The organism is Clostridioides sp. GD02404, assembly GCF_045898275.1.
GTDB classification, from domain to species: Bacteria; Bacillota; Clostridia; order Peptostreptococcales; family Peptostreptococcaceae; genus Clostridioides; species Clostridioides difficile_A.
Genome location: NZ_JBJOCA010000007.1, coordinates 57672 through 157702 on the forward strand (window position 1 = coordinate 57672; position 100031 = coordinate 157702).

73 protein-coding genes and 3 riboswitches (1 of these 76 only partly in view) are annotated in these 100031 nt (G+C 29.6%); of the genes, 11 read left to right on the forward strand and 62 right to left on the reverse strand.

Annotation, left to right across the window (positions count from 1 at the left end):
• The 8 genes from Q3287_RS06200 to Q3287_RS06235 all read right to left on the reverse strand — a co-directional run.
• Positions 1 to 86: the start of a phospho-sugar mutase gene (locus Q3287_RS06200; protein ID WP_407963687.1), read on the reverse strand. 1621 nt of this gene lie to the left of the window's left edge; the window shows 86 of its 1707 coding nt (coding positions 1-86); its start codon is at positions 84 to 86; the stop codon falls past the left edge of the window.
• Between the two features lie 45 nt (positions 87 to 131).
• The gene (gene murJ, locus Q3287_RS06205) at positions 132 to 1688 is read right to left on the reverse strand and encodes a murein biosynthesis integral membrane protein MurJ (protein WP_243193952.1); all 1557 of its coding nucleotides are present in this window, start codon (positions 1686 to 1688) and stop codon (positions 132 to 134) included.
• Between the two features lie 113 nt (positions 1689 to 1801).
• Positions 1802 to 2857, reverse strand: a complete 1056-nt coding sequence (locus Q3287_RS06210; RefSeq protein WP_407963688.1) for a cell wall-binding repeat-containing protein — start codon at positions 2855 to 2857, stop codon at positions 1802 to 1804.
• A gap of 96 nt (positions 2858 to 2953) precedes the next feature.
• Positions 2954 to 3640 (reverse strand): sugar transferase, encoded by a 687-nt coding sequence (locus Q3287_RS06215; protein WP_021385677.1) that lies wholly within the window; start codon positions 3638 to 3640, stop codon positions 2954 to 2956.
• Positions 3641 to 3859: 219 nt separating this feature from the next.
• Positions 3860 to 5884 (reverse strand): N-acetylmuramoyl-L-alanine amidase, encoded by a 2025-nt coding sequence (locus tag Q3287_RS06220; RefSeq protein WP_407963689.1) that lies wholly within the window; start codon positions 5882 to 5884, stop codon positions 3860 to 3862.
• Between the two features lie 249 nt (positions 5885 to 6133).
• A complete protein-coding gene (locus tag Q3287_RS06225; RefSeq protein WP_231301208.1) occupies positions 6134 to 7285 on the reverse strand; it encodes a DUF5009 domain-containing protein in 1152 nt (383 codons plus the stop codon).
• A 109-nt stretch (positions 7286 to 7394) separates the two neighbouring features.
• Positions 7395 to 8972, reverse strand: a complete 1578-nt coding sequence (locus Q3287_RS06230; RefSeq protein ID WP_407963690.1) for a cell wall-binding repeat-containing protein — start codon at positions 8970 to 8972, stop codon at positions 7395 to 7397.
• Positions 8973 to 9278: 306 nt separating this feature from the next.
• Entirely contained in the window at positions 9279 to 11690 is a 2412-nt protein-coding gene (locus Q3287_RS06235) for a cell wall-binding cysteine protease Cwp84 (RefSeq protein ID WP_407963691.1), read from the reverse strand.
• Positions 11691 to 11921: 231 nt separating this feature from the next.
• Here Q3287_RS06235 and Q3287_RS06240 point away from each other — a divergent pair, with 231 nt between their 5' ends.
• Positions 11922 to 12317, forward strand: a complete 396-nt coding sequence (locus tag Q3287_RS06240; RefSeq protein WP_407963692.1) for a GtrA family protein — start codon at positions 11922 to 11924, stop codon at positions 12315 to 12317.
• 50 nt (positions 12318 to 12367) lie between these two features.
• On the opposite strand, the gene Q3287_RS06245 is transcribed toward Q3287_RS06240, so the two are convergent.
• The 21 genes from Q3287_RS06245 to Q3287_RS06345 form a co-directional block, all read right to left on the reverse strand.
• A complete protein-coding gene (locus Q3287_RS06245; RefSeq protein WP_407963693.1) occupies positions 12368 to 14200 on the reverse strand; it encodes a cell wall-binding repeat-containing protein in 1833 nt (610 codons plus the stop codon).
• 32 nt (positions 14201 to 14232) lie between these two features.
• A complete protein-coding gene (locus Q3287_RS06250) occupies positions 14233 to 14940 on the reverse strand; it encodes a PIG-L family deacetylase (protein WP_167640335.1) in 708 nt (235 codons plus the stop codon).
• A gap of 105 nt (positions 14941 to 15045) precedes the next feature.
• The gene (locus tag Q3287_RS06255) at positions 15046 to 16917 is read right to left on the reverse strand and encodes a cell wall-binding repeat-containing protein (protein ID WP_407963694.1); all 1872 of its coding nucleotides are present in this window, start codon (positions 16915 to 16917) and stop codon (positions 15046 to 15048) included.
• 425 nt (positions 16918 to 17342) lie between these two features.
• Entirely contained in the window at positions 17343 to 19688 is a 2346-nt protein-coding gene (gene secA, locus Q3287_RS06260; RefSeq protein WP_407963695.1) for a preprotein translocase subunit SecA, read from the reverse strand.
• A gap of 246 nt (positions 19689 to 19934) precedes the next feature.
• Positions 19935 to 22142 (reverse strand): S-layer protein SlpA, encoded by a 2208-nt coding sequence (gene slpA, locus Q3287_RS06265; protein ID WP_407963696.1) that lies wholly within the window; start codon positions 22140 to 22142, stop codon positions 19935 to 19937.
• A gap of 210 nt (positions 22143 to 22352) precedes the next feature.
• Positions 22353 to 23939, reverse strand: coding sequence for a cell wall-binding repeat-containing protein (locus Q3287_RS06270; protein ID WP_407963697.1), 1587 nt, complete (start codon positions 23937 to 23939; stop codon positions 22353 to 22355).
• A 229-nt stretch (positions 23940 to 24168) separates the two neighbouring features.
• On the reverse strand, positions 24169 to 25758 hold the full coding sequence (locus Q3287_RS06275; protein WP_407963698.1) for a cell wall-binding repeat-containing protein: 1590 nt from the start codon (positions 25756 to 25758) through the stop codon (positions 24169 to 24171).
• A gap of 369 nt (positions 25759 to 26127) precedes the next feature.
• Positions 26128 to 28002 carry a cell wall-binding repeat-containing protein gene (locus Q3287_RS06280; RefSeq protein ID WP_407963699.1) on the reverse strand — a complete coding sequence of 625 codons (1875 nt, stop codon included), beginning with the start codon at positions 28000 to 28002 and terminating at the stop codon, positions 26128 to 26130.
• A 211-nt stretch (positions 28003 to 28213) separates the two neighbouring features.
• Positions 28214 to 34141, reverse strand: coding sequence for a M60 family metallopeptidase (locus Q3287_RS06285; protein WP_407963700.1), 5928 nt, complete (start codon positions 34139 to 34141; stop codon positions 28214 to 28216).
• Between the two features lie 121 nt (positions 34142 to 34262).
• Positions 34263 to 34348: riboswitch (cyclic di-GMP riboswitch) on the reverse strand.
• A 219-nt stretch (positions 34349 to 34567) separates the two neighbouring features.
• Entirely contained in the window at positions 34568 to 35971 is a 1404-nt protein-coding gene (locus Q3287_RS06290) for a cell wall-binding repeat-containing protein (protein WP_074180158.1), read from the reverse strand.
• A 477-nt stretch (positions 35972 to 36448) separates the two neighbouring features.
• Entirely contained in the window at positions 36449 to 38344 is a 1896-nt protein-coding gene (locus Q3287_RS06295) for a cell wall-binding repeat-containing protein (protein ID WP_054277383.1), read from the reverse strand.
• A 353-nt stretch (positions 38345 to 38697) separates the two neighbouring features.
• Positions 38698 to 38841, reverse strand: a complete 144-nt coding sequence (gene scfA / locus Q3287_RS06300) for a six-cysteine ranthipeptide SCIFF (RefSeq protein ID WP_009891067.1) — start codon at positions 38839 to 38841, stop codon at positions 38698 to 38700.
• A 65-nt stretch (positions 38842 to 38906) separates the two neighbouring features.
• On the reverse strand, positions 38907 to 39269 hold the full coding sequence (locus Q3287_RS06305; RefSeq protein WP_054271374.1) for a TIGR04086 family membrane protein: 363 nt from the start codon (positions 39267 to 39269) through the stop codon (positions 38907 to 38909).
• 58 nt (positions 39270 to 39327) lie between these two features.
• Complete coding sequence (gene yajC, locus Q3287_RS06310; protein ID WP_054277384.1) at positions 39328 to 39621, reverse strand: preprotein translocase subunit YajC; 294 nt, start codon at positions 39619 to 39621, stop codon at positions 39328 to 39330.
• Positions 39622 to 39753: 132 nt separating this feature from the next.
• A complete protein-coding gene (tgt, locus tag Q3287_RS06315) occupies positions 39754 to 40875 on the reverse strand; it encodes a tRNA guanosine(34) transglycosylase Tgt (protein ID WP_167639978.1) in 1122 nt (373 codons plus the stop codon).
• A 78-nt stretch (positions 40876 to 40953) separates the two neighbouring features.
• A complete protein-coding gene (locus Q3287_RS06320; protein ID WP_054277386.1) occupies positions 40954 to 41439 on the reverse strand; it encodes a phosphate-starvation-inducible PsiE family protein in 486 nt (161 codons plus the stop codon).
• An 11-nt stretch (positions 41440 to 41450) separates the two neighbouring features.
• On the reverse strand, positions 41451 to 42476 hold the full coding sequence (gene queA / locus Q3287_RS06325) for a tRNA preQ1(34) S-adenosylmethionine ribosyltransferase-isomerase QueA (RefSeq protein WP_407963701.1): 1026 nt from the start codon (positions 42474 to 42476) through the stop codon (positions 41451 to 41453).
• A 317-nt stretch (positions 42477 to 42793) separates the two neighbouring features.
• Positions 42794 to 43813 (reverse strand): Holliday junction branch migration DNA helicase RuvB, encoded by a 1020-nt coding sequence (gene ruvB / locus Q3287_RS06330; protein WP_021385734.1) that lies wholly within the window; start codon positions 43811 to 43813, stop codon positions 42794 to 42796.
• 89 nt (positions 43814 to 43902) lie between these two features.
• Positions 43903 to 44505, reverse strand: coding sequence for a Holliday junction branch migration protein RuvA (gene ruvA, locus Q3287_RS06335; RefSeq protein ID WP_054271379.1), 603 nt, complete (start codon positions 44503 to 44505; stop codon positions 43903 to 43905).
• The gene (gene ruvC, locus Q3287_RS06340) at positions 44498 to 45007 is read right to left on the reverse strand and encodes a crossover junction endodeoxyribonuclease RuvC (RefSeq protein ID WP_407963702.1); all 510 of its coding nucleotides are present in this window, start codon (positions 45005 to 45007) and stop codon (positions 44498 to 44500) included. Before ruvC ends, ruvA begins: the two co-directional genes overlap by 8 nt.
• 252 nt (positions 45008 to 45259) lie before the next feature.
• Positions 45260 to 45889: a hypothetical protein gene (locus Q3287_RS06345; RefSeq protein WP_054271380.1), complete on the reverse strand. Its 630-nt coding sequence runs from the start codon at positions 45887 to 45889 to the stop codon at positions 45260 to 45262.
• 202 nt (positions 45890 to 46091) lie between these two features.
• Between Q3287_RS06345 and Q3287_RS06350 the strand changes: the two genes are divergently transcribed.
• Both Q3287_RS06350 and Q3287_RS06355 read left to right on the forward strand, forming a co-directional pair.
• A complete protein-coding gene (locus tag Q3287_RS06350; RefSeq protein ID WP_054271381.1) occupies positions 46092 to 46415 on the forward strand; it encodes a DUF1540 domain-containing protein in 324 nt (107 codons plus the stop codon).
• 271 nt (positions 46416 to 46686) lie between these two features.
• Positions 46687 to 47541, forward strand: a complete 855-nt coding sequence (locus Q3287_RS06355; RefSeq protein WP_407963703.1) for a putative ABC transporter permease — start codon at positions 46687 to 46689, stop codon at positions 47539 to 47541.
• A 96-nt stretch (positions 47542 to 47637) separates the two neighbouring features.
• Here the strand turns inward: Q3287_RS06355 and Q3287_RS06360 are convergent, their stop codons facing one another.
• The 3 genes from Q3287_RS06360 to garR form a co-directional block, all read right to left on the reverse strand.
• Complete coding sequence (locus tag Q3287_RS06360; protein WP_407963704.1) at positions 47638 to 49074, reverse strand: four-carbon acid sugar kinase family protein; 1437 nt, start codon at positions 49072 to 49074, stop codon at positions 47638 to 47640.
• 71 nt (positions 49075 to 49145) lie between these two features.
• Positions 49146 to 50528 carry a GntP family permease gene (locus Q3287_RS06365; protein WP_407963705.1) on the reverse strand — a complete coding sequence of 461 codons (1383 nt, stop codon included), beginning with the start codon at positions 50526 to 50528 and terminating at the stop codon, positions 49146 to 49148.
• Between the two features lie 137 nt (positions 50529 to 50665).
• Positions 50666 to 51556 carry a 2-hydroxy-3-oxopropionate reductase gene (gene garR / locus Q3287_RS06370; RefSeq protein ID WP_407963706.1) on the reverse strand — a complete coding sequence of 297 codons (891 nt, stop codon included), beginning with the start codon at positions 51554 to 51556 and terminating at the stop codon, positions 50666 to 50668.
• A gap of 391 nt (positions 51557 to 51947) precedes the next feature.
• Here garR and Q3287_RS06375 point away from each other — a divergent pair, with 391 nt between their 5' ends.
• From Q3287_RS06375 to Q3287_RS06385, 3 genes are all read left to right on the forward strand, one after another.
• Positions 51948 to 52619, forward strand: a complete 672-nt coding sequence (locus tag Q3287_RS06375; protein ID WP_167639986.1) for a GntR family transcriptional regulator — start codon at positions 51948 to 51950, stop codon at positions 52617 to 52619.
• A 94-nt stretch (positions 52620 to 52713) separates the two neighbouring features.
• Positions 52714 to 53262 (forward strand): hypothetical protein, encoded by a 549-nt coding sequence (locus Q3287_RS06380; RefSeq protein ID WP_219672882.1) that lies wholly within the window; start codon positions 52714 to 52716, stop codon positions 53260 to 53262.
• A gap of 261 nt (positions 53263 to 53523) precedes the next feature.
• Entirely contained in the window at positions 53524 to 53832 is a 309-nt protein-coding gene (locus Q3287_RS06385; RefSeq protein WP_021385744.1) for a hypothetical protein, read from the forward strand.
• 149 nt (positions 53833 to 53981) lie between these two features.
• On the opposite strand, the gene Q3287_RS06390 is transcribed toward Q3287_RS06385, so the two are convergent.
• The 3 genes from Q3287_RS06390 to Q3287_RS06400 form a co-directional block, all read right to left on the reverse strand.
• Complete coding sequence (locus Q3287_RS06390) at positions 53982 to 55769, reverse strand: ABC transporter ATP-binding protein (RefSeq protein WP_407963707.1); 1788 nt, start codon at positions 55767 to 55769, stop codon at positions 53982 to 53984.
• Entirely contained in the window at positions 55769 to 57496 is a 1728-nt protein-coding gene (locus Q3287_RS06395; RefSeq protein WP_223152613.1) for an ABC transporter ATP-binding protein, read from the reverse strand. The genes Q3287_RS06390 and Q3287_RS06395 overlap by 1 nt, the downstream gene beginning before the upstream one ends.
• Before the next feature lie 250 nt (positions 57497 to 57746).
• Positions 57747 to 58280, reverse strand: coding sequence for a dihydrofolate reductase family protein (locus Q3287_RS06400; protein WP_054277395.1), 534 nt, complete (start codon positions 58278 to 58280; stop codon positions 57747 to 57749).
• A 315-nt stretch (positions 58281 to 58595) separates the two neighbouring features.
• Between Q3287_RS06400 and Q3287_RS06405 the strand changes: the two genes are divergently transcribed.
• Positions 58596 to 59708: an alanine racemase gene (locus tag Q3287_RS06405; protein ID WP_054271391.1), complete on the forward strand. Its 1113-nt coding sequence runs from the start codon at positions 58596 to 58598 to the stop codon at positions 59706 to 59708.
• 221 nt (positions 59709 to 59929) lie between these two features.
• On the opposite strand, the gene Q3287_RS06410 is transcribed toward Q3287_RS06405, so the two are convergent.
• Genes Q3287_RS06410 through Q3287_RS06420 form a run of 3 tightly spaced genes read right to left on the reverse strand, consistent with a single transcriptional unit; the run spans position 59930 to position 62274 of the window.
• Positions 59930 to 60439 (reverse strand): nucleoside recognition domain-containing protein, encoded by a 510-nt coding sequence (locus Q3287_RS06410; protein ID WP_054271392.1) that lies wholly within the window; start codon positions 60437 to 60439, stop codon positions 59930 to 59932.
• Between the two features lies 1 nt (position 60440).
• Positions 60441 to 61088: a nucleoside recognition domain-containing protein gene (locus Q3287_RS06415; protein WP_054271393.1), complete on the reverse strand. Its 648-nt coding sequence runs from the start codon at positions 61086 to 61088 to the stop codon at positions 60441 to 60443.
• 13 nt (positions 61089 to 61101) lie between these two features.
• Positions 61102 to 62274 carry a M20 family metallopeptidase gene (locus tag Q3287_RS06420; RefSeq protein WP_074180148.1) on the reverse strand — a complete coding sequence of 391 codons (1173 nt, stop codon included), beginning with the start codon at positions 62272 to 62274 and terminating at the stop codon, positions 61102 to 61104.
• Positions 62275 to 62536: 262 nt separating this feature from the next.
• On the opposite strand from Q3287_RS06420, the gene Q3287_RS06425 reads away from it, so the two are divergent.
• Positions 62537 to 63898, forward strand: a complete 1362-nt coding sequence (locus Q3287_RS06425; RefSeq protein WP_407963708.1) for a hypothetical protein — start codon at positions 62537 to 62539, stop codon at positions 63896 to 63898.
• Between the two features lie 105 nt (positions 63899 to 64003).
• On the opposite strand, the gene Q3287_RS06430 is transcribed toward Q3287_RS06425, so the two are convergent.
• From Q3287_RS06430 to bilQ, 4 genes are all read right to left on the reverse strand, one after another.
• Positions 64004 to 64837 carry a MerR family transcriptional regulator gene (locus Q3287_RS06430; protein WP_407963709.1) on the reverse strand — a complete coding sequence of 278 codons (834 nt, stop codon included), beginning with the start codon at positions 64835 to 64837 and terminating at the stop codon, positions 64004 to 64006.
• 302 nt (positions 64838 to 65139) lie between these two features.
• Complete coding sequence (bilS, locus tag Q3287_RS06435; protein ID WP_407963710.1) at positions 65140 to 65673, reverse strand: flavodoxin family protein BilS; 534 nt, start codon at positions 65671 to 65673, stop codon at positions 65140 to 65142.
• A gap of 90 nt (positions 65674 to 65763) precedes the next feature.
• Complete coding sequence (gene bilR, locus Q3287_RS06440) at positions 65764 to 66858, reverse strand: bilirubin reductase (RefSeq protein ID WP_407963711.1); 1095 nt, start codon at positions 66856 to 66858, stop codon at positions 65764 to 65766.
• Between the two features lies 1 nt (position 66859).
• A complete protein-coding gene (bilQ, locus tag Q3287_RS06445; protein WP_054271398.1) occupies positions 66860 to 67306 on the reverse strand; it encodes a bilirubin utilization transcriptional regulator BilQ in 447 nt (148 codons plus the stop codon).
• Positions 67307 to 67610: 304 nt separating this feature from the next.
• Between bilQ and Q3287_RS06450 the strand changes: the two genes are divergently transcribed.
• Together Q3287_RS06450 and Q3287_RS06455 are read left to right on the forward strand one after the other, a co-directional pair.
• A complete protein-coding gene (locus Q3287_RS06450) occupies positions 67611 to 68801 on the forward strand; it encodes a pyridoxal phosphate-dependent aminotransferase (RefSeq protein ID WP_054271399.1) in 1191 nt (396 codons plus the stop codon).
• A 166-nt stretch (positions 68802 to 68967) separates the two neighbouring features.
• Positions 68968 to 69930: a DMT family transporter gene (locus Q3287_RS06455; RefSeq protein ID WP_407963712.1), complete on the forward strand. Its 963-nt coding sequence runs from the start codon at positions 68968 to 68970 to the stop codon at positions 69928 to 69930.
• A 121-nt stretch (positions 69931 to 70051) separates the two neighbouring features.
• Here Q3287_RS06455 and Q3287_RS06460 read toward each other — a convergent pair whose 3' ends face one another.
• From Q3287_RS06460 to Q3287_RS06480, 5 genes are all read right to left on the reverse strand, one after another.
• Positions 70052 to 70714: an anthrax toxin lethal factor-related metalloendopeptidase gene (locus tag Q3287_RS06460; protein ID WP_054271401.1), complete on the reverse strand. Its 663-nt coding sequence runs from the start codon at positions 70712 to 70714 to the stop codon at positions 70052 to 70054.
• A gap of 99 nt (positions 70715 to 70813) precedes the next feature.
• A riboswitch (cyclic di-GMP riboswitch) is annotated at positions 70814 to 70899 on the reverse strand.
• A gap of 184 nt (positions 70900 to 71083) precedes the next feature.
• Positions 71084 to 73999, reverse strand: coding sequence for an SrtB-anchored collagen-binding adhesin (locus Q3287_RS06465; RefSeq protein WP_284182301.1), 2916 nt, complete (start codon positions 73997 to 73999; stop codon positions 71084 to 71086).
• Positions 74000 to 74111: 112 nt separating this feature from the next.
• A riboswitch (cyclic di-GMP riboswitch) is annotated at positions 74112 to 74197 on the reverse strand.
• Between the two features lie 125 nt (positions 74198 to 74322).
• On the reverse strand, positions 74323 to 75501 hold the full coding sequence (locus Q3287_RS06470) for a cation diffusion facilitator family transporter (protein ID WP_054271403.1): 1179 nt from the start codon (positions 75499 to 75501) through the stop codon (positions 74323 to 74325).
• Between the two features lie 225 nt (positions 75502 to 75726).
• Entirely contained in the window at positions 75727 to 77346 is a 1620-nt protein-coding gene (locus Q3287_RS06475) for a hypothetical protein (protein WP_219672877.1), read from the reverse strand.
• A 77-nt stretch (positions 77347 to 77423) separates the two neighbouring features.
• Complete coding sequence (locus Q3287_RS06480) at positions 77424 to 78518, reverse strand: polysaccharide deacetylase family protein (RefSeq protein ID WP_407963713.1); 1095 nt, start codon at positions 78516 to 78518, stop codon at positions 77424 to 77426.
• A 544-nt stretch (positions 78519 to 79062) separates the two neighbouring features.
• On the opposite strand from Q3287_RS06480, the gene Q3287_RS06485 reads away from it, so the two are divergent.
• Positions 79063 to 79602 (forward strand): prolyl-tRNA synthetase associated domain-containing protein, encoded by a 540-nt coding sequence (locus Q3287_RS06485; RefSeq protein WP_074180137.1) that lies wholly within the window; start codon positions 79063 to 79065, stop codon positions 79600 to 79602.
• 84 nt (positions 79603 to 79686) lie between these two features.
• On the opposite strand, the gene Q3287_RS06490 is transcribed toward Q3287_RS06485, so the two are convergent.
• The 15 genes from Q3287_RS06490 to Q3287_RS06560 all read right to left on the reverse strand — a co-directional run.
• Entirely contained in the window at positions 79687 to 82461 is a 2775-nt protein-coding gene (locus Q3287_RS06490; protein WP_407963714.1) for a calcium-translocating P-type ATPase, PMCA-type, read from the reverse strand.
• Positions 82462 to 82641: 180 nt separating this feature from the next.
• Entirely contained in the window at positions 82642 to 83601 is a 960-nt protein-coding gene (locus Q3287_RS06495) for an ABC transporter ATP-binding protein (RefSeq protein ID WP_054271408.1), read from the reverse strand.
• A complete protein-coding gene (locus Q3287_RS06500; protein ID WP_074180134.1) occupies positions 83585 to 84589 on the reverse strand; it encodes an ABC transporter ATP-binding protein in 1005 nt (334 codons plus the stop codon). The genes Q3287_RS06495 and Q3287_RS06500 overlap by 17 nt, the downstream gene beginning before the upstream one ends.
• Positions 84567 to 85562: an ABC transporter permease gene (locus Q3287_RS06505; RefSeq protein ID WP_407963715.1), complete on the reverse strand. Its 996-nt coding sequence runs from the start codon at positions 85560 to 85562 to the stop codon at positions 84567 to 84569. The genes Q3287_RS06500 and Q3287_RS06505 overlap by 23 nt, the downstream gene beginning before the upstream one ends.
• The gene (locus Q3287_RS06510; protein WP_054271411.1) at positions 85546 to 86502 is read right to left on the reverse strand and encodes an ABC transporter permease; all 957 of its coding nucleotides are present in this window, start codon (positions 86500 to 86502) and stop codon (positions 85546 to 85548) included. The genes Q3287_RS06505 and Q3287_RS06510 overlap by 17 nt, the downstream gene beginning before the upstream one ends.
• A gap of 26 nt (positions 86503 to 86528) precedes the next feature.
• Positions 86529 to 88175 carry a peptide ABC transporter substrate-binding protein gene (locus tag Q3287_RS06515; RefSeq protein ID WP_407811452.1) on the reverse strand — a complete coding sequence of 549 codons (1647 nt, stop codon included), beginning with the start codon at positions 88173 to 88175 and terminating at the stop codon, positions 86529 to 86531.
• A 49-nt stretch (positions 88176 to 88224) separates the two neighbouring features.
• Complete coding sequence (locus Q3287_RS06520) at positions 88225 to 89493, reverse strand: EAL domain-containing protein (RefSeq protein ID WP_407963716.1); 1269 nt, start codon at positions 89491 to 89493, stop codon at positions 88225 to 88227.
• A gap of 14 nt (positions 89494 to 89507) precedes the next feature.
• Complete coding sequence (locus Q3287_RS06525) at positions 89508 to 91082, reverse strand: tetratricopeptide repeat-containing diguanylate cyclase (protein ID WP_407963717.1); 1575 nt, start codon at positions 91080 to 91082, stop codon at positions 89508 to 89510.
• Entirely contained in the window at positions 91075 to 92676 is a 1602-nt protein-coding gene (locus Q3287_RS06530; protein WP_407963718.1) for a GGDEF domain-containing protein, read from the reverse strand. Before Q3287_RS06530 ends, Q3287_RS06525 begins: the two co-directional genes overlap by 8 nt.
• Before the next feature lie 462 nt (positions 92677 to 93138).
• Positions 93139 to 94395, reverse strand: coding sequence for a serine hydroxymethyltransferase (gene glyA, locus Q3287_RS06535; protein WP_231301506.1), 1257 nt, complete (start codon positions 94393 to 94395; stop codon positions 93139 to 93141).
• 72 nt (positions 94396 to 94467) lie between these two features.
• Positions 94468 to 95970 carry an AbgT family transporter gene (locus Q3287_RS06540; RefSeq protein ID WP_054277422.1) on the reverse strand — a complete coding sequence of 501 codons (1503 nt, stop codon included), beginning with the start codon at positions 95968 to 95970 and terminating at the stop codon, positions 94468 to 94470.
• A 97-nt stretch (positions 95971 to 96067) separates the two neighbouring features.
• The gene (locus tag Q3287_RS06545; RefSeq protein WP_219672868.1) at positions 96068 to 97252 is read right to left on the reverse strand and encodes a M20 family metallopeptidase; all 1185 of its coding nucleotides are present in this window, start codon (positions 97250 to 97252) and stop codon (positions 96068 to 96070) included.
• A 243-nt stretch (positions 97253 to 97495) separates the two neighbouring features.
• Entirely contained in the window at positions 97496 to 98584 is a 1089-nt protein-coding gene (locus tag Q3287_RS06550; protein WP_407963719.1) for a hypothetical protein, read from the reverse strand.
• A 279-nt stretch (positions 98585 to 98863) separates the two neighbouring features.
• The gene (locus Q3287_RS06555) at positions 98864 to 99562 is read right to left on the reverse strand and encodes a response regulator (protein WP_407963720.1); all 699 of its coding nucleotides are present in this window, start codon (positions 99560 to 99562) and stop codon (positions 98864 to 98866) included.
• Between the two features lie 320 nt (positions 99563 to 99882).
• A partial coding sequence (locus tag Q3287_RS06560) for a zinc ribbon domain-containing protein (RefSeq protein ID WP_167649869.1) occupies positions 99883 to 100031 on the reverse strand: 149 nt, incomplete at its 5' end.

Below are 100031 nucleotides of genomic sequence, written 5' to 3' on the forward strand. Positions count from 1 at the left end.
TCTTTTATGCTTAATAGCTCATTTTTCGTTTGTTCATCAAAATAAGGAGAATTCAACCACATTTCATAATTATTCTTATAATCCATATTTTCATCCTTTCTGACTTTATTTTAATTTTCTAATGTAAGTGTCTATCTTTTAAGTAGTTTTTGTTTTCCTTTTCTTAAAAATTCAAAAGCTAAGTCCATCTCTTCTACTTTAAATAAAACTATCAATATCGTATATACAGAAGCTCCACCTAATACCCCTACTCCAACTGATATGATTTCTTTAATTGTTCCTGCACCCATAAATGCATATAGGTTATTATATATTAATAAAGTGACTACTGCCATTACTCCTGATGCTACCAAACTTTTTAGACCAGTCTTTATAATTTTATCTCCTCCAAAATATCCATTTTTCTTTTTAAGAGATATAAACAATAATATAACTGTAATTATATTTGAAGTACTAGTGGATATAGCAATACCTGCATGACCAAGTGGTCTTATCAATATTAAATTAAGAACTATATTTATTATTAAAGCTATACTTCCATTTATCATTGGTGTCTTTGTATCTGCAAGAGAGTAAAATGCCCTATATAAAACATCTCTTACTCCACACGCTAATAAGCCTAGTGAATATAATCTAAGTGCTATAGATGTAAGGTCTGTTGATAATGCGTCGAATTTACCCCTTTGGAATAAGATTCTAACTAAAGGTTCTGCCAATATGATAGCTCCAATAGATATAGGAAGCACCACCAATATGATACAGTTAGATGATTTTACAATAGTACTTATAAATCCTTCTTTATTATCTTTACCTGACATCTTTGCTAGTTTAGGATATATAACTGTTATTATTGATGTTACGAATAATGCCATAACAAACTCATTTAGTCTATTTGCATAGTTAAGAGCTGATAACTTTCCATCCCCTAAAGTCGTTGCCAATAACCTATCGACAAATATATTTAACTGTCCAACAGCTACCCCTATCAACATAGGTAATACTAGGTTAACTAATTCTTTTATAGACTCATCCTTAAAATTTATATATGGCTTATACTTGTAGGACTTCTTAAACGCAAATGGCAACTGAAATAATAGTTGACTTGCCATAGCAAGCAGTGCCCCAGCTGGTAGTATCCATATATTTTTACCTGCACTTAGTGCTATTGCTGCTATTATTATAATGTTATATGGAATTCCTATAAGACCAGGAATTACAAAACTGTCATTCACCTGTAAAAATGAACTAAATATTTTACTTCCACTCAGGAATAGAACTCCTGAAATCATTATTTTAGTAAATAGTATTGCTGCTTGAAACTTAGCAGGGTCATTTCTAAATCCTGCTGCAAATACTGTAACAAATTGCTCTGTAAATAAAAGCCCAAGAATAGCTATTATTATAGCCATTATATAGCATATATTTAAAACATTATTAGTAAATTTTAAAGCACCTTCATCTCCAAGTCTTTTCTTTGCCTCAAAGTACATAGGTATATAAGTTGTAGCAATTGCAGAGCCTATGACTGCTATGATTAAACCAGGTATATTTAATGTTAATACAAATACATCTGCATACATACCTGTCCCATAGAAATTTGCAAGTACAAGTTCTCTAAGGAAACCTAATACTTTTGAAAACATAGTGGCTGCCATAATCCACAATGCTGCTTTAGCTGTTTTTGACATTTTCTTTCTCCTTATCTATTTAAACTCTAAAAGTAGAACTTTTAAAACTGCTTATACACATTATTCTGATTAAATAAATCTAACCTATGAAAAGCTTCCTTATAAATTAAAGACTATATTGAATCATATCTAAGTGCCCTAAATGTAATCAATAGCAATAATAATATTAATATTATACAAGATAAGGATGTTAGATTAAATATACTCTTTAATAGACTATAATCCCCTACTGCATATCCAACTTCAACTACCTCATTTATATTGTTACTTTTTAAGAATTTATCTTGTGTACTACTTAAGTTATCACTACAAATCAGTATTGGCATATTTTCTTTAGCTGATACTACTCCCAAAGAAATATATTCATTTACATCAGACCTACTACCAAAGTCTAAACTAGCAGTATATATTTTCTTTATATCTTTTTCATTATAAAACTTCTTTATTAAATCGATATTTGTACTTGATTTATTTATTTGCTTTATACCTTCTATATTCTTTAAGCTAGAATCAACTTCTGCAATAAACTCTTTTGAATCACCTAGTGCATATATTGTTTCAAGGTCTTTACCTTTTAGGAAATCAATTTGTTCTTCAAAACCTTCATCTTTAGCCCATATTATTGGCATTCCATTTTTAGCGGCATAAGAATATACAGATATGGCATTCTCTAATCCTACAGTTGAGCTAAGTAAAAATACTTTATCGAACCCTACAGTTCTATACATTTCTCTAGCTATCTTTAAGGATGTATCATATCTGTCTTTTCCTCTTATTCTTTCAACTTTCATTCCCATTCTTTCTATAGTACGCTCAGCATCTTTAGATACTGCTTTTAAACCACCTATTATTGTAACTTTCTCTGTACCTAGTTCTTTTAGATAATTTCTTGTTACTCTCCCAAGATTTTTACTCTTAGTTACAACTATTGGGGCATTTTTTAAATAGGCTAAAGGTGTTGCACTTATACTATCTACAATTGAATCTTCATTTACAAGAATTACTTCCTTAGAACTCTTAAATACTCTTTTATTTAACTCTGTAGAAATCTCTGGTATACTTCCTTCTATTAACTCTTCCTTAGGATCTGCATCTGCAAATACTCCTATCGTACTAGAAATAGAGATTAATAAAACTAACGATAATATAGTAGAAATTTTTTTAATCATAAGTTCTCATTCCTTTTCTTTTTTTGTATTTTTTGACAATAAAAAAGCTCTTTTTTAAAGAGCTTTTTCATTGATTAGTAATCTAATATTTTAAAATTATCTAGCTCCATCTCCTGTCAATACTACTTTAACAGTTTTAAAGAGTATCTTAAAGTCAAGTAATATACTCCTATTTTTTATATAGTAAATATCTTCTTTAAGTTTTTCTTCAGGAGTGATTTCGTATCCACCATTTACTTGTGCCCAACCTGTAAGTCCAGGTTTTATAGCAAGCCTGTTGATAAATCCAGGTATTTCCTCATTAAATTGAACAGTAAAGTTTGGTCTTTCTGGTCTAGGGCCTATTAAGCCCATGTCCCCCTTTAATATATTAAACAGCTGTGGAATCTCATCAATTCTAGTTTTCCTAATAAACTTTCCAACCTTAGTTATTCTAGGATCATCTTTTTCAGCCCATTGTGCGCCAAATTTTTCTGCGTCTGTTCTCATAGATCTTAATTTATATATATAGAATCTTCTTCCGCATTTTCCTAGTCTTTCTTGCTTATAAGTTATTGGTCCTTTGTCCTCTATTTTAATAAGAATTCCAAATATTGCTATTAAAGGTAAACCTATCACAAGTCCTATTATAGATAAAACTAAATCCATAATTCTCTGGTACAAGTCAAATAAAACTGTTCCTTTTACTATGCTATAGTCAATCTCGCTTGCAATTTCCTTATCTGCCCCTGGATAGCTTTTAACTTTAGGTATTTCACATTCATCATTAGTATATCCAGACATAGTTACCTCCATATTGGAATAAAAATTTTTTTAATTCTTAATTTCAACTTATTTCTATCTTATTTTTGACTTATTTCTATATTATACTCAATAATGAGCAGATTATCAATACAATAAACGTCATTGTAAACAATTTGATTCTTTACAAAAATATATCATCCCTTGTTATATTTTACATTATAACAGGAGATGATATATTTTGCTTTAATATTTTTTGTTTTATTTTACAGATTCTTCTATTCCTATTCCAATTTGAGTTCCCATTGTTTTTACTTTTTCAGAAGTATTTAACTTATCCATATCGCTCTTATTGTCTATAAATGCACATTCGACAAGTATTGCTGGGTAATTATTGTTTCTTAAAACATATAGGTAATCATTTCCATTTGCAAGTGTTCTTGTTTTAATTCCTCTATTTTGCATGTTAAATTTTTCTAATATTCTTTTTAATATATTTGATGCAGCAGTCTTAGTTTTTCCACCATTTTTATCTTTTACTTTATAAAAAATTTCTACACCATTACCTGCACCATTAGATGCATTGTAATGTATACTTGTAAATAAATCTGGTTTTATAGTATTTGATAAAGTTGTTCTTTCTCCTAGAGCCATTGTTTTATCTGTATCTCTAGTCATAACAACATTTACACCTTTTGAACGTAAATATTCAGTAGTTGCTAACGCTGTATCAAGAGTATATTTCTTTTCTTGTGCTCCACCATTTAATCCACTTGTTGCTCCTGAATCAGAACCCCCATGACCTGGGTCAATCACTACAGTTTTTCCTGCAGCATCTCCTGGATTTTCTGGTTCTGTAGGTGAATTATGTTTTGATAGACTAGATGCTATAGAACTTATAACACTATCTTTCATTCCATCACCTATTTGATATACTGTTCCTGCTGTTTTTTCTGATAAATTTGTAGTATGGTATGCAGAAACATAAGTTTTTGGAGTTATAAGTATAGGAGCTTTTAATTTAGCCGCTAAAGGTCCAGCCGTTATTGAGTCAACTATTATGTCAGATTTTGCAACTAACATTGCACTCAACTCTTGGTCTGGATAGAAAGTCTTAATTACATTTGCATTTGTTTCATGTCTATCTGCACCAGAAACTCTATTTTTTGAAGCTCCATTTTTTGCTATTTTAGATATTTGGTCTATAAGTTTTGATGATAAGCTTTGGCTACCACCTATATAATAAGCTTCCTCTAGACCTTGTGAAGATAACCAATCATATGTACTTTGTGGTACAGAATCTTTATTAGATAATATTATAGGTTGTTGGTCTTCACCTGCTTTTGGTGAAATGTTAAGAGCATCATATTCACCAGCATAACCATTTGCTATGTATATTTTATTAACATCATGGTACTTATCAATTTCTTTTGCTATAAGTAAAGATGTTTCGTGTCTATCAACACCACCAATACGAGTTACATTCACATCTACAGCAGATTTGATTTGAGATACTGCCTTTTGTGAAACTGAACCATCATCACCAATGATTATTACATCACTTGGATTTAGACGTTTTAATTCTGCCTTTGTACTTTCTGGTATATCATCTTTATTTGCAAGTAATATTGGTGCATCATAAGTAGAAGCAAGTGGAGTAGCTGTTATTCCGTCTGCTGCCAGTTCTCCATTAACTATTACAACCTTATTAGCTCCATCTTTCCAACCTTGTTTACTTATCTCAACAGCAGTTTCAAATCTAGTAGCTCCTGCAAGTTTTTTTACTGGTGCAGAAGTTTTTCTCATATATTCATTTACTGCTTTTGTTGAATTTGCATCACTTATTATAAATTCTTGTGTAACATCATAATCTTTAAGATTTAATCCCATAGACTCTAGGTCTTCTTTGTTTAAAACTTTTTGTTCATCTTTACCATTTACTTTTATGCTTTGAAGTTCCCATACATTTAAGTATTCTGGGTCTTTATTATAATTTATTACACCTTCATATGTATCTGTCTTTTCATTGTAATTTAAAGTAGCTTCAAGTGGCATATCATAACACATAAAATTTAATGTTATCGAATCAGCATTTAATTTTTCTTTAAACTTTACACTTGCATTCGATTTACTTCCTAACACTACACTTTTTCTTTGTAAATTTATATTAATATCTGAATTAGATTCTGTATTTGCAGTAGTATTTTCCGCTGCTAAAGCCACGTTTGGTGCCACCATTGCTATAGACAACATTCCTGTTGCTAATAATTTTGTACTCTTTTTCATTATATCCCCCCTAGATTTTTAAACCTTTAAACCTTGTTTAAGTTCGTTTTGAACTTGTTTTATATTACATAAATGCAATATTATGTAAATCTTTTTTCATTATAGCACAAAAAATTACAAATTGTAATCTTTTTGTAATCTTTTATGGCATGATTTTTAAATTTTATCTAGAGGAAACTTGTATTATATCCAATACTTTCTGTATATTTAAACAAAAACAAAGAAATTCCTGTCTAAAAAAACATCACACTAAATTTTGATAAATATTTTTTTCTTATACATAATGGACATTACTATAACCCAGAATAAGACATACAATAAAGAAAATACTAGAGAATCCCAAGTTGTACCTGCCCAAGGTGTTATAAGTTCATATGTAACCCACTCTACCAAAGTAGTTGGATAATCGACTTTATCTGTAAGTTTTGGAAGATTCCAAAAAACATGGCTTAATATCTCAAGACACATATATGTAAAAATAGGGCTACTACCAAGTGCTATTATTGGTGTGAATATTTTACTCTTATTTTTGATGTCGCATATGAAATAAAATATTGCCAGTAATATACCATAACTTCCGGCCATTAACAGTACAAATGAGCTAGACCATAATCTCTTATTAAATGGAAAATATTGATTAAATATAAAAGCACATATTAGTAAAATAATACTCATAACTAATATTTTAAAGAATTTTTTGTATTCTCCTATGTTTTCTTTTAAAAGTACACATCCCATAGTACAACCCAGCATACCTGAAGAAATTGCTACTATGCTAGTTAGGAATCCATCTGGTTCAAAATCTGGTTTGTATAAATGACCTTTAAAAAAATGGAAATCCACCAATTGTGCAAGAGAACCTTCTAACTCGAATCCATATGGTTTTGCAACTACATAATAACCTATTATTATAAATGCAGATATACATAAGAATATAATTATTGTCATAGTACTTCCTACATTTAATTTTTTTAGTAGTAAGTATACTAAACTAGTTACAAAATAAACTAGTCCCATACGTTGAAGTACTCCAAGTATTCTCACAGTACTTAAGTCGTGATTTCCTAGGTAATTTAAGAAAAATCCAAATAATATAAGTAAAATACTTCTCTTAAATATACTGAGTACTATGCTTAATGTAGACTTATTGTTTTTTAGTTTACTATTTATTGATATTGGAATTGTAACCCCTAAAGATATAACAAAAAAAGGAAATGCAAAATCTGCAAGTGTTACACCATGCCATATAGCATGTCTTAGCTGAGGATACATTCTCATCCAAGTTCCAGGATTATTGCAAACTATCATGAGGGCTATTGATAGCCCTCTTATTATATCTATTGATTTAACTCTATTTTTCATAATTTTTGTATCTAATTTACCTTCAAATCCACTCTCCATATTACCTCCCCCAAGATTTAACTGTATATTTAGCTTTAGCTATGAATCTATCTAACTATATATCTTCAGATATAGTTCTAAAATATAGCTTTCTTAAATATACATCTTTTTAATTAAGAAACTTCTTTAGAAATCCAAGTTTATCTAATATATCTTGTATCTTATTAATTTTCTGGCTTATAGAATCTATAGTTTTTTCTATTGAATCAACCTTAGCTTCTAAATCCTCAACCTGATTTACTTTTTTATCTATAGTCCCATGATTAGTTATGTCACTATTAGATGAGTTGTCTATAAGCTTTCCTATATAACCATCATTAATTAATTTTGTATCATTAGCAGATGCCAATATCATCATTGTTTCTATATCTGAATTTCTAGTATTTTCTATAACTCTACCATTTTTGTCACGAACTGACAATATAGTTATTGTATCATGATTATTAAATCCACCTTCTCCAATATTTCTAACTATAACATTTACTAAAGTAGCATAGTTATTTACTTCACCATTAGGCATATCTACTGTAACCGTTTTTGAGCAATCGCCTTTTATATTAATAGTTATTGGCTTATTTGTTACCATTCTAAAAGCCTCATTTACAGTATCCTCTTTTGGATTAAAGTTTATAATATCGTTAGGGCTTGCAATATTTATCATATCAGTTAATTCTTCAACAGTTTTTGCCTCAAAAACAGTCTTATCTTGTAGACTCTTAATCTCGTCAAAAGCTTCTTCATTTCCATTTCCACCAACTTGTGTTACTGTACTTAATTTTTTCGTACTAAGTACATCTCTCTGTTTTGTGTTTAGTTTATCACCAACTAAAACGACTGGTGACTCATTTCTAGCGGCTAATACTCCAACTGCTAATGAATCTATAAGCTGATTTTCATTTTTACTTCCATCCTTGGTAACATATAGATTACTTAAACTTGTATCAGTATAAAACTTTTCTATTACTTTCGCATTAGTTTCATTTCTATCTTTTCCACTCAATCTTTCTGCATTAGGAAGACTCTTTTCTACTGCTCTTGAGACAGAATTTGTACCTCCTATTACATATGCCCTTATAACTTTCTCCTCTTTTATAAATTTTTCAAATGGTTCTACTCCATCTTTGGGACTAGATAATATTATAGGCATGTTGTTTTGAGCAGCTGGTGCTCCAACACTAACAGCATCACTTAGACCTTTTTCTCCATTTACTACAGCCACTTCCTTAACATCTTTTATGTCTTTCAATTTATTAGCCAAAATCAATGAAGTTTCATATCTATCATTACCACTAATTCTTTCTACATTGAATCCTTCACTTTTCAATTGATTTTCTATATCTTTACTTAAAACAACAGTACCACCTATCAAATAAATGTCTTTAGCTCCTAGACGTTTTATCTCTGCTTTAGTTCTATCATCCAACTTATTATTTTCTGTTAAAAGTATTGGTGCTCCTTTAACTTTTGCAAATGGTGTGGCTGAAAGAGCATCTGCTAACGACTTATCATTAACCAGTACTACATTAGTACTAGAACCATACGCCTTTTGACTTATCTTTACAGCAGTTTCATATCTTCCATTACCTATTATTTTTTCCTCTGTAAGTGCATATGATGAAGTTATAGAAATGCTACTTAAAGTAAGCGCTATTGTCAATGTTGTTAAAATAGTTTTTGGTGCTTTCATTATTATTACCCCCTTATTTTGTTTAAAATCTTACTATATTTATATTATAAAATATCTTTACACTATTTTACAGTTTAAATTTATTACATTTTTCCTCACCCAATAAAAAAAGAGCTATCTCAAAATAGAGATAAACCTCTTTTTCATTGTTGAAATGCTAAAAATATATTTTATTTCATACAAAAAGAGTGCCTCATGAACTAAAAAGTTCATTTTGAGACACTCCATTTTGTTACTTTATATCTATAAACTTATATTAAATATTTTCTAATAATAAAATGTATAGCTTTACTATCTTTATATTTATTATTTTCCTAAAAGACTATTTAATTCATTAAAAGCACTTTCATTTCCATTTCCACCAACTCTAATGGGAGTTTCTATTTTTTTAGATTTAAGAACATTCTTTTGACTTTCATCTAATTTATTTCCAACTAGAACTACTGGTGAATCAGTTTTAGCACCTAATGCTCCTACTGCTAGTCCATCTATTAAGTCACCTTGACTTTTTGAACCATCTTTAACAACAAAAGCATATTTTAAATCTGAATTAGTATAGAATTTGTCTATTATCTTAGCGTTAGTTTCATTTCTATTACTTCCTGCAAGTCTTGTTGGATTTGAAAGCTTGCTTTCTAAGTTTGATGATAAAGTAGCTGTACCACCAATTATATAAGACTTAGTTATTTTTGATGAATTTAAAAACTCATCAGCACCTTGTAACTCACTCTTTTCATTAGTAAGTATTATTGGCATATTGTTATCAGCTGCTGCTGCACCAACACTTATTGCATCTGCAAGTCCATTAACACCATTTGCCACTGCAACTTGTGAAACAGATTTTATACTGTTTAGTTTTTGAGCTAAAGATATACTAGTCTTGTATCTATCGCTACCAGAAATTCTTTCTACTGATATACCCATATTGCTAAGTTGAGTTTGTACATTCTTACTTAAAGAATTCTCTCCACCTATTAGATAAACCTTTTTAGTTCCTAATCTTTGTAATTCTGCTTTAGTTTTTGAATCTAAGTTATCTTTTCCTGTTAAAAGGATTGGAGAATCAATTGCTGCTGTAAATGGTGTAGCTGTTAAAGCATCCACTATTGCATTTCCATTTACTAATACTGCATTTTGTGAAGAAGTCCACCCTTTTTGACTAACTTTAACTGCTGTTTCATATCTGTCTGCTCCAGTTAAAGATTCTCCTGAAGTAGCCTGTCCAGAAGATGTTTTTGTTATAGCTTTTATAACAAAGTTGCAAGGAGAAAATTCACTGTATGTATTTATATCTTCAAATTTATTGTTTTGAAGTATGTAACTTTCACCTAAGTTTGCTTTAGCTTCATATAGATAGTATCCATCTATGTTAGTTTCATATGCTAAAGTTGATTTTTCTCTATTAGGATTTGCAGTGTTATCTATAACTACTACTATTGCACCTTTCCCTTTTGGGAGGTTATAAGAGTTAGTAGGTACATTTATGTATCCAGAGTATGATACTGTTCCATTTGCAAGTTTTGTCATTGAATTGTTTTGAGGAACTCCATTTACTACTGGTGCATAATATACTTCGTATTTTGCTCCTACAGAGTCTGTTTCAAACATAACTGAGTCAAGTTTTTCAGAATCTCTGCTGAAATCAAATACATTTGCTGCAGTTATTTTATTTGACATTATCTTACTAAGACCAGCATATTCAAGTTGGTACATTTTTTTGTCACTGTCTGGTTTTGATACTGATTTCATTGCATAGTTATCTGTATCTGTTAAAATAGTTTTGTCTTCATAAGAAATCCAGAAGAATCCTTTCATAGAATTGAATTCTCCCCAGCTACTTTTTACTAACCAGGCTCCATTTGATTCTGGCTTAACATCAGAAGCAAAGTTGTCCTTTGAATAATTGTCATCCCATCCTACTATAGCTACAGCATGATTTAAAGGTGCTCTCTTATTTGTACAATTATATGCTGTTTCATCTTTATTAAAATATGTTGAATAATGTGCATATCCTGATGTAACAGAACCATATTGCATTATAGCATTTTTTACAGTTTCTTTATCTTTACCAAGACGAATAACATCTGTTACATTAAATTGAGTTGGTGCAGTATCCATATTTGAAGGTCTAGTTGCACCTTGTTCTTCAGATTTAAGATTATATGGTATATCTTTTTCTAATTTAGGTCCTGCCCATGCAGTCAAATATCCTATAGCTGTTACATTTGAGCTACCTGACATATCATCTAAATTCCATCCATATGTTCCACCAGTTGACCACCATCTAAAGTGTTCTTCTGAAAGGTCATAAGTTCCATAACCTTTTAACTTTAAGTATGATTCTAAAGTTGACATACTAGAAAATGCCCAGCATGTATTAAGATTTCCTTGATTTTTTGCTGGTGTAGTCAATCCTAAATTTATTGGATTGTACGATGCACTCGCTTTGTATGATGATGGAAGAGTGCTTCTTCCCTTATTTTGAAGTATTGTACCTTCCATTTCATGCGGAACTGGTATTACTCCATTATATTTTGCTGTGTCTCCGTTTTTGACATCTTCTAGGTATTGAAGATAGCTTTCAGAGTATTCTGCAGTTTCTACTCCATCTAGTGTTTTATTGTTTTCTGCTGATACAGGTACTGTTGACACTATTAAAAAGCAAACTGTCAACAATGCCAGTAGCTTTGACAATTTTTTTGATTTGTACTTTCTCATATTTACCCCCTTGTATGTATTTAATTTTTATTATATCAGATTTCTAAATCGAGGTCATATTTTATTTTGATAAAATATGGATTATAAGTGCATATTAATTGTATAGTGCTATAATTTTGTTTTTTATGATATTTTATAATGTATTGATTTATTAATTAATGGATATGTTATACTAAAATGTGTTAGAATCTTCAAGAATAGTTATATTTAATTAGTTTGGGAGGGTTATATTTGATTTTTAAAAAACATAAAGAGACAATATTATATTTATTTTTTGGAGCATTTACCACCCTTGTAAATATAGTTTCTTATTTATTTTTTACTAGAGTTATTTTATTTAATTTTATGGTTGCAAATGCTTTGGCATGGATACTTGCTGTTTTATTTGCTTATGTTACTAATAAGTTTTTTGTGTTTGAAAGTAGAAGAGTTGAGTTAAAGTTCTTGTTTAAGGAGTTTTTGTCCTTTGTTAGTTTTAGATTGATTTCTGGTATTATAGAAATGGTTATTATGTATATAATGGTTGATTTACTTTTTGTAAATGATGTTATAGTGAAGGTTTTCACTAATATAGTTGTTATTGTTTTAAATTATTTATTTAGTAAGATGATAATTTTTAGAAAGTAAAAAGTAGACTACTATAAATAGTAATCTACTTTTTAAATTTCATTTACACTTTAAAATCCATCATCAGTTGAGTTTGATCTTCCCCATCGAGTAACTTTATTAGTTGAAGTATTTATTTCAACAACTTCTATATATGATCCATCTTTAGCTTTTTCTACAAATGAACCATCTGACTTTGATGCCAAATCCCAATTTCTCACACTAATTTTTTCTCCCACATACATAGCAGAAGGTTTATCTTCTACAACTCTATAATAAATCTTATATCTTGAACTTTTAGGCTCACTAGATATTGTCACTCTCACATGGTCTTTTTCAGGTATTGAACAAGGTTTTGTACTAACAGACAATCCACGTGCTCTTTCGTCATTATATTCAGTATCGTTAGTTGTTGGTTTCTTCCCACTAATTGCAGGTTGCTCATTACCATTTACTAAATCAATTTTTCCAGAATTTTTTACTATGACTCCTGGTGCATTATTTGATATTTTTGTTATATCTCCATCATTTTCTATATATACATCTTTAGCATCAGCATCTATAGTTATAATCCATATATCTCCATCACTTGTATTCTCTATCTTGCACCCATTTTTAGAATAAATATCTATACCTTGTATACTACCTTCATTAATCAAAGTACCCTTCTTTATATTATCTATTCTTATATCACTGGATATTTCTCCAAAATTCTTTACATCTCCATTAGGCATGTCTATAGTTATAGATTTTTTGAATACTCCATCAAATTCTATAGTTATAGCCTTATTTGTTTCTATCTTAAATGAATCACTTATACTAGTATCTTTCTCTGGATCAAATATTATTACATCATTTGCATCAGCCTTTTTAATAGCAACATTTAACTCATCAATAGTTTCTACAGTATATTTAGTCTTCTCTTGCATATCTATTATGCTTTTTACAGCATCTTCATTCCCTAAACCACCAATTTGAGTAACTTTATCTATAATCTTAGTATTTAAAATCTCTTTTTGTGTAGTATCAAGTTTATTTCCAGCTAAAATTATCGGAGAACTATTTTTTGCAGCTAATACTCCTACTGCCAAAGAATCTATTAAATCATTCTTATTCTTTGTACCATCTTTTGTAACATAAATATTTTTTATATCAGTATTTTTATAGAATTCTTCTATAATCTTTGCATTTGTCTCACTTCTACTCTCTCCTGCTATTCTTGTAGCATTTGGTAAACTTCTTTCTACATAATTAGAAATAGAATATGTCCCACCTATTACATATGATTTTTCTATACCTTTACTATCTATAAAATTATCAGCTACTTCAATTCCATCATTTGAATCAGAAAGTATTATTGGCATATTTTCTTGAGCTGCTATAGCTCCAACACTTACAGCATCAGCAAGTCCTTTTTCTCCATTTACCACAACTATTTTAGATATAGAATTTTCCTTATCTAATTTTTCTGCTAACTTTAAAGAAGTTTCATATCTACTACTCCCAGATATTCTTTCAAAGTTTATATTATCTGCATCTAATTGCTTTTCAACATTTGAACCTATTGCAATTGAGCCACCTATCAAATATACATTTTTTACACCAAGTCTTTTTAATTCTGCTTTTGTTCTACTATCCAGTTTATTACTTTGAGTTAATAATATAGGTGCATTTTTTGCTTTTGCAAATGGAGTAGCTGATAAAGCATCTGCTATTGAATTATCATTTACTAATATAGCATTATCAGACTTTGTCCATCCAGCTTGACTTATTTTTATAGCAGTTTCCCATCTACCAGAACCTGTTAGCGTATCCTTGGTCGACGCATTAGATGTATTTCCATACAATGTAACAGATAAAAATGTTATAGTTAATAATGACACTATCTTTTTTGATATTTTCATTAATTATTACCTCCTAATTCTTTAATAATATTTTATGGAGCATGAACATACTGTATTTTACTTGTAGCTAGTTCATCAAAGTGGGATTTTACTGAATGGTACCCTATAGCGTAATGACCACTTTCTGGATTCCATTTCTTATATGAATTCATTGCACTTAATAACTTCTCTTCTTGGCTAGGTAATACCTCCCATACTTCTACATTTGGATTAACTTTTTTAAAATCAATGTAGTCATATGGTTCTACATAAAATCTTAAGTCTTTTATTTTACCTTCTTTATACAATTCTAAAGCTGCTTCACCTAATGCTCTATGGTCTTCATGTATTCCACTAGCTTTAAATGGAGTAACTGTTTTTACTTTCGCATCTGGATATTCTTTTAGATACTTAAGAATTATTTCTCTTGCTTTTTCTTTATTTAACTCACCATCATGTGCTCTATTATCTTCTATATGTATATTGCTTTCTTTTACACCCATTGCTTCACAACTATCTTTGAATTCTTCATCTCTATTTTTTGAAAATTCACTTTCTGATAGAGAATACTTATGCACATCTTTAATATGATAGGAACATGTACCTCCATCATCTAAAACTTTCCTTATTATTGATTTACTACCATCTGTACACAAAATTACGTGTGTATCACTTTTTTCAACATGCTCAATTATGGCACTACCCATACTTAAAGTTTCATCATCTTGATGTGGTGTAAAAAATAAAGTTGCATCTACCACTACTATATCCTCCTATTTCATAAAATGTTATAATCTACAATAAATAGCTAAACTGTAGAAAAAGATTCCTATATATTAAGGAATCTTCTCCACAGTATAGATTTATTACCAACCTAGTATTTTAGCTATCTTTTGTATTACTGTCAATTCAATCCCATTACCTATTTGAGTTACTTCTGCACCAAGATTTAATTTTTTATCAAGAGCACTTTTTTGTGAATCTGTTATGTCATTTTTAGCTAGAAGTATTGGACCTTTTCCTGCTGCTAAAGGACCTGCTGCTAATGCATCCACTAGCATACCATTATTTCCATATCCATCTTTTGCTATATATAGTTTATCTAATTTATCATAATATGTTTCTATGACTTTGGCATTAGTATCGTGTCTTGTTTCTCCTTCAACTCTTTGAACCTTTCTATCTTTATCAATATCAATAAGTTGATTTTCAATTTGACTAGATACATTGTTAGAACCACCAACTATACCAATCTCTTTTCTATCCATCAATTTGATAGCTTCTGCTGAGAGATCATTCCAGCCATTTACTATTATAGGAGCCTTAAGTTCAGCAGCTTTAGCAGCTATACTCATAGCATCAGCTTCACCTTTCGCACCTACTACAAATGCATCTTTAAAAGAACCCATAGCTTTTGCTACTGCTACAGAAGTTGTATGTCTATCATCTCCAGCTAGTCTTTCAACATTTTTAGTTACTGATTCTAATTGCTTTTTAGCTGTATTTGATACTGCTGATTCTCCTCCAACTATATATATTTTAGCTGATGGACTTTTCTTAATTATATCTTTTATATAGTCTAAAGTTACTTTTGGTATTTCATTGTCAGATGCTAATAATATAGGTGACTTTTTAGATTGAGCTAGTGGTGTAGCTGCTAATCCATCAACTAGTTTATTTGAATTAACTATAACTACATTGTCAGTATATTTTGTTTGTTTTGCTATAGCTACAGCAGTTGCATATCTATCATCTCCAGCTATCAATTTAACTTTTGAATTTCCTTCTAATGCAGCTTTAGCAGCTTTTAAATCCTTCTCATTAGCACTTTCTACAGTAATCTCTATAGCTTTTCCAGATGTATCAGTATACTTAACAGTAAATTTATATTTTCCTGTTTCTGAATCTTTTGCTGAAATATCACTAATTGATTTTGATGTACCATTTACTACCATATTACCTTGAACAGTTAATCTATATCCATCATATAAATCTTGTGGTGAAACTGTATTTAGGTCACTATTTTTTATAGTTATTTCAGCTAATTTAACATCAGCTATGTCTTTAGTTCCTGCTAAACCTAACTTATTTATTTTATTTACTTTAAATCCTTCTACAGATGGGTCTAAGTTTGTTCCAATTGAATCAACTGGATTTGCTACTAAATCAATTTTTTCATCACCAATACTTATCTCTATAGTTTTAGAAGTTATTGTTTCTTTTTTATCCCTTAAAGTTATAACTAGTTTGTCTTTAGCACTATCATATGAAGCCTTTACATCTGCAACTCCATAAATTCCATTAGTTTCAGTTTTAGCTTTTTCTGTTATAGAATTAGCTTCAGCTGAAAGGTCTGCTGAGTTTTCATATTTTTCAATTGCTTCAGCAACTACTTCATTAGCACTGTTTGTTGTATGCCCTCTGTCTGTTATAGTTACTAGAAGTTCTTTATTTTCTCCCAAAGCATTTACTAATTTTTCTAATTCATCTATATTAGTTATTATTTTTAACTGTGATGAAGTTTCACCAACTTTTATTTCATATATTGGTTGTCCAACTTGAGAACCTCCAGTATACTTTTGAGACATTAAGTCTCTAACTTTTGAAACTAATTCTGTAGCTTCTTTTTTAGTTATTGTTTCTTTTTTTACCTGTGTAGTTTCTGCAGCAAAAATTGGAGCTACTGATGTACTTATCATTGCAGCTGCCATAACTATAGAAAGATTTTTTCTATTCATAGTATTTTCCCCCTAAAAAATTCAATTTTTCATCATTTTTTCCTTATTTACCAATTATAATATATATTTGATATTATTTCAATAAATAGGCTATATTGTAATAATTAAGCATTTGGTATGAAATTCTTTTTTATACCTTATTTTTTAAGCATTTATGTATACAAAAAAGTAACAAAATTGTAATTTTTTTTTATAATCCAGTTTATAACTGATAGACTTTTCATCTTCTTTATAGTATAATATTAAATGGAAGAAAGAAATTTCAAGCATCTCTTTTTTCCGTATTTCTCACACAGAAAAAGAAGCTGATTTTCAGCTTCTTTTTCATTTATATGAATTTATTAATTTAATTATAATCTTATCATATATAAATCAAAATACTTATTATTACCTATTTTTAATGAAGGTAATCTAAGTTATCATTTTTAATTAAATTTATATAGATATTGTACTGTTGTTTCCCTTATATTTTTATTTAGTTCTTCAAACATATCGTATCCTTCTAAAGCATATTCCTTAAATGGATCTTTTTGAGCATAAGTTTTTAGACCTACATACTGTCTCAATTGTTCCATAGCATCTATATGGTCTATCCAGTATTGATCAACTACTTTTAAAAGTACTGTCTTTTCCAACTCTGCAACCTTTTCAATACCAACCATCATCTTTTTCAAGTCATAAACTCTTTTTGAAATTTCATAAGTGCTATCAACTATTTCTTGAACACTTTTTTTATCTACTCCAGGAATTAATAATGTATCTGCTGGCATAAATGTACTGTATAAATGTTTAAAATATCCATAATAATCTCTTTTTCTTCCAATTAAATAAGTTTCTCCTGCTTCTTGTATAATATCCTTAACCATTTTTTGAATATCTTCTTGAATATCCTCATCATTTAGAACTTTATTTCTTTCATTGTATATAACTTTTCTTTGTTCATTTATAGTATCATCATATTTAAGGACATTTTTTCTTATTTCAAAGTTTTTACCTTCTACACCTTTTTGTGCTCTTTCTATAGCTCTTGTAAGTGCTTTGCTTTCAATAGCTGTATTTTCCTTTGAATTTGTTCTCTTCATAAGTTTCTCTATAGTTTTTCCACCATAAAGTTTTATTACATCATCTTCAAGACTTACAAAAAATCTTGATGTACCTGGGTCGCCTTGACGACCAGAACGACCTCTAAGCTGGTTATCAATTCTTCTTGACTCATGTCTTTCTGTTCCTATAACATAAAGACCACCTAAATTTTTAACTTCTTGTTCTTCATCTTTATCTCCTGCTCCTAAAGAAATATCAGTTCCTCTACCTGCCATATTTGTGGCAATTGTTATAGCATCCAATTTACCAGCTTTAGAGATTATCTCTGCCTCTTTATCATGTTGTTTTGCGTTTAAGACTTGGTGTTTTATGCCTTGCTTTTTAAGCATTTTGGACAACTTCTCAGACTTTTCAACAGAAACTGTACCAACAAGTATTGGCTGTCTAGTCTTATGTATCCTTATTATTTCTTCTACAACAGCATTGTATTTTTCTTCTTCTGTTTTAAATACTTTGTCATGTAAATCGGCTCTAATAACTGGTTTGTTAGTTGGGATTTGAACAACATTTAATTTATATATTGACTCAAATTCTCCTTCTTCTGTCTTTGCAGTACCAGTCATTCCTGAAAGCTTTTCATACAGTCTAAAGAAATTTTGATAAGTAACTGTAGCCATGGTTTTAGATTCATTTTTTATTTCAACACCTTCTTTAGCCTCTATAGCTTGATGAAGTCCATCTGTAAATCTTCTTCCATCCATTACTCTTCCTGTAAATTCATCAACTATCATTACTTCTCCATTTGAAATAACATAGTCAACATCCTTTTCCATAAGCTTATGACCTCTCAAAGCTTGATTTATATGATGATATAATTCTATATTCTTTATATCAGTAATGTTCTTTATACCAAAAAACGACTCAGCCTTACTTATACCCTTTGCTGTTAATGCTATGGTTTTTTCTTTCCTATCCATCTCAAAATCTTCTTCTTTAACATTTTTTATAAAGTTATTTGCTAGCTCATAAAGATTTAAATCTTCATCTCCATCTCCAGCAATTATAAGTGGAGTTCTAGCTTCGTCTATTAATATTGAGTCTACCTCATCTACTATGGCAAAATTTAGTTCTCTTTGTACCTTATAAGATAAATCTGGTACCATATTATCTCTTAAATAGTCAAACCCAAATTCGCTATTTGTACCATAAGTTATATCACATTTATACTGTTGTTTTCTTATATTTGGGTCTTGGTTAGCTATAATTACTCCTACTGTCATACCAAGAGATTCGTAAACTGGTCGCATAAGCTCCTTATCACGTTCTGCTAGATAATCATTTACTGTGATTACATGTACCCCTTTGCCTGTAAGAGCATTTAAATACACTGGTGCTACTTCAACTAAAGTTTTACCTTCACCAGTTCTCATCTCTGCTATCTTACCTTGATGTATTACTATACCACCAATTAACTGTACTCTATATTGACGCATCCCAAGTTTTCTTCTTGATACTTCTCTAACTACAGCAAATGCTTCTGGAAGTATATCATCTAAAGTTTCTCCATTTTTCAGTCTATTTCTAAATAACTCTGTCATATTTTTTAATTCTTCATCTGATGAGTTTTTCATACTGTCTTCTAGTGCATCTATTTTATCTACTATAACATTTAATTTCTTTATTTCTTGTTCATCTGCTTTGTCAAGTATCGCATCTATAACTGACATATAAGTACCTCCTTTTCTATTGTCCAATTACTATTATACATTAAAAATCCATAATAGTAGACAATTATTTTAATTTATAGTATAATGATTTTACTTAAATAAATTAAACATCTTTTTATTTAGGTATTTCTCACATAAAATAGAGGCTAACTATAGCCTCTATTTTATTTTGCATTTATTTTTATAGTAAAAAAGACTTCTCATATGAGAAGTCTTTTTATATTTAAAGTTTTATTAAAACTCAGATTACATATCTAATAAATCTTTCATTTTGTTTATTATTGAACTAGCTATACCTTGACCAACTTGAACTAAGTTCTTTCCACCATCATCTTTAACTGATTTGCTTACACCTACATTTTGGTCTGAAGATAAGCTATCAGTAGCTAATACTATTGGTGCTGGAGAAACTGTTCCATTTGCATTTTTACCATCATAAGTTGAACCAAAGTTAGCTGCAACTGGTGCTGCTGCTAAAGCATCTACTAATTGATCTTCTTTAGTAGAACCATCTTTTGCTACAAAATAGTTTTCTACACTAGCTTTTTCAAAGTAATCAGTTTCCTTCATTACTTCAGCATTAGTAGCTTGTCTATCTTCACCACTTGTTCTATTAGGCTCTTTTCCAGTAGCATCATCTATAGCTTCTTCTATATCTTTAGATACACTGTTTTCTCCACCTATTATATCAACTTGAGCATTGTCTAGGAAATCTTCTGTAGCAGCATTTATATCTTTAGCTTTTCCATCTACAACTACTATTGGAGTAGCATCTCCATCTGTAGCATTTAATTTCCCATTAGAATCTTTTAATTGAGAAGCAACTGGAGCTATACTCATAGCATCTGCTAATCCAGTTCCACCAACTACAAATGCTTTATCATTATCAAGACCTATTTCATCAGCTATTTGTAAAGAAGTTTCATATCTATCATCTCCAGCTAATCTTGTAACTTTAAGTCCCATATCTTTTAATTCATTTTCTACATCTTTAGATATAGAATTAACTCCACCAGCTAAATAAACTTTTTTAGTAGTATTTATACCAGTTGTAGATTTTAAATCCATAACTCTCTTTATTTCAGATTTTAAGTTTGAATCTAATTTATCTTTTGAAGTTAATAATAAAGGAGCATGCTTTTCAGAAGCTAAAGGTGATGCAACAAGTCCATCAACTATTGCTTGAGAACCAACTAAAACAATACTATCTGCTGCTTCACTAGATATAGCATGAGTATCATCAGAATTATAATACTTGTTACTTAATTCTATAGCTGTTTCTATTCTATCTTCTCCTGCTACTGTTACAACATTTGAATAACTATTATTATATGTTTTTAAATCATCTATATAGTCTTTTAAGTCTTTAACTTTATCTGATTTTATTATTAATTTAACAGGAGCAGTTTCTTCTCCACCTTTAGTTGTTAATCTTTTTCCTTCTGGATAAACAACTGTTTGGTATTTACCATTAACTAATTGTACAAGTTCGTCATCATAACCTTTTGTTGTTTTTAAAACATCTAAAATCTCACCTAGTTCTGAATCTTTAAATACATATTTTTTAGCTAAATCTTCAGCACTTGTGCTAGATTTAGAGTCAACATCTATTGTTGTTTCTGTTGCATTTATAACTTTTACATTTATAGTTCCTTTGTTAAACTTTGCATCAGCATTCAGTACTATATCAGCTACCTTAGCTGTCTTACCAGACGAATCTGGTGTAACTACAAAAGAAGCTGCTTGATCTACGACTTGCCCAGTTGTTATTTTCACATTTCCTGCTTTAGCTGCAGAAAGCACACCAGCACCATCCCATGTATCAGTATCAGTGTCTGTAAAAGCATATTTATACTTAGCAAGCATTTCTGCATTATCAGTTCTTGCTATTGCTTCAAGTTCATATCCTTCAGAAGCATCAGAAGCATTAATTAAACCTACTTTAAATGTATAGAAATCACCTGCTGTTAAATTTTTACCTGCAGCTTTTACCTTTGTATTATCTACTGTATCTTGTTCTACTAAACCAGGACTACTTGCAGTTGCTTTTCTTATAACTATTTGATTTGATAAAGTTTCTGCAATTGCATTTAATTCCTTTTCAGAATAAGTTTTAGTTTTTAAAGAATATGAAATAGCAAATTCAACTAAATCCCCATCATCCATATTTTTTAATTGTGGTTCTACAAGATTATAAAATTGATTAGAAGCTACTGATAAATCACCAGTAACAGTAAAATTTGATACTACATTTCCATCATATGATACTTTTATTGCTGTTATTGATTTGTTTAATATACCTTCTTGTATCTTTTTTAAAGTTGTTTTGTAATCTTTTTGCACAGTTGTATAACTTTCATCAACAGTTACTTCTGTTATTGCTGCAAATACAGGAGCAGCCGAAGCTAAAACTGTTAAACCTGACATAGCTATTGCTATATTTCTCTTATTCATTTCTTAAATTCCTCCCAACATTATATTAAAATTACATCTCTTTATTATGTACATAGAATAATCATCCATATATTCCTAATATTTCTCACATCTCTATAATAATCCATTTTTATTCTTTTTGCAAGCTATTTTTTTAAATTACTATTTTCTCCAGATATATGAATTTTTATACCCAAAATTTCAAGATGTAACAACCTAATAAATTTAATTTTATTTATTTAGAAATTCTTGAGTAGCATACACTTGTCCATCTTGTAATATATATAATCCAAATCCAGTGTACGCGAAGTTGCTATTTAACATGTTTTCGTTATATTTATCAGACTTTTTCCAAACTGTAAATATTACATTTGCCACTTCTCTAGCATCTTTTGTTGTATAAGTACTCTTTGTAGTAAGTGGAACAAAAGCTATATTTTCTTCACTTCTCATTCCACCAGAAAATACTTCAGCAGCATTTTTACCATTTATTACATGTGCGAATTCTCCTTTATCAGCCATATATCTAGACCAATAATTTGCCATTCCTTGTAAATTTTTAGATACTTGTAATGGCTCTTTCCCTTTTTCTTTTCTATAAGAATTTACCAAATTGTACATTTCACTAGAAACCATCATTTTAAAATCAGTACTATTCATATCATTAGTCTTATATTCAAGTACATTTATCTCTACACTTATTGATGTAGTTTTTCCACCAATATCAGTAGCCTTTATAGTCACTTTATATTTACCAACCTTATCAGTATTAACTTCTCCTATAAGTTCTGGTTTTAATTCATTTCCCTTATTATCCTTCGCAACTATATTTAACTTACCTATATCAAACTTATCTCCTTGATATACATTTAGATTCCCAACTGTTATTGTTGGTGCACTTGCATCCAATGATGATGCACTTAAACATTGTTGTAGTGTTTTCTCATCTATTCCTCCTAGTGCTGTGATTTTATCAGCACTTCTAAGTACAGACTTATCACTACTTCCATCAACTAATACAATTGGTGCATTTTTAGCTATAGAAGAACCAGCAACTGCATCCACTAATTGGAATCCTTTAGAAAGATAGAACTCTTTTGCTGAACTATAAAAATGTTTTATAACTTTTTTATTAGTTTCAAATCTATCTTCTCCTGCTAATCTAACTGCATTGGTTTTCTTAACTAGGTCATTACTTATTATTTCTTCTGAACCAAGTGCATAACATTGTACACCTTCTTTTTTCTCAAATGGTACACTTTTCCCATCAGTTAAAATTATAGGGGCACCATCTCTTGATGCTACTGATGATACACTCATTGCATCTGCTTCACCTTTATACCCATTAGTTATAAAAACCTTATCTATAGTCTTTATTGAAGCTATTTCCTTTGCTATAAGATAACTTGTTTCTATTCTATCATTACCACCTATTCTTTTAACTTCTATACCTTTTTGCTTTAATTTATTTTCAACTGACTTCCCTATTGAATCTTCAGTTCCTATTATGTAGACCTTCTTTACATCTTTTAACATACTTTCTGTATCTGATGGTATATTATTTTTTTGAGATAATAATATAGGTGCTTTAACTGCCCCTGCTAATCCACTTGCACTAAGCCCATCTGCTAGAGTATTGTCTGTGTTTACTAATACTACATTTTCATATGTTTGCTTCTGCGCAATTTTTGCAGCTGTCTCATATCTATCTTTCCCTTGTATCTTTTCTATACTTGAAAGTGCATTAATGTTTAGTGTTCCTGCCATTATTAATGATACTGCCAATCCTATTGATAATATTCTCTTATTTGCTTTCATCGAACCCCTCCTACTAATTTTTTATATAATTCAGCTAATCATAAATTACATCCTCAGTAGTGATTCCCTCAAAATTTATAAATTACTAAAATAAAAAACATCTAAGATACCGTAATCTGTAAGATGATAACAAAGCAGATTATAAAAAGTACATTAGATGTGATTTTCATTTTATGATATCAGTAAATTAATAAAAAAACAAGATTTATGGAAATTTTTACAAGTCAACTTAATTGCCATTTAAAAACTCTTGAGTAGCATGCACCTGACCATCAGATAATATATAAAGCCCAAATCCAGTACTATAGAACTCATTACTAAGCATATTTGCATTGTACTCAGGAGACTTCTTCCATACTTCAAATATAGCTTTTGCTAAATCTTTTGCATCTTGAGTAGTTTGGACATTTTTAGAGTTGATATAAATATATGCTATATTTTCCTCACTTCTCATTCCAAAATCAGAAAATACTTGTGGAGCATTTTTACCATCTATATAATGTGCAAAAACTTTTTTATCCATCATATACTTAGACCATGCATTTGCCATACCCTCTAGCTTACTAGACACTACCAAAGGTTCTTTGCCTTTTTCTTTTCTATAGGAATTAATTAGGTTATACATTTCAGTAGACACCATTGTTTTAAATTCTGGGCTATTATAATCATGAGTTTTATCATCTAGCACTTTTATTTCTACTCTTTTTTCTGTGCTTTTTCCCCATTCATCTGTAGCCTTTAATGTCAATATGTATGCACCTACTCTATTTGTGTCTATAAATCCATCAATTTTTATTGGCAATACCTTCCCAGTATTATCTTTAGCTACTATATTCAACTTCCCACCATCGAACTTCTCACCTTTGTATATCTCTGTAGTCCCTACTGTGATTGTTGGAGGTTGTCCATTTGATTCTGATGCACTTACACATTGTTGTATTACCTTATTACTCAATTCACCTATAGAAGTTATATGTTTAGCTCCTTCTAATACATTCTTATCACTACCATCATTTACTAATACCATTGGATAGTCTTTAGTAAGTGGTGCAGCTGCTATAGCATCTACTAACTGATAGCCATCTGACACATAAAATCCATCTGCACTTTTAAAAAAGTAGTCTATTACCTTTTTATTAGTTTCAAATCGGTCAGTTCCTTCTATTCTTACTGAGTTTGTATTTTTAACTAGAGAGTTACTCATTATCTCTTCTGAGCCTATACAATATGATAGAACATCTTTTACATCAAAAGGTACACTCTTTCCATCTGTAAGTATTATTGGAACTCCATCTCTAGTAGCTACTGATGATACACTCATTGCATCTGCTTCTCCACTATATGCGTTAGTTAATAGTACTTTATCAATTTTTTTTATAGTTGATATTTCTTTAGCTACTAAATAACTCGTTTTTAGTCTGTCTTCTCCACCAATTCTCTTGACTTCTATATTTTTAGAATCCAGTTCTTTTTCTACTGATTTACTTATAGTATCTTCTGTACCTATTATGTATGCTCTTTTGATATTTTTTAAACATCTATTTGTCTCTGCTGGTATCTTATTTTTTTGTGTAAATAATATTGGTGCTTTTGTGGCACCTGACAATCCACTTGCACTTAATCCATCTGCAAGTGATTTTTCTGTATTTACTAAAATTACTGTTTCATAAGTTTGTCTATCAGCTATCTTTGCTGCTGTTTCATATCTATCTTTACCATATATTTTTTCTACTACTGATGATGCATTTACACTTTTGAAGTTTACCAAGATTAATGATATTGCTAGACCTAATGATAATATTTTTTTATTCATTTTCATATCCCCCTGATGATTTTTATATTTTATATTTATATTATTTTTACCTTTTTTTAATTATTTTGTTATTTTTTGTATATTATAAAGTATATCTTATATAAATATATCCCGTCTATATATTAATATTTTATTTTATTAAAAATTTCAAAATTATTTCTAGTTGTTTTTTAAATATTTATAAAATATATTTCATTAATAAAAATAATTTACATTATTTTATAAATTAATTTTAATTCCACTTAAATCATCCTACATATTCCACTATAATATTATTAAGACAATATAAATAAAAATAAGAATGTACTTAGACATATGATTTATATCTAAATACATTCTTATTTTAAGCTTACTTATTTACATTTACTTTGATACTTATTTTGATTCAATTAAACTCTTAATCTTATCTACTACAGATGAAGCTATTCCTCCACCTATCTCAAATAACTTAGATGAATTTTTATTTTTCAATGAAATTTCTTGTGATTTATCTAACATGTTTGTAGCAAGTACAACTGGTGAATTATTTTTAGCTGCCAATGGTCCAACTGCTAAAGCATCTATAAGCTTGTCTTGATTTGCAACTACAACTCCATCAAGTTTAGATTGAGAATAGAATTTATCTATTACTTTTGCATTTGTCTCTTGTCTACTTTGCCCTGCAACTCTATTTTTTGATATATCTTTGTCTACTATTTTCCCAACTTGTTCAATGGCTTTATTAGATATTTTTTCCACTCCACCAATAAAGTATATATTTGACACCTTATTTGATTTAATAAACTGTTCAGTTTCATTGTCTACACCATCTTTTTGTGTAAGCACTATTGGAGTTTTTTCCTTTCCAGCTAATGATGCTATTGATAATGAATCAGCTTCTCCATTTCCTGCTCCTATATACAACTTGTTTACATTATTTGTCTTATCAATTTCTTTTGCTATATTAATAGAAGTCTGATATCTTGTACCTCCACCTATTCTTTGTACTGATATTTTTGAATTTATAGCCTTAATTGATTCAATCACTGCATTTGGCATAGAATTATTTCCACCTATTACAATCACTTTTGATGGATTTAATCTTTTTATTTCTTCTACTGTTCTTTGAGGAAGCTTGTCATTTGAAGATAAAAGAATTGGTGAGTTTTTTACACTAGCAAGTGGCGTAGCTGTAAGCCCATCTACCATACTTTTGTCTTCTCCATTTACAATTATGACTGTATCTGATTTTTCCCAACCACTTTGAGAAATTTTAACTGCTGTCTCAAATCTATCTGAGCCTTTTAATTTTTTTACTGTTACATTAGATGCAGAATTACTCGAACTTCCACCACCTGAATTTCCTCCAGAAGTTCCACCTGAACTATTATCTGTATTATTTGAACCTCCAGATGTAGTCGAATTTGCATCTAGTTTTGATAGTTCACTTTCAACTATAGATTTTAAGGATTTAGGAGTTTTAATTTCCACATATTTATTTGCTATGGCTTTTCTAAGTTTTGTTCTTTTCTGAGATAGTTCAAGTTTTGTGATTAAATCTGAACTATTTTCTTCTATTGTACTATTTACAAGATAATAACTTGTACCAAAATTATTTATTAGATATTCTAAAGCATCTCCTTGACTAATTTCATACTTTTCTGGGTCAACTTTACTAGCTCCACTACCTCCTGTTGGTTTAATTTCATTCTCTTCAACAATACTAAAACTTTCTCCATCACTAGAAGTAATATTTTTAAAGTCTATAGTCTTACTATTATAAGTTACAATTTTTAATGCAGGTTTAATATCTGTACCATTTCCTACAATCTTATATGTTATATTTGTATTTCCACTAGATTTCTTTACTGATATTTTTCCTATATTTAATGTATTTCCATCCAAAAAATTCTCACTTGATGTTACATATATATCCAATGTAGTTGTATTACTTGTTTTATCATATGTTGATACATAACTAGCATTAGCATTTCCATTTTTTATCTGCTTTGATATATTATCAGACCACTTAATCTTTTGACCTGGTTCATTATCTATTAATTCAACCTCACCTTGCACCTTTATACTGGCTTGAAACGAATACACTATATTCTCTACTGACTCCACAGAAATATCTATAGTATTTACCTTTTCATACGTCTTTGTCCCTTGCAGCACTGGAGCAGCATATGCAAATGTCGCACTTCCAGTTATAGCTACTGCCATACTCGATACTGCAATAGTTCTTATAAAAGATTTTCCTTTACTCATTAACACCCGTCCTTATCTATCATCAGCTAGATGAATAAAATCCTTTATCCATCTAGCTTCTTATATTTAATTTATAAATTACCCTAAATTTATAGTTACATTATATATGCTTTATTTTTGACAAATTGCTTTTTCAAAACTTTTTTAGCTACTACTCACACAAAATGCCCAATATCATACTGATATCTTAGTCTTTTCAGACTTTCACATACTATTTATCTCTGACAATATTACTCTTTACTTTATTATTCACAGTAATTACCTTCTTATCACTCACATCAATAGTACTTATTGTAGCCTTTCTAGCTTTACTATTACTATCAGTAAGACTTATCGTCTTTAACTCATCATAAGTTGTAGCTCCCACAGGTACATACATTGTATCACTTACAAATCTCTGACCTACTGGAATATCTCCCTGAAGGTCATTGTATCTATAAAGCTCTGCTTTAACCTTATCACTCAAAGAGTTGAAGTCTTCTTTTGGCATATAATAAACCCATGTCCCTTTACTTATCTCACCTAATTGTCCATTTTTTGGCACCTCTGCAAATAAAAGAGCTTCTCCAGAGATAGTTTTATTATTTTTATCTATAAGTAATGGTAAGTTAAATGCTGGATTTCCACTATATTCCCCTGTAATTACTATTGAACCTGCTGGAATCTTAGCTGTTTCATCTTCACTTGTATCAGGGTCATCACTTTGATAGATATAATCCTCTGCTAACTTTCCAATTCCATTAGTACGAGTTTGGTCTACACTATTCACTGTTCCAATCTCTATATTGTCGCCTGGAGGCCCTATTATATCTAACTCTGCAACTTCTATATTAGACTTATTGTTAGATATTAATTTTACATATCTAGCTTGATATGTCCAAAGCTTACCATCTTTATTAAATGTAACTCTAGCTTCATTGTCTTGGTCTTTTCTTCCACCAACTAAGTCTTGTCCATATTCAAAAGTTCCTTGACTCACATCTTCCCAAGTTTTTTTATCATTACTTACTTGTATCTTGTAAGTAGTCAATGGACTATATGTTGTGCTAGTATCCTTTCTAAGACTAAACAGTCCTTTTAGTGAGAACTTTCTAGCTTCTGTCTTTGGTTTTGTATACTTTAATCCAACTATAGGTAATGTCTCTTTCATATCTACTATTATATATGGATTTTCTTCTACATTTATATCTGGGTCTTTTTGTGGGTCTTTGTTCCATTCAGCTTTACTAATTCTCTTTCCTTTATAAGTAGTGCTTGCATCATTATCTTTTATATTATCAATTTCAGGATTTTGTAGTGGTCCATGTGAGTCATTTTCACTTCTAACGTCACCATCAGAAACAGTATTTGTTATAAATGACCATGCTGACTTATTAATTTTTCCTTCATCTGATAATTTTACAGTACCAACTTCAAACTCGTCTGTTGGATTTAAATGATAGTCATATGCAACTACTTTATATGTAAACGCTCTGTTATTAAGAGGAGATATATTGTCAATAAATTGAGCTTTACTATTTCCTTTTGCATCCACAAAACCTACTGTTCTGTATTTTACTTGAGTTCCATTTTCACCATCTAAGTAGTTTCCATCACTTCTTATTATTTCGTATCCTAATATTTTATCTTTGTCTTTATCAACATCTAAATCTATAGATATCTTATTAGATTTAACTAAAGAGCCACTTTGCATTCCATCAGCAAAACTAGCACTTACCTTAGTATCTTCTGCCATGTTAGATATGTTTTCATTTAAAATCTTTCTTCTAGCCTCATCATTTACATACTGTATCTTCCTAGTCTCTTTTTCGAACTTCTTACCATCCATTATACTGTTTAGCTCTGGTGTAATCTCTACTCCCCATGCCTTAAAGTAATCTCTTAAATCTTTTTCAACGACACTTGATGCCATAGCAACTAGCATTTGGTCTTTTGGCAAGTTATTTATTGGGTCATCACTTGAAAGTGCTCTATATTTTCTAGAAATTTTAGCATAGAATGAATCATTACCTAAATCAGCATCTGAATTATTCTTTAACATTGAACCAGTAAAATCATCGTCATATGCTAAATGTAATTGCCATAACATTCCAAGTCTTTCAAATACGTTACTTGGTATTCCCAAACTATTTGAAGTAACATGTTCATATATCTTATCCATTGTAGAACCTTCAAGTCTTGAATGTGTATCATCATCAAATGTCTGAGCAAGTAGTGCAAGTACATTGTTACTAGTCTCACTGTATGTCATCTTACCTATATCTGTAACATGCCCTATCTCATGACCTATTCCCCATCCAAATAAACTTCCGCCACTAGCTTTTCCATTAGCATCTATTTGGAAAGGTACTCCATTCATAAGCCCTGGAACTGAGCCGTATTCCACTCCTACATGTAGACCAGAAGCATACATAAATGCTCCAATAAACATTCTTTGATATTTTATGTTCATACGAGATTTTGGGGCCATATCATTTTTAGTTATATTAAACTCATTATCGTCTATAGTTCCATTACCATCTAAATCTTGTGTCTTAAATACTCCTCTTTCAGAGTATATTAAATCCATAATTTGTTCCCATGCAAGCATACTGTTATATAGTCTATCTACTTGTGTGTTTAAATCAGAATTTCCTTTTGATATTCCTTGATATACAGCTGTTGCTGGAACGTTTAATGTTACTTTGTCACTTTCAATGTCAGTAGTATTTAATACACCTGTTGTTTCTGAATATCCATATGAATTACCAATATTTGTGCCTGGATAGTATGGTTCTCCTTTTATCTCATCCTTATATTTAGCTAATTCTTCTATATAAGTTTTTATTTTTTCTTTAGATTTAGAAACCCCCTCAGGGCTATTGTCATTTATCATTCCATTTAAGTTAAGGTGTGGTATCTTAGTAGCTCCTGCTACACGCACTTTTATATCTCCACCACTTGGAGTATCATAAGGGTATCTTATATATAAGCTTCCTCCACGTTCTGCATCTAAGCTGTGAAGTTTACTCAACTGAATTACATTTTTACCAGTGTTAAGGTTTATTTCTCCACTCTTATATGCTCCAGACTCTCCATAGTATTGTGTATAGATTAACTTAGGAGTCTTACCACTTTTACTTCCAACATATATCGTGATTTCATCTCCAGCTCTAGCAGCTACTCCCAATGCCTGCCAGTCATTTCCCATACCTAAGTTATTCGACTTAACAGTATAGTTTCCACTCTTATCTTTATATTTTCCTGATACATTTATATCTTGATTAACAGTAGTCACATCAGTAAGTGTTGCTCTATCATTATATAAGTCTTGAGCTAATTTTAATTCTCTTTCTATAACAGTCTTATATGGATGATATTCTCCACTTGCTGTATCTGGAGTATTAAGTCTATCTTTTAGTTCTGTAATTTTTTCTTGAGTTATACCTTCTTTTAATTCGACTTGTAAATCGTCTGTAAATAAGTCTCTTACCTCTTTTTCTATACTGTCATACTCATAGAATTTAAGCTCTGATATATTAGATTTATATGAATAAGATGAACAAACACTAACTTGTATCTTAGTCGCATTTATTGGTTCTTTTAATCTAACCATCACGTATTTATTATTATTTACAGGGTCTGTCTTTGTTTCAAAAGGTACGTCGCCTAAATTATGTAATTGACCATTTTCATCCCAATACTGTATCTCAAAGTCATTTATAGTCTTATCAGAAACATCAAATCTAGGTGTAGCCATAAAAGTATCCATAGTATAAGCTTTATCAAAAGTTATGATTGGCCCTCTATTCGTTCCTTCAGCTGCATTATATTTTGGGAATGTCCAATGTGTTGTGAAGTCTCCATCTACTATATTAAATTTGTCAAATGGATTTTTATCACTATATTCACTTGTATCATATCCAGCTGGATAAGTAACATCAACTATATGATTAGTTGGTATTCCAAATCCGGCATCAGATTTAGGAGTATTAATCAATCTGTAGTTAGGTGTTGTTGGTGCATCTACACTTTCAGTTGTGCCTAGATATATCTTAGACATTCCACTAGTACCTAAGTGATTAGTAGCTGTCATTCTAACTTCATACGTTGTATTATCTTTAAGCCCTTCTATTTTTGAACTTGTTCCTCGAATAAGTTTATCATTGTATTTTATCCAAGAGCCATTAGAACCTTTTTCTCTGTAATATAAGTCAAAATCTTTAGCTTGTTTATGATTTTTCCAACTTACATCAAGAGCTTTAAATCTACCTTTAATGCTTATGCCTTCTGGTGGCTCTGGTCTTGTATCTGGAACAACTTGAAACTCTATTATACTGTCTGGGCTAAATTGTATAGGCTTATAGTTTGAGTCCACATTTTCTGGTACTCCATCTAAATTGCTTGGTGAAGCTTCTTTATATCCACTAGACCAATCGCCATTTAGAGACTGTATGCTAACTCTATATAGACCATATGCATCTATATCTCTAACCTCTATAGAATTTTTGCTAGTTTGTAATTTTTTAGTTGATAATACTTTTCCTTTACTATCAATTGTATCTAATATAAGTTCATATGCAGACACATTCACTTCATTGTTCCAATAAAAAGATACCTTTTCATTTCCAACAGCAGTACTAGTTGCTATTTTATTAATTTTAGGTATATTCATATCTGGCTTTGGTATTTCTTTATAAACATTATTTAAAAATTCAACTTTAGATATTTCTGCAAGATTTCTATCATTAGCTGTTGTAGCTGTTATTTTTATAGTTATCTTTTTCACTGCTACTTGTTTGCCAAGATTTATCACTATATCGCTATTTTGAACATCTGCATATGTTTCTAAAGCTGACCTACTATATGTAGATGTCGTAGAGTTGTCATCTTTACTAATATTATTATCTTCTTTTGGTGTATCTTTGTCTAAATCAGATTTATCAGTTGATGAACTTTCTTTATCATTACTTTCCTTATTATTGTTTTCTTGTTCATTTGTATTAGAATTTGATTCTTCTTTATCATTCTTTTCTTCTTGAGTATTATCTAAGTTATTATCAGGTTGCTCTGTATTTTCTTCTTTATTATTTACTTCTTCTTGTTGTTCCTCTTTTAAAGTTTTTACATACTCTTTGTTTTCATAAGGAATCTCTTGAACATTACCATCTTTATCTGTAACCTCAACTATTCCTTTTGCTGGAGCACTCCCTTCAGGAGCTTTAATATTTATGACTTCCATATCAAGTGCTTCTGATAAAGCTATATCCATTACTGCTGGTTTTTCTTCTGATATTTTATCCTCTTTATTTGCTGGAGATATTGTAATTCCACTACTTTCTCCACTAAACAAGTCTTCTACAGTACCTTGAATATTTGTATCACTATTTTCTTCTAATGTTACTTTACTTGTATCTACTATAGGATTGGTAGGTACTATACTTTCCAGACTATTTGCATTTTCATTTTGTCCTAGATTTTTATGTACATAGTCTAGGTCAGCAATATCCACCTTTCCATCTCTATTTAAATCATATTCTTTTTTATTTGAATCTATATTTTCTAAAACTTCATTATAATCATTTTTATCTACTTTTCCGTCTCCATTTACATCTCCCATTAAGAATAGTTCATAGTTTAAAGGTTTATTTTTACTATCTACACTTACTCTATTACTTAATAAAACCCTTTGAGAATAACTTGATATATCAATATCTTTAACTTCTTTACTCTTAAATCCACTTCCAGAGACTTCTACCTTGTATTTTCCAACAGGTAAATTACTGAACATAATATTATAATATGATATATTTTCATCTTTATCTTTTACTTCACTTCTATTGGCAGATAATTTTTTAATAGTATAGTCTATAGTATCTGTTCCTATATTTATACTTCCTAAATTTTTACCTCCAAGTTTTATTATCCCACTATTATTATTACCATCTTTTAATTGTAGCTGTATATCAGTTATACTTTCTGATTCATTATTTTTGATTGGAAGTGAAAAATTTAAATCCACTTCTAGATTCCCCTTTAGCTTTTCTGTAACTGATTTTTCAACTGCCCTTAGTTTTCCCTCTAATATAGGCTCTGCAAAAACATTCAATGGTGCACTACACATAGATACTGCTAGTACACAAGATATTGCCTTTTTCATGAAATAACAATCCTCCCTCAATAAATCTTTAATTTTCCATGAATTTAAATGCTATAGTTTCAGACAATAAAAAAAGACACTCAAAGAGAATCTTTATTATGAATAAAAAGAATTTGCTCTTTTTAGCAACTGGCTGATATGGCTTTATAAGCTTTAATCCCTATAGTTTTGCGTCATTAGATTTCCCTAATTTTGCCATTTAATTTTCAATGCTTTTATACCCATTTTATACTATATTTAAACTTTTTAATACAAATTTTTTATGTTAAAATCCAAAAAAAGAATATTTATATTATTATGTTAATATAAATATTCTTTCTCATTATAAATACATTACTTATACGTTATTTTCTAATTATTATCTTATTACATATTTCCAACACTTATATATTATTCTTATCAAAATATCTAAATCTTGGTAAATACTTATTCTTTATATCTTCCATAAAACTCATGTGTTGCATATATAGTCTTATCACCTGTCATAGTTAATCCAAATCCCATTATCTCATATCCCTTATGCAACATATTTGTACCTTCCTCAGGATTGGTCTTCCACTCATTAAAAATAAAGTTTCCTATATCATCTGCATCCCTATTTGTATATACAGGCTTATCTGGGATTTTATACTTAATTATATTTTCCCCTTGAACCGAAATGTATCCAGGCTTAATCTCACTCCAATCTAAGTATTTCAAAAAAGTAGAATACGAATTTTTACCATTTATAGTATGAGATAAAGTCTTTTTATTTGCCATTAAATTAGACCAGTCATTTGCTAAACCTTCTAATCTACTTGCTACAGATAACTCTCTTACTCCATTTTCTTTTCTGTATTGTTTTGTAAGAGCATATATTTTTCCCTTTATTCTATCCTTAAACACCTTATCATTTGGATTATAGTATAATCCTTGTTGATTTGGAGAGGCTTGATTTATACATTGCTTGATGACATTCTGATTTATTCCTCCTAGTACAGTTAATTTATCTGCACCACTTAAAATACTCTTATTGCTACCATTTTCAACTAAAACCACAGGTGCATTTTTTGCTATTGTAGAAGCTACCAATGCATCAGTTAGTTGCATACCTTTACTTAAATAAAATTCTTTACTGTCTTTATAAAATTCTTGTATAACTCTTTTATTTGTGTCAAATCTATCCGTTCCACCCAATCTAACAGAATTTGTACTCTTAACCAGTTCATCACTTATTATCTCGCTAGAACCAAGTGCATAACTCTTTAATCCTGTTGTATCAAATCCTACACTGCTTCCATCTGTAAGTATTATAGGTACTCCATCTCTTGCTGCTACTGGCGATGCACTTATTGCATCTGCTTCTCCTGTGATTCCATTAGCTATAATTACCTTATCGATTGGTTTAATTTCTTTGATTTTCTCAGCTATCTTTACACTTGTATCAAATCTATTTTCGCCAAATATTCTCTCTACAACCTTATTTTTAGATATCAATTGATTTTCTATACCTTTACTGATAGTTGATTCTGAACCTATTATATATACATTCTTTGCTTTATTTAATCTTTCCATTGTAGTATTTGGGATTTGATTTTGTTTTGTCATTAAAATAGGCGCGTTTAATGCTCCTGCTAAACCACTTGCGCTCAAGCCATCTGACAAGCTATTATCCGAATTGATTAGTATTGCTGTATTATAGTTTTGTTTGTCTGCTATTTTTGCTGCTGTCTCATATCTGTCAATTCCTTTTATTTGTTCAACTGATGTGAGCGCATTTACTCTAGGAGTATTTACCATTACTAAAAATAGTGTAAGTCCTATAGCAAATATCTTTCTACTATTCTTCATATTTTTTTACCCCCAATATTAGTTTTTATAATTTTGTTATATTGATTTTACTTAGACTTAATAAAAAGTTACAATTTTGTTACCATATTTTATATATGATACCATAGTTATCCATCTAACTCAAACAATATAATTAAAGTTTTTATTATTCATAAATTCAAAACATTATAACTTATTTTCTTTAATTAAGTGATAGGCTCAAAAGTTTTATTAAGTTATACACTTAAAACAATATAATTTAATAAGTATTTATTTTCTATAAACTTTCTTATATATAAAAAATAAATATCTTAAGATAACATCTACTACAAGATATAATAATCAAAAACAATAAAAAGATGGTATCCTAACTTATTTTAAGATACCATCTTTTCATTATTTCTACTTTAATTGTTTATACTTATTTATTATCTATATTATATCTTACTTAGCTAAACATTATCTAAATAAACTTACAAATTTAAATTTTATATACTATTAGTTTCTAGTAAATAAGTTTATTTTTTCTGCTATTTTCTCAATAGCATTTTTAGCTATTCCTTCACCTATTTGTACTAACTTAGTAGCATTCTTAAGTCTTAATTCAACTACTTCTTCTTGTGACTTAGAAAGTTCTTCTGTAGTTAATATTATTGGTGCCTTTGCACTAGCTGCAAGTGGTGCTGCTGTAAGTGCATCAACTAATTGTCCATTTCCACCTACATAACCATCTTTTGCAACATATGCTTTAGTTGCTCCTGCATAGTACTTGTTGATTACTTTAGCATTAGTGTCTTTTCTGTTTTCTCCTGCTAATCTTTCAACTTTATTATTTAAATCTATTTCAACTAATTTGTTTTCAACGTCTTTTGATACAGAGTTCTCTCCACCAACTATTTCTAATTCTTTTCCATTTAATAACTTCTCAGCTTTAGCATCCAATTCGTTACCTGTAACTATTATTGGAGCACCAAATTGAGCAGCTCTAGCAGATATACTCATAGCATCTGCTTCTCCATTTCCACCTACTACGAAAGCAGTTTTAAATGTATCTTTTAATTGTTTTGCTATTTCTAAAGAAGTCTCAAATCTATCTTCTCCAGAAACTCTTTCAACTTTACTTACACCTAACTTAGCAAGTTTTTCTTCAGTTTCTTTTGATATTTTAGATTCTCCACCTACTATATATATCTTCTTAGAAGACAAGTTGCTTCCAAGTACTCTTAATATCTCAGCTTCTATTTCTGATGGTAATGAATCTTTCTTTGATAATAGTATTGGTGCATTTTTTTGAGATGCAAGTGGTGCTGATGCCAATCCATCAACTATAGCATCTTCTCCAACTAAGATTATTGCTTCTGCTGCTCCATCATTAAATCTCTCTTTACTAACCTCTACTGCTGTTGTAAATCTTGAATCTCCAGATAAAACTTCTACCTTTAATTCTTTTCCATCTTTAACATCAGTTAATACTTTGTGTAAATCTCTTACTAACTTATGATTTTTACTTGATATACTTATTGTTTCTGGCTTTTCATTTGTCTTGCTTAAAATCATATCGAAGCTTGATTTTTCTGGCTTATCTTTATCATCACTATCTTCTTGCTCTTGAGTAAGTATAGCTACATTTTCAAATGTTAAAGAATATCCATTTTTAACTTTATTAACTATTTCTCTTCCTGATGTAGTCAATCTAACTCCATCGAATAAATCTTCTGCTGATACATCTTGTAAATCTGCATTTTTAACTGTTATTGTATGTAATTCTTTTGATTCTATATCACTATATTTCTTTTCATAGCCTTCAAAAGTACTTTCTTCTGATATTATTTGTTTTGAGAAATCTAAGTGTTGGTCTCCCACATTTATAGTAATAACATTTTTTGAATCTTTTGCTCTTTTTACTTCAACTGAGCTTGTAGATTTTATTGTTGCTGTTAATTTGCTATCAGAATCTTCTGCTAAAGTTGCATTGAAAGCATTAACTGCATCTACTATTTCTTGGGCTGTTTTGTAGTTTTCGATTTTATAGTCAACTACTTTTCCACCTAGAGTTTGATGACCTTTGTCTTGTATTGTAACTTTTAGACTTTGTCCTTCTACTAACGAGTTTATTTTGTTTTGTAATTGAGTTGCATTAGTTAAATTTACATTGTCTACTTTTATATCGTAAACTCTGTCATTTACATTTGCTCCTGCTTTTGTCTCTTCAAACTTAATTTCTAATGCTTTTCTAACTTCTTCAATTAATTTAGTAGAATCTTTCGCACTTACTGTGTAACTTTTATCAACATTTTCTGACACAGTGTTATCTGCGAATATTGGTGCTGCTGCACTCATAACTGTGGCTCCTGCCATTACTATTGCCATACTTCTCTTCTTGTTGCTCAACATATTTATGTCCTCCGAATATTGTTTTTTAATTTTTTTATATTCGTATTTCCCACATATAAATAATATTATATATAATATTATTTATCAATACATTTTATAAGTTTACATAATTTACTAGCATAAGTTTTAAAATAATTGTATAAAAATCCATATTTTAAGCACATTATCATATCAATTTTTACTAATTAATCCTCAATATTTAAATCAAATATACATCATTAATTTAAACTATTTTACAAAGTTTAAGACTACTATTTATTACAAGAAGTATTGTAAAACAAAAGAGGATACCTCTCAATGATAATAGAATCATTTTGAAGTACCCTCTTGAAAATAACTAAGTCAATAATTTTCTATCTTTCACACTCTTGATTTGCAACTGTACAAGAAGTTTTACAAGCTGATTGACAAGAAGTTTGACACTCTCCACATCCACCTTTTGCAGCACTTTGCTTTAAAGTAGCTTGAGATAAAGTTTTTACATGTTTATTTTCCATTTTCAACGCCTCCATTTCTAATTGTTTCCTATTGATTATATCATAAAACTACTCTAATATAAACTCTATTTAAAGTTGACACCCAATACGCCTCCAATACCTCCCGCTGCTGATATTAACAATAACTTATAAATCATTCCTACTTCAAACACAAACTTTTCTTGTGCTAAAAACACAGTTAAAAAAATACATACTATGTACAAAAGTCCAACCAAAAGTCCATATATAAGACCTTTTTCTTTCATGTGTTTTGAAGTATAAAAACCCCCTATAGCTGCAGAAATGGTAGTTATAAATGATGAAACCATGGTTATATTATCCCCACCAATATCTGTAAATGTCAAAAATAAGTTATACACTAATAAAACAGCCAAAGTTATTATATACGCATACCCTAGACCTTTAAAAATATAATTAGATTTTCCCATAAAAAAAACCTCCTCTCAAATTAATATATATTCGAGAAAAGGCTTTTAAATTACTAATTTACTCTTCTTCTATTTCTTCTTTTTTAGATTTAACTGTACCTATAGCCCATTTTTCAAATGGAACTTTAGTTCTATTTGGTCCTAACTCTAGTATTACAACATCATCTTCAACTTTAGCTACACTAGCTACTATTCCACCTATTGTAACGACCTTGTCTCCTACACTTAGGCTACCTCTCATTTCTTTTAATTGTTTGTCTTTTTTCTTTTGAGGTCTAATCATTAGGAAATAAAAGATTGCTATTACTACTACCCATAGACCTATACTCATCATTATTTGTTGCTGTGGCATTAATTTTTCACTCCTTCATAAATTATACTCTTTTGTAAAACGCAGTAAATATCTATATAAGTATTTACTTTTTTAGTTTTGAGTACTATTGAATATTATATATTAAAATGATTATAATTAATAGTCCAAACTCTATATTTCATAGCCATATTTTGCAAAAAATTCATTTCTAAAATCCAGTAATCTATCTTCCATTATCGCTTGTCTTATTTGCTTCATTAAATTTAGTAAAAAATGAAGATTATGAGTAGTTATTAATCTAGCTCCTAATATTTCATTTGCTTTTACAAGATGTCTTATATAAGCTCTTGAATAGTTTTTACAAGCATAACAATCACACTCTGGGTCAAGTGGAGTAAAGTCTTCAGCATAAGTTGCATTTCTTACTACTACTTTACCTTGACTAGTCATTGCAGTCCCATTTCTAGCTATACGAGTAGGTAAAACACAATCAAACATGTCTACTCCTCTTATAACACCTTCCACTAAATCATCTGGGCTACCAACTCCCATTAGATATCTTGGTTTATCTTTTGGCATAAATGGAGTTGTATGTTCTAGTACATCATACATAAGTGGCTTTGGCTCTCCAACACTAAGTCCACCAATAGCATATCCTGGTAAATCAATGCTAGTTATCTCTTTTGCTGATTGCTCTCTTAAGTCTTTATACATTCCACCTTGTATTATACCAAATAAAGCTTGCTTATCTGTATTATTATGGGCATCTTTACATCTTTTTAACCATCTTGTTGTTCTTTCTAACGAATTTTTTACATATTCTCTATCTGCTGGGTATGGTGCACACTCATCAAATGCCATCATTATATCTGACCCCAACGCATTTTGTATTTCCATAGCCTTTTCTGGAGTTAGAAAATGTTTTGAACCATCTAAATGCGACCTAAATTCTACCCCTTCTTCTTTTATCTTTCTTAGAGGCCCTAAACTAAATACTTGGAACCCACCACTATCTGTAAGTATTGGCTTATCCCAGTTCATAAACTTATGAAGTCCACCTGCTCTTTTTATAAGCTCATGACCTGGTCTCATATATAAATGGTATGTGTTACTAAGTATTATTTGTGAGCCAATCTCTTTTAGCTCTTCTGGTGTCATAGATTTGACAGTTGCTTGAGTTCCAACTGGCATAAATATTGGTGTTTCTATTATTCCATGTGGAGTGTGTAATCTTCCTAACCTTGCACCACTCTGTTTGCAAGTTTTTATCAATTCGTATCTTACTGCGTACATAAAGTTCTCCTTAGTAATATTTATTTCTCATTATTTTTTAATATATTCTTGTAATAATCTATTTATCTAGTACATTTTCTAAATAGATTTATCTTTATCCTCTTTTTCTTGTTGTTCTTTAATTGCTTCTTCATCATGTATACTCGTTATATTAAGAGCACTCTTGTCTTTTGTTACTAAAAACTTTTTTATAGCAAAAAGTCCTGCAATAGCTATAACACCTATTAAAACATCTATCATTCCTTCATTTTTAGGAAGTAACAACATTTTTCTAGCTATAGCATAAAGTAGTGCCTCAATAAATGCTCCTGGTATATGAAGTGATAGCATTACTACAAGTTCAACACCTATCACTAAAAGTAATATTTGTGCTAAGAAATCGTTAAGCTGACTGTATTGTACTGGATTTTGAAAGTCAACTATATATGCTCCCCACATAAGTCTTAACACATCTATAGTCCCTAGAAATACAGCTATTAAAACTACCACTGCTAACACACGTTCAAATATAAAAGCAATCTTTAATATAGGGTTATTCTTTTTTTGTTTTTGTAAACTATGCATCAATTCCCTCCCTACTTTATAATCATAGCATCTCCAAAACTGAAGAATCTATATCTTTCTTTTACTGCCTCATTATATGCATTTAAAACATTATCTTTTCCACAAATAGCACTTACTAGCATTATCAATGTAGACTCTGGCAAATGAAAATTAGTAATAAGCTTATCTAGAACTTTAAACTTATAACCTGGATATATAAATATCTCTGTCCATCCACTAGTTTCTTCCATCTTTCCATCTTCATTACAGGCTGACTCTATAGTTCTGCAACTAGTAGTCCCAACGCATATTACATTATTTCCATTTTCTTTTGCTCTATTTATTTTGTCAGCTGCTTCCTGACTAACCATATAATATTCTGAATGCATCTTATGATTTAAAACATCATCTACTTTTACTGGTCTAAAAGTACCTAAACCAACATGTAAAGTTACAAAGGCTATATCCACACCTTTTTCTTTTATTTTGCTTAATAGTTCTTCTGTAAAGTGTAATCCTGCTGTAGGTGCTGCTGCTGAACCATTATGTTTTGAATAAACAGTTTGATATCTCTCTTTTTCATTCAATCTAGCAGTGATATATGGAGGTAGTGGCATGTTTCCAAGTTCATCCAAGATTTCTTCAAAAATCCCATCGTAATGGAACTTTATAATTCTTGAGCCTTCATCTGATAAATCCACAACTTCTCCAATTAACTTTCCATTTCCAAAAGAAAACTTAGTACCTACTTTTGCTCTTTTCCCTGGTTTTACTAGAGCTTGCCAAGTATCTTCCTCAGTTCTTTTTAATAACAGAAACTCAATTTTTCCTCCAGTTTCAAGCTTCTCACCTATCAATCTAGCTGGTATAACTCTAGTATTATTTAGAACTAAACAATCCCCTGGATTTAAATATTCTATTACATCTCTAAAGACTTTATGCTCAATATCTCCTGTCTCTTTATCCAGTACCATCAATCTTGAACTAGCTCTATCTTCTATAGGAACTTGAGCTATAAGTTCCTGTGGTAAGTCAAATTTAAAATCACTTGTTTTCAATGTTAAACTTCCTCTCTTAAAATTTCTCTAGCTACAATAATATCAAAAAAACAACTTATTTTCCACAATATTACCATAATCTATCAAGAAATTACTCTTTTTAGCATACATTATATCCACAATATATAGATATTTTTCCACGATATACATGTCTTATCCACAATATATAGATGCAGTACACACAATTTCCAGTGTATTTATCCACAGTATCTACAGGCATAATTACCATTTTGTGGATATGTTTGAATTTTTACCCATTTTAGAAATATTTAAATTTAATGACTATTCTATTTTATAAATATTTATATAATCTATTTTTATTTTTCATTAGGATATGGAATTTTTAGGTGTTCATATGCTAATGGCATAGCTACTCTCCCTCTAGGCCCTCTATTTATAAAGCCCAGCTGAAGCAAATATGGCTCATATACATCTTCTATAGTATTTCTATCTTCACCAATAGAAGCTGCTAATGTATCAAGACCAACTGGTCCCCCTCTAAATTTTTCTATTATAGTCATAAGAAGCTTCTCATCTACAAAATCAAGCCCTAAATTATCAACACCTAAAAGTTCTAGTGCATCTTTTGCTACCTCATCAGTTATTTTTCCATCAGCTCTAACTTGTGCAAAATCCCTAACTCTTTTTAGTAATCTATTTGCTATTCTTGGAGTCCCTCTTGAACGTTTCGCAAGCTCTAAAGCACCATTAGATTGTATTTCTGCATCTAATATATTTGATGACCTAAGGACTATTTTTGAAAGCTCATCAACTGTATAGTAATCCAATTTACAAATAACACCAAATCTATCTCTAAGTGGATTTGTAAGCATACCAGCTCTTGTTGTAGCCCCAATAAGCGTGAATTTAGGAAGGTCAAGCCTTATACTCCTTGCAGATGGCCCTTTTCCTATTATTATATCTAAACAAAAGTCTTCCATCGCTGGATACAAAACTTCTTCAACACTTCTGTTGATTCTGTGTATCTCATCTATAAATAAGACATCATTTTCATTTAAGTTTGTAAGTATGGCTGCCAAATCCCCAGCTCTTTCTATTGCAGGACCTGATGTAATCCTTAAATTTACACCCATCTCATTAGCTATTATGCTAGCTAGAGTAGTCTTTCCAAGACCTGGTGGTCCATATAAAAGCACATGGTCTAACTGCTCATTTCTTGATTTAGCTGCCTCTATAAATATGCTAAGTTGCTCTTTGGATTTTTCTTGACCTAAATAATCTTCTAGAGTCTTTGGTCTTAGACTATTTTCTATATCTATATCTTCTGTCTTCATTGTAGAAGTTATTATTCTATTTTCATCTTCAAAACCTTGCATTTATACCCCTCCTCTCGTACTTTTGGAAATCTACTTCGATATTTTTAAATCTACATTCATACATTAAATATTATTTTAAGATGTAAATGTTATTTCAAAGATTTACTCATTATATATGTAAGTGCTTTCTTTATAATGGCTTCTGTATCCATGCCATCCTTTTTACACTTTTGAACTGCGTCTTTTGACTCTGATAATGTATAACCTAAAGCTACAAGTGCATCCACAGACTCATCTTGAGATATTAAGGTAGGTTTTTGTGATAATAATGTTGGTTCAAATTCTATGTTGTTTTTGTCTACCTTGTCTTTAAGTTCTAAGACAATTCTTTCTGCTGTCTTTTTACCAACACCAGGAGCTTTGGATAATTTTCCAATATCTTCACTTAAAATATACGCTCCTAACTGTGCTGGTGATGCAAATGATAGTATTGAAAGTGCCACCTTAGGCCCTATCTTAGATACAGATGTAAGTAACTCAAACATCTTAAGTTCCTCCCTACTTACAAAACCACAAAGGCTCATATCATCTTCTCTCACAATTAGTTTAGTATATATTTTTGTAGCTTCTCCCACTTGTAAATTCATGATTGTATTGGATGATACATTTACCTTATATCCTATACCATTATTTTCAATAACTATATTATCTATATAAATCTCTTCTATTGTACCTTTTATATAACTATACATACTTACCACCTATATTCTTTAGAGTTTTTTCAAGCTTATTTGAATGAGCATGGCAAATAGCCACAGCTAAGGCATCTGCAACATCATCTGGTTTTGGAACCTTTTTTAAACTCAAAAATGAAGTTACCATCTGTTGAACTTGTGCCTTATCTGCTCTTCCATATCCAACTACACCTTGTTTTACTTGAAGTGGAGTGTATTCATATACTGGCTTCCCATTATGAGCACATGCGAGTATAGTAACACCTCTAGCTTGTGCAACTGTTATAGCTGTTTTTACATTCTTGTTAAAGAATAATTCTTCCATTCCAACTTCATCTATATTGTAATTCTTTACGATTGTATCAATTCCTTTATATACAAGTTCCAATCTTCTCGATATATTCATGTGTGCAGGTGTCGTCACTGCTCCATAATCTATTACCTTAAACTTGCTATTTTTGTATTCAACTATACCATATCCAACTATAGCTATACCTGGGTCAATCCCCAATATTATCATTTTTTTAAATTCCCCCTAAAAATAAAAGAAATACCAAAATGTATTTCTCATAAAAACTTATGTTCTAAATTATTATACCATAAATAATATTAACAAATCATAAAATGGTATATGTAAAATATAAAATAAAATAAAAAAGTCATACCAAAGCAAGATTTTACTTCAGTATAACTTTTATATTTAGTACAAATAAATTATGGTATTTTATAGGAATTAAATGTGACTACAATTTTAATATTAACTTACTTAGTATTAACTTGCAAAGTCTTCCAATCTTGAATAAGCATCTTCTTCAGTATCCATAACTACACCTTTTTTGATTTCATCTTGAACTGTCTTAGGAAGTGAATCTATTCTTATTTTTGTTTTTTCTACTAAGGTTTTATTTCCACTATTATCATATTTATATAATGCTATATTTCCATTATCATTTTCAATCGTATATTTACCTTTTATAGTGGCATTCATTGCTTGTACATCTTTAGTGTCACTATATTTAGATTCTACTAGTACGATTTCATTTTTATCCATACTCTTTATTTCTTTACTTGGATACTCTTTTTTAAAATATGATACTATTTCTGATTTTGTCTTATCTAATAATGATTCTGGAACTATCCCAGCCATTGTAAGTGTTCTCTTATAATTAGTTTCATTTTCGCCTTCACTTTGAAGCCAAACTTCACAATTTTTATTTAATCCAAAAGCTTCTTTTGACTTTTCATTCATATTCGCACTAGTACTTACAACTTCACCAGTTTGAACTCCATTATGTTTTAATCTTGTCCCTATATAAACTCCACTACTTAATACAAATACTCCTACTAGTATTAAGGCAGATATTTTCCAAGGAAATAATTCTTTTTTCTTCTTTTCAAACATTGATTACGCCTCCTTTTTCTATTATTTTCTCCAAGCTGTAAGTTTTTATACAATTTAGGTAAATTTTAGAAGAAAATATATTTACATTTCAAATTACTCTAAGAATAGATATTTTATAAAAGAGAGTTTTCTCTTAAAGGTTATATTCTTGTAATTATATGGACATAATTTATAATAAATAATCGTTTAGGAGGTAATAACTTTGGAAAGAATAAATTGTAATGTAACTAACTGCTCACATAATAATAGCCATATATGTTATGCAGATAAAATTTTTATAAATGGTGAAAAAGCTCACAATGATAGACATACTTGTTGTAGTTCATTTTTAGATGAGTCTATTTACAGCAATCTATCAAGCAATGTTAATAATAGAAATTGTGAAGAATTAGTTTGTAGTGTAAAAAACTGTGAATACAATAAAGATGGTAGTTTATGTACACTTGACAATATATTGGTTGCTCCTGAAACTGATAGAGTAAATCTTTATGTTGAAACATGTTGTTCTAGCTTTAAATGTAAATAATCACAATATAAATAAATATAAGGGTGTCAAATATGACTAAACTAACATAGTGTAGAGTATCTACAACTATTAGTTTGATTATACTTGACACCCTTATTTATTTTGAATAAAATCTCATTATTATAATCATATATAATATTATAACTGTAATTAAATTTGATAAATTTCTATAAATTGGTATAATCAATATGTAAATTGAATTTTAAATAAATTAGTCATAAAAATAAAATATCGAGTATATAGTGTTATATTAACTAGAAATGAGGTGCTTATGAGTATATTTTACATTCAATTTCTTTATTTTGTAATTTATAGTTTTATAGGATGGTGTTGTGAGACTACATATTGTTCAATTTTACAAAAGCAATTTGTAAATAGAGGTTTTTTAAATGGACCATTTTGTCCTATATATGGCTTTGGAGCATTAGCGATAGTTGCTACATTAACTCCTTTTGTACACAATATTCCCTTGTTGTTTTTATTTAGTATAATTATAACTAGTATAATGGAATATCTTACAAGCTTTACATTAGAAAAAATATTTAATATGACCTGGTGGGATTATTCTAAGCACAAATTTAATATTCATGGCAGAGTTTGTCTAGAAAACTCACTTATGTTTGGTATATTATCATTAATTGTAATGCTTATAGTACATCCTATTGTAGTTGATTTAATTAACTCTATCCCTAAAAATATACTATTTATACTGGCTATATGTATAGAAGTTTATTTTGTTTTAGATTTAGTAATTACAGTACATACAATCTTACAATTAAATGGCAAATTAAAACAAATCAATCTTATAATTAAAGAATTAAAAGATAAAAAAGAATACTACAAACTTATTACACAGGAAACTATTGAAAACAAACTTGAGTCTTTGATTGAAAATAGACTTGAGACTCTAGAAGATAGATTTGAAATACTTAAGGAAAAAGAAAACTATCGTTATGTTAGAAACCGTATTGATGAGCTTAAAAATAAACTTAATAATTTATTGTCTAACCACAAATTACTTCATAGACGTATTATCAAAGCATTCCCTAATATTAGCTCTAATAAACATAAAGATATTTTGAATAAAATCAAAGAAGACATTAAATCAATAAAAAAAGATAAATAGTTTAATAAACATAACATAAATTCAATAATAAAAATATTAATACATAATAGTAAGGATTAGAGTATTTTTTATAAAATACTCTAATCCATTGATATTCTAATCCATCAGTATCTCAACAGATTCTTTAAGTGTACTAACCTCTCCAACATTACCAGGGAAAATTATATATGGCATATTAGGAAATTTACTTTCTTTACCTGTCATCCATACTGGTATACCAGGTTTTATTTGCCCCATTACTGTAGCTTTTTTTACTTTAAGTGCTTTAGTACCAACATCACTAGACGTAATCCCACCTTTAGCTATAATGAAATTAGGTCTTACATTAAGCATACCAATTATACTAGTAACAGCATCTGATATCTCTACAGAAATCATAAGTTGTTTATCTTTATCATTTGTATCTAAGTCAAAACGCTCTCGTCTAGTATAAACAGCAACAGTTTTTCCACTACTTATTTTTTCTTCTACTACTTGTATAACTCTTTTTACTTCATTTTTTAGACCATTTTCCTGTAGAACTAAATGTTGATTAAACTCTATAAATTCTATCGGATATTTACAATTTTTAAGTTCTTCTAATTGCTGAGTGGTCTTATTTACATGTGAACCAACAAGTATAATCCCTCCATTAGTATTATCTTTTGAAACTAACTCATCTTTAGTAAGTAATGCCTTATCACTCACTCCTCCAAGAACCTTTGTTATAGCAGCAGCACTTCTAAACATAAACTCTTTTCCACTATTTACTGCACGTATAAATGCAATTGCAAATACCTTTACGTCTACATAGTCAGTTGCATTTACAATGACTTTATTGAAATCTTTAACCATTTTAAGTTTTTCTGTTATAGCTTCAATCTTTAGTCCTCTAAGCTCTTCAGAAGAAATGTATATCATACCATTAGACTTGTACTTTCCATTTGTCTTTTCTTCACACCACTCACCTATATCAGAAGCTTTATAACCAAAAGACTTGTCTTTTGCAAATTCAGTCATCCCTGCTGGTATAAGCATTTCTTCTTCTTTAACATAATGTATATTATCTATAGTGAATCTGCCACCTTCTTTAAAAAATGGCATTATTATTTCACCATCATACGTCTTTCTTGATAATTTCTCTACTTCACTTTTTAACAAATCTGTTTCAAGAGGATAGTGTCCTCTCATTGTAGAATCACTACGACTTATAATTATAAAATCCTTATTAGTTTTTTTAGATACATCCACAATATTTTTTGATATTTCTCTATGTACTTCTGTTGTTTGATTAACAGTAAATCCCCTTGAATTAGTAAGTATAAAAAACATACTATTTTCTTCATTAAAACCTTGTTCTATACTATCTTTGTCCCAATCAGTATAAACAGAAATATCATGAACAGTCTGCACACCTGTTGGGTCATCATCTAATACGATTATCTTTCTATCTAAATTTTTAAGTTCAGTTGCAAGAAGTTCATTTAATTTATCCTCATCTACTTCTTTAAAAGTATTAAGTATATCTATGCTAATTGGTTTTACTTCTCTCATTTAAAACGCCCCTTTATGTAATTTATGTAATCTGAATATAACCTATATAATATAACTCAATAGTTTATTATTTATAATCCTGGAAGTGGTATAATTCCATTTATAACACTAAGTAATAGAACCATTATAAATGCTACAACACCAGCAATAGTTCCTCCAATTGTCCAAGAATTTAAAGTATCTTTAACTGATAACCCACTAAATCTTGAGAGTACCCAGAACCCAGAATCATTTGGAAGAGAAAAACCAACTCCTCCAGCACATATAGCAAGCCCTACTAAAACTGGTGACATACCAGTTGCCAAAATCGTAGGTCCTAAAATTGACGATGTCGTTACTAGGGCTACAGTAGCAGAACCTTGAGAAATCCTAAGTAGTGCACTTAACAAGAACCCAAGTACTATAACTGATATACTAAGACCAGACATAGTATCAACTAAGAAATTACCTATACCACTTGCATTTATAACACTACCAAATGCTCCCCCTGAGCCTGTTATTAATAGTATTAAACCAGCTGAATCGGCAGCTTCGATAACAACGTCTCCCATAGGTTTACTTATATATTTCTTTAAAAATACTATTGCTACTAATATACCAAGAAGTATTGCTATGTTTTTATCTCCTATAAATGCAAGTATTCCGCTAATTTTAGAACCTTTTTCCACAAACATACTAAATACATTTGATACAAGTATAAGAAGTATTGGAAATAATAAAGAGAACATAGAAATTCCAAAACCTGGTACTTCAGAAGAGTTATCATTTTCAAGCTTAATGCTATCTTCTCCCTGTTCTAAATTTTTTTCTCTATCATTCTCATCAATTGCATAGGATGGATATTTCTCAAAACGTTTTCCATAAAGCCATCCACCTACAAGAGCAGCTGGAAAAGCAACAATTATAGAATAAAGTATAAAACTACCCACATTAGCATTTACATTTGCTGCAACTGCCAAAGGTCCTGGTGTAGGTATTACAAGTGCATGTCCTACTATAGTCCCAACCCCTAATGCACATACAAAGACCATTAGAGATTTCTTAGTTACCCTTGAAACATACTTAATTATAGGCATCATTATAACGAAAGCTGCATCCATAAAGACTGGAATTGAGATTAAAAATCCTGCTGTAGTTACAGCTAATGCACTATTTTTTTCTCCTGTTTTAGCTAACAAACCTTTTGCGATAGATTCTGTAGCTCTTGACTCTGAAAGAATATTTCCAAATATTATTCCAAGTCCAATTACAATACCTATACTTCCTAATGTATTTCCAAACCCAGTCGATATTGTAGTTGAAATTTCATTTATAGGCATTTTAACCATAAAGCCTGTAATTATCGATGTTATAAGTAATGCTAAAAATGGATTTACTTTAAACTTAATAATCGATACAAGTAAAATTCCTATAGATATAACAAATGCTATCAAAAGTCCATATCCTGTAATCATAATTTTTACCCCTTTATCATTCTACTTTATTATTTTATCAATCTTATTTTTTCTTTACTATGATAACTTAACTTTGCTGTATTTATATAATCTAATCTTAATAATATGTATTTACTACTACATCAATGTATTTAAAATTAATTATTATGTTTCTTTATTTCAACACCTGCTAATTTTTCAAAATACTGTGCTATTGCACCATGGTCATCTTCTAAATGTCCATGTACTTTTAGTGACTGCATGATTTCTAATAGTTGACTTGTCATAGGTAGTGGTACATCTAAATTGTGTGCTGTCTGCATTACATTCTTAATATCTTTTAGATTAATAGATATTTTACCACCTGGTTTAAAGTCACGATTCATAATCATTGGTATCTTTGCATCCAATATTGTACTGCCAGCTAGACCTCCTCTTATTGCCTTATAGACTTTTTCTGGGTCTGCTCCTGCTTTTGCTGCAAGTACAAATGCCTCAGATACTGCTGCTATTGTCAAATTAACTATTACTTGATTTGTGAGTTTTGTAACACTTCCACTTCCATTATCTCCAATTAAAATAGATGAACTCCCCATTATATTAAAAAATGGCTCTACTTTTTTATAGATTTCTTCCTTGCCACCAGCCATAAAAGCAAGTGTACCATCAATTGCTTTTGGCTCTCCTCCACTTACTGGAGAATCTATAAATTCGAAGTTCATTTCTTTTAACTTATTTGCACACAAAACAGATTCTGTAGGAGTAACTGAACTCATATCCACTATTATACTTCCTTCTTTTAGAGTCTTTGTCAAACCATCTACTCCAAATAATACATCCTGTACAATAGCTCCATTTGGAAGAATTGTAAATACTATCTCACACTCTTTACCCATTTCTAAAACACTTGCATATTTTGCTCCACATGATATAAGTTCATCCACAGCAGATTTATTAATATCATATACAAAAAGATTACATCCATCTTTCAATAAATTTTTTGCCATTGGTTTTCCCATTATTCCTAATCCAATAAATCCTAACTTCATTTTATCTTCCTCCATATCTTCACATTTTTGAAAACGGTTTTTTATGATTTAGAGTATACTACACACCAGTATACCGGTCAATATAAATTCTAAAAGTATTTATTTTAACAATAAATTGTATTTTTTATACATTTATATTGTATTTAGTTATTCTATATGACATTTAATACATACTATTAATTTAAAATACTACACTCTACTTCTCATATAATTTATATATTTAAATTAATCTAGTTCTAATATAAATCATATATCACTATCCAACAATTTTTCATATTTTGTCATCTTATATATAATTTAGATTTCAAAAGATTGACCTTATTTTTACTATGTTGTATGCTTAAAATTATATAAGTTTTTGTATTTTTATATTGTTTAGGGGGTATTATATATGGCTACATTTAAAAGATTACAAGAACAAGCATATGACTACTTAAAAGAATTGATACTGTCTGGAGAAATAGTAGAAAATGAAATATATTCCGAGACAAAGCTTGCTAGTGAAATAGGTATCTCCAGAACGCCAATAAGAGATGCTCTTCAAAGACTTAGCCAAGATGGATTTATAGATATAATTCCAAGTAAAGGTTTTAGAATTCATCAAATTACAGCAAATGAAATTGTAGAGATATTCCAAATACGCTCTGCAATAGAAGGATTTTGCACTTTTTTAATTACAAGTCAATACAAAGAACCTAGAGCAATTGAAACTATAAGTAAATTAAAATCTCTTTTAGATAAACAAAAAGAGATTTTATTAGGTGATAAAAACTTAAACTCATTTGCTGAATACGATACATTATTTCACACAACAATAGTCTCATATGCTCAAAATACTGAATTTGATAAGATGTTTAACAGTTATATGTACAGAATAAAAAAACTAGCTCTTGACTCATTGTCACATGAAGGAAGACTTGAAACAACATTAAAAGAGCATACAGATATTTTTAATAATATAGCGAATGGATGTATTGAAGATGTTTACAGAACGACACTCGTTCATATGGAAACTCCTAAATATATTAATTTAGAAGATTTCTGCAACAATAAAATATTTTAATATCATCTTTGGTAAAATTATATTTATATTAAATTAATTTCCTAGTTATAAAAAATAATCTATAATTATAGTGTAACTAATATTATTTTAAGGAGTGATTTTTTTGAACGAAGATGTTGTAACTAATGAAACAATCGACAAAGATTATGCCATTGAAGAAGTTCGTATGGCATGTAAGCATTTTGGTGACTTATATTTTTATTTTTCCAAAGTGTTATTTGAAGAGTTTGGAGAAGATAAAACTAGCGAAATATTAAAGAAAGTTTTGTTTGAAAGGTCTGAAGAAAGAGCTATTGCTATGAGAGAAAGAGCTCATGAAAATGGAGAGGAATTAATTGCAGACAATATTATTAGCACAACTGATGTTCCATTCTTAGGCTGGGTTCCTGAATTTGAAGAGTTGCATTGCCCTTATGGTGCTTCCTGGCTTTCAAGATTTGAGGAAAATCCTTGGTTTAAAAAATTTGCATCTCTTTATTGTGATGTTACAGATACTACTGTCGCTGAAGTATTTACAGGAGATACATCCCACAAAATAACAAAAAACATTCTATGGGGAGATAAAAGCTGTGAAAGAATATATTTCCATGATGATAAGGTATCTGAAGGTAAGTACACATATGGAAATAAAAATTGTAAATAAATAAATTAAATTTTCTATATTCTTATACTATATTTTGTACTTTTTCATATAAATATTATAACTAGTCTTTTATTTTACTTTGGTTTAACTTAAAGATAATTTAATTTTAATCTATATGTATTATCATATAGGTAATAAGAAAATTATCTTTATAAATTATAGTTTTAGTTTTATAATTTATAAAATATTTATGTTCTTTGTAAAATTTTTTAGGAGCTTCTAATGTTATGCTATAAAACTATCTTGAGAAGGGCTGATTGAATGTTTAATAAAATATATGAAAAGAAAGAATTTATAGTTTTTCAAGTAAAAAAAGGTTATGTAGTTTATAATACTAGAAAGAGTTTTGAAGAAGGTCACACACATTTAAAGCATTTTGAAGCAGCAAAGACAGCTATTGATTTAGCAATAAATAAAAAGATTCCTAGAAGTAAAGATGGTTATTATCTGACTAGTTTAATTCGCATAAGTGATGATTGTTATTACATTGATAAGTTAAGCGAATTATTATATGTCAGAGAACAAAAAGGTAAAAAAGAAAAGTACTGTAATTCTGGTTATCAGATGTAGCAAGACTAGTTGTGAATTATAAGTACCTTTAGTCTTAAAACCAAAGAGTATCAGTAAATTTACAAAAATAACTTACTGATACTCTTTTTAATTATATTATTAATATTTAAATTTATTACAAAATTCTATAAAAATTTTTATGCTATCTATTAAGATTCTGTATCTGCAAATTGACTATTATAAAGCTTCTCATAAAATCCACCTTTTTCCATAAGTTCTTCATGATTCCCCTGCTCTATAATACTTCCATTATTCATAACTAAAATCAAGTCAGCATTACGAATCGTAGAAAGTCTATGTGCTATAACAAAACTAGTTCTACCATTCATAAGATTTCTCATTGCTTTTTGAAGCATAAGTTCTAATCTAGTATCAACAGAACTAGTAGCTTCATCAAGTATCAATATTGAAGGGTCTGATATAAAAGCTCTAGCTATGGTTAAAAGCTGTTTTTCTCCCAAAGATATATTAGATGCTTCTTCATTTAAGAACATATTATATCCATCTGGAAGAGTAGTTATAAAATGATGCACATTTGCTACTTTTGCCGCTTGTATAATTTCTTCTTTAGTAGCTCCAAATCTACCATATTCTATATTTTCAAAAATGGTTCCATTAAATAGCCATGTATCTTGAAGTACCATACCAAACATCGAACGTAAATCTTTACGTTTCATATCCCTTATATCTACCCCATCAATTTTAATAGCCCCCTTCTTAACATCATAAAACCTCATCAATAAGTTTATTAATGTTGTTTTACCTGCTCCAGTAGGTCCAACAATAGCTACCATCTGACCACTTTTTATTTCTGCATTTAAATCTTCTATTAAGGTTGCATCTTCTCCATAACCAAAATTGACATGCTCAAATGTAACATTACCTTTTACATCTTCTATCTTAATTGAATTTTCAGCATCAGGTATTTCCTCTTCTTCATCCAAGATTTCAAACACACGCTCTATTGCTGCAAAAGAAGATTGTATTACAGTGGACAATTGTGTCATTTGTGAAAGAGGCTGATTTATCTGCCATATGTAACGTACAAATGCCTGTAAATTTCCGACTGTTATTCCTCCACTTACTGCATATATAGAACCAACAACTGCTACTGCTGCAATTCCAAAATAAGTTACTAATGAAACCATTGGATTCATCATACTTGATATAAATTGCGCCTTAAATCCATTTTCACAAAGTTCTTGATTTACTTTTTTAAATTCTTTTATAGAGTCTTCTTCTTTTCCATATAATTTTATCTCATTAAACCCAGTATACATTTCTTGTACTTTTCCATTTAATTTTCCAAGAGCATTTTGTTGTAATGAAAACCTATTTTGTGATTTTTTTACTATAAACTTGGATACAAAATAACTAATTGGAATTATAAAAAGGGCTATAATTGCCATATATGTGTTAATTGTAAACATCATTGAAAGTGCTAAGATTATTACTAAGATTGAATTTACAATTTGCATGAAGCTCTGTTGTAGGGCATTTGATATTGTATCTACATCGTTTGATATACGGCTTAATACATCTCCAAAGCTATTACTATCAAAGTAACTAATTGGCAATCTTCTTATCTTATTTTCTACTTCATTTCTTAAATCTCTCATCGTATTTTGGATAGCATTTGTAAGTAAAAAACTTGAAACATAAGTGAAAATTGCATTGGCAACATATATACATGCTAAAAGCACCAATATTTTTATTACATAATTAAAATTTACAGATGCTCCAGGTATTCCTTTCGCTATACGAATTACGTCTTTAGTTAATTGTGTTATTATTAATCCCTCTGTTTTAGGAGCAATTGCATTCATAGTGGCTGCTGAAATTATACATATAATAGCTATAATAAAGGAAAATTTATATCGTTTTACAAATGGAAGAAGTCTACCAATTGTTTTTTTAAAACCTTTAGACTTTTTCATTATTCCAATTCCTCCTTTTTCAACTGAGATGTTGCAATTTCATAGTATATTTCACAATTCTTTAATAGTTCCTTATGAGTTCCCATTCCGACAACTTGCCCTTCATTGAGTACTATAATCTTATCAGCATCAATAATAGAACTGATTCTCTGTGCAACAATCAATACAATTGCCTCTTTTGTTTCTTTCTTTAACTTAGAACGAAGTATTGCATCAGTTTTAAAATCAAGTGCAGAAAAACTATCATCAAAAATATATATTTCAGGTCTTCTTATAATAGCTCTTGCAATAGAAAGTCTCTGTTTTTGACCTCCTGATACATTTGCTCCACCTTCACTAATTAATTCATCGAATTTTCTAGGTTTTTTTGATATAAATTCATATGCTTGCGCAACTTTTGCTGAATATTCTAGTTCTGATTCTCCTGCCTTATGTTTACCAAATCTAATATTGTTTGCTATACTACCAGTAAATAGTAATGATTTTTGAGGTATAAATCCTATCTTCTTTCTTAAAGCCTTCAAATCATATTCTCTTATATCTACTCCATTTATCTTAATGCTACCTTCTGTAACATCATAAAATCTAGGTATTAAGTTAATAAGAGTACTTTTTCCACTACCAGTACTTCCTATAAAAGCAACTGTTTCACCTGTTTTTGCAGTAAATGAAATATCCTTAAGTACTGAGGCCTCTCCATCTGGATAAGTAAAAGTTACATCATCAAATTCTATAATGCCTTTATTTTCAGTATCTTTGATTCCATTTTCAGGATTTTTTATAAGTGGTTCCTCATTTAAAAGTTCCTTTATTCTATTTGCAGACACTTCTGCTCTTGGATACATAATAAATACCATCGAGAAAAGCATAATTGAAAACATAGCATGAAAAAGATATTCCAAAAATGCAACCAATTGTCCAACTTGAAGTTCTCCAATATTTATCTTTTCACTTGAAATCCAAAATACAACCAAAACGGCTATATTTAATAGTAAAAAGAATGCTGGTTGAGTGATTGACATAAGCTTGAATAATTTTTTAGAAACATTAGCATAATATGTATTTGTTTTTTCAAACCTTTCTGTTTCATAATCATCATTTCCAAAAGCTCTAATTACTCTTATTCCTGTTAAATTTTCCCTTGATATAAGGTTTAATTTATCCAATCCTTTTTGTTGTTTTAAAGATATAGCTTGAGATACCTTTGCTATTATTGCTACCCCAATAATTATAAAAGGTACTGATATAGCTAATACCATTGAAAGTTCTACACTTGTTCTAATAGTCATTATTATACTTATAATAAACATGACTGGTGTTAATAAAGCGGTTCTTAGTAGTATATTCACAAATTGCTGAATTTGAAATGCATCGTTTGTCGTTCTTGTAATCATTGAAGAAACTCCAAACTTATTATATTCAGTATGTGAAAATTCTTGTGATTTTTTAAATATGTCATTTCTTATATCTCTAGTTACACTTGTTGACACCTTTGCAGAACAATAACCCAACAATATACTACCCACAACTCCTATAACAGAAATAATAACAATCACTATTCCCATTTGTTTTATGTAAGCTATATTTTGATTTGCTATACCATTATCAATTATTTTAGCTATTATTGTTGGAATACCCAATTCAACTAATGCAAAACTAAATATAGCCAGTATATTTAATACTATTAACAACTTATAATTCTTTAAATAACTTAAAATTAATTTCATATTTTTCTCCTTTCTTAGTTTTTGAGGTAGTGTAATTACATAATAATACCAAATTTATAAATACTTAATTTTATAAAAAAAGGAGAAAAGAGTTAACGCACTCTCTTCTCCAGCATATTCTTTTTAATACACCCTCCGACAAGTCGCTTATATGTTAACACATTTGGCAAGTAATGTCAATTCATCTAGCCAAAAGTCTTTTAAATGCTTTATTTCATAAAGTTATAACAAATTGGCATATACTTTATTCTTATTTTTTACTGTACTCTAATTTTACAAGTTCTCCAATATTACTAAGTCTCTTAAAATTTAAATTCGTCTTGTTTATACCAGATTTAAACAGTGGAATCCCTTTACCCAATATTATTGGCATTATATAGATATAATAATCATCAATTAGATTATCTTTCATAAATAATTTTACTATGTCACTTCCTCCAACTATCCAAATATCTTTTTTATTATTCTCTTTCCCAAGTTGCTCAATTAGTTTTTGGGGTTCTAAATTTGTATACTTTACATTTTCAGTTGTTCCATTAACTGTATTTGAGTATACATAACATTCTTTACCTTTATAATACCACTGAGTAGGACTAAGTTCATTTACAATCTGTGTATATGTTGAATTTCCCATAATGATAGTATCAATTGTATTGTAGAAAGTATTATAATCTTCCTCCTGTTGAAAATCTGGATATATCTCATCTAAAAAACCTACACTACCATTTTCCTCAGCTATATATCCATCTAAACTCATTGCAATGTAAAGTACTACTTTTCTCATATTTAATACCTCCAATATTTATAGTGTGATTATTCTATGTAAATATCACTTTTTTACTCATTCAATGATACCCTATTAATATTTCCTAAAACAAATTTAAATAAAGTTGGCATTAATTTTAAAAATTATTATATAAATAATTTAAAAACACAATAATTTATTGAAAATTCCAATTAGTCTAAATAAACATTGCTCTCACTTAATACTGGTTCTATAATATAATTATAAGCTATTAATATTGTAAAGCTATTATTTTAACATAATGACTTTAATACTTATAGTTAATTTTACTTTTGTTGAAAGGTGGTAAATGACATGAAAATTTCAGAAATTGCTACTCCAAGTTTTTTACTAGATTTAGACCAGTTAGAAAAGAATATTGATACAGTTCAACAAATTTGTTCAAAGAATAATAAGCAACTTTGGCCTATGCTTAAGACGCATAAAAGTACCTATATTGCAAAACTTCAAAAAGATGCAGGAGCCACTGGATTTCTAGTTGGAACACTTGATGAGGCTGAATGTTTAATGAAATCTGGCTTTGAAGATATTATGTTGGCTTACCCTTACATGGGAGATGCAAATATAAATAGAATCTTATCTATGGCATCAAAAATAAATTTAATATGTGCTACAGATAATCTAGAGTGTGCTAAAGCTTACAGTGAAGCTTTTTCTAAGGCTAAAGTTGAATGTAAATTACTTATCATCGTAGATTGTGGCTTACATCGTTTTGGAATTGAGCCAGAAAAAGTAGTTGAACTTGCTACTGCAATTTCAAAACTAGAAAACATAAAAATCGTTGGTATAAGCTCACATCCAGGACAAGTCTATGGCTGTAGTTCCCCAGAAGGAGTTCCAGATGTGTGTATTCAAGAAGATTCTTCTTTAGAGAAAGCATGCAAGGCTTTAACTGATAATGGATTCAATGTAGAAATTGTAGCTTCTGGTAGTACTCCAACAGTTGAAGCTGAAGCTGCTTCTAAAACTATAACTGCTGTAAGACCTGGAAACTATGTATACTACGATGCTATACAAATAGGTCTAGGTTGTGCTACTGAAGATATGTGTGCTCTTACTGTTATGTGCACTGTAATCTCAAAAAATAGCAGTGGATATTATTTAGTAGATTGTGGAAGCAAGTGTCTTGGACTTGATAAAGGTGCACATGGAAATAGTAGTATTGTTGGCTATGGCAGAGTTTGTGGACATCCAGAACTTACTATTGATTCACTTTCAGAAGAAGTTGGAAAAATTAAAGTAAATGGTGAAACTAATATAAAAATTGGTGATAGAATAAGAATCATACCTAATCATTCTTGTTCTACTGCAAACTTGACAAGTAATTTGTTAGGTTTTAGAGGAGATACAATAGAAAAAGTTATCAAAGTGGATATACGTGGAAATTCACAACAAATTCTACTTTAAAAACATATTTATATTAATTTCAAAATGTATTTATTATAATATTGACATTAAAAATGTAAAAAGAAAATATGTTTTCATCATTTCAACAATGAAGAAGAGGTTTATCTCTATTTTGAGATAACCTCTTCTTTTTTAATTAGTATATAATTACTATATTTGTCAATTTCTGCATATATAGATTCTCATACATACTTTATAATTAGGTTATAATTTTATTTTATCTACATTAATCCCATAACAGTAAGTAAAACTCTTACTATCAACATTCCCACTACTGCATCAAATATTGGAACTGCCAGCAATAACACTCTATACTTAGTACTAGCATTTGCTACAAGTACTATTCTTGCATAATGACCAACTAGAGTACCCATTAACATACATGGCATAATTAATATAGTTGCTTGTGGTGCAGTAATTAGACCTTGTGCAAATAAGTTTGCTGCTGTAGCTGCTCCTGCTGCCTTAGCAAAGAACGCTGCTATCAAAACTACAACTGATTCTCCAGGTAGTCCAAAAATACCCATTACTGGTCCAAAAACACTTCCTAAAATATCAACTAGTCCAGTTAATTGTAAAAACTGTACTATTACATAACCCATTATCATAGCTGGTAATATTTGTTCAACACCTATGTAGAAACCTTTTTTTGCTCCCCCCATAAATGTTTCAACAGCAGTTTTCTTAGGTTTACTATTTACAATTGCATTTCCATTAGTTTGTTGACTCATACTACACAGCCTCCTTAGTCTTAGTCTTTTTATTTTTTATACTTATAATTAATCTAACTAGATTGGCACCAAGTATCTTACAGAATATCTCTATAAGGATTATTGGGCCTAATGCCAATAATGCTATTGGTAAAAGTGGAGCTTGAGTATTTATTGTGTTTAATATAACAGCTGAACCAGCATATTGATATGCTACAAATATAGTTCTTTCATCATCAGTTATTTCTCCACTTTCATACAATTCTTTTGTCATTATTGAAGCAACATCTGAACTAGTAAATGAAGATACAAATGCTATACCTGCTATACCAGGTATACCAAGTATAGGTCTAAGTAATGGATTGAATATTTTTGATGCTGCTTTCATTCCTCCCATAGATTCAACTACATCTATAAGACCTACAGCAAAACAGACAGTTGGTATTAAAGTCAGTGCAAATAAGAATCCATCTTTTGCTCCAGTTCCTCCTTTCCCCATAAAATCTACACCATCTGAGATAGTACCAAATGAACCTGTAAGATTTGCAAAATCTAGTGCTTTAAGAAATCCTTGACTATCCTTAAATATTCCTGAAAATAATACTATCAATATAAATAAAGACAGATACCCTTTCCATGTTACCTTATTATCTCCAGTTGTTTTATCCATATAAAATCCCCCTTTATACCTCAAATTTATCTAAATTTAAAATAATTGTAGAAATTAATTTCACCCTCTCAAACATCGAATTTACTAATGCGTATTCTCTTGATGTATGATTCCATTCTCCTCTTACACCAAAAGAGCAGATTGTGGGAACGTTTGCAATTGTCAAATAACTAGCATCTGAACTACCTCCAAGTCTCTTAGCATTTAATTCTCCAAACCCATTTTCTTTAGATACTGTATTTACAAATTTATGAAATCTCATAACATCTTCTGTAGTCTCAAATGCCATCATTTCGCTTATAAAGTCAACTTCTGTAGAAGTTCCATCTATATAAGTTTCTTTACATATTTCTCTAATTCTTTCTTTAACATTCTCCATTTCTTCCACTTTTTCAAATCTAAGGTCTACTTCTATATTACAATCTTCTGGAATAGAGTTTGACACTCTTCCTCCTTTAATTACACTTACACTTGCTGTAGTTCCAACCTCAAGATTGGTCAATTTCTGTATGCATAATATCTTATTTGCCATTTCTTCTATGGCATTTCTTCCACCTTCAAAGTCATTACCTGCATGTGTCTCTACACCTTTTACATGTATATTACATCCTATTCTTCCTTTTCTACCTACACACAAGCTATTGTCTACTAATCCAGTTTCCATATTAAAAGCACAAAGACCACCTTTTGCTTCTTTTAATATAACTTCCCCACCAGTTGAATCCTTATGTCCTATCTCTTCATCCCCAGAAAATACTATTTTTATTGGTCTTTCTTTATACCCTATTTTATTTAAAGCTTTGATAACATATAAAGCAATTATTATTCCACCTTTCATATCTAAGACACCTGGTCCATATGCTTTTCCCTCTATTATTTTAAATGGATTTTTACCAAATGTACCTGTTTCAAACACAGTGTCCATATGTCCTGAAAAAATTATTGGCTTTTTATCTATATTAGAACCAAGTGTTCCTATAAGTGTGCTACCATTATCTCCAACATCCACTAGCTCACAATCTAAACCTTCCTTTTCAAACTCAAGCTTTAATCTATCAGCCAACTTATTTACGCTTTCTTTGCAATGTGTATAGCTTTCCATATTGACAATCTCTTTCCATATTGAAACTATTTCTTCTTTATTCTCATCAACAAACTCAGAAATCTCATTTAAATATGTATTCATAATAATCTCCTTCATTCTTTAATAAAATATACTTATTTCCTAAAACTAAGCTTATTTTAGGAAATTTTAAAAGACTAGTCCTTAAATACAAAATATCACAATTATTTTTATCAGTCAACATTTTTTTCTGTATTTTTTATATTTTCTGATTTTTCTTTCAATTTTCGTTTTGTAAAATAAATTGACGCGTTTTATCTACTATTATAAAATGAGGATATAAATTGATTGATTATAATACTCTCGAAATCTTAAAGGAGGTTTTATGAAATATAAAATTGGATTTTTAACAACATCTTATTTTATGTCAGACAAGTACAAACAAGCTCTTAAAGAACTAAAAAATATTTGTGAAATTACATTTATTGAACTCAAAGGAGAAAATCCTTTTAGTAATTTACCTAATATATACAATGAGCAAGTAGACAATTTCGATGGATTTGTATGTAGTGGTATAGTTCCATATAGTGAACTTGTAATAAACATAAAGGACATAAAAGTACCATTGAACTTTTTAAAACTTGATGAAAGAGATTTTTATAAATACTTATTTAAGCTATTAAATAGCCATAAAGATATTGATTTTACAAAATCATTCATGGATTTTTTAAGAGAAGACAATAATTATTATGATATCTATTCATTAATAGATTCTAATAAATGTCCATATACAATTAAAGATTTTAAAATCCCTCAACCTGTGTATGACTTTAAGAAATTAAATGATAAGTTACTGGAGATACACTTGGATTTATTGAAAAATAATAAGATTAACCTTTCTTTTACTAGAAATTACATCATTAGTTGTGAACTTAATAAACTTGGACACAATTGTATTTATATGGTTCCATCTACAGAATCAATCTTAAATACATTTAAATCTTTAGTAAACGAAATAACATTACAAAACTTAGACAAAAATAAATCTGCAACTTGCATAGTTACAGTAAACAGTTCAGAGTATATAAATGAAGATTTGATATTTAAAAATGATGAGATACAAAACCAAATATATAACACTATCTTAGATTCGCTATCAAGAAATGGTTTTTACGGTGTTCAAGTCAAAAAGAATGATATGAAAATAGAGATACATACCACTAAAGAAATGTTAAATAATATGACCAATAATTATACAGACTTTTTTATTTCAGAAGATTTAAAAGAAATTAAGTATAGCTTAAATATTGGTTGGGGTATTGGAAATACAAATATTCATGCAGAACAGAATGCTCGTCAAGCTAATGGTAAATCTTCTTCTTTAGGTGGAAACTGTACTTTTATAGTAAATGATACTAATAATACAATAGGACCTTTATATTCAAATAAGAATTATCATGATATTGAAGAAAGCTCATTAGCTAATAAGGTTGCTTCTTTTATACCTCTATCTAATACTAATGTATCTAAAATTATGTGCATGATTAATGATAGAAATTCAAATAATGTCTCAGCAGAAATACTATCAGACTATATGAATATAACCCTTAGAAGTGCAAATAGAATATTGAGTATCTTATATAAAGCTGGAATTGCTACTATTGTAAATACAAAACTTGATAACCAAAGAGGAAGACCAAAAAAAATATATAAAATTGACTTCTTGTCTTTTTTAAATAATATGTAGATATTTAATTTAGTTAATAAAAAATTATATATCATCATAGCCACTACAAACTATAATTTGTAGTGGCTATTTTTTATATCATCACTTGTTACTAACTTTTTAAATTTAATTATTTTTTTTAAACAGTTTATACCATCCTATTATCAGTAGAACAATAAATACAAGTGCATCTATAAAGAGAATTACTGTAACATGTTCGACAATATTGTATATAAAAAGTATAGAGAATACTTCTACAGACAAAGCTACAAAACACACAAAATTCGTTAAATAATCTGCAATAATATCAATATGAAAAGTATGTATTTGTAACCATCTCCATATAAATGGACGTAAAAGAAATCTAAACACAACACAAACAACAGGATATGCATAAATAAATTTTTTATCTACATAATTAGCCACTCCATTATTCCATTGCACAGGAATCTGGGATGGCAACTTTGGAAATACTATTATTGCAATCAGCAAACATGCAAGAGTAATAACTCCCCATGTAAATTTTCCTCCCCACATATATAAGAAGCTTACAGAATCTAGTTTGAAAATAGGTCTGTTTTTATTCCAGTATTCTGGCAACTTATTTATGTATTCTTCTACTTTTAAATTTAAATAAGTTAATTCCTCAGACTTTAACATTTTCTCACACATACTTTTAGCATTTTCTAAATCGGATATTTGAGTTTTAAGAACTTGCTCTTGTTTTTCAAGAACTTCATATAAAGAGACTTTCTGTAATATAATATTACGGATATCCTCAATAGAAATTCCCAATGTACGTAAATATGCAATTTTTTTGATGTCCTCCACATTTTCCTCTGAATATTCCCTATATCCATTATTTTCATTACGAATTGGTTTAATTAAAAACTCTTTCTCATAAAAACGAATATTAGAACGAGCCAATCCTGTTTTTTCTTCAACTTCTTTAATTGTCATTTTTAAACATCTCCTTCCCATTCTGCTAAACTATAACTATGCTCTAGTTTTATATCCATTCATTTTTTATGTAGAAGTATTTATGATATCTTAAAAGCAAGTTCCTTATCTACTATAAATTTTCATACAATACTCTATTTTTCTATATTTAAAACTATATTATTTTCTATAAAGTACTCTATAAACAAGGTTTACAGTCAAGTACTTTTATTATTTTTTTGATTTCATAAAAAAAAGCATAACAAATCATTTGCCATGCTTTTTTATTAGACTATAGATTCTATAAACTTAGAGTGTAACTATTACATAATAGTATTAACCTTACTCATAACATCTTTTGCAAATATGATAGCTTCACTTATCTCTTGCTCATCTGGATGACTTTGAGACTCTTCATGATTATTTAACTGTTCACTAATATGCTCATTCTCAGGATGAAGCTTTAACAGCTCTTCATATTTTACTTTTAACTCTTTTGCTATCTTCCCTTGGCATATAAATGAACCTAAGTTTTCATTATCTTTTGAAACGATTGATTCAACCTTTTCTATAATACTAGCACCATAACTTCCCTTTGTACTAGCTCCCATTGTTCCAAATAGAGCTATCTTTTTGTTATGAATATTTTCAAGTACTTGTTTTGAATTTTTATCACAAATTCCTTTATCCACCCAATACCCTAGGAATACTATATCATAATTTTCATAGTTAATACTCTCATCAACTAATTCACTTATGTTTTTAATGTCTTTTTCTCCTTGTATTGCATCATATATAGAATAAGCAATTTTTTTAGTATTTCCAGTTAAACTTGAATATAAAATTAAACTTTTCATGATATATCCTCCTCTTTATCTATACACTTATCTCATCTTAGCGAAAACATATTAATTATGAATATGTTTTTTAATTTCTATAAACATAGTCTAATCTAATATACATCCAAACTGGGAACGTGTTTGTAATGCATCTGCACATTTTTTATTACAATAACAGCATTTTTTAATATCCTCTACTCTTCCATCTTTTACTTTTTGTAACCACTTACTATCTGCCAATAATTGTCTTGACATAGAAACCATATCTACCCTATCATTTGAGATAATATTTTCTATAAAGTCTGGACTAGATAATTTTCCAACTCCACACACTGGAAGATTTGTATGTTTTTTTACTTCATCAGCCAAATATAAAAAACATCCTTCATCTTTAAAATAAGGATGATTCTTAGTTGGTATAGTATCTTCTAATTTTGAATGATTTGCAAGTGTTACATGAAAACTATTTACGCCTGATGATTCAAATTTCTTCACAAAATACTCAACCTCTGAAAGTAGCACTCCTGCATTACCATAATGAGGGCTTTCTTGTCTTATTGCAAGTTTGTAGTCTATTGGAATATCCTTAATCTCATTTCGAATACTCCTGATTATTTCACTTGCAAATCTACTTCTATTATCACATGTACCACCATATTCATCGTTTCTATTATTAAATATACTTGAAGAAAAACTTCCTATCAATCTATCTCCATGAATCTGAATCATATCAAAACCAGCTTTTTTTGCATTCAATGCTGCTACTTTAAACAAATCTATAATATTCTTAATTTCTTCTTTTGGCATATTTGTTATGTAATCTTTTACTCCATCACTCATTATTCTTTTAATATCGTCATGTGAAGTAATTCCTGTCTTCATAGTATCTTTAATTAAATTAATATCATAATCTGAACAAAACAACTGTGCAGATACCTTTGCACCAGAATTGTGTATTTCATCCACAATTTTCTTATACTTCATTACTCCTTCTTCATCTGATAAACTCAAAGCCATCTTATGAAAGCTAGGTCTAACAGATACATCTCCCAAAGTAATCAGAGCTACACCTGATTTGGCAATATCACAAAGTTTTTTAATTTTTTCTTCAAATTTAAGACTCATACTTGTAGGTGCAAATGATACTCTATTTTTTAATTCCAAATTTCCAATTTTAATTGGCTTTAAAAGATTGCAATACATCCTATTCTTCCTCCACTGTTGTCTTTATATCCTTTACTATATGTAATTTCTTAACTAATTCTCTATACTCTTCATCCGAAAATTCTTTTTTTATATTATTATCCCATTTTGAAAATATATTTTTTATATCTCCTAAGACTTCCTCACCCTTATCTGTTACTCTCAGCTGAAAAGCTCTGCTGTCATTGGGATTTTGGATCTTTTCTATGTATCCATCTTGCTCTAATCTAGATATAGTTCTTGTTGTATGCGCTTTGTCAACTTCAAATTCTGTTGAAATATCATTTAAAGAGCAGTTTCTATTCTTATTGATATAAATTAAATAGAAATACAAACCATTCGTAAGTTTGTATGGCTTTAAACATTTCTCACAATAAAGTTTAAAGTTTTTTTGTAAATTACATATAACATACGATAAACTTTCATACTGTAAATTTCTAAAATCCATCTTAAATTTCCCCTCTATAATTTCAATTTATTTGACTATATCAACTATATTATATTAAACAATTAATCTAGTCAAGAATATTTTACTTTATTAACATAACTTTTATTAATTTTTTATAAAACTATTTTGCTAAATAATTATGATTAAGTTGAAACTGGAATTTTTAATACTTAGCACACATAAATATATTTTATATAAAAGTTTATATTTTCAAACAAATAATTTTTCGAAAATTGTCTAAATTCTGTAAAAATATGGTACTATATACATAGGCAATATAAATCTATAAAAAGGAGTGTTACATATGATATCTAATAAAATGCAAACTTTAGTTGCAAATAGCTCTGTTATAAGAGCTATGTTTGAAGAAGGAAAAAAACTTTCTGATATTTATGGAGAAGAAAATGTTTTTGATTTTAGTATAGGAAATCCAAGTGTTGAACCTCCAGAGACTATTAAAGCAGTTATAAATGATATTTTAAATGAAGAATCTCCAAATCTAGTTCATGGATACATGAATAATTCAGGATATGAAGATGTAAGAGATGCTATTGCTGAACATATAAATAAAAAAGACGGGTTAAACCTTACAAGAGAAAATTTAATTATGACTTGTGGTGCTGCTGGTGGTCTAAATATTATTTTAAAAACTCTTTTGAATCCTGATGATGAAGTTATTGCTTTTGCTCCATATTTTGGTGAGTATAAAAACTATACAGAGAACTATGATGGAAAATTAATAGAAGTACCTACAAATATAGAAACTTTTGAACCAGATTTAGATGCGTTGAAAAATGCCATTACTTCAAAAACAAGAGCTTTAATAATAAATACTCCAAATAATCCTACTGGTGTTATATATTCTGAAGAATTATTAAAAGACCTTGGAGAACTATTAAACTCAAAGCAAAAAGAATTAAATACAAATATATATCTAATTTCTGATGAACCATATAGAGAAATAATTTATGATGGTGCTAAAGTACCTTGTGTACTAAAATACTATAGAAATTCATTTATAGGATACTCTTATAGTAAATCATTATCTCTACCTGGTGAACGTATTGGATATATTGTTGCTAATGGACAAATGGATGATTTTGATGATGTTATGTCTTCATTAAATGTTGCAAATAGAATACTTGGATTTGTAAATGCTCCTTCTCTTTTCCAAAGAGTTATTGCAAGAAGTTTAGATGCTGAAGTTGATGTAAATATTTATAAAAAGAATTTTGACCTTTTATATAATAGCTTAATAGATATGGGATTTTCTTGTGTTAAACCTAGTGGTACATTCTATTTATTCCCAAAAGCTCCAATTGAAGATGATAAAAAATTCTGCAATGATGCAAAACAGTTTAATTTATTATTAGTACCAGGTTCTTCTTTTGGTTGTCCAGGCCACTTTAGAGTATCATATTGTGTGTCTTATGACAAAGTTAAAAGCTCTTTGCCAGCATTTGAAAAATTAGCTAAACTTTATAATTTAAAATAATTAAATAAGGTAATTCAAATAATTAACTACCTTAGTTTAGAATCTAAGTATTCTATACTAAGGTAGTTTATAATTTTATGTACTATATTTTATATACCATATTATACCAATATACTTGAATATTGTAATCTATAGTACTAATATAAATTACAAGGAGGTGTTTGACTTGAAAAAAGGTTATGTTTATATCATACTGACTACCCTATTTTTTAGTTCAATGGAAATTAGTCTAAAAACTGTTACTAATGACTTTAATCCCTTACAAATAACTTTATCAAGATTTTTTGTTGGTGGTTTAGTCTTACTACCTTTTGCCATAAAAAGATTAAAATCTCTTAATCTTTCTATTACAAAATCAGACCTAAAATACTTTGCATTTCTAGGTTTTATGTGTGTAGTTGTGAGTATGTCATTGTACCAGCTGGCTGTTCTAAACACAAAAGCATCTGTAGTTGCTGTTTTGTTTAGTTGTAATCCAGTATTTGTAATGCTTTTAGCTTACTTAATTTTAAAGGAAAAAATATATAGGCACAATGTAATTTCACTTATATTAGAAGTGCTTGGAATTATAGTTATCATAAATCCATTGCATACAAAATTAACTCTTAGTGGAATATTCCTGACATTATCTTCTGCTATCATTTTTTCAATGTATACTGTATTTGGTAAAAGGAAAACGTTAAAATTTGGTGGGATAGTTGTAACTTGCTTTAGTTTTATATTTGGAAGTTTAGAAATGTTAATATTAGTTTTGCTTACTAAAATTAATTTTATAGCAGATATTTTAAATAAAAATAAACTCCATGTATTTGCAAATATCCCTATTTTTAGTGGCTATACTTTACACAATATGCCTATTATGATTTATGTATTTGTATTCGTCACAGGTGTTGGTTATGCACTTTACTTTATGGCAATGGAGGCTACATCTACTAGTCTTACGTCTTTAGTATTCTTCTTTAAGCCAGTAATCTCTCCAATACTAGCATTATTAATACTTAAAGAAATTATCCCCATTAACATGATTATAGGAATTTTGTTGATAGTAATTGGTTCAATAATTTCTATTATACCTACGATAATTACTCAAGCACATAATAAGCACATTGAAGCCTTGTATAAGGAGTAGTAACTTATAATCTATCTAATCCATACATAAGACAAATTTATTAGTCTTAAACGAAATATAAAAGAGATGCTATCATAATAGCATCTCTTAATTTATATTTATTTTAAATTTTTTAAATTCTCTATTTAGCTAAGTTTTGTAAAAAACTATAAGTTTGTGGACAAGCTGCTTTTAATTTACTATTTGTATCTTGATTTAAATAATAATATGCAAATGCTTCTGCGAAGAATTCTTCTGGATATACACCTAAGTAATTTACATTACCTAAAGAACGTCCTTCTTTAGCAAATATTTGTTTAAATTGTGCTGATTTAGAAATATCATTTAATGCTATATGGTCTACTGCATGTGCTGTTTCATGTAATTCTAAGTTTATTGCATCATGACCTTTACCTTTGTTACTAAATCCTATTCTAAGAGCTACTGAACTTCCACCTAAACCAGGAACATCATCCCAAGTTTTTCCAGTGCCTTCCCAACCCTTAGGAACTACACCTTTTAAATAAGCGTATTCTTTTTCATCTGTTAACTTTCCACTTAATAATTTTATTTTTAAATTATCTTGTTTTAAAGCACTTAAATATTTTCCATCTATATTTGCTAATCTACTTACCATAGCGTTAGCTTCATTTTTATTGTAATTTCCAGCTGGAAGAACCACTATTTGATTAAGTGTTTCTTTATTTTTTTGTACATTTACATTATCTGCATGTGCACTTACTGGAACTGAACTTATTAAGAATATTGACATTATAGCGATTAATAACTTTTTACTTGTTTTCATATTATTCCCTCCTTTGAGTTAGGCCGGGAGTAATAAATTTCAAAATAAAAAAGATACCCAAGAGTATCTTTGTATATACAAAAAGAAATTTTTACTCTTTTCGGCAACTGGCTGGCGTAGTTTACTAAACTTTAGCCCCTATAGCTTTGCGTGACTAGGTTTCCCTAGTTTTGCCTCATTTAATTTTATATTTATATTATAGCTTATATATTTCTAATTGTCTATAGTTTTTTGGATTTTTTTTCTAAAACATTATTATTTTTTTACATAATTTTTCAAAAAAAAATATCTTCTAACAATATTTTCACTCTTAAATATTGTTTTAGAAGATATTTTTTAATATTACTTATATTTTAATAATGTTAGGGTCTAATTTGTGTTTTTGTTTCTTCTTAATATAATAAGTCCCACAATAGCTCCTAGACCTAATAGTATTTCTCCAGTAATTGTAGTGTTATCTCCTGTCTTTGGTGGTACTGGAGGATTTACTACAGCGTCATCTTTCACTTTATTATTCTTCTCTTCTGATGCTGATGGTTTTACTACTTCTGGTATTGGAACAATTGGTTTAACAGGATTTTCTATTACCTCATCTGATGGTGGTATTGGTGGATTTACTACCTCTGGTATTGGAGGATTTACTACCTCATCTGATGGTGGTACTGGTGGATTTACTACTATTTCATCTGTGTCAGATGGTTTTGATGGTTTTTTTGGTTTATCTGTGTTTGGTGGTACTGGTGGATTTACTACTGGTTTATCTGGATTCGGTGGTGTTGGTGGATTTACTGGTGGATTTTCTTGTTTTATATTTTCTATATTTCCAATATCCACAATACTACCAATATCTTTCTTATCAATATTAACTTTGACTTTATCCTTTAGTTTTTCATATCCACTTGGAGCTATTATTTCCACTAAATAATATGTTCCTGGTTTTTTTACACTAGACTGAATTATACCATCTTCATCACTAACTAAATCTTTAACTACTACATTTCCATATACATCTTCTAAATTAAACTTAGCACCTGAAAGTGCCTTTTTATCTAAAGAATCTACTTTTTTAGCTTCAAAAGCATAACCTTGCTTAGTAGTTTCTACTCCAGGAGGACTTGAGCCATTAATCTGAGCTACATTTTGTATAGTATCTCCAACTTTTACATCTGTAAAATCTGCATCGAATGTAACCCAACTTTGTACAGGTTCGCCTTCTTTTATCTGCTTAAATTCATATTTATTTACTAATCTTACAGTATTTTCTCCATCTCCAGCTTCTTTTTTAAACTCAAGGTTATCAGAATATTTTATATTAGATATTTTTAGAGCTGGGTTTACTTCATCTAAAAGATTTACTTGCCCTGCATCATAAACTCCATAAGTTGACATATTTATTTTGTATTTAACAATTTGACTATCATTGTTATTTAAAACTTTTTTATCAACTTCTTTTTTTGCACTTATTAATCCAGAGTTTTTCTTAAAACTTATCTCATCGCTTTTATCAACTTGACTGTTATTTGCATCAAGAACAGCTCTATTTGTATAACTATCTTCAATACTAATAACCTTTAATGTATAAGCTATATAAAACTTTGATTCTACTTCTTCTTTACTAAGATTAATCGTAAATCCAGTTATAACTTTATCCACTTGACCACTTTCATTTCTTTTCTCTTCTATTTTATATGAAATATTGTTTGCGATTTTTTCTTTACTCCAAGGAGTCCAGTTACCATTCATTGGAATTTCTACTACTCTAAAATCATGTCCAGCTTCTCCTGCTGTAGTTAATCTCATACCCTCTGGTATATTATCTGTTATAACAACATTACTTATTGGCGACTTATCATCATTTACTGAAATCTGATAGTTTATTACTTGGCCAACTTGAGTAATATTTGTTACTCCTGAATGCCCTTTAGTCAAAAGATAATCGCTACCTCTATCAAAGATACTTACAGTAGCATCATCTTCTTGTACCTTCTTACCATCAGATTCTATCCTAGCTACATTTTTATATTTATTATCATGTTTTGCATTTTCATCACTAATTCTAGCTTTGTATTTAACAGTATATGCTTTATCTATATTTCCAAAATTAACTGATATAGAATTTGCACTTTGTTCAATATTAAAATCACTTACTTCTTTCCCATCACTTGTTACTACACTTACAGAATCATTTACTAGTGTCAATCCTTCAGGAAGCTCATCATACAAAGTAATATCTTTCAATTCTTCCTGTTTCTCATTTACTAGTATGCTATAATTTATATCTTTATTTTTAACTGGCATAAATACTGTAGTTGATTTTTTTCCTTCAACAAGTTTCTTAAGTGTTCCTTTAGACTCTTCTTCCTCGCCCTTATCTCCAGGCTTTATTTCTACATCCACATCTCCACTTCCACTTTCTATTTTTCCAGTAGTCTCAATATGAATTTTTGTATTTGTCTCTTCATCAACCCTTTTAACGTATGCTTCTAGACCTATTTTTCCTTGCATTACACTTTGACCATTAGGAAGTTCTCTAAATGTAAGTGTATATTCTCCATTACTTTCTGTTTTGTCGAAACATTCACTTGTATAATCTAAATTAACTTTATTAAATACATCTGGCACCTTGAAAGTTATTGAATCACCTGCTTGTATTCCCTTTGATGTTGGAGTATAAGTTAAATTAAATGATATCTTTTTCATTGATTCAGTTTCTATTGTACTATTATTAATTTTTATAATAAATCCATAATCTTCATTCTCTTCATTAAGTTCTTCTTCTAACGTTTTCAGCAAATTCTCATCTTCTAGCAGCTTTTCTTCTTTTGGAGTCTGCTCTATATTTTTATTATCTAGTGGCTTTTCCTCTTCTGGAGTCTGCTCTGGTTTTTTGTTATCTGATGGCTTCTCTCCTTCTGGAGTCTGTTCTGGTTTTTTGTTGTCTGATGGCTTCTCCTCTTCTGGAATCTGCTCTGGTTTTTTGTTGTCTGATGGCTTCTCCTCTTCTGGAGTCTGCTCTGGTTTTTTGTTGTCTGATGGCTTCTCCTCTTCTGGAGTCTGCTCTGGTTTTTTGTTGTCTGATGGCTTCTCTCCTTCTGGAGTCTGCTCTGGTTTTTTGTTATCTGATGGCTTCTCTTCTCCACTTGATGAACTAGTTGAATTATTTTGAATCTGACTGTTATCTCCTAATTCTGAAGCATAAGATAAGGTTGGATAGATTGTAGATACTACCATACTTAAAATCATAATTAAACTTATTAATAATGCCTTTTTATTCTTCTTCCCCATATAGATTTCTCCCCTCTACGCTATCTATAATTTATAAACTTCTATTTATATCCCATTAAAATTAATTCTAAGCAAAAAATTATATAAAAAAAGCCATGAAAATAAATAAATTTATATCCATAGCCGGTTGCACCACTGACTCAGTATGTCCATAAGGTGCCCAATGATAGAACATACATCAACATCTCTATAATATTTTATAAAAAACAATTAAAATTGCTATATTCATACTAGATACAATTACATATCTATATTATATTATGCCAACATCTTCCTGTCTATATATTTTACATTTTTTTCCTTACAATAATTTTAATTAATCATTAAATAAAATCCTTATCTACAACAATTACACAATTATATTCAGGATTCATCTCCTTAACCAATTTAGTTATATCTTCTTTTAATTCTTCCTCTGACATATTCTTAGAGAATTCAGAAGGATTAACTACTATATCAAACACTAAATTTTTCTTACTTCCCTTTCCAACTATTCTGAAATCATGCATAGATTTTACAAGACTATTTTTCTTAAGTATTTCTTCAAGTTCTTTTTTTGCTGACATAACTTCTTCATCTTCGAGACATATAGGGTCCATATGAATTACTAAATACATATCTAATTTTTCAGATATTTCTCTCTCAGCATTATCTATAATTTCATGAATCTCCATTATATCTATATTTGATGGAATTTCTGCATGTATAGATGCTATACATCGTCCAACTCCATAGTTATGAATTATTAAATCATGTGTACCTATAATATGTTCATAAGATAATAATGATTCTATAATAGATTTTACCATTTCTTCATCTGGTGCTTCTCCTAGAAGAGGATTTATAGTATCTTTTACAAGAGAAAATCCAGCATAAAGTATTACTAGTGATACTACAATACCAACATATCCATCTATAGGTAAACTAGTAAATCTAGCTATGACAAATGATATAACTACGCAACTCGATGTAAATACATCTCCTAAAGCATCAAGTGAAACTGCTTTTAAGGCTGAGGAGTCAATTTTATTTCCCATAAATTTATTAAATTTACTTAACCAAATTTTAATCATTATAGATGCAATTAAAAGTATAAGTGGTATTACTTCAAATTTTATAGGTACTGGATTTACTATCCTTTCCACAGATGACTTTATAAATTGAAGTCCTACCAACATTACCATGAACGCCACAATTAACGCCGATAAATATTCTATTCTTCCATGTCCAAAAGGATGCTCTTTATCAGCTGGCTTACTTGCTAATTTAAAACCTATCATAGTTATCGCTGAGGATGCCATATCAGAAAGATTGTTAAATGCATCAGCCATTATAGCTATACTTGATGTAAGCATACCTATAGACACTTTTACTACAAATAAAAGTAAATTAGATAATATACCTACTACTCCAGCTACATACCCATACTTATTTCTAACATCTTTATTTTGAACGTTTTCACTATCTTTGATAAATGTTTTGACCAGGATTTTTGAAAACATAAAATTTACCTCCTTGTCTTCTGTTTTACTGACAAATTTTAGAATTTATATCTTTATTTATGATAACATAATTCGTCTATAAAATTCTTAAAAGTTCATATATATCAATAAGATATTACTAATTTTATACATTTATTATAAATGCAATGTATTCTTAGCTTAAATTATTGGATTCTAATAAAACTAGTCCTAGATATTTTATAATTTCATCTAGGACTTGTATTACTATTTTATACCAACTATTTTATTTAACATAATCGAACCTGTTTCTGGATTTTCAAATTCAATTTTAACACCCTTTATATTAGATAAATCTATATTTTTAAACTTATCAATAGGTATTATTGTATCACTTATTGGAGTATACCTTGACCAAAACTCCATAAATTTACCTTCTACATATTCGTCTCTCACAGCTTTACCCTCAAAATACTTCATAGCAGACACTTTATCATTATCCAAAGTTACACTACTTTCTTTTCCTTTAGAATCGACTAAGCTAAGTTTAAATGAAACTATTTTATCTTTACTATTTAACTCACTAGGAGAATTTAACGCCCATCTAAATTTTAATGCAGAATAATCTTTTAAATTTTTATTATTTAAGGGCAATTCTATTTTTCCATCTTTAGATTTCCAATCAACTTGCAATAAATCTAAATTTTCACTTGAACTTATATTACTAAAAAGTTTTGCAGTATCTTTATCTAATCGTTCTGACTCAACTAACTCTTTTGTATCAACATTACTTGAGTCTATATTTTCAAATGACTTTTTGTTGAATAATTCTAAAGAACCACTATATTTAACTTTATTTAATGTCTGATACCCATACATTTTAGATGGCAATCCTTTTTTACTAAAAATAGGAGATTCACTATCATCAAAATCAAAAATAGATTTCATATAGTCAACTGCATAATTAGAAAAGAACTCTCTATGTTCTTCTTTCCCTAATTTTTCAGGATAAGTTCCATCTGTATCTCGTGGTGGAGAAAACTCCTTTTCTCCTAAAACTGAGTTATATGCATTGTGATTTCCACCTACTAAATAAGTTAGTCCTAGTGGACTTTTTCTATTTTTATCCAATGATATATCATAAAAAACATCATCCCCACTATGGATAACATCTCCATCATATTCTGATACTATTATTGCTGTTGGTACATCTGGAAACTTTTCTATTGGACTATTATAGGCTGGTGTAAGTGATATAATTCCTTTTATACCTTTAAATCCTTTTTGTATTTGGTCTTGTGCTATTTTTAATACCCCAGAACCAGCTACAGAATGACCTATAAGACCAATATTATCTAAATCAACTTTGTCTTTAAGATATATTCCAAATCCATTTTTACTGCCATCATATGCATCTTGAAAAGCTTTTATATAAGCTTGAGTCAGATATGTTATTCTCTCATTTTCTACAGGTTCTCCATACTGAAAAGTATAGTTTACTGAAGTATCAATAGACACCCCTATAATACCATTTTTAGCTAAATCTTCAGTAAGATATTTAAATCCATTTTCAAAATCATTTTCTCCATCTCCATGTTGCCCATGAAAAATTAACACTATAGGTGCTTTTTCTTTTATATCTTTAGGAGCTGATATTATACCTTCTATCTTAAAAGGTATGGTCTTCCCCCTTACAACCATTTCTGATGTTCCCAAACTAAATTTATTAGATTCAATTTCGTTGTCATTATTTTTTGTTGACTTTATCTCATATGTTATTTTTTCATTTGAAACTACACTAGAATTAGAATTACTTGTACAACCTACAAAAAGAGCACTTATTACTGCTATAGATAAAATCATACTAATCCATTTTTTCGATTTCATAAATTTATTCCTTTCTACCATATCTGTTTAAATACTATTTATTGGATTTCTAGTAAACTTTCTTTCTACCTTCATACTTATTTATTAACCTTTCTAGTATTATAATCTATAACCTTATCTGCATTGTATAAATCTAAAAATTTTTCTTTCTTATTTAGTAGAGTAATACCATCTATGTTTCTTCTATCAGTAATAACTAAATTTTTATCCTTATAAATTTTTTCATATGATATTGGACCTACACCTGCAAAAATCGTAAATCCTTTTGACTGAAGATACTCCAACCCTTTAGATGACTCATTAGGAAACTCACCATATGGAGGTATATATATTTTTGTTTTTCCAACGACTGATTGAACTTCTCTTTCCCATTTAATAGTATCATCTCTAAGCTTTTCTAGAGAAATTTTTTTGAGATTTGGGTGTCCATAACTATGGCTAGCAAATTCCCATCCATTTTCTTTTAGCTTATAGACTACTCTCTTACATTGTTTTAATTCTTCATTTCTATTTGGATAATCTCTTTGAATTCTATAACCCAAAATACCTTCAAATCCAGTTACTGCTAAAACTCCCTTTGCATTATTATGAGAAAAATCAGGATGTAGTTTTACAAAATCTTCAATTAAAGGAACCATTTCTGTTTCTGTACTAATAAGATATTTACCATTTGGTTTTTTAATATATCCAGCTAACTCATTATTTCTATCTAGGACAATTTTTTCTGTTATTCCATTACCTAACATATATTGATTATAATTTATATCATCTATAGATATAATAATTGGTCTTTTTCCTTCTGGTAACAATAATTTTTTTCTTACTGTTAACTTCTTACCACCAACTTCTTTTTCCTCATATACATCTTTGTATGATACAAGTATAAAGTTCCTTTGATATAAGTTATTCAATATTTTTTTAAATTCTTTTGTAGTAACAAACCATTTAGAAAATGTTTTAGATTCATAATCACCATCAAATGCCATTTCTGGATATACGATTAATGGATGTACAAATATATGTTCAATTTTACCTTCATAATACTTACTTATATTTTCACTTATTTTTGAATTATTTTTTTCATATTCTAAATTTGTATCATAAAAAGCATATGAAAAATTACTGATGGACATAATTATAACTATAGATAATATTATAAACAAATTTTTCATAATATTTCTCCTTCAACATGATTATAAATAATAAAGCTTATTATATTAAAATAAAAACTTATTACTTACATTCTTTTTATTTATTATGTTTAATTTGTTTATCACTATACACTATATTAATAGTAACATTAATCTAAATTTGTATTTATAATCAAGTTAATACATTTATATCAAATTTTGTACATACTATTTAGAATTATGGTATTATTTTTCCCAAGTATTATTTATAATATGATTTTTATTTATAATATATTTTAATTTAAAATTCTGAATAAGTATCTTTTTATAAGTATTTTTTCAACTAATTGTTTTTATATTTTATTCTGATAATTTATCTTGTTCTAAAAAAATAGTCTCAAACTCTGGAAGTGTTGGAAGTCTTAACAAATGTCATATATTTTTGAATATTCATATCTATACTATGTATATCTCACATCCATTTGATTTTATCATATTTTATATGATAAACATTCACTTTTATAATTTATAACCTTATGATACACTATGCCCATAGGATTTTAAACGGAAAGGAATGAAATAAATCATGTTTTTTGTAAGTGATATTTATAAAGAGGCACCTATTAAATTTGATACGCCATTACAAAAAGAGGTATACAAAATATTACAAAATTTGAGTATTGAATTTGAACGTGTTGACACAGATGAAGCAATTACAATGGAGGATTGTGTTCAGATTGATAAAAAATTAGATATGAAGATGGTAAAGACTCTATTTCTTTGCAATAGACAAAAAACAGCTTTTTATCTATTTATTATGCCAGGTGATAAACCCTTTAAGTCAGCCAATTTTAGCAATGCATTAGGAGTATCTAGAGTTTCTTTTGCTCCTGCTGAATTGATGGAAACGATGTTAGGGACTAAAATTGGCGCAGCTACTATTTTCAGTGCTATACTTGACAATGATAATATTATACAAGTTGTTTTTGACAAGGATGTTGTCAATGAAGAATGGTATGGATGTAGTGATGGGACTACTACTAGTTATATGAAAATTAAAACAACTCAAGTCATTCACGATTTTTTACCTTTTGTATGTCATACACCATCTATAATTGAATTGTAATATAAAGAAACATTAAAGAAAGATACTTGTATAAAACACAAAACCGCAAAGTCATGATATATTATACTTTGCGGTCTTATAAAATTAACTTTTGATACTAAGATTTCTAGTTCTGCTATTTTTTAGTGTTCTAAGGACTAGTTTTACAAATTCATTTGATATTAAAATAGTTGATGCAAATAGTATTATTTTTATCCACATATTAAAATCTAAAGAAACAGAGTTAAAGAAACTCTGGAACACTTGTGTAAATATTATCTGGATTATACCTGTAACGACTATTATTTGTAATGCCAACTTATTCTTAAAGAAATTAGGTATTGTACTGTTAAAGCCAAACTCCCTACAATTCAATGCATTAAAAAGGGCACTGAATGCAAATAAAGAAAATATAACAGTACCTTGTTCATCTGGTGTGGCTCCCAATATATTAAAAGCTGATTGTGTAAATACAATTGTAATTATAAGGATAGCATTTATAATAATATTTATAGACATAGACCTAGCTATTATTCCAGAGTGTCTATTTATTGGTTTTCTTTTCAGCACATAATCTCTAACAGGTTCTAATCCTAATGCAAGAGCTGGAGGACCATCCATTATTATATTTACCCATAATAATTGTATCGTAGTAAATGGCATATCTTTACCAGTAAGTTGAGATATTATAGCAATTATAAATGCTACTATATTTACAGTAAGCTGGAACTGTATAAATCTTTGGAAGTTTTCATAAATACCTCTTCCCCATTTTATTCCCTCTACTATTGTACTAAAACTATCATCAGTCAATATTATATCTGCTGCATTTTTAGATACTTCTGTACCTGAGATTCCCATAGCAATACCAACATCTGCTTGACTAAGAGCTGGAGCATCATTTATACCATCACCTGTTACGGCTACGACCTCACCACTTTTTTGAAGTGCAGAAACTATTCTCATCTTTGTATCTGGTTTACTTCTTGCTACAATAGATATTCCTTTTATTTCTTCTCTTAACTCTTCATCTGTCAGCACATCTATATAGGTTGCTTCAACTGCCTTCTTGCCATCATTCAATAATCCTAATTCATCTCCAATAGCAGTTGCTGTATTGATATTATCACCTGTAAGCATTTTTACATCTACACCTGCATTAAATGCCTTATCAATAGACTCTTTAACTCCTGCTCTCAATGGGTCTACTATTCCTACAAATCCACTAAACACTAAATTTTCTTCCTTCTCATACCCTCTTGGGTTTCCGATTAAATTCAATTCTCCTTCTGAGGTTATTGCAACTTCTGTTCTAGATTTAGTCATCTTTTTATAAGCAAACCCCAATGTTCTCATAGATTTAATTTGTAGTTTTTTAATTTCATCGAGAATACCTTTTTCTATTTTGGGAGTTATTGGGACAATACTTTTTCCTTGTTGTACATAAGAGCATCTCTTTAATAGTACTTCTGGAGCTCCTTTTGAAAGCAGTATATCCGAATCCTCTTGACGAATTAATGTTGACATTTTCTTTTCTTCTGAGCTAAAGGGGATTTGTGATATTAAATAAGTTTGTTTTCTCATTTCATTATAGTTTTTATCGTTATGATATAAAAGTAATGCACACTCTGTTGCACTTCCAATATATTTAAATGAATTGTCTTCCTTTTCTATATCTGCTGTTGAATTTACTATACAGTTTTGTTCAAAATAACTATTGCTCTGATATTCTCCACTACTTATATATTTACCATCAACATATGCTACTTCTACCATCATCTTATTTTGTGTTAAAGTACCTGTCTTATCAGAACATATTACGGAAACAGAACCTATAGTTTCACAAGCCTCTTTCTTAGTTACTAAAGCATTTATCTTTGCCATCTTTTGCATTGTTATAGCTAAAGTAATATTTATCATGGTTGGCAGACCCTCTGGAACAGTAGCAACTATTAAAGCAATACAAACCATATACGCATTCTTAGCAGGTTCCAATGATTGTAAAAAGGACAAGATACTGCTTGTATCCAAAATTAACAGTCCTTTTCTTTGCATTTGTATAATCATAAACATACACAATAAAGTAGCTATTACTCCTGATATTCCTGCTATTTTAGCCCCTAACTTACCTAATTTAATTTGAAGTGGAGTTTGCTGGTCATCATTTGATAAGTTCTGTGCTATCTTACCCATTTCTGTCTTATCACCAGTGTGAGTAACAACCATTATCCCTCTACCATATGCTACAAGAGTTCCACCAAATACCATATTGATTTGTTTTGCAGGTATTGTATCTTGTTCGATTATTTCTGTTTTAGAATAAACTACCTCCATATCCAATATAGCATCAGCATTTTTAGCTACATCATCAGATTCTCCTGTTAACATATCTTCTCTAAGTTTTAGATTTATAGATTGTATAAGCCTTCCATCTGCTGGTATCATATCTCCTGTTTCTATATATACAATATCTCCTGGTACTAAATCATTTTTTGATATTTTAACTATCTTTCCATTTCTAAGTACCTTTACCTCTATATTCTCTGTTAATTTTGATAGAGCATGAGCAGCTTTTTTAGATTTCCCTTCAGTTATTATACCTATGGAAATACCAATAAAGATAGCTCCTAAGATACCTAATGCATCATGCAATTCTCCCACAAATGAACTTATCACTGCTGCTCCTATAAGAATTAATATCATAGGTTCTGTCAGACTTTCCCCCAACTCGTCCCAAAATGTTCGGCCTTCCTTTATTGTAAATTCATTTAATCCATATCTAAGCTTCCTCTCTTCTACCTCATTATCATCAAGTCCAACTTCTGGATTTGTCTTTAAGTATTTTAATACTTCTTTGGTAGGTTTATTATAATACCTCATAACTTTATCCCCCTTGTTAATTATCTATAGAGAATTATATGCTTATGATAGCTTGTATATTACTTCTCAAAAAAAATAAGGAGTTGTCTTAAAATTGATTTTTTCTAATCAAATTTTAAGTTCAACTCCTCTTTTAAATTTTTATATGTTATTCTTTATTGCTTCTTTATAATAGCTAAATCATTCACTTGTCATGTGACAAGCAACTAGATGATTCTTCTTGTGTTCAAATAATTCTGGCATTTCTTTCCCACAACGTTCTGTTGATACTTTACAACGTTTCACAAAAGGACATCCTTTTTCACAACTTGAAAAACTTTCAACTTCATCTTGTACATCAATTTCTTCCTCTAGTATATTTCTATTATTAGGATTCGTAGTCAAAACTGCACGCAAGAGCATCTGTGTATATGGATGTAAAGGTGTATTGTAAACCTCCTCAGCATTTCCAATTTCCACAATTCTACCAGCATACATCACAGCAATCCTATCAGAAATATAACGTACCATGCTCAGGTCATGTGAAATAAATAGATAAGTAAGACCAAGCTCCATCTTTAGTTTATATAAAAGATTTATAATCTGACTCTGAATAGAATTATCAAGCGCTGACACTGGTTCATCACATATAATGAAATTCGGCTGAACTACAAGTGCACGTGCTATACTAATCCTTTGTCTTTGCCCTCCTGAAAATTCATGTGGAAAACGTCCTGCATATTCTCGTGAAAGCCCAGTCATTTCTAACAATTCATATACTTTTTGTGTCCTTGCATTTTTATCTAGCATGCCATGAACTTTCAAATTCTCTGCAATAATAGATTCTATGGTCATATATGGGTCTAAAGACATGTATGGGTCTTGAAATATCATTTGTGTATGTTGTGCAAATTCTTTTCTTGCACTCTGTCGATGTAGTTCTAGCTTTTTGCCTTGAAATAATATTTCACCTTCACTTGACGGATATACGCCCATAATGATTCTTGCAAGAGTTGATTTCCCACAACCAGATTCTCCAACAAGACCTAAAGTCTCACCTTTATAAATAGTTAGGTTCACATGATTAACAACAATATTCTTGCGCTTTCTTCCTAAAGAGAAGCTCTTGGATACATTATTTAATTCAAGTAATTTTTCCATCACCCAATACCTCCTTTGGAAAACTTTCATGCAGACGCCAACAAGAAGCACTATGGCTATTTGATACTTTAAACAAAGGTGGCTCTTCTCTCAAACAAATCTGCATACAATATGGACATCTCTTTGAAAAAGAACAACCTACTGGCAAATCAGATAAATTAGGTGGACTTCCCAATATAGATATCCTTTTACCTATATCACCTGAGGTAGGAAGTGTTCTTAATAATGCCTGTGTATATGGATGTGTTGCTCTATTGAAAATATCTTTTACATTACCTTCTTCCACAATCTTTCCAGCATACATTACTGCTACACGTTCTGCTAAATTTGCCACAACTCCAAAGTCATGAGTAATCAAAAGCACAGCTGTTCCCATCTCTTTTCTAATTTTTGCAATAAGTTTCAAGATTTGCAGTTGTGTGGTAACATCAAGGGCTGTTGTAGGTTCATCTGCGATAAGTAGTTTAGGATTACATGCCAAAGCCATAGCAATCATCACACGTTGTCGCATTCCTCCTGAAAATTGATGAGGATACTGTTCTGCTTGTAGAGCGGCATTTGGTATCTGTACCATTTCAAGTAATCTAACTGCCTCTTGCTTGCAATCAGATAATGACATTTTTTCTTTTCGGTATAGAGATTCAGTAATCTGCTTACCTACTTTCATAGTAGGATTCAAACAAGTTAAAGGGTCTTGAAAAACCATACTTGCTAAGTTACCTCTTATTTGCTCCATATCTTTTTCTGATGCATTCAAAATATCAAAGTTCATAAGTTTCAATTCTTCACCCATAATCTTAGCTGGTGGTGAAGGATTCAACTTCAAAATGGATTGTGCCATTACACTCTTACCACAACCACTTTCACCCACCAATGCAAGAATCTCTCCTCTATTCATAGTAAGTGAAACACCTCGAACTGCACTTACTGTTCCATTATATATCTCAAAAGATACATTTAAATTCCTAATTCTTAGAATATCGTCCATAATCAGCAAATCTCCTTAATCTAGGATTTATGGCATCTTGAAGTTGGTCTCCTAAGAGATTAAAAGAAAGCATTATCAGACAAATGAAGAGTCCTGGCACTGCAAACCTTACTGGATAAGTCTGAAAAACAGCAACACCTTCATTTGCCATGATTCCCAGTGATGGATATGGTGGTGGAACTCCCATTCCCAACATTGATAAGAATGCTTCTGTAAATATAATTTCTGGAATACTCAATGTCATGTGGACAATTATTATCCCCAACATATTAGGAATTAGATGGCAGAAAATAATTCGTCTCATACTTGCTCCCATAGTTTTTGCAGAAATTATAAATTCTCTCTCCATAAGAGAAACTACTTGCACCCTCACCAATCGTGCCATACTAGTCCATCCCACAAGTGTATAGGCTATAATCAAGGTTCCAATTCCTTGTGGAAGCACTGCCATAAGTAAAAGAACAACAACAAGATATGGAATCCCACTAATGATTTCCAATATACGCATCATTACATTATCAACAGTTCCACCTATATATCCAGAAATACTACCATATACTACTCCTACTATTCCATCTATAATAACTACAACTCCTGCTACTAAAAGTGATACTCGTGTCCCATACCAAATACGTACAAAAATATCACGCCCGAGATTATCTGTACCAAAGATATGAGTAAGACCACTAGTTGGGTCTTTGCTAAAAAAAGGTTTATTTGCATATGCCACATTCTGAGATGCAAAATCAAAATTACAAAATATCGGAATACACACTGAACCTATAATCAAAATAAGCATCATTATAAACGATACTACTGCAATTTTATTGTGACACAATATGAATATAGTCTCTCTTGCAAAGCTCATAGATGGGCGTACCAGCTTGTTATTACACATATCTGAATTGCAACCATCAGCAAAAGCAAAATCTTCATTAACAAGTATTCTTTTATTACTATCTATTTTCCTCACCTCCTAATTTCACACGGGGGTCTATATAACTATTTAAAATATCCACGATTAGGTTACACAACACAAGAAACACACCAAAGAACAATGTTGTTCCTATAATTACTGGATAGTCATTGGCCTGCACTGAGTCTACAAAGTATTTTCCGAGACCTGGAATAGAAAATACATACTCCACAGCAAATGTCCCAGTCAATAGGACTGCTGTCATAGGACCAAGAACTGTTATTACTGGCATTAATGCATTACGTAAACAATGATGAAGGACAATGTCTTTTTTCTTAATTCCTTTCACCTTTGCTGTACGAATATAGTCTTGACTAAGTACATCAAGCATACTAGAACGCATTAATCTTCCAATACTCGCCATAGAGCCAAAAGCTAGCGCAAATGCAGGTAAAATCTTACTATTTTCACTTCCCCATCCTATAATTGCAAAAAAACGAATACCTGTAAATTGAAATAATACGATTCCAAAAAAATATTGTAACAGTGCGCCCATAATAAATGATGGAACAGACACTCCAAGAAGTACCAAAATCATCGTCAATGTGTCCCACTTTGTTCTATGCTTCAAAGCTGCTACTATCCCTGACAAAATACCCAAAATGATTGCAAAAATCAAAGCCCGTATTCCCAATTCTAAAGAAACTGGGAATGCCTGGGCTATGATATCTGTTACTTGACGACCAGATACAATTGAGGAACCAAGGTCTCCATGTATCAAGTTGTTCACATATATTCCATACTGCTCCAATATAGGCTTATCTAAACCATACTTTGTGGCTAAAGCTGCTTTTACATCAGGATTAAGTACCTTAACACCAGAGAAAGGGTCTCCCGGAAGCATCTGCATCAGTAAAAATGTAATGGAAATCAAAACCCAAACAGTAAGTACCGAATAAAGAAGGCGCTTACCGATATATCTCATTTGTGAAGACATATTGTCTACTCCTGTCCTGTTTTTATTTATTTAATATGTGCATTTAAAACGTTAAAGAATTGAAATGGTGTACGTACTAGACCAACTAATTTATCAGAGACAGCATAAGTAGTACATGTAAAATACATTGGTCCTATAACCATATCATCTATTAGAATTTTTTCTGCCTGTATCAATATCTCTTGACGTTTTTTAGAATCACTCTCATTAATAGAATCCTCAATCAACTTATCATACTTTGGATTGGAATACTTTACATGATTATTCATATTTTCTGTTGTATAGTTTTCCAAAAATGTAATTGCATCATTTTCAGAAGGTCCCCATCCATCCATCGCAAAGCTGTAATCACCATTTGTCATTGCTTCAGACAAAGCTTTCACTGCTGTAAATTTAAGTTCTACATCCAGTCCAAGATTTTCCTTCCATTGTTGTTGCAGATAGGCAGCCTGATTCTGATTATATGTTGTATCTGATGCCCAAAATACAAGTTTAATATCTTTTTTATCTATACCAAGTTCTTGTAATGCCTTATCAAGGTATTCATTTGCTTTACCTTTGTTGTATTTAAATAGGCTACCACGTTTTTCTGCATAACTTGTGCCCTCAGCACCTTTTATAACATCTGGTACAAAACCATCCGCTGCTATAGAACCGTCATTAATTACATTATCAAGCAGACTCTGCACGTCAACAGAATATGAAAGTGCTTTTCTTAAATTTATGTTAGAGAGATACTTATCTTGTGTATTAAAACTTAAATACCAAGACCCTCCATCTATATATGATTGAATAGCATCTTTACTTTTTTCTTTCACAAGTCTAATTTGTTCATTATATAGGCTACAAAGGTCAATTTCTCCAGCAGTAAATGCATTCAAACTAGTATTTGCATCTCCTATCATAACCAATTTTACTTTAGGAATATTAATTTTTGATGAATTATAATATTCCTCAGATTTTTCCATTGTAATATGGTCATCATGTACCCATTCTGTTATTTTATATGCTCCATTTGTCACCATTTTATCAGCATCCTTAGCATACTGTTTATCACCAATTTTCTCATATGCCTTTTGATTTATTGGCAAGAAGTATGGTTGTGACAAATAAAACAAACCATTAGGCATTGGATGAGACCATTGAATTTCTAATGTGTAGTCATCTAGCACCTTTAATCCAAGCTGTGATTCGTCAACCTCTCCTTTATAGAAAGCTTCTCCATTTTTAATATTCTTATATAGATATGCAGCAAATATGCTTCCAGTAGAAGGTTTCATCTGTGTAATCCAAGAATAGTAAAAATCGTTTGCAGTTACTGAGTCTCCATTTGACCACTTTGCATCTTTTTTCAAGTGCATTGTATAAGTTGTATCAGTATCATTTATATCCCAACTTTCTGCTAAATCAGCTACTGGCTCATCCTTGTCATTCAACTTTGTAAACCCAGACATACAATGATAGAGAATACTTTGGGCAATAGTATCACTCATTCTCATTGGATTCAATTCTGTAGGCTCTGATGTAACATTTAATGTTACCATATCCTTTCCTTGAGTCCCCTGAAACACTGAACCTTGTGTTGTATCTCCTGGCTTAGATGTAGCACATGCAGCCAAATTAAGTGCAAGCATAGCTACTACTAATAGAGTTATAATCTTTTTGAATCTCATATTTCTCCCCCTCACAAATAATTAATTTTTATAATTCCTTAAAGTCACTCTATGAATCCAATATCATATTAAATGAATCAATTGACATAGGTTTATAGTAATAATAGCCTTGAACCATATCACACCCATATTCTTTTAAACACTCTATATGTTCTTCAGACTCTACACCTTCAGCAATAACTTTCATATTTAAAGAATGAATTAAATCTATAATGGTCTTTATTACTAAACTGCTATTACCATTTAAGTTGTTTAAAAAAAACTGACGGTCCATCTTGATAATATCAAAACGAGCATTAAGCAATACATTAAAAGAAGAATATCCATCTCCAAAATCATCTAGTGAACATGTAAACCCATATTCCTTGAAATCTGATACTATTTTTTTCAAGCGCTCAGTATCATTTAAAGAAATTGACTCCATAAATTCAATTTCAATATATTTCTTTGGAATATTATATTTTTCAAACACATCAATGTAGTCTTGAACAATTCCTGGATAATAAAAGTGTGACTTTGAAATATTAAAACTTATTGGCACAACCTTCTGATTGTTTTTTATTCTTGTATCCAGATACTGACACATCTGTTCAAAAGTATCAATATCAATTAATATAATGTAGCTATTTTGGTTCAAAATAGGAAGAAATTTATATAATGGAATACTATTTCCATCCTTATCAAACCAACGAAGTAGTGCCTCTGCACCTATGACTTCTCCACTTATTAAACTAACTTTTGGTTGTAAATATGTAACAAATTCATAATCTTTATATGCATTGGCTGTATCTATTTCCAGTTTCATACGATTCATATAACTCTTATAAAAAGATTCCTCATAAAGTTCTACACAGGAACTTCTATTAAATAAAGTTTCACTTTCTTTTCTACACAGATTTGCATAATTTAATGCATCATAAAATGTGACTTTTGAGTCAACAATTACATAAACCCCCATAGACATAAAAAGATTTCTATAAATTCGTTCATCATCTATGCGGTACAATATGTCTATTAGTGGTATCAATCGTTCATATATGAGATAGTTAGAGTCATCACACTTTAACAAAAGAACAAAGTTATCTGCATATAGGTATCCAGCATATTCTTTTTCTTCCAAAAACATCATTATTTTTTGAAAGACCAATGTCAGGATTTCATCTCCTGCTTGACTTCCATACTTTGTATTAAAATATCGAAAATTTTTAAGGTTTAGTTGTATTAATGCATATTTTTCCTCGCTACCTTTTATATCACAATATTTTTCTAAAATATATGAAGTATCATATTTTAAGGTGATATTATTTTCCATTTCCATCACGATTAACTCCTTTATTTATAAATTGTATATACATTTCTTCCCTTCTTTTTAGATTGGTATAAAGCTAAGTCAGCTTTTTTAATAAGAGTTAATTCATCACAACCATGCACATGCATCTCATTATATATCCCAAAAGATAAAGTAAGTTGTTTGGAATTTTTACTTTTTAAATGTACAATGTTTTTGTCTTTCAGTTCTTTTTGAACTGACTTAACAAATGTAATAATTTCATCATCACTTCTATCTACAAATATGCATGTGAATTCATCTCCTCCATATCGTGCAGCAAAAGCATTGTCTGGCAAGTTCTTCTTTAATAAATTAGCAACTTCTTTTATTACATCATCGCCTTTTGAATGACCATAGTAGTCATTATATTCTTTAAAAAAATCTATATCAACCATAACATATCCAATAGATAAAGTCCCATCATCTTGTATTAATTTACTGATAACTTTACTACTGTATCTTCGATTATAAATTTTTGTAAGTTCATCTATATCTGCTACTACTTGTAAACTAGCTTGCTTTTTCAACATGAGATTCTGTTCTTTTTCCGTTTCATATAGAGAAATAAGGCTTTTAAAGCTTTCTCTTGTTGATATTTTACTTGCCATTTCCCCTTTTAATATGGTCTCGTAAAAAGTTTCATAAAGTTCATCAGTTTCATGACCAAATAAAATTGCATATTGGACATGTAATTCTTGAATCTTTATCATTATATCCTGATCTGCATTTTTATACAGTGTATCTAATTGTTTTAAACACCATGCTGCATTTTCTTCTCTTTTCAACAAAAGTAAAAATTCCATCAGATTTAAATAAATAGATTTCAGTAAAAACGCATTCTCTTTACTTTTAATCAACTTTTTTATCAAATTATCTATTTTATGTAATGCTTCTATTTCCTTATTTTCTAATAATAAGAGACGTATTTCCCCTTCTATAAATAACAAAGGTAAAATGCCAACTTCACATTTTACACTTAAACATTCCTCATGATATTTTCTAGCTTTATCCAATTCTCCCTGGACACAATAAAGATGTAATAGGTTGACAAGTATAGCTTTGTAATAAAAGACCACATTTTTTATAGGAACCTCTTTTATAACATCTAATGCTCTTGTATAGAATTGCTCTGCAACTGTATATACACCACTTGTGTAAAATATGTCTGCAATATTGTTATAGAAAATAGCACATGATTTTTTATCTTTAATTTTATAAGCAGTTTGAATACCTTTTAAATATATAGTAAGTGCTGCTATTTCGTCACAAATAGTAATATTTCGTAAACCCTCTATTTTAAAATATTCAATTAAAACATCAAAATAGTTTTTATTCTCAGCAAGTTCTCTTGCCTTCTCTGAATGAAAATTATAAGCATCTACATCCCATTTCATTTGAAAATATTGTGCTAAATACACATGAGCTAATGCTTGTCCATAGAAACAGTTTAACTGTTCTGATATCGTCAATAATCTATCACAATCATGTTTATTAAATCTAAGACTATGTTCGAAACGGTGCTGAATTCGCTCAATTATCAATTGAATTTGTTCAAATAGTACATTATAGTTATTCATTATGCACCCCTTCCATAGAAATTATTGATTTAGAGTTATTTCTACCATTATTCTTTACAACATATAGTGCTTTGTCCACTTCATCAAATAAATTAAGTAAATCCACTTTAGTTGAAACGGTCTTATTTCCATAGCCAATTGACAATGTTATTATTTTTGAACATCGTGAATGTATATGTTCAATATTTTTTTCTTTTATTGCTTCTTTTATTTGATTCACATATTCATCCATTTGTTCAAAGTTCAAATCCCAACTAAGGCAGATAAATTCGTCGCCACCATAGCGAAAGATGGCCATTTGTTCATTTGCCTTCTCTTTTAAGGTACTCGCTACTTGTTTTAATATTTCATCTCCTGCTAAATGCCCATAATAATCATTGTATTCTTTAAAGTAATCAATATCAAATATTGCAAGACCGATATTTGTATATTTATTGCTATTGATAATTTCATCTTGCTTAATATTAAAATAATAACGATTATATATATTAGTCAATTCATCATAATTTACAAGGTCATACAATTCTTTTAATACTTTTTTTGATTGATTATACTTAGTATAGGTATCATTTAATTCAATTTTTGCAACTAAACCTTCGATTTTTAATAGATTTACTTGAGCCTGTGCTTTTAAATATAAATCGTAGTACTCACGATAATGGTAATATAGTTCTTGTTTTGTCTCAAACCTCTGTGAGTACTGAATATTCAACTTACACAACTTCAATAAAGGCTCTGGCTCATCTTCTTTTATTAGCTCTCGTAAGGCTTGTAATAATTCACTTGATTTGATTTGATTTTTAATATGTATCATTGATTCCAATGCATTCATCAAAAACTCTATGATATAAATTCGATTTGGAAAAGTCATAATTCCATCATTGAACATTTCCTGTAAATAATATAAACTCTTTTCTTCATCCTTTATCTCTGAATAATAAAGCAAATATGCATAATCAACATATAATTTTAAATCTTTATCTTCAAAGGGAAGTGAACTCAATTCTGTAATAGTTGATTTCATAAATTCAAGTTTACCTAATTTTAAATATACATTAATGAAATTAATTAATAGTATTCTCAGAAAGCGTGGTTTTGTATCTGGCAAAGAACGTAATACTTCCATCGCTTTATCTAAATAAAGCAATGCTTCATCATATAGTTCATAGTCCAAATAATAAGCACTAATATTTCCATAATTCATACCAATTCGGTATTTGATATCTAATTTTTCAGAAACATCCAGAGCTTTTAAAGTGTATTTAAATGCAGATTGTTTATCATACGAATTTGAAAAAAGTAAACTATATAATGAATAAAACTTTTCTAATAACTCACTTGGATTCTTTTCATTGATATACTCTTGTGCGTACTCCAATTCTTTTGATACACATTTCATATTTGATTCTACATAGAAATAATAATCGGCACGCCATATATATCCAAAAGCCACACTTTGCCAATCTTTATTTTCTTTTGCAAGCGAAATCAGTTTATCACAAAGCCCACAAACAACATCATCGTTTACATTAATGTTTTCATGTATTTTTCTCTTTAATTCCTCAATTTCACACAAAGTATAGTTTTCAATCATGACATTACTCCAAATTCATTTTTTATAACATTATAACACGCAAGTACAGCTTTCCACAATGAGATATCAATTTGTGTCTCATAAGTATTAAACAGATATATGATTATCTCTTGTAGTAATTAATATACCTCTTTTTTCCTTTTTCGCCTTAGATATCAATAACTTATAGATTCTTATAAGAACTGTATTGGTATAATAATTATTTTAGTTTATAATTATAGTACCATGTGTTTATAATACCTTTATTTTCCACAATTATAATCTAGTTTTTGCTTTTTTACAGAGCAAGTATCACATAAATTAAAAGTAATCAATAAGCATGTTTTTATTTTTTGTACAAATTTTATACAAAAAAAGGAGATGATTCAAATTTTATTTTGAGGCATCCCCTTATAGTAATTATATATTATTAGGTTTTATGTTATAGGCTTTATAAGTTGTGGGTTATATAAATCAATATACTTAATCTTCAAAATACCCTTCTGGATATAATGGGAACTTAGATATAAGCTCCTGAGCTTCCTCTTTACAATCATCTAATACTTCTTTATTATCAATATTTTCTGCTACCTTATTCATTATTCCTGCTATCTGTATAACTTCTTTCTCTTTAAGGCCTCTTTGAGATATTGATGTAAGACCTATACGAACACCACTAGTTACAAATGGTGACTGTGGGTCATCAGGAATAACATTTTTATTAACTGTTATTCCTACATATTCAAGAGCTTTTTCAAATTGTTTTCCTGTAAGATTTTTGCTTCTTAAATCAACCATAACTATATGGTTATCAGTTCCTCCACTTACAATGCTAAAACCATGTGAAATAAGTTCAGATGCTAATGTTTGAGCATTTACTACCACTTGTTCCATTATTTGTTTAAATTTATCTGTACTCAAGTATAATAGCGAAAAGGCTTTCGCTGCAACTGTATTAAGATGTATAGAACCTAATGTTCCTGGGAAAACACCTTTATCAAGTTTCTTTGCATGTTCAGCTTTGCAAAGTACAATACCACTTCTTGGTCCACAGAAAGTTTTTGTTGTAGATGAAGAAACAAAATCTGCATAAGGTACAGGGCTAGGAATTACTTTTGCAGCTACCAATCCTGCAACATGTGCCATATCTACCATAAAGTAAGCCCCTACTTCTTTTGCAACCTTTGATATTCTTTCATAGTCTATTAATCTTGGATATGAACTTGCTCCTGCAATTATCAGCTTTGGTTTACATCCTTTTGCCTTTGCTTCAAGAGCATCATAATCTATACGTCCAGTACTTGGGTCTACTCCATAAAACTCATACTTATAAATATCATGTAAAAAGTTAACTGTACTACCATGTGTTAAGTGTCCACCTTGGTCAAGACGCATACTTAAAACAGTATCATTTGGTTTTAATATTGATGAATATACACAATAATTGGCTGTAGAGCCTGAATATGGCTGTACATTTACATGTTCTGCTCCAAACACTTCTTTTGCACGTTTGATTGCTAGAGTTTCAAGTTTATCTGCTTCTTCAGAACCTGCTTGAAAACGAGCACCTGGATAACCTTCTTCAGTTTTATTTGTAAATACACATCCACTTAATTCAAGTACTTCTGTTGGTGCTGTGCTTTCAGAAGCTATCATTTCAATATTATGCTCTTGTCTAACTAACTCCCCAGCCACAATGTTATATAACTCTGGGTCTGAAATTTTTGTTGTTTTTAACATAATAACACCCCTTCTTAATTAAAGAATATATTTTATTGGTTTAATCTTTATTAATAAATTTATTATAAATGTCTATAAAATGTAAGATATTCCTCCACCAGGTCCTAACGGTATGCCAATACCCATGAATAGCAATAATATTATTATTTCTATTAATGTAAATACTACTGAGTATGGAATCATATTCGATATGACAGTACCTATACCTATATCCTTGTCATATTTTCTAGCAAAAGCTAATATAACTGGGAAATATGGGAAAAGTGGACTTATTGGATTTGTTGAGGCATCTCCAATACGATAAGCTATTTGAGTTAATGCTGGGTTGAAATCTAGTAGCATAAACATTGGAACAAATATAGGTGCTAAAATAGCCCATTTTGCAGAAGCACTTCCTACAAATAAATTGATAAATCCGGATAACAATATAAATCCTATTATCAATCCATAACTAGGTATCCCCGATTCTGCCAGTAATTTTGCTCCTGTGATTGATAAAATTGTTCCTAAGTTACTAAGATTAAATAGATTAATAAACTGGGATGCTATAAATGCTAGGACTATATATCCACCCATATCACTCATGCTACTACCCATCATAGATACTAATTCTTTGTCGTTTTTTATCTTCTTACTTACTTTTCCATATACTAATCCTGGAGTTAAAAATATGATAGTGATTATAGGAACTATGCCTTTCATTAAAGGTGCATTACTGGATAGTATAGAACCTGTCTCTGGATCTTTCATAAATGCATTGTCACCTATACATAAAACAACTATCACTACTACTACTACTAACAATGACAATAAAGCGTATTTTATACCCTTATTTTCAAGTTCACTCAATTCTTGTATATCCTTATTATTTGTTAAATCATTATATTTTGAAAAACGAGGAGCTATAAATTTCTCAGTTACAAATGCTCCTGCGAAAGTTAAAACTATTGCTGATATAAAAGCAAAATAAAGGTTCATCGCTGGATTTCCTTGGTAAGATGGGTCCATCATCTGAGCTGCGGGTATTGTAAATCCAGCTAGCAATACATCTGTGGTACTAAGCATAACATTTGCTGCAAATCCTCCTGCAACACCTGCAAAAGCTGCAAACATACCTACAAGAGGATGTCTTCCAATTCCTAAAAACACAAGTGCTGCAAGTGGTGGTAATATTATAAATCCTACATCTGCTGCTGTATGTGATAACATACCTGCAAATACAATTGCTACAGTTACAAGTTTTTGTGGAACTTTACTTATCCCCTTTTTCATTAACACTTCCATAAATCCGGATTTCTCAGCAACACCTGCTCCAAGCATTGTAACCAATACTAATCCTAATGGAGCAAATGACTGGAAATTTGTAACTATACTACCTAAATAGGATTGAATCTGCTCTTTCTCTAATAGATTTACTACCTTTACAACTTCTTTTGTAGAAGGATGTATTTCTTCTACTCCTAAATTAGATATAACTGCTGACAATATTAAAACAATTATACATAGTAATAAAAATATGGTTACTGGGTCTGGAAGTTTATTTCCTGCTCTCTCTACAACATTTAATGCTCTCATCAATAATCCACTATCTTTGTTTTTTTCCTGTGAATTAATTTTCCTCAAACTAATCACCCCCATAAACTTTATCTCCAGAAACACTCTATCTTAAATTTTATTTTTTAAATTTATCCATATAATTTATAACAGACTGACATAGTACATTTGTACCTACTAATATAGAATTTTTATCAGCTTTAAATTTAGGATTATGCCACTGATACATACAACCTTGTTCTTTGTTGCCTACTCCTAACCAGTAAAAAAATCCTGGTGCTTTTTCCATAAATATAGAGAAATCTTCTCCTCCTGTAGAAGGTATTGGATCAACTATGGCATCTTCTGAATACAAATCACACACAGACTTACAAGCTATTGTGTACATCTCTTTACTGTTTATAACAGCTGGTAGGTCAAATAAATAATCTAACTTTGCAGTTGCTTGATATCCACGAGCTATCTCACAAACTATATTTTCCAAATTTTCAGATATTTTCTTTCGTACTTCATTACTAAAACTTCTACATGTACCTGTCATATCTACCTTTTCTGAAATTACATTATTTGCAGTTCCTCCATTTATAGTACCTATTGATATAACAGCTGGTTCTAATGGACTTATATTCCTACTTATTATGGTTTGAATACCCATTATAATTGCACTTGATGCTACTATAGGATCTATTGTTCTATTTGGTATACCTCCATGACCTCCAAAACCATTTACTTCTATCCTAATGGTATCTACTGCTGCCATTAATCCACCTAACTTAACACCCACTTTTCCACAAGGTATATCTGGGTGATTATGAAGACCAAATATAGCATCAACTTTTGGATTTTCCATTACTCCTCGTTCAACCAGCATCTTAGCACCTTTATTAACTTCTTCTGCTGGTTGAAATATAAACTTTACATTTCCATGGAGACTATCTTTAATGTGAGACAATACATATGCACATCCTACAAGGCAAGATGTATGTATATCATGTCCACATGCATGCATTATACCATCATATTTTGATTTGTATCCAATATCAACCTCTTCATATATTGGTAAAGCATCAATATCTCCTCTTAATGCTACTGTAGGACCATCGTATTTTCCTTTTAATAATCCTACTACTCCTGTCTCCATTCCTAGGTCTAATATCTCTATACCTAAACTTACTAATAAATCTTTTATAGCTTTTGTAGTCCTAAATTCTTTAAAACTTAATTCGGGGTGCATATGAATATCTGTAAAAAAATCTAAAATATCTTCTTTATACTTTTCTGAGATTAAAATAAGTTCATGCATACTAACACCTCTCCAAAATTTTATTTTTTAATTTTTTTGCTAATTTAACTACAAATTATATAAGTTACTAATATTCATAAAGATATTTTTTATAAATTTAATTTAACTTTGTTTATATTTATATTTTACTACATTATTTAAATTAAATATATTATCATATCTTGCAATTTATTTAACTATTTTGACTTTTAAAATTCAGATTATATAAAAATTTCTTTAACTAGAAACTATTCATTAGTGCCTCTATTCCTGACTTTGTGTTGATTTTTCTCTATATGTGACTGCTTTATATACCATACAAACTAAAATCAAAAGTCCCATATAACCTGTATATGGATATAAAATATTTACAAGTTTACCAAATGGTAAAAAACCACCTATACAAGCCAAAATAGCTATTACTGTTGTTACAAGTTTAAATTTAGGGTGTTCATCTTCAACTATTCTATTAGTTACAGACCATAAAAGTGGAACAGCTGTTGTATAAATACCTAATATAAGTGCAACTGAGAAAAGCACACCTACAATAGGGGATATATTATCTGCTAAATAAAGTGATGGTATTTCTTTCATATATAGATTTCCTATATCTGAAATCATAGCTAAATACATAACAATTCCAGCAGTCATAAATACTACTCCACCTAATAGACCTCCCCAGAAAGCATCCTTTTTACTTTCAATAGAAGCCCCCATACCTGTTAAAAAAACAATCATTACAATAATATTTAATGTATTATATATTACGCCTGAAACTATTGGACTTCCTGATGCTTTTGTAACTTCAATATTCTTCATAGCTTCTCCAACCATAGATAACCCATCGAAATGTTTAAATAAGCTTATTAACCCAACAGCAATTGTAAATACTGCTATTACTGGCCCAATACGACCAAGTATACCTACTAATTTTTCTAATCCCATAGATACTGTAATTAATGTAGCTACTGCCATTAAAACTCTTCCCAAATAAGGATTTATGCCATAGTATTCAGTTAAAGTTGAGCCTGCACCTGAAATCATTACTATAAGAATTCCAAATAAAAATATTGGGCTAAACCATTCATAAAATTTTCCTAAAATTTTTCCACAATAAAAAGTGTAAATTCTAGTTGGTTCCTTAAGTTTTAATTCTCTACCTCTAGTTATAACTTCAGCACCAAGAAATGAGAATAATACCATTGATATTAATGCTCCAACCAGACCCATATACCCTTGAGAGGCAAAAAATTGGAGTATTTCTTGACCTGTTGCAAATCCAGAACCAATTGCCGTTGCTAAATAAGCTCCTGCAATACAGATAATATTTTTCACATTCACTTTGTCTGACATATTAAATTACCTCCATTATAAAGTTACCTTCTTCAACAATATAAATCCTTAGTAAATTAAATGAAAATTCTGTCTTTTTAGAACAGTATTTGATTTACTTTCTTATTTTATATATCTTTTTTTTTATTTATATATATTTTTTTATATAAATAGGTATAGCTTTTATAAGGTTTAATATTATTAAATATGTTTAAAGCGCTTTAATTTTTACTATAATTAAAGTATACTTATTCAGACACTCTCAAACAATTATCTATATTGACTTTTTATTTATCAATTTCAATTTTTAGTATTTAATTTATAGACCTTTGGAGTCATTCCTTTTTCTATCTTAAAATTTTTGTAGAAATTATTTAGACTATTATAACCAACCATTTCTGCAATCTCATTTATACTTTTTGTAGTATTTTCAAGTAACTCAATTGACTTTTCTATTCTTATATGATTTAGATATGATATAAAAGTTGTATTCAAATTACTTTTAAAAATCCTAGATATATTAGATGGATTAGTTAAAAATAACTTAGCACAATCATTTAGTTTTAAATCCTTACTATAATTTAAATTTATATACTCTAGTATCTCATTTAATAAATTATTATTAGTATATTGATAACCAATAATATTTTCTATAGTCTTATTAAACTCGTTCATGTCTAATGGTTTAAGAAGTATATCTTTCACATTTAATCTCAAGGCTTTTTGCGCATATTCAAAATAATCAAAAGCAGTTATTACCACAAAGTTTATTTTTTTAGATAGGTGAGATGTTTTTTCTATTACTTCTAACCCATTATATATGGGCATCTGAATATCTATAAACACTATGTCTGGCTCTAAATCAATTATTTTATCTACTGCTTCATCACCAGATGTTGCTTTACCAACAATCTTTATCGGCATATCTTTCATTTCTATAAAGTGTGTTATTATTTTTAAAACAGCTTCTTCATCATCTATTATTAGTGCTCTTCTCATGAGAGTTCCTCCCTTTCAGCTTAATAATATAAAAAAGTAAGATATATAAAACAACATAAAAATATCTAATATATTTATTAACATTTATAAAACTCATTAACTTTAAACAAGCTCTATTCATATTCCTTACAATTTTCAATAGGAATTTTAATCATTATGTAAGTACCATCTTTATCACTTGACTTTATGTCCATCTGAACCTCCCATGACTAAAGTCACAGGATTCCTGCTTCATAGAATTTTGCATACTAAAATATGTCTTACCAATTCTCCACAGGCTATCCCCGTAGTTCCTACGGTTCTTACATAAGTTATTTATTTTAAACTGTTATTAGTCTTAATCCTTCTTTTAGTATATTTATACTTGCATTTATATCTCTATCGTGAGTTTCATCACAACAAGGACAAATCCATTCTCTTATACTTAAATTCTTCACTTCCTTGTTTTTGTACCCACATTTATTGCATA

Coding starts and splice junctions, on each gene's coding strand:
- murJ (WP_243193952.1), bottom strand. CDS start 1,688: ATGTCAAAAACAGCTAAAGCAGCATTGTGGATTATGGCAGCCACTATG.
- Q3287_RS06210 (WP_407963688.1), bottom strand. CDS start 2,857: ATGATTAAAAAAATTTCTACTATATTATCGTTAGTTTTATTAATCTCT.
- Q3287_RS06215 (WP_021385677.1), bottom strand. CDS start 3,640: ATGTCTGGATATACTAATGATGAATGTGAAATACCTAAAGTTAAAAGC.
- Q3287_RS06220 (WP_407963689.1), bottom strand. CDS start 5,884: ATGAAAAAGAGTACAAAATTATTAGCAACAGGAATGTTGTCTATAGCA.
- Q3287_RS06225 (WP_231301208.1), bottom strand. CDS start 7,285: ATGGAGAGTGGATTTGAAGGTAAATTAGATACAAAAATTATGAAAAAT.
- Q3287_RS06230 (WP_407963690.1), bottom strand. CDS start 8,972: ATGAAAGCACCAAAAACTATTTTAACAACATTGACAATAGCGCTTACT.
- Q3287_RS06235 (WP_407963691.1), bottom strand. CDS start 11,690: ATGAGAAAGTACAAATCAAAAAAATTGTCAAAGCTACTGGCATTGTTG.
- Q3287_RS06245 (WP_407963693.1), bottom strand. CDS start 14,200: ATGAAAATATCAAAAAAGATAGTGTCATTATTAACTATAACATTTTTA.
- Q3287_RS06255 (WP_407963694.1), bottom strand. CDS start 16,917: ATGAATAGAAAAAATCTTTCTATAGTTATGGCAGCTGCAATGATAAGT.
- secA (WP_407963695.1), bottom strand. CDS start 19,688: ATGTCAGTTATAGATGCGATACTTGACAAAGCAGATGAACAAGAAATA.
- slpA (WP_407963696.1), bottom strand. CDS start 22,142: ATGAATAAGAGAAATATAGCAATAGCTATGTCAGGTTTAACAGTTTTA.
- Q3287_RS06270 (WP_407963697.1), bottom strand. CDS start 23,939: ATGAAAGCAAATAAGAGAATATTATCAATAGGATTGGCAGTATCATTA.
- Q3287_RS06275 (WP_407963698.1), bottom strand. CDS start 25,758: ATGAAAATGAATAAAAAAATATTATCATTAGGTCTAGCAATATCATTA.
- Q3287_RS06280 (WP_407963699.1), bottom strand. CDS start 28,002: ATGAGTAAAGGAAAATCTTTTATAAGAACTATTGCAGTATCGAGTATG.
- Q3287_RS06285 (WP_407963700.1), bottom strand. CDS start 34,141: ATGAAAAAGGCAATATCTTGTGTACTAGCAGTATCTATGTGTAGTGCA.
- Q3287_RS06290 (WP_074180158.1), bottom strand. CDS start 35,971: ATGAAGAATAGTAGAAAGATATTTGCTATAGGACTTACACTATTTTTA.
- Q3287_RS06295 (WP_054277383.1), bottom strand. CDS start 38,344: ATGTTGAGCAACAAGAAGAGAAGTATGGCAATAGTAATGGCAGGAGCC.
- scfA (WP_009891067.1), bottom strand. CDS start 38,841: ATGGAAAATAAACATGTAAAAACTTTATCTCAAGCTACTTTAAAGCAA.
- Q3287_RS06305 (WP_054271374.1), bottom strand. CDS start 39,269: ATGGGAAAATCTAATTATATTTTTAAAGGTCTAGGGTATGCGTATATA.
- yajC (WP_054277384.1), bottom strand. CDS start 39,621: ATGCCACAGCAACAAATAATGATGAGTATAGGTCTATGGGTAGTAGTA.
- tgt (WP_167639978.1), bottom strand. CDS start 40,875: ATGTACGCAGTAAGATACGAATTGATAAAAACTTGCAAACAGAGTGGT.
- Q3287_RS06320 (WP_054277386.1), bottom strand. CDS start 41,439: ATGCATAGTTTACAAAAACAAAAAAAGAATAACCCTATATTAAAGATT.
- ruvB (WP_021385734.1), bottom strand. CDS start 43,813: ATGCAAGGTTTTGAAGATGAAAATAGAATAATAACTTCTACAATGAAG.
- ruvA (WP_054271379.1), bottom strand. CDS start 44,505: ATGTATAGTTATATAAAAGGTACAATAGAAGAGATTTATATAGATAAT.
- ruvC (WP_407963702.1), bottom strand. CDS start 45,007: ATGATAATATTGGGGATTGACCCAGGTATAGCTATAGTTGGATATGGT.
- Q3287_RS06345 (WP_054271380.1), bottom strand. CDS start 45,889: ATGTTTGAAAAGAAGAAAAAAGAATTATTTCCTTGGAAAATATCTGCC.
- Q3287_RS06355 (WP_407963703.1), top strand. CDS start 46,687: ATGAGTATATTTTACATTCAATTTCTTTATTTTGTAATTTATAGTTTT.
- Q3287_RS06360 (WP_407963704.1), bottom strand. CDS start 49,074: ATGAGAGAAGTAAAACCAATTAGCATAGATATACTTAATACTTTTAAA.
- Q3287_RS06365 (WP_407963705.1), bottom strand. CDS start 50,528: ATGATTACAGGATATGGACTTTTGATAGCATTTGTTATATCTATAGGA.
- garR (WP_407963706.1), bottom strand. CDS start 51,556: ATGAAGTTAGGATTTATTGGATTAGGAATAATGGGAAAACCAATGGCA.
- Q3287_RS06375 (WP_167639986.1), top strand. CDS start 51,948: ATGGCTACATTTAAAAGATTACAAGAACAAGCATATGACTACTTAAAA.
- Q3287_RS06385 (WP_021385744.1), top strand. CDS start 53,524: ATGTTTAATAAAATATATGAAAAGAAAGAATTTATAGTTTTTCAAGTA.
- Q3287_RS06390 (WP_407963707.1), bottom strand. CDS start 55,769: ATGAAAAAGTCTAAAGGTTTTAAAAAAACAATTGGTAGACTTCTTCCA.
- Q3287_RS06395 (WP_223152613.1), bottom strand. CDS start 57,496: ATGAAATTAATTTTAAGTTATTTAAAGAATTATAAGTTGTTAATAGTA.
- Q3287_RS06400 (WP_054277395.1), bottom strand. CDS start 58,280: ATGAGAAAAGTAGTACTTTACATTGCAATGAGTTTAGATGGATATATA.
- Q3287_RS06405 (WP_054271391.1), top strand. CDS start 58,596: ATGAAAATTTCAGAAATTGCTACTCCAAGTTTTTTACTAGATTTAGAC.
- Q3287_RS06410 (WP_054271392.1), bottom strand. CDS start 60,439: ATGAGTCAACAAACTAATGGAAATGCAATTGTAAATAGTAAACCTAAG.
- Q3287_RS06415 (WP_054271393.1), bottom strand. CDS start 61,088: ATGGATAAAACAACTGGAGATAATAAGGTAACATGGAAAGGGTATCTG.
- Q3287_RS06420 (WP_074180148.1), bottom strand. CDS start 62,274: ATGAATACATATTTAAATGAGATTTCTGAGTTTGTTGATGAGAATAAA.
- Q3287_RS06425 (WP_407963708.1), top strand. CDS start 62,537: ATGAAATATAAAATTGGATTTTTAACAACATCTTATTTTATGTCAGAC.
- Q3287_RS06430 (WP_407963709.1), bottom strand. CDS start 64,837: ATGACAATTAAAGAAGTTGAAGAAAAAACAGGATTGGCTCGTTCTAAT.
- bilS (WP_407963710.1), bottom strand. CDS start 65,673: ATGAAAAGTTTAATTTTATATTCAAGTTTAACTGGAAATACTAAAAAA.
- bilR (WP_407963711.1), bottom strand. CDS start 66,858: ATGTATTGCAATCTTTTAAAGCCAATTAAAATTGGAAATTTGGAATTA.
- bilQ (WP_054271398.1), bottom strand. CDS start 67,306: ATGGATTTTAGAAATTTACAGTATGAAAGTTTATCGTATGTTATATGT.
- Q3287_RS06450 (WP_054271399.1), top strand. CDS start 67,611: ATGATATCTAATAAAATGCAAACTTTAGTTGCAAATAGCTCTGTTATA.
- Q3287_RS06460 (WP_054271401.1), bottom strand. CDS start 70,714: ATGAAAACAAGTAAAAAGTTATTAATCGCTATAATGTCAATATTCTTA.
- Q3287_RS06465 (WP_284182301.1), bottom strand. CDS start 73,999: ATGGGGAAGAAGAATAAAAAGGCATTATTAATAAGTTTAATTATGATT.
- Q3287_RS06470 (WP_054271403.1), bottom strand. CDS start 75,501: ATGTTTTCAAAAATCCTGGTCAAAACATTTATCAAAGATAGTGAAAAC.
- Q3287_RS06475 (WP_219672877.1), bottom strand. CDS start 77,346: ATGAAATCGAAAAAATGGATTAGTATGATTTTATCTATAGCAGTAATA.
- Q3287_RS06480 (WP_407963713.1), bottom strand. CDS start 78,518: ATGAAAAATTTGTTTATAATATTATCTATAGTTATAATTATGTCCATC.
- Q3287_RS06485 (WP_074180137.1), top strand. CDS start 79,063: ATGTTTTTTGTAAGTGATATTTATAAAGAGGCACCTATTAAATTTGAT.
- Q3287_RS06490 (WP_407963714.1), bottom strand. CDS start 82,461: ATGAGGTATTATAATAAACCTACCAAAGAAGTATTAAAATACTTAAAG.
- Q3287_RS06495 (WP_054271408.1), bottom strand. CDS start 83,601: ATGGAAAAATTACTTGAATTAAATAATGTATCCAAGAGCTTCTCTTTA.
- Q3287_RS06500 (WP_074180134.1), bottom strand. CDS start 84,589: ATGGACGATATTCTAAGAATTAGGAATTTAAATGTATCTTTTGAGATA.
- Q3287_RS06510 (WP_054271411.1), bottom strand. CDS start 86,502: ATGTCTTCACAAATGAGATATATCGGTAAGCGCCTTCTTTATTCGGTA.
- Q3287_RS06515 (WP_407811452.1), bottom strand. CDS start 88,175: ATGAGATTCAAAAAGATTATAACTCTATTAGTAGTAGCTATGCTTGCA.
- Q3287_RS06520 (WP_407963716.1), bottom strand. CDS start 89,493: ATGGAAATGGAAAATAATATCACCTTAAAATATGATACTTCATATATT.
- Q3287_RS06525 (WP_407963717.1), bottom strand. CDS start 91,082: ATGAATAACTATAATGTACTATTTGAACAAATTCAATTGATAATTGAG.
- Q3287_RS06530 (WP_407963718.1), bottom strand. CDS start 92,676: ATGATTGAAAACTATACTTTGTGTGAAATTGAGGAATTAAAGAGAAAA.
- glyA (WP_231301506.1), bottom strand. CDS start 94,395: ATGTTAAAAACAACAAAAATTTCAGACCCAGAGTTATATAACATTGTG.
- Q3287_RS06540 (WP_054277422.1), bottom strand. CDS start 95,970: ATGAGAGCATTAAATGTTGTAGAGAGAGCAGGAAATAAACTTCCAGAC.
- Q3287_RS06545 (WP_219672868.1), bottom strand. CDS start 97,252: ATGCATGAACTTATTTTAATCTCAGAAAAGTATAAAGAAGATATTTTA.
- Q3287_RS06550 (WP_407963719.1), bottom strand. CDS start 98,584: ATGTCAGACAAAGTGAATGTGAAAAATATTATCTGTATTGCAGGAGCT.
- Q3287_RS06555 (WP_407963720.1), bottom strand. CDS start 99,562: ATGAGAAGAGCACTAATAATAGATGATGAAGAAGCTGTTTTAAAAATA.